This is a genomic window from Flavobacterium sp. FG68, assembly GCF_057808895.1.
Genome location: NZ_JBMDIY010000022.1, coordinates 1 through 96,546, shown reverse-complemented (window position 1 = coordinate 96,546; position 96,546 = coordinate 1). Strand labels below are relative to the sequence as shown.

Here is a 96,546-nt window from a genome sequence, read left to right as displayed (position 1 = left end):
AATACAATATCAACTATATGTTCCCGTGGTTGAAACCACGGGCTATATTTAAATTCGGTGTGACTTTTAGGATGTGTAAATTTCTATTTTTCATTATATAGAAACAATTGGAAACATAGCCCGTGGTTTTAACCACGGGGAACGTAATGTAACCACAATACAATATCAACTATGCGTTCCCGTGGTTGAAACCACGGGCTATATTTAAATTTGGGATGAATTTTTAGGATGTGGTGAATATTTAGATTTCTTGTACAGAAACAATTGGAAACATAGCCCGTGGTTTAACCACGGAGAACGCAATATAATCACAATAAAAATCTAAACTCTAAACTCTAAAATCTGCAATCTAAAATCTAATATCGAAAGTTTGGAGCAAAAAAAAAACAGCCCAATAACCACAAAGAGCTGTTTTTAAAACTTACGTTTTTAACTTTACTAACTATCTAACCTTAGTTTATACTTATGAGAAAAGTATAAGTTTTTTAGCGTACTGCTACGCTAGTATTTTTGTCTGAAACTGTTTTGTAAACAGATGAAATTGCTTTTGAAGATAAAGTAGCGATTTCGTTATTTACATTAATTTCATATCTAACTTTTTTTGCATTGTCTTCAACTTCTAAGAAGTAAACTCCGTCAGGGAAATCTTGTAAGCTGAAAGTTCTTAAAATTCCGTCTTTACCAGAAGCATTTTCAGAATACAATAAAGTACCTTCTGTATCGTATATAGCTAATTTTGCTTTTTGAGTTTGGTTAAGACCAAAAGTGATCGTTTTTCCGTTTTTCAATACATGAAGATTAAAGTCCTCATTTCCATCAATCGCATAAGTGCTGATTCCTGATAAAAGCACCGCACACACTAAACTTAATTTTATCTTATTCATAGTATTTGTTTTTAAAAATTATTATCTCTAATTCTCTGATGTAAAATTACTTCAGCTATGCGAAAATAATATCAACTCTATTTTCCAATTTATGTGCTATATTCTCATTTACGAAACCGTTATAGGTTAAAATTTGAATTATTTTAGGTGTTTTAGTTAATTACGTTGTTATTTTTCAATGTTTTCTAAATGTTAACGTTTTGAAAAACTTCCAATATTCTTACATAAATTATGAATGTCTATAAAAAAGGTCGAATAAATAAGAAATCTTAAAAAAATCTGGAATAAAAATATGGGTTGTTTAAAAAAAGAGGTTTTGGTAATAATTTGTTACATTATCTTTTTGTTGTTTTAATGAAAAATCCTCATTTACGAAACCGTTATAGGTTAAAATTTAAATTATTTTAGGTGTTTTTGTTAAATTTGCTATTATTTTTTAAAGAAATTATCATGAAAACAATTGCCCCAGCTCTTGAAGTGATAACTAACTCATACGGAAGTTCTTTTACCTACACTAAACACGCCGAAAAGACCAATAGCAAAGCTCATTTATGGCATTATCATCCAGAGATTGAGTTGGTTTATATAAACGGCGGGGCAGGAAAAAGACAAATAGGAAGCCATGTTTCCTATTATACAAATGGTAGTTTGATTTTGATAGGGTCTAATTTGCCGCATTGCGGCTTTACGAATGAACAAACGGGAAATGTAAACGAAACGGTCATTCATATTAAACCTGAATTTTTAGGGAATGGCTTTTTTGGAGTACCGGAAATGAGAAAGATTCAAAATGTTTTAAGTCAGTCTAAAGGCGGAATCGCTTTTGGCGGAGAAACTAAAAAACATATTGGAAAAAAAATCGAAGCAATGGAAGACCAGCTTCCGTTTGAACGTTTGCTTTCGCTTTTAAGTATTCTGGATGAATTAGATTCGTCTGAAGAATATACAATGCTAAACGCAGATGGTTTTGCAATGGAACTGCAGACTCAGGATAACGATCGAATGAATGTGGTTTTTAATTTTGTTAAAGATAATTTTCAGCAGTCTATCGCTATCGACGAAGTTTCGAATTTAGTGAGCATGACAACGCCTTCTTTTTGTAGATATTTTAAAAAGATTTCAAACAAAACTTTTACAGAGTTTGTAAACGAATACAGATTGGTGCACGCCTCTAAACTTTTGGCCGAAAAACCGATAAGTATAAATGAGGTTTGTTACGAAAGCGGTTTTAATAATTTCAGCCACTTTAGCAAATCATTTAAACAATACACAGGTAAAAGTGCATCGCAATACCGTCACGAACACAAGATTATTATTAGTTAATAGTTTTATGTTTTTTGCCACGAATTGCACGAATTTCCACGAATTAGTTTGTGAAGAATGTTTTATGTTTTTGCCACTCCCGATAGCTATCGGGATAAAAGGATTAAAAAGATTTTAGAATCCGTTTATAAGCCACATTGAAAATAAATTCGTGAAAATTCGTGTAATTTGCGGCAAACCAATCTTATATATGTTTTTGCCACAGATTAAAAGGATTAAAAAGATTTTAGAATCCGTTTATAAGCCAAATTAAAGAATAAATTCGTGGAAATTTGTGTAATTAGTGGCAGACCAATTTTTCAAAGAAAATAATCCATAGAATCCTTTTAATCTGTGGCAGAAAAAATAACAAATCCATAATCCGATTAGTATAAAAGCTGGTCGGATTTTTCATTTAGTTTGTTCAGAAAAAAGGTATATTTACACTCCTTTAATCAAAAAAAACTATCAAAATGAAAAACCTTAAAATTTTAGTATTCTTTGTTTTTCTGTGTGTTTCGTCAATGACATACGCGGCAAAAGTAGATACTTTACAAATTGCAAGTACCGCCATGAGTAAAACCTACAAGGCGGCTGTAGTTTTACCAAATTCGTATGCAAAAAGTAAAACCGCGTTTCCGGTAATGTATTTATTGCACGGAGCATACGGACATTTTAGTGACTGGTTAAAAAATACTCCAAATAAAAAACTGGTTCAGAGTTTATCTGATCAATATAATTTAATCATTGTAATGCCCGAAGGGGAAACGTTTAGTTTTTATCTTGACAGTCCCGTAAATAAAGAAAGCCAGTTTGAAACTTTTATTACGCAGGAAGTAATTCAAAAAGTAGATAATACATATCGAACAATCAGTAATAAAAGCGGAAGGGTTATTACCGGACTTTCGATGGGCGGACACGGAGCTTTATATCTTTCTGCCAGACATCCTGATTTATTTTGCGCTGCCGGAAGTATGAGCGGGGCTGTAGATATGAGTACAATGCTTAACCGCGAATCTTCGGCGCAGGTAATAAAATTAATGCAGCCTGTTTTTGGAGACAGAAGTGACAATTCTGAATTATACGCGCAGCACGCCGTTATGGGAATGCTGGATAAAATAAAAGCAAACAAATTACCTCTAATTATTGACTGCGGAGTAGATGATTTTCTCATCGAACCCAACAGAGAATTACACCGCCGATTAGTTTATAATAAGGTAGAACACGATTATACCGAACGTCCTGGCGCACATACTTGGGAATATTGGGAAAATTCACTACCTTACCATGTATTATTTTTTAGCAAGATCTTGTTTAAAAATCAGGTTGTTGTGAAAAAATAATATAAAATTTTATTCAAAAACCGGTTTAACAAAATTTTTGGTTTGGTTTTTGGAATGCTTTTATAAACTTAAAAAAAATATATATTATGAAAAAGATACTTACGTTATTCGCAGTTGTTGGGTTATTCGCGTTTACTGGTTGCGAAGGACCAGAAGGACCGGAAGGGCCTCCGGGATATGATGCACCACTTCCTTTTGTGTTTGAAGTTACTACAGATTTTAGTGGTCCGAGTTTTGATAGAAATGTTCCAATACAAGGGATGTTTCCGAGTGATAATGTTTTAGTGTATGAATTAGTTGGTACAGCAGGAGGAGATCAATGGGCATTATTACCTCAGATATATTACTTTAATAATGGTTTAGAAACTGCTCAATATAATTTTAGTTTTTCGCAAAATAATGTTAGAATTTTTATAAAAGGTAGTTTAAGCGATTATTCTCAACTGCCAAATAGTTTTAGATTAGGAAAAACATTTAGAATTGTACTTGTTCCTGGTGATGATGGAACAAATTCTAAAAAAGTAAAAGTTGATTATTCAGATTATAATGCTGTTATAGCAAAATACAATATTGATGACAGCAATGTAAAAAAAATTAACTAAGAACTTTAAGATAAGTATAAATAAAAAAAGGAAATCATTATTGATTTCCTTTTTTTATTTAGATATAGTTAGTTTCTTTTTATAAATGTCAATTGTGAGGTATTGCCTCGACCTCTTACTCCTCCCGTTGGATTTTCAATGTTTATAAAATAGGTTCCAATAACTAAATTTGAAACATCTATACTTATTAGGTTTTCATTTACAACGGAAAAATTCACACTTACAGTTGTTCCCGTTACATTTGCTACAGAGATTTTTGTACTAGATAAAAGATAGTCGGTAGACTTATTTTCTACATATATAACAGAAGACGCCGGATTTGGATATGCAATTAACGTTGGAGTGCCGTATGTTCTTCCTGCTTGTAAATTAGTTTCATTACTATATGACTTTGAGGTGTAATTTCCGGTATTATTAATTGTATAGTTAATTGTTGCGATCCTTCTGTAGTTATAAGTAGTTTCTACAACTAAGTCTCCTCTGGTTCCAATAACAAATTGTAATGGTGCTGGAAGATAATCTTTTGATGTTGCTCCGGCAATATTTGACCAAGCGCTATATTGATTAGGTCTTGTATTTGTTATTGCTTGGCTCTGCCATTGATAAGTAGTGGTTATAGTCTGAGCATTTGGTATGTTTTCAATAACTGCTGTAGAGCCGCTTATTGTAGATGGATTCTCAATTTGTTTTAAAGTAGTATCCATAGCTAAAACCTGATCACAACATATTACATTATTGTTTTTTAGAGTTCTAGGGATAACTTTTATAACATTACTAGCATTGCTTATTCCTTTATAAAAAGCAATTCTTCTAATAACTAGATAATTGTCTTCTAGGTTTGGGATGTTTTTTAAAACTGCATATTCTAAAGTTGCAGAGTTACCGTTTTCAATTGTAATCCAATTTTTATTTGTAAAATCATCATTTTGATTTGTTTTTGCATATTGCCATTCATAACGTTCTATAGCATCAAAACTATCTCCTCTAGATTGTGGGACATGATTTGGATTTTCGAGAATATTTAGATTTACCCTTGCAGATGCTCTGTCACTATATATTTGTTTTGGGTTTGAGTCTACGATTTCAACAAAACCATTTGCATCTTTACCTCCATCAATTATAATTTCATTGAGTATTGGCGTAGGAACAATTCTGATATTTATAGCGTTACTGTCATTAAAAGGAAAGTCACTACCAAGCCTTCTCTTGAAAGTTGCGTTTTCTGTTAAATAATCAGGAATTAGGGTATTAATTTTATCGTTTGAATAGTTAGTACCAGTATAGGTTTTGTTAGGGAACTGACTATTGTCAATTTTAAGCCATGAAACAGAAACTTTATTAGGGGCAAGAGTAGAACCTACTATTGGAGCAGGTCTGTCTCCGTATCTAATTACTTGATCACAACATATAGTGTTTTTGAAATTTGGATCAGGTGGTGTTACTGGAGGAGTTACTGGAGGCGTTGTAGTACTGCCATTTTTTATAACAGAAACATTGTTGCTTTTATAAACTATACCTGAATTGCTTTTGTACTGTGCTAATATGTATCCTCCGGTAGTATTGAAATTACTTAGAGTTAAATTGATTACAAAGCTTATTGTGGCTGTATTTCCTCCGATAAAGTTTGTTACTCTTTCAAAGCCACCTTCAGTTACAATGGGTGTGATTGCTGAATCTTTTGTATATAAAATACTTAGAGTGCCTTCACTGCCTACAGGTACTGGTGATTCTATTTTTACTGATAATGAAACAGTAGATCTGTCTACTGATTCAAGATTTATAGGGCTTGTACTAATTACACTTTTATTATTGACAACAAGTGGTGTAAGTATGACCTTTTGTCCTATTGCTATTGAGCTGAAAAATAATAAAATAAATAAATAAAGATAATTTTGTTTCATAAATAAGAATTAAATTAATAATTCTATAAATGTACTTGTTTATGTTTATTTTCTTATAATTATAAATAAAAACATAAGATTATTATTAAAATTTATTGTTTTTGTGAAATAAATTATTTTTTAAAAATAAAAAAGAGAAAATCATTACGATTTTCTCTTCTTATAAGTATATTTTGAAATGATATTACAAATCAGAATCAGTAAGTTCTTTTTCTTTTCCAAATTTAAGCGAAACCAAAATTCCAACTAAAAGCGAAAGTGCAATAAATCCTAACGAAGCCCATTCTGGAACGTGAATCCATTCGTGTAAAAGCATTTTTAAACCTACGAATGCTAAAATAGCTACTAAGCTATATTCTAAGAAACTGAATTTTGCCAGCATATTTGCCAGGAAGAAATACATAGAACGTAAACCTAAAATGGCAAAAATATTAGAACTAAATACTAAAAACGGATCAGAAGTAATGGCTAAAATTGCCGGCACGCTGTCAACAGCAAATAAAACGTCCATAACTTCAATTACGATCAAAGCAACGAAAAGCGGCGTTGCGGCCTTTTTTCCTTTTTCGGTTAAAATGAAAAATTTCTCATGCTCCATGTGAGACGTAATCGGGATAATTTTCCCTAATGTTTTGTATACAAAAGAATCTTTAGGGTTAAAATCTTCATCTTCTCCAGAAAACAACATTTTTATAGCAGTAAATACTAAGAATGCTCCAAAAACATAGGTTGTCCATGTAAATTTATTAATCAGCATAACACCGAAGAAAATCATTAAACCACGAAAAACAATCGCGCCTAAAATTCCCCAGAATAAAACACGGTGCTGGTACTTTTGCGGAATTTTAAATGAAGCGAAAATAATTGCAATTACAAATATGTTGTCAACGCTTAAAGATAATTCGATTAAATAACCCGTAATAAACTTCATCGAAGCCACGGCAGGCTTTAAGCCGTCGGGATTTGCAATATAATCTGTCGTGTAAAGCCAATAGATAACGCCTGAAAACAAAAAGGATAAAGTAACCCAAATCAAGGTCCATTTACTGGCTTCTTTGGTGCTGATAATATGCGGTGTTTTGTTGAATACACCTAAATCTAAAGCAAGAATAAAAACTACGGCCAATAAAAAGAGAGTCCAGACTATCATGATGGTTTTTTTAAATGAATTACAAAGATAAGTTTTGAAGTTTAAATTAAAAATTATTTATAAGAAAGGTACTTTTAAAATTAAGCAATTTTGTGAGATGGTGGATGTAAAAGGTTAGAAGGACAGTTGTGGTTTGTTAGAACTTTGTCAAAGTTTAAACTTTGACAAAGTTTAGCGCAATCTTGTCATTCCGAGGAACGAGGAATCGCACTAGTAATTCCGCAAAGAAAGTCGCCAATCTTTGTAGAGTTTCGTGTGCGATTGCTTCGCCAGTTCACTATCGCTCGTGTCCTCGTTCCTCGGAATGACAAGATTGCGTTTGTACGTTGTTTTTTAGAAATAATAAAGAAAACCTGTTTAAACCAGCGTCATCTGCGTGCCATTACACAAACTTACTTTTTCTTAGTGTGATTGCTTCGTTCCTCGCAATGACAAAAAAAAGTGCCAACAATTACGATGGCACTTTTAGGATATATTCTAAGCTTTGAATTATAGCGCTGATTTAACAGTTTTGATAATTCTAGCAGCGATTTTGTATGGATCTCCGTTTGAAGCTGGTCTTCTGTCTTCTAACCAACCTTTCCATCCTTTTTGAACAGTCATCAAAGGAATTCTGATAGAACATCCTCTATCTGAAACTCCATAAGAGAAATCGTGAATAGAAGCAGTTTCGTGTTTACCAGTTAAACGTTGGTCATTGTAAGCTCCGTAAACCGCGATATGCTCAGCAGTAACAGGACGGAAAGCCTCACAAATTCTTTCGTAAGTAGCTTGGTCTCCACATGTTCTTAACACCTCGTTAGAGAAGTTAGCATGCATTCCAGAACCATTCCAGTCAGTATCTCCCAGAGGTTTTGGGTGATACTCAATATAGTAACCATATTTCTCAGTCAAACGATCTAATAAGTAACGAGCAACCCAGATTTCGTCTCCGGCTTTTTTAGCACCTTTAGCGAATAATTGGAATTCCCATTGTCCGCAGGCAACCTCTTGGTTAATACCTTCAAAGTTAATTCCGGCAGCGATACATAAATCAGCATGTTCTTCTACTAATTTTCTTCCGTGAGTGTTTTTTCCACCTACAGAGCAGTAGTACATACCTTGTGGAGCAGGATAACCTCCAACAGGGAAACCTAATGGCAATAAAGTTTTAGTATCCATGATGAAATATTCTTGTTCGAATCCAAACCAGAAATCATCATCCTCATCATCAATAGTAGCTCTACCGTTAGAGGGGTGTGGAGTTCCATCAGCGTACATAACTTCAGACATTACTAAATATCCGTTAATACGAGTTGGATCTGGATAAATTGCAACAGGAACTAACAAACAGTCAGATGAACCACCTTCAGCTTGTTTTGTTGACGAACCATCAAATGACCAATTTCCAAGTTCTTCTAATGTTCCTTTGAAATTTTCGTGTTCTTCAACTTTAGTTTTACTTCTAAGATTTTGAGTTGGTTCGTATCCATCTAACCAAATGTACTCTAACTTAATTTTAGCCATAATAATATAAATTTATTTTTTTTGTTTTTTCGCTGGGTCAAATATAGATTTATTTTTTTAGTCCTAAAAATTAGGGGGCTATTTTGTTGGGCGAAGTATAATTTTTTTGAGAAGCGCAATTTTGATAGGGGTATATTCTAAAAAAAGCAATTTTAAATACTTAAAAAAAATAAATTCGTAAAAATAAGGGTAACTTTTTGAATTTTAGGGTTAAGAAATTATGAAAAAATGTTTATTTAATGAATAATACTGAGCTTTTTTGTTATATTTCTTTACAACATAATCACTATTCTTTAAAAAAGGCTTCATACGTTAAAAATTCTGCTTATAAAATTCTCAATTTTAAGTTTAAAAAAGGGGCTTTTATTGTTTATATTTGTTGCTCATTTTTTTAGTGAAAATTATTACGAATTTTTAAAATTATATACATGTCAACATTACGTTTCCAAGCTTTACAAGAAGCTTCTACAAGAAAGCCGGTACACTTTGAAGAAATTGATAAGAAATCGAATCTTTTTGGATCAAATGTGTTTAATGAGAAAGCAATGAAGCAGTTTTTAACTTCAGATGCTTTAAAAGGAGTAAGAGATGCCATTCAACACGGAACGAAAATAGAACGTAAACTGGCAGATTATATCGCCATGGGAATGAAAGAATGGGCATTAGCAAAAGGAGTGACGCATTACACGCACTGGTTTCAGCCATTAACAGGAACTACTGCCGAAAAACACGATGCTTTTTTTGAAACTTCATATGATGGAAGTGACCCTGTGGAGAAATTTGGCGGAGCGCAATTAGTACAACAAGAACCAGATGCGTCAAGTTTTCCTAACGGAGGAATCAGAAATACATTTGAAGCAAGAGGATACACAGCCTGGGACCCAACTTCGCCAGCCTTTATATATGGTACAACTTTATGTATTCCAACCGTTTTTATTGCTTATACAGGTGAAGCCTTAGATAATAAAATACCTTTATTAAGAGCATTATCTGCAATTGACGAAGCGGCTACAGAAGTTTGTAAATATTTTGATAAAAACGTAAAAAAAGTAACGGCAACTTTAGGATGGGAACAAGAGTATTTCCTTATTGATAAAGCTTTGGCAAATTCACGCCCAGACTTAGTAATGACAGGAAGAACTTTATTAGGACATACATCTGCAAAAGGACAACAGTTAGACGACCATTATTTCGGATCTATTCCAACTCGTGCTCTTACTTATATGAGAGATTTAGAGCAGGAATGTATGTTATTGGGAATTCCGGTAAAAACACGTCATAACGAAGTTGCGCCAAATCAGTTTGAGTTGGCACCAATTTTTGAAGAAACCAATCTGGCCGTAGACCATAACTCTTTATTAATGGATGTGATGCAGAGAGTGGCAGAACGTCATGATTTTAAAGTGTTATTTCACGAAAAACCATTTAAAGGAGTAAACGGTTCAGGAAAACATAATAACTGGTCATTAGCAACAGATACCGGAGTTAACTTATTAAGTCCGAGTAAAACACCAATGAGCAATTTGCAGTTTTTGACTTTCTTTATCAATACCATAAAAGCAGTAAACGATAATGAAACTTTATTAAGAGCTTCTATAGCAACAGCAAGTAACGATCATAGATTAGGTGCAAATGAAGCGCCGCCGGCAATTATGTCTGTTTTTATTGGAGCGCAGTTAACAAAAGTTTTATCTGAATTAGAAAGCGTAACAACCGGAAAACTTTCTCCAGAAGAAAAAACAGATTTAAAATTAAACGTTGTTGGTAAAATTCCAGACGTATTATTAGATAATACAGACAGAAACAGAACTTCGCCTTTTGCTTTTACAGGAAATAAATTTGAGTTTAGAGCTGTTGGTTCAAATTCAAACTGTTCAAACGCAATGACAACTTTAAATGCTATTGTAGCAAAACAATTAATAGATTTTAAAAATGAAGTAGAGAACCTGATCGAGTCAAAAGACATGAAAAAGGACGATGCTATTTTTAATGTTTTAAGAGAATACATCAAACAATCTAAAAAAATTCTTTTTGAAGGCGATGGTTATAGCGAAGCTTGGGAAAAAGAAGCTGCAAAAAGAGGTTTGAGCAATTTTAAAACAACTCCGGAAGCGATAAAAGCGAAAGTTTCTAAACAAGCTTTAGATTTATTTGCTGAATTAGGAATTTTTAATCACGTTGAAGCCGAAGCTCGTTATGAAATTGAATTAGAAGAATATACTAAGAAAATCCAAATTGAAGGAAGAGTTCTAGGAGACATTGCCAGAAATCATGTAATTCCAACGGCTATTCGTTACCAAAATACATTAATTGAAAATGTAAAAGGTTTAAAAGAAATCTTCGGAAAAGAATTTGAAACTATTGCAAAAGAACAAATTACTTTAATCAAAGAAATTTCTGGTCATATTGAAGGAATCAATTCTAAAGTTTTGGCCATGACCAATGAAAGAAAAAAAGCAAATCAGTTAACAGATGGTCAAAAAATGGCCGAAGCGTATTGCAATACTGTAAAGCCATATTTTGAAGATATCCGTAATCACTGTGATAAATTAGAATTATTAGTGGATGACGAAAGCTGGACATTAACAAAATACAGAGAATTATTGTTTACTAAATAGTTTTTTTTAAGCCACGAATTGCACGAATTTTCACGAATTTGTTTTTTTACTATTTTCTATAAAATATTTAAAACATGCAAAAATCATCCAATAAGGATGATTTTTGTTTTTTAAGAAAAAAAGATTCGTGAAAATTCGTGTAATTCGTGGCAAAACTTTTTTTGAATCCTATATACCTGAATACCTAAAGAATTAAAAAAAGGGATTATCTTTGCACCACATCAACACAAACTAATTTTCATGAGTTCAGATTCTAGCAAAAGATATGCACAAAGAGGTGTTTCGGCATCAAAAGAAGACGTACATAACGCTATAAAAAATATTGACAAAGGTTTATTTCCGCAGGCATTCTGTAAAATTGTTCCTGATTATTTAACTCAGGACAACGACCACTGCTTAATTATGCATGCCGACGGAGCGGGTACAAAATCATCTTTGGCTTATATGTATTGGAAAGAAACCGGAGATCTTTCGGTTTGGAAAGGAATTGCTCAGGATGCTTTAATCATGAATATTGACGATTTATTATGTGTTGGGGCAACCGATAATATTTTACTTTCTTCAACCATTGGAAGAAATAAAAACTTAATACCGGCTGATGTTATTTCTGCAATCATCAACGGAACCGAAGAATTAATCAATGAATTAAAATCTTTTGGAGTAACGATTCATTCAACTGGAGGTGAAACTGCTGATGTGGGAGATGTTGTTCGTACAATCATTGTTGACTCAACTGTTACAGCTCGTATGAAACGTGCTGATGTGGTAGACAATGCTAATATCAAAGCTGGAGACGTAATTGTTGGTTTGGCTTCTTTTGGACAAGCAACTTACGAAAAAGGATATAACGGAGGAATGGGAAGTAACGGATTAACTTCTGCACGTCACGACGTTTTTGGAAAATATCTGGCTAAAAAATATCCTGAAAGTTACGATGCAGCTGTTCCCGAAGAATTAATTTATTCTGGTCAGGTAAATTTAACTGATGAAGTTGAAAACAGCCCAATAAACGCAGGTCAGTTGGTACTTTCACCAACTAGAACTTACGCACCAATTATCAAGAAAATTTTAGATAAATACACTCCAAACGAGATTCACGGAATGGTGCATTGCAGCGGAGGCGCACAGACTAAAATTTTACATTTCGTTCAGAATTTACACATTATAAAAGATAATTTATTTCCGGTTCCGCCATTGTTCAAGTTAATTCAGGAACAATCAAAAACGGATTGGAAAGAAATGTATCAGGTTTTCAACTGCGGTCACCGTATGGAACTTTATGTTCCTGAAAACATTGCACAGGATATTATCGAGATTTCAAAAACATTCAATGTTGATGCCCAAATCGTAGGTAGAGTAGAAGCAGCCGATGCTAAAAAACTAACAATCACCAGCGAATACGGAACATTCGAATATTAAATTTTATTCACCATATAAGTAATATAAGTTCATTTTAAACTGAGCAGAATTGATTGTCAGGTTGAGCGAAGTCGAAGCCCTTTTCTAATTGGCAAGCAATGACATTCATTTATATTTTCTTATATCACTTATATGGTTTAAAAACATACACCTCATTATGTACGAACTGCTTTTTTGGAGATACTTAGACGAAATTTACCTGAACCATCATGAGGTTTACGAAGCTCTTGTTGAAAAAGAAGAAGTTGACGGCCTTGAAAAACTTCCTGTTAAGGTAATTATCAATCGTATCAATTCTGTTTTTTCAAAATGGGAAAGAGTTGATGAAAACAGTTGGAAAAATAATGCAGGAAAAGGAGCGTTTCAGGTTATTACCACTCCGCAAAGTATTAAAATTGATTGTTATGGAACCGAAGGAAAAACCATGAATCAGTTAGTAGACTTGATGGGAGAATTCAAATGTCCGCTTTACGATCCGCAGGTTCCGGAGCGTTATGATGAAATGAGTGAGTAGTTTTTTGTGAATATTTCATAAATAATTGTAAATGTATAGTTCCTACGGAACATTTTTCTCGGGAGGTATTATTTTTCTACCGATATTATACTCCTAGCGGAGTAAGATATTATAAGTAAATATCTCGTAGAGATTAAATATCGGTAGATATGACGTATTTACAGGTTTCACATTGTCCCGTAGGGACTACATTTTTACTCAAAGAATGTCTGGAAATATTTAACTAATCGAAATAAACCAATGAACCAAACATCAAATTTCAATTTCACAGATAATATAATTTTAGAAGACGACTTCGTTTTATTACGTCCTATTCAGGAATCAGATGTAGAAAATTTACTGGAAATTTCTCTCAACGAACCAGAAACCTGGAAATATTCTTTAGTTGGAGCAGAAGGAAAAGACAACTTGATCAACTACATACAATTGGCAATAAAAGAAAGAGAAGATAAAAAAGAATTTCCTTTTATTGTTTTTGATAAAAAATCTCAAAAATACGCCGGTTCAACGCGTTTTTATGATATCAAACTTGATTTCAAAACTTTACAATTAGGTTATACGTGGTACGGATCAGCTTTTAGAGGAACCGGACTAAACAAACACTGCAAATTTTTATTACTTCAATTCGCTTTTGAAACCCTTGGAATGGAGCGAGTAGAATTTCGTGCCGATAATAATAACGAAAGAAGCATCGCCGCAATGAAAAGCATTGGCTGTAAAGTCGAAGGTGTTTTAAGAAGCAACATGCCAACACGAGACGGAAATGTTCGTCGTGATTCTATCGTTTTAAGTATTCTAAAAAACGAATGGTTTGATGAGGTGAAAGAAAATCTAAAACGTAAGCTTTAAAAAGGAGCCACCAGGCTCGATTCATATTGTAGGGCCGGCTTTTAATCCGGTTTAAAAACCAATATGTGAAAAAAATATGATTCATCTATATTTATAATATTATAATTCATAACCGTTTATTGGCAATGGCTCTAAATGGCTAGATTCATTTTTAAACTGGATTGAAATCCAGCCCTACAATATAAACCGTTCCTTCGGAACTCTTATTTATTGCGTATAATTTTTAAATGGATTAAAATCCATTGCATTTTCATAGATCGAACCAATTGAACATAATCATATTAAAGGACCGTTAGGCTCGATTCATATTGTAGAGCTGGATTTTAATCCGGTTTAAAAGAATGGACAATATAAAAACAGCCACTAGGCTCGGTTGTTATATTTATATTTTAAAATTTAAATTTTTTAAAACTATATTTTATCGTAATTTTCTGAACGAAACAATTACAGAAAATTACCCAATGAATATTTTACAAAAACCTGCTTTTATTATTGCATTTGGAACTTTAATGTTTGCTTTTACAGCAAATACAAATGCTCAAAAAAAAGAAAACAGCCTTAAAAATTTGATTCAATATGTTGATCCAATGATTGGAACAGCAAAAATGGGACATACTTATCCGGGAGCAACAGTGCCTTTTGGGAGCGTACAATTAAGCCCCGAAACCGATACCATTGCTTATAGTTTAAACGGAAAATACAATGGTGAAGTTTATAAATATTGTGCAGGATATCAATACGAAGACAAAACGATTGTAGGTTTCAGCCACACCCATTTTAGCGGAACAGGTCATTCTGATTTAGGAGATTTTCTAATTATGCCAACAACCGGAAAATTGCAATTGAATCCCGGTGTTGCTTCAAAACCTTTATCAGGCTATAGATCTGCATTTTCACATTCGACAGAAAAAGCAGAACCTGCGTATTACAGCGTTCTTCTGGAAGATCATAATATTAAAGCTGAATTGACTGCAACAACAAGAGTAGGAATGCATCAATATACTTTTCCAAAATCAGATGAAGCGCATATTATTCTGGATCTGACTTCGGGAATTTACAATTACGATAAAAAAAATGTCTGGACTTTTGTACGTGTAGAAAACGATACTTTAATTACAGGATATCGCCAGACAAACGGCTGGGCGAGAACGAGAACCGTTTATTTTGCTATGTCTTTTAGTAAACCAATCAAAAGTTACGGACAGGCCGCACAGGAAAAAAGTGTTTACAGAGGTTTTTGGGGAAGATTTGATCAAACGAAAAATTTCCCTGAAATGGCAGGACAAAACTTAAAATTGTTCTTTGATTTTGATACAAACGAAGGCGAAAAAATCAAAATCAAAATGGCTTTATCACCTGTAAGTTCTGCAGGAGCATTAGAAAACATGAAAAAAGAAATTCCGGATTGGGATTTTGAACGCGTTAAAAAACAAAGTCAGGAAGTTTGGAATAAAGAATTGAATAAAGTTCAGGTTGAAACGATTCAAAAAGAAGATTTGGTTAACTTTTATACTGCAATGTATCATGCATTTTTAGGACCAACAGAATACATGGACTTAGATCGAAATTACAAAGGTATTGATATGAATGTTCATAAAGCAGAAAACTTTACAAATTATACCAGTTATTCGCTTTGGGATACGTATAGAGCTTTGCACCCGTTATTCAATATTGTGCAACCGAAAAGAAACACGGATATGGTAAGTTCAATGCTGGCGCATTCAGATCAAAGTGTGCATAAAATGCTTCCGATATGGTCGCATTATGCGAATGAAAACTGGTGTATGATTGGGTATCATTCGGTTTCTGTTGTGGCAGATGCAATTGTAAAAGGCAATACAAATTTTGATGCAGAAAAAGCACTTCAAGCTTGTGTTAATACTGCAAAAGTGCCTTACTATGATGGCTTAGAATTTTATATGAAGAAAGGTTATGTTCCTGAAGATAAAAATGGTGCTTCGGTTTCGAAAACTTTAGAATATGCTTATGATGACTGGGCAATTGCGCAGGCAGCGAAGAAATTGGGTAAAACAGATATTTATAATGAATTCATCGAAAGATCGAAGAATTATAAAAATGTTTATGACGAGAAAACTGGTTTCATGCGTCCTAAATTAAACGATGGAACTTTCAAAAAAGAATTTGATCCGCTTGATACACACGGACAGGGTTTTATCGAAGGAAATTCATGGAATTATAGTTTATACGTTCCGCAAGATCCTGCTGATATGATAAAAATGATGGGTGGAAATGAAAAGTTTAAAGTTCGTTTAGATTCATTGTTTAATATGCATTTACCGGATAAATATTTTGAAAACACAGAAGATATTACAAGAGACGGAATCATTGGGAATTATGTTCACGGAAATGAACCTTCACATCACGTAGTTTATTTGTATAACTGGACAGATTCACCTTGGAAATCACAAGATAAAATCAGAATGATTCTTAAAAAAATGTACCGAAACGGAGCTGATGGTTTAGGAGGAAATGACGATTTCGGACAAATGAGTGCCTGGTATATTTTCAGCAGTTTAGGATTTTATCCTGTTGCTCCGGGTTCTGATGAATATGCATTAGGAAGTCCGCTGGTTAAAAAAGCTGTTTTTAATTTAGAAAACGGAAAAAACTTTGAAGTTGAAACCTTAAATCAATCGGATAAAAATGTATTTGTGAGTAAGGTTTTGCTGAATGGAAAAGAAATTTCAAGACCTTTCCTGAAACATGCAGATGTTATTAATGGTGGTAAAATTACTTTTTACATGAGTGCAAAACCGAATAAAAAGAATTATCAAAATTAAGATGGACCACGGATTTTACTGGTGAAACGGGTTTACACTGATGTTTATTTAATCTAATGTCACCCTGAGCGAAGTCGAAGGGCTTTTACGACGAAAACGGGCTTCGACTTCGCTCAGCCTGACTATAAAGCAAAATTGAATTCGTGAAAATTCGTGAAATTCGTGGCAAAAAAATAAACGTAAAAAGGCTTCGACTTCGCTCAGCCTGACAGAAAGGGACTCATCCTGAAAAGAGAACAAAATTAAAATTCAAGAAAATTTGCGTAATTCGGGGCGGAACAACAAAAAACTTCACGAAATTTGCACTTCAAATAAAGACAATCAATATGAAAATAAATTTAAAATCAGGAATTGATAAACTGCTTTTCGGAATGAAGCAGAATGATGTTACAGCTGTTTTAGGAAAACCTGATAAAAACTATAAAGATGAAGATGACAATGTGATTTTTGTATACAACGCACACAAAATCAGATTGACATTTTATGAAGAAGAAGATTTAAAATTAGGCTATTTAGTAGCTTCAAGCAATGATTTGGAAGTTTTCGGATTCAAAATAATCGGAAGAAAAATTGCTGATGTAAAGAAAGATTTTGCTGCAAAAGGAATTACAAAATATACTCAGGAAACTTTTGATACTTTCGAAAATTACTTCAACGAAGACAATTGGTTTATTCTTCAAACGGAATTTGATGAGGTTGTAAAATTTGAAATTGGTGCAATTATCAATGATAAAGATGAGTTTGCCTGGAAGTTTCCGGTTAAGAAATAATTAGGCTTTTAAAAACCTTTGTCAAAGTTTTAAACTTTGACAAAGGTGAGATACAATATTGTCAGGCTGAGCGAAGTCGAAGCCCTCAACAGTGAGGATTTGACTTACGTGACTTCGACTTCGCTCAGTCTGACAAACGGAACAAATAATCACAAAAAAACCGACAATCGCTTGTCGGTTTTTTTATGGGTTTAAAAGAAATTATCCTTTTAACCATGCATTTTTAAGTTTCTCTTTTGAAGCATCAGTTGCTTTAAAAGTTTCAGTTTCTTCAAATGGTAGTTTTACAGTTCCTTTTATGGTTTCTTCTTTACCATCACGTTTTATTTTTAAAGTAATTGGATCATTTTCTTTCCAGTTTTCACTTGCACCAATAAGTTCGTAAATGTTTTCTAAAGAATAAGCTTTGTTATTTACTGCTAAAATAATATCGCCTCCTTTTAAGTTTAAGTTTTTGAAGAAATCGTTTAGTTCAACATCAGGACGAACTGCGATTTCTTTTGTCTGTTTATCAATTTTGATATAAGGCGTTTGTCCTTTTAAGAAAACAGCTCCGGTTTTTTTCTCCATTGCTTTTGTTACACCAACTTTAGCCAAATAAAAATCGTAAGGAATTGGAGTTGTTCCCGCTACATATTTGTTTAAGAAATCCCCAACTTCAGGATAAGTCAATTGTGTGATTTTAGCAAATAATTCATTATCGTTGAATGGTTTTTCAACACCATATTCAGTTGATAATTTATGCATTAAATCAAGAATTCCTCTTTCACCGTTGCTTTTTTCTCTAATGATAATATCGATACACATTCCAATCAGCGCTCCTTTTTGGTACACGTTTAAGTATTGATCTTTATAGGGTTGTTCTAAAACATTAGCACTCATTTTAGTAAATGACATTGTATCATCTAATTTTTTTGCCTGCTCAATTTTATCTGCAATTCTAGTGTAGAATTCTCCTTCATTAATTAAACCCTGGTTGATTTGGAAAAGATTTGCAAAATATTCTGTTACACCTTCGTACATCCATAAATGCTCAGACATTTTTGGGTCATTATAATCAAAATACTGGATTTCTTTTGAGTGAACTGTCAATGGAGTTACAATGTGGAAAAACTCATGAGAAACAACATCTTTCATTGATTCTACTAATCTTTCTTTTGGCATAGATTCAGGAAGTACAACTGTAGTAGCAGTTGGATGTTCTAAAGCTCCAAATCCGTGTGCATCGTCTTTTGCCATGCTTGATAAATACAATAATACAGTATACTTTTTATTAGCATTTACTTTACCTAAAAAGTTTTTCTGAGCCGTCATCATTGTTTTCATTTCAGGAGTAATACTTTCTGCAGTAAATTTTCCAGTTGGAGAATAAACAGCAATTAAAATATCCATTCCGTTAACGTTGAAAGTAGTGTAATCTGGTTTAGAATACATAATTGGATTTTCAACTAAAACAGCATAACGAGTCGTTGTAAAAACATCGCTTGTTTTGCTTGCATCTTCATCAGTCATTGAAGTTGCGCCCCAAAGTGTTTCAGGATGTGTAATGGTAACTTTGTACGGAATTTCTAGTTTGTCTTTGAAATACCCAACAAAACCATGTGTATTTACTAAGAAATTTTCTCCGGCTTTGATGTTTGTTCCTGCAGGTGAGAAAACATCATCATTACCAAATCCGGTACCTTTTTCAGTGTCAAAAGTATCATTAACTAAATAAGTAATTTTTTTAAGCGTTTTAGCATTAGCAATCGACCATGAATTATCGCCAATTCTGGTTACAGTTAATGCATTTCCTTTAGCATCATAAGCTTTAAAATCCTCTGAGTATTTTCCGTAGTTATCAGTAGAATAAGTTCCTGGAACTGTTTTTGGAATACTGTAGATAATTTCATCTGTTTTAATTGCAGGAGGCGTTACAGTTACCAAAACTTTATCGTCTTTTACATCAACAAGATTGATGTTGACGTCTACGACATTTTTTTCAGAAACTGAAGAACTTCCTGTTTTACAGCTCCAAAGCGTTACTGCAAGAGCTAAAGTGTAAAGTATTTTTTTCATTTGTTTATGTTTAGTTATACCTATCAGACTAGAAAATTACAAAATAGTTACAAAATCATTGTAAAAAGTTATAAATAAAAAAAAACTCCTGCTTTTACAGGAGTTTTAAATCTTAGTCAAATTTATTTTTAATATAATATTTACCATCCAAGTCTTCGTCAAAATCATCAATTTTAATAGGCTTTGGTTTAGGTTTATTCGCTATAGCCTTCTTTTTCCACATCTCAAATTTTTCAAGAGGCATTTTCTTCTTCATTATTTCAAGAACTTCTTTTTCTTCCAATCCAAACTCTTTTTTTATGATTTCAAATGGATTTCTTTCTTCTAAGGCTAACGAAACAAGTCTTTCCGTTTGTTCCCAATTCAATTCTTTGCGGTTACTCTTTTTCATCTCGTGAAAATTAATTCAAAATAGAGGGTTAATGATTAATAGATTGATTTTCATTTTATATATCAATATTAATAAAAAAAATAATTAGTTGGTACGCCCAGGTATATTTTTTTTTATTGATTTTTAGTGTTTTTTGCAGATCTTGTTTTCTGAAACGGAATTTGCAATAAATTTTTCAACTGGTTGTTTTCTTCGGCAAGCATATGAGTATCTACACCGTAAATTAATTGATCTTTTGGTAAATAGGTATAAGTACCGAAAAGCCTGTCCCAGACAGAAAAAATATTGCCATAATTGCTATCAGTATAAGGCAGTACATAATGATGATGCACTTTATGCATATTGGGAGAAACTATAAAATAACTTAGGAATAAATCCAGTTTATTTGGCAACGAAATATTGGCATGATTAAATTGTGAGAATATAACAGACAAAGATTGATATAAAAATACCATCCACATTGGGCTGCCTACGATTAATACGCCAAGTGTTGTAAACACAAAACGAATTACGCTCTCTCCCGGATGATGCCTGTTTGCTGTTGTGGTATCAATCCAGGTATCAGTATGATGAATTATGTGAAAACGCCATAAAAACTTTATTTTATGTTCTATAAAATGAACTAAATAAGCACCAATTAAATCTAATAAAAGCAGACCAATAATAGTATAAAGCCAAATAGGAATTTGAGTAAGCCATTGTAAAATCCCGAAATTATTTTCAGTGGTCCAGCTGGCCGTTTTTATTAAAATAAAAGCCAGAATAAAATTGACAATAATAGTGGTAATGGTAAAAAAGATATTGATTCCCGCATGATGCCATTTTCTATATTGCATTTGAAACAAAGGGAAAGTATTTTCTATTACCCAAAAAAGTGTAATCCCGCCAATTAAGATAAGACTCCGGTGTGAAGACGGAATAGTGCTGAAATAAGAAATAATTTCGTTCATAACCAATTAGATTTGAGTTGAAATGAAGCTTTCTTTTTTCGATTTTATCTAAAGAAAAAGAGAAAACCAAATATAAATATATCTGATTTTCTCTTTAAATTTTATAATTGGTTAAAATTTTTATGCTTTTTTAATCAAACTAATAATAAATAGTAAAATCCATGCACCTCCAACAGCAATTAAAATCTGCCATAAAAGTCCGCCGCCGCCAATACCAAGTTTAGCTGCAAGCCATCCTCCAAATATACCGCCAAGGATTCCAACAATGATATTACCAATTAAACCAAAACCAGCACCTTTCCAGATTTGACCGGCAAGCCATCCTGAAATTGCACCAATAATTAAAAAATATATAAAACTCATATTAGGATAAGTTGATTAGTTAGTGTGATCTTCTTCGTTTTTCTGTAAAAGGAGTTTATAAATAAATCCTGCTGCAACAGCACCTAAAATTGGCGCGACCCAAAACAGCCAGACCTGCGAAAGCGGTTCTCCGCCCGCAAAAATTGCCTGAGATAATGATCTTGCAGGATTTACAGAAGTATTTGTAATTGGAATACTTATTAAGTGAATTAAAGTTAATCCTAAACCAATTGCAATTCCGCAGAAGTTAGTGTTTGCACATTTATCTGTACTTCCTAAAATGATCAATAAGAAAAATAAAGTCAATACAAATTCAGCAATAAAAGCAGCCTGTAATGAATATCCATCTGGAGAAAATGCCCCAAAACCATTTGATGCAAAAGCTCCGGCTTTAGTATTATCGATTATAAATCCTGCTTTTCCTGATGCAATTGTATATAATGTTCCCGCAGCAGCAATTGCACCAATACATTGCGCAATTATGTAAGGAATAAGATCTTTGGCAGGAAATCTTCCCCCAGCCCATAAACCAAATGAAACAGCCGGATTAAAATGTCCGCCCGAAATATGTCCAACAGCGTAAGCCATTGTCAAAACAGTTAAACCAAATGCTAAAGCAACCCCTGCAAACCCAATTCCTAATTCAGGATAACCGGCAGCAAAAATGGCGCTTCCACAACCTCCAAAAACCAGCCAATAAGTTCCGAAAAACTCTGCAAACAATTTTTTCATAATAAAATAATTTAAGATTAATAGATTTGATTGTTATAGGGTATATTGGAATGCCCAAACTATCAAAACGATTTGTAAGAGCAAACGTACAAATAAAATCCATTTTGGTAAACCAAAACCCGCTTTTTTATTTTGAAACATATATAAATTGGCAGGGAATATTGCAATCAATAATGCAATAATTCCCCATGCAGCATATTGCGTAGTAAGAGAGAACATTAATAAAATCCCCAATAAAATTTCGGCGATTCCGCTTAAAGTATTGAGTATTTGAGGGTTTTTAAAAAATGGAGGAATGATTTTAATGTACATTCCGGGTTTTCGAAAATGATTAAATCCGGCAAGTATATAAAGTATCGCCATTAAATATAAGTGCCAGGGTAAGTTCATGATAATTAATTATTTATAACGAAATTATAAAAAAATTAACACTTATTACATTACAAGACAGCTTTTTTTAATAAGATGCTAAAAAACCTTAAATTTTGCGTTTGAAATTTACATTCATAATAATGATTGCCAGAATGATAAGAACAATTCCAACCCATTGTGTAAAAATCACTTTTTCATTTAAAAGTACATAGGCCATCATTACTGAAACCGGGAGTTCTAATGCAGAAACGATACTTCCTAAACCAATTCCGGTTAATGGAAAACCTAAATTCATTAAAAGAGGCGGAATTATGGTTCCGAATAATGATAAAACAATTCCCCATTTCAGGAAAATTGCCAGATTGAAAGGGGTAACCTGGGTAAAAAATCCAAAAGTAAATACAATTACAGCACCGCCAAGAAGCATATATAAACTACGCTGAGCAGAAGAAATTCCTGTAGCTACACGATTTGCTGTAAACATTGTGGTTGTAAACGAAGCTGCGGCCAAAACTCCCCAAACAATTCCGCGCCAGTCTAGAGCAATATCATTATGGATAATATTAGTTGCCAAAACGGTTCCTATTAAGACAATAAAAACGGCTATAACTTTTTGTTTAGAGGGTAATTTTTTTTCTAAAATCATTTCAAGTAAAACTCCCATCCAAACGGTCTGCATTAATAAAACGATACCAATAGAAATGGGAATAAATTTAACAGCCAGATAATAGAACAAACTTGTCATTCCTAAAGAAGTACCGGCAAGCATTAAATGAAATATATTCTTTGAAGTAGCTTTTACTACTTTTTCTTTATTTTTTACTTTTTGAAAAGCGTTGATAATCAAAATACCAATTATTCCAAGTACAAATTGAGAGGTTGTTACTTCGGCAGTTGTATATCCTTCAGAATAAGCCATTTTTACAAAAGTGGCTAACATTCCGTAAGTTGTAGCTCCTAAAGCAACTAAAAATACTCCCTTTAATACGTTATTTTGTGACATTTTGATTGTTTATTTTAAAAAATTCAAGCCGGCAAAGGTAAGTTATTTTGTTTAAGAATTAATAGAAAATGTATACAAACGTTATCAATGTACATATTGATGAAGCATTATTAGATTTAATTTTAAATATTTGACAGAATTTAAGAAAATGAAAAAAGCCACCAAAAACTAAATTTTGATGGCTGTATTATATTCTAAAAAGAATTTAAAATCTTATTTAGGCTGATTTTGATATGTTTCAATTTCAAAAACCAAAGTAGCGTTTGGTGGAATAACTCCTCCGGCACCTTGCGCTCCGTAAGCTAAATTTGCAGGAAGAAAGAAAATTGCTTTTTCACCATCTGTCATTAAATCAAGAGCTTCGATGAAACCAGGAATCATACCGTCTTTTTTACCAACAGTAAAAGGAAAAGCTTTATATCCGCCCTGAGCGTCTCTGTTTGCATCATATTTTCCGTATGCTTTAGCTACATCAGTTATGCTGCTGTCAAAAAGATTTCCGTCTTCAAAATATCCTGCATAATGAAAAAAGATATTAGAACCTTCAGCACCTTTTACACCCGTTCCGTTTTTAGTAACTACATATTTTAAACCAGATGCAGTTGTAGTTGCTTTAGCTTTTGTAGCTGTAAAATAAGCCGCTTTTTCTGCAGCAACTTTTTGAGATTGTGCTTTTAAGATTTCTAGTTTTTTAGCCTCTTCTGCTTTATCAGCTTCTTGGTTTTTTTCATTATCGCTAAAAACCTTTACAGCATCAAATTTTTTGGCTGCAGTACCTTTGCGGGTAATTGTAATTTTTGTCATCACATCATTCTGAGCAATTTTATTTACAACATCCATTCCAGAAACTACATGACCAAAAATAGTATGCTTTCCGTTTAACCAAGGTGTATCTTTATGTGTGATGAAAAACTGACTTCCGTTTGTTGCAGGACCTGAATTGGCCATTGCTAAAACACCGCCTTTTTCAAATTTTAAATCGCTGACAAATTCATCTTTAAAAGAGTATCCCGGGCCTCCAGAACCATTTCCGTCCGGATCACCACCCTGAATCATGAAATCTGCAATAACTCTGTGGAATTTTAAACCATCATAAAAAGGTTTTCCTTTAAGTCTTTCTACTTTTACAAAAGGATTTTTTCCTTCTGCCAAAGAAATAAAGTTAGCAACCGTAACGGGAGCTTTTACATATTCTAATGAAAGAACAATGTCTCCTTTTGTTGTTGAAATTGTAGCAAAAATACCTTCAGCTGGATTTGCCGCAACAGCTGTTTTAGCCGTTTTTGGTTTTGCTTTCGTAGTAGTAGTTTTTTTTGCTTGCGCCTGAATGTTTAAAACAGCCAGACAGAATAAAAATAGAAATTTAAATTTCATTGTATTTTTCAATTTAAGTCTGTAAAACTAATTATAAGAATTTAATTATAAAAATAATTATGGTTTTTCTAATAATTGAACTTCAAAAATAATATTTGCATTTGGCGGAATAACTCCTCCAGCTCCAGTTGCTCCATAAGCTAAATGAGATGGAATAAAAAGAACTGCTTTATCTCCAAAAGAAAGTTTTTCAATTCCTTCAATAAATCCAGGAATTAAACCGTCTTTTTTTCCTGCCTGAAAAGGAATTGGCTGATAACCGTGCTGTTCTGCTCTTGCAGCATCAAATTTTCCGAAAGTTTTGTTTACTTCTTCAATACTTGAATCAAATAAAGTTCCGTTTTCTAGGAAACCAGCGTAGTGAATATAAACCTGAGTTCCAATTGCAGGTTTTTTACCTGAACCTTTTTCAGTAATAACATATTCTAAACCAGTTGAAGTTTTAGTCGCTTTTGGTCTTATAGAAGCATAGAAATCTACTTTTTCTTTTTGAGCTCCAGCGTATTTGCTTTGTTCTTTAGCGATATTAGCAAAATAATCGTGGAATACTTTTACAGCATCAAATTTCTTAGCTGCTTCACCATTTCTGATAATAGTTACAGCAACGATATTATCTCCCTGAACTACTTTATTTACTACTTCTTGTCCTTTTTCAACAACGTGTCCAAAAATGGTATGTTTATTGTCTAACCAAGGCGTTTCAACATGCGTAATGAAAAATTGGCTGCTGTTTGTTCCGGGTCCGTTGTTGGCCATTGCTAAAACACCGGCTTTGTCAAATTTTAAATCTGAAAACTCATCTTTAAATTTATATCCTGTATCTCCAGAACCTGTTCCTAGCGGATCTCCAGACTGAATCATGAAATCTTCAATAACTCTGTGGAATTTTAAACCGTCAAAGAATGGTTTGTTTTTTAATTTTTCATCCGTTACAAATTCGTTTTTACCTTCTGCCAATGTCACAAAGTTTGCAACCGTTATTGGCGCTTTTTTGTAATCTAATTCAACAATGATGTGTCCTTTATTAGTTTCGATATCAGCATATAAACCATCTGGTAAATTACTGTGGTCGTCTTTACATGAATACAATGAGCTTACGGCTAATAGTAATAATAAAATACTTTTTTTCATTTCTTAAAATGTTTTTTATGGGTTTATTGTATCTTTTTTAGTTGTTGCAGCTGGTTTTACAGCTGCAGGTTTTGGAGTTTTTACTGATGTTGTACCCGTACCCGTAGCAGCAGGAGCAGCAGTAGTTTGTGCCGGGTCAGGAACGAAATTACGAAGCGTAACAGTACAAATTAAGGATTCATTAGGGCCAATTTTTTTATTGTCTCCATGGTATCCGTATGCTATGTGAGATGGAAACAGAAAAGTAACTGTTTCGTTCTTTTTCATGTATTTGATTCCATCACGTAATCCCATCATAATATCTTGTTTGTCTACATAATAAGTCTGCGGACCAAGATCAGATTCTGAATAAATAAGCGTACCGTCAATATTTTTAACTTCTAAATTGAAGTAAGCGATATCTCCTTTTTTTGGAGTTGCCGTTTCGGTAGTACTTTTTTCATCATAAGAAAACCAATATCCTTTTTTAGTAGCGTAATATTTCACTTTCGGATTGCTTTTGATGATTTTCTTGATGACTTCTTCTTCGCTTGCCACTAACTTTTTATTTCTGTCAGCCGATTTTTTCATAAAAGTACCCGAAGCTCTCGAAATAGGTCTTCGCGCTTCTTCATGGTGTTTACAGCTCACCAATAAAACTGCAAAAAGCAGTGAGTAAATGCTAAGTTTTAAGTAGTTCATATTGGTTTATAATTTTAGTTTAGTTACTAAATCTTCAAACTTTTTAACGGTTTCTTCCATTGTAACATCAGATCTTCCGCCGGCAGCGTTTACGTGGCCTCCGCCATTAAAGTGGTCGCGCGCAAACTGGTTTACATCAAATCCTCCTTGTGAACGGAAAGAGATTTTGATTATTTTTTCGTCTCTATTTTCGATAAAGATAGCCGTAAAAACAATTCCTTTAATACTTAATCCGTAATTAACAATTCCTTCAGTATCGCCTTTTACATAATGAAAAGAATCTAATTCTTCCTGAGTAAGAGTGGTATAAGAAGTTTTATGTTCTTCAAAAACTTTCATGTTTTGCAGTGCACGTCCTAATAATTGCAAACGGCTGTACGAACTATTATCGTATAGTAAAACCGGAATTTGAGTGTTTTCAACGCCTAAATCGATTAATTCTGCTATAATTCGGTGTGTGTTTCCTGTAGTTCCCGGAAAACGGAATGAACCAGAATCAGTTAAAATCCCGGTATAAATACAGGTTGCAATGGTTTTATCAATATCTTCTTTTTTGTTTAAAAAGGTAATAAAGTTGTAAACCATTTCGCAAGTTGAGCCGTATGAAGTATCAGAATACATATAAGCTGCATAATCGTGCGGTTTTTCATGATGATCGATCATAATAAACGGAGCAGTCAGCTTGGCTAATGTATGTTCCATTTCGCCTGTGCGATGAAAAGCATTAAAGTCGAGTGTAAAAATCAACTCGGCTTCTTCTAATATTTTGGTACAGTTTTCAGTATCTTTTTCAAAGATTTTTACTGTTTCTGAACCCGGAATCCAGGCCAAAAAATCAGGAAAATCATTTGGTGCAATCACCGTTGGCTGGTGATTGTTTTTTAATAAAAAATGGTATAAAGCTAGAGTAGAACCCATGGCGTCGCCATCTGGTCCTCTGTGAGGAATTATTACAATTTTTTTTGGAGCAGCAAGCAATAATTGAATTGCCTGAATATCTTGTATTTTCATAGTGTGCGAATTTACATTTTTTTAATGTAATGTTGAAATCATTTTGTGGATTAACACACTTTTAGGAAAGGAGTCCAATTATCGTTTCTGGTTTTTAAATTTAGCTCTTTGTCTGCGCCTTTTTAATTTGGTTTAAAGTACTGGCAATTTTGAAATTTAGAGCAAGCATTTGTTCATCATATTTAGGGCTGTTTTCAGAGATTTTTTTATATGCTAACTCATATAAGCTGATTCTTAATTCGCAATATTCAATTATTTTTTCATTTTGCTGATGTATTTCTTTCGGCAGATATAATTTATCTAATTCGTTAACCAAAGTGATATTTTCATTCCAGTAATAAATACCACGATCTTTAATCATGTATAAGATACTTTCTCTGTTTTCTTCGATCGAATTTCCATATGGAATACTGTAAGCTTCGAGAGCCATTTTTTCCATATCATTAAATTCCTGCATTCTTTTTTCATATTCCATTACCTGATATATATAGACTTTAGAATTTTTAAAATTTATAAATAAAACAGCAATTATTATTGTAGCAAGTGATGAAATAAGTGCCATGCTGTAATCTTTTCTTTTTCTTATAATGGAAAGTATTAAACCAAATAAAATACCAGAGGCAAAACCTCCAATATGTGCTGCAGCATCGATACCGTCTTTAAAACTGTAAAGAATGTTGATACCAGCCAAAACAGCAATGTTGAGTAATAATTTTAATTTTATTTTAGTTTCAAAAGTTTTAAATAAAAGTACAATAAGTAAAATTCCATACATACCAAAAATGGCTCCTGAAGCACCTGCACTTACTAAATCTTTATTCCAGTATAAACTGCTTAAACTGGCAATAACACCACAGAAAAGATAAGTTGCCAAAAAGGTCCAAATTTTTAAATAAGGTTCTAAAAGAAGTCCTGCATAAGCAAGTGCGATGCAATTTAGAATTAAATGAAAAAAACCGAAATGAATAAAGGAGGAAGTTAGTAATCTCCAGAATTGACCTTCGTAAATCATTGGTCCGTAATTTCCTCCCCAGTCAATAATATTTTGAATTTCAGGTTTAAAAAAATGTACTCCTGAAAAAGTCATGACAAGAAAAACCGCAAGGTTTATGTAAATTAAAACAGGAGTAATCAAATAACCTTTTGAAGGAGTAAAAATCGAAAAGAATGAATAAAACGCTGATATGTTTTCAGGTTCTGTTTTTTCTTTATTTGAAACATTTTCGTTTTTTATTTGCTCCGAAAAATCAGTTTTATTTATTTCAAAATCAGAAATATTTTTAAGTTCTTCAAAATATAGGTCTAAAAAGATTTCTGTGTTTTTTTTATTTCTTCCACGATCATAGATCTGATTTCCGTTTGAAGAACTTGTTATTATAGCTGTATTTTCATCAAAAGAAAATGAAATAGTTTCGTTCCAGATATTTTTATTGTTTTGAGAAACTGCATTTAATTCATTTTCATCAATATAAATAATCCTCCAATTTAGTTTTTTGCAGATGTTTACAGCATTTAAAATAAATGCTTTTTGAGGTAAATTATTTAAAGGCGTTAATTGAGAGAACGCTGCTGGAAATCCAAAGGCCATTTTAGTAGTTTTGATTTAGGTCAAACAATACTACAAAAAAAACTTTTAGTTATCACGAAATATTTGCTACAAATGTTCCAGCTCTTTTTTCTGAAACCTTTGGTACAATTTATATTTTGCCCCTTTTACAATTTGTGATTTGTAAATACCAACAGAACCTGATGAAAAATAAGCAATTGTACATCCTATAGCAATAAAAATTCCAGATTCAATACCAAATAATTCCATTCCCATAATGGTGCAGGCGATAGGAGTGTGGGTTGCTCCGGAGAAAACGGCAACGAAACCAATTCCGGCTAAAAGCGCAATTGGCATTGGGATAAATAAGGATAAAGCACTTCCTAAAGTTGCACCAACAAAGAACAATGGTGTTACTTCTCCGCCTTTAAAACCTGCGCCCAAAGTAAATCCGGTAAATAAAATTTTAAGCAGAAAATCGTACCATTCACTCTGGTTTGAAAAGGAATCAACAATAACAGGAACGCCAAGTCCGGAGAATTTGGTAAATCCTAAACCAGCAATGGCAATCGCTAAAACTATTCCGCCAATAACAGGACGAAGCGGCGGATATTTTATGTTTTTAGAAAATAGAGAACCCCAAAAATGTGTGCTTCGAGAAAATAATAAAGCAGCAAAACCAGAAAGAAGTCCCACTAATATGGTGTAAAATATAGTGCTAAAACTAAGTTCAGGAACAATTGGAATGCTGTAATGAGTATGTTTTATTTCCCAAAATTCTACAGTAAAATAAGCAGCATAAGCGACTAAAAAAGAAAGTACAATACTTTTTAAATTGATTTTACTGAAATACAAAACTTCCAAAGCAAAAACGGCGCCTGCTAAAGGAGTTCCAAAAACAGAAGCAAAACCTGCGCTGATTCCCAGAATAATTAATATTCTACGCTCAGAATAATCGAGTTTGAAAATTTTGGTGAATTGATCCGCAATTCCGCCTCCCATTTGCACGGCTGTGCCTTCGCGTCCGGCTGAACCTCCGAATAAATGGGTCAATAAAGTTCCGAAAAGAACCAACGGAGCCATTTTAAACGGAATGACTTTTTTAGGTTTTTCGTATTCTTCAAGCAATAAATTATTGCCTTTTACTACAGATTCTCCCCAGTAATAATAACTCGAACCGACTAAAAATCCGCCTAAAGGTAAAAGCCAGATAATCCACTCGTGCTGAATTCTATATTGTGTGACCCATTCTAAAGAAACAAGAAAAAATGCAGATGCAGATCCTGAAAATATGCCTATTAAAGCACAAATAATAATCCATTTAGGAATGGAAATTAGTAATTGTTTCAGGTTTTTGGAAGTCATTAATTGTGTATGATGTTTTCTGCCACGAATTTCACGAATTTTCACGAATTAATATATTTTAATTTGAGATAAACAAAAAGAAATCTTTAAAATCCTTTTAATCTGTGGCAAAACAAAAAAAATAATTAGTGAAAATCCGTGTAATTTGTGGCAAAAAAACTATTTACTGTACAACAGCTGTAAATTCAATTTCAACTAAATATTCAGGAGCAACTAATTTACTGATTTCATAAAAACCTGTTGTTGGTTTTACATCTTTAAAAAAAGCAGAATGCGCTCTGGCAACTTCTTCAAAAGTATCAACATTAGTAGTGAAAATACGAGTTCTGATAACGTCTTTAATTCCAACGTTTAAGTCTTCTAAAACTTTTTCAACACGTTCAATTATATTATAGGTCTGCGCATAAGCATCGTCAGCTTTTACTTTGTCGCCGTCAACAATTGCTACAGTTCCCGAAACTTCAACGATATTGCCAATTCTTACAGCGCGGCAGTATCCCATTTTGTCTTCCCACGGCGATCCTGTTAAGATATTTTCTCTTTTCATTTTTATGAGGTTTTTTGAATTGTTTTGTTTCGTTTTAAAAACAAATTCAGGTTAATTAATGCGCTGCAATTTAGGAAATATGACCGTCAAAAAGAATCATATTGAGTTGAAATCACACCGAAAATCATTCTTTTTTGTGATATTTAAAAAGAAAGAAAATATATTTATTCTGCTTGGTTTTCTTCATAAATTCTTAGTTTGTTCTGCGTGTTTGTCAAATGCTGCTGTAAAGTTTCAATTTTATTCAGCAAATGATAAATGGCATCAATTCCTTCTAAATTAATATTCAGGTCATAATGCATGCGAATCATTTTTTCTATAGAAGGCAATTGTTCCGGCTGCAGATATTCGTCATTTTCTTCAACAATAATTTCTACCAAACCATAATTATGAAGCTCAGTAATAAACGTATTTTCAATTTCGTGATAAATACAAAACTGTTTTATTTGGATTAAGTTCTTGTTACTCATGATTTCTAAGTTTAGATAATTCTGCAAACAATTCTTTTTCTTTTTCGGATAATTGGGTTGGGACTTTTAAGTTATACGTCACATACAAATCTCCAAATTGATTTTCCTTTTTGTAAATAGGAAAACCTTTTCCTTTTAATTTGACTTTTGTTCCGGTTTGAGTTTCGGCAGGAACTTTAATTTTTACCTTTCCGTCAAAAGTTTTGATATTAATTTCTCCGCCTAAAATTGCCGTATAAAGATCCAAATCAACATTAGAATATAAATTGTTTCCTTCTCTTTTAAAATCAGAATTGTTTTCAATAATAAAAGTAATATACAAATCGCCGTTTGGTCCGCCATTTACACCCGCGCCGCCATGTCCGGGAATTTTGATAACCTGACCATTTTCGACTCCGGCCGGAATTGTAATTCGGATATTTTTACCATTTACGGTTAAGCTTTGTTTGTTTGTAGTATAAGCAGAAGCTAAATCTAATTGCAGTTCAGCATTAAAATCCTGTCCTCTGTATTTAGACTGACCTCGGCTGCTTCGCCCAGAACCGTACATAGAATTAAAGAAATCTGAGAAATCACTTCCTGAAAAATCACCTCCGCCAAAACCAGAAAAGTCTTGATTACCTTGCTGTTGCTGTCTCGAATATTGCTGTTGATTGGGATCGTAACCCGCTTTTTCAAACTCGTCGGCATGTTTCCAGTCTTTTCCGTATTTATCGTATTTTTTACGATTTTCAGGATTGCTTAAAACTTCGTTTGCTTCATTGATTTCCTTGAATTTTTTCTCCGCCTCTTTATCATTCGGATTCAAGTCTGGATGATATTTTCTGGCCAGTTTTCGATATGCTTTTTTAATTTCGGCTTCAGTTGCCGATTTTGTAACATCTAAGGTTTTATAATAGTCGATATAATCCATCTTTATAAAATTTTGATAAAATAAATTGAGATCTTGAAGTTAAGAATAAGTTGTTAACTATCAAAGTGATGTGTAGGTTTAAAGAAAAAATTAACGCATAATCAAGATGCGTTTGGAATTTGAAATTTTAATATTGAGAATTTATTTTAAAATTTTGGCAGGTTTTTTGATTCCAAAAATTAGCCTAATATATTGTTATAATAGTCTTAAAGTTGTCGCACCAAACTTATTTATGCTATTTTTGCGATGCTAGACTTGAGTGCTAATAAAAAAATATAAAGCTAATTCGATAACCACTTTTCAATGAAGCATATCTTATTTTTTATACTGTTTTTTACTGCTGTAACTGTTTCAGCACAAACTGAATTTGGAACCAAATTCAAGCCAATTCCGGCACCTAAGTTTAGCGCAAAGAAAAAAACACCAATTCCGCAAGTCAAAGATCGACAAGCAGAAACTGCCGATATACCCAGTATTAAAACACCAAATGTTTTTGATAATACGAGTATAACTCCAAAATCACAGCTTCAGGTTGGCGCAGAGAAAAGTAAATTTACCATGTCAACAGAAAATGATTTTGCTAATCCAGGCGATCAATATGTGGCAAAAATGGAAAAAGATTTAAATAAAGCTTTAAAAGACGCGGGATTATTAGAAGGCCGCGGTACATTGGTAAAATCAAATATTTCCCTTGGAGATTTTAAAACCAAATCGGAATACTTTATTGTTAAATTCCGTGATTTTGGTGCAATCGACGGCGATTTGGTCAGAGTTTCATCAAATGATGTAGTGATTAAAGACCAGATACTTTTAGATTCTGGCTATAAAGATGTAAAAATAAACCTAACCCAAGGTTTTAATAAATTAGATTTTGAAGCCCTAAATATTGGTTCTTTGGGCGGAAATACAGCAGAAATCCGGGTTTACGATGACAAAGGCCAATTAGTTACAAATGATTATTGGAACAATCTTGCAGCAGGATTTAGGGCAACAATTATTGTTACCAAAGAGTGATTTTTTTATATACTAAGATACTAAGGTTCTAAAATGTTAAGTTTTTCTCAGCATTTTAGAACCTTATTCTTTTAGTAGAATACTCTAAGAAAAAACTTAGAATCTTAGAAACTCAGACTAAAACGGATCCGCAGTAACTCTAAATTTCATATCCGCTTTCACCGTTACATCTTTCGTAAGCGTTTCTTTAAGTGTAACCTGCGTTCTAATTTTATAGCTGTCTGCTTTAATATATTGATCCAGTCTTTTATCGGTACAAATTAAATCAATCGTATTGCTTGACGAATTGATATTATCCTGATACGCCAGTTCTATTTCATCAGAATTTGATGTTGAAATATATAAATGTATCGATTTTAAAAATGTAAAAGTTTTATCAGAAGGATCAGAAATAGAAAGTTTAAGCGATCTGATTTTTACATCTTTTACCAAACTAGCTTTGGTTTTATTGTTTTCAAATTCAGCCGAAGAATTAGTTGTAACATCTGGGGTAATAATTTCTGTTGGTAAATCAAGCGGCGATGTACTTTTAATTTTAATCGATGCTTCGTTTGAAATAGTAAAACTTAATAAATCATCTACAGCATTGCAAGAAGTTAAAAACAGAGACAATAAAAGGATAAGAGCAATTGATTTTGATTTCATAAATATGGGTTTTTATCGTAGATACGATATTTCTTAGGGGTTGGATTTTTTTTTTAAGGTTCTAAGTTTCTAAGATACTGAGATGCTAAGTTTTTTTCTTTTCGAGGTTAAAAATTAAACTCAGAATCTTAGAAACTTAGCATCTTAGAAGCTTAATTAAAAAAAATATAATTTTTTCATTGTTCCGATTTTTCAATTTCGAATATAAAAAGTATTTTTGCGCATGCAACACAACGTACTTATTTTAGATTTCGGATCGCAATATACACAGCTTATTGCGCGTAGAGTTCGCGAATTAAATATATTCTGCGAAATTTTTCCTTACAATCACTTTCCTAGTGATTTATCAGCTTACAAAGCAGTAATTTTAGGCGGAAGCCCATTTTCTGTTCGCGCAGAAGATGCCCCACATCCTGATTTATCTCAAATTAGAGGTAAACTTCCAATGCTTGCCGTTTGTTACGGAGCGCAATATTTAGCTCATTTTAGTGGAGGTGAAGTTGCAGCTTCTAATACTAGAGAATACGGTAGAGCGAATTTATCTTATATAAAAGATAATGAAGTTTTCTTTGAAGGAGTTTCAGAAAACAGTCAGGTTTGGATGAGCCACAGCGATAGTATCAAAGCGCTTCCAACAAATGCTGTAAAATTAGCAAGCACACACGACGTAGAATTTGCCGCTTATAAAATTGAAGGCGAAACAACGTACGGAATTCAATATCATCCAGAAGTTTTCCATTCTACAGACGGATCAAAAATGCTGGAAAACTTTTTAGTTAAAATTGCCGAAGTTCCTCAAAACTTTACACCAAACGCTTTCGTAGAAGAAATGGTGGGAGAATTAAAAGAGAAATTAGGAAATGATAAAGTAGTTTTAGGATTATCAGGCGGAGTAGATTCTACTGTAGCTGCGGTTTTATTAAACCAGGCAATTGGTAAAAACCTTTACTGTATTTTCGTAAACAACGGATTACTTCGTAAAAACGAATTCCAAAACGTATTAGATCAATACAAAGGAATGGGATTAAACGTAAAAGGTGTAGATGCCGGAGATCGTTTTCTTTCTGAACTTGCGGGAATCAGCGATCCTGAAACCAAACGTAAAACTATCGGACGTGTATTTATCGAAGTTTTTGATGATGAATCACATTTAATCGAAGACGTAAAATGGTTGGCACAAGGAACAATTTACCCAGACGTAATTGAATCTGTTTCGGTAAAAGGACCATCTGCAACAATTAAATCGCACCATAACGTAGGTGGATTGCCAGATTATATGAAACTAAAAATTGTAGAACCGCTTAGAATGTTGTTTAAAGACGAGGTTCGTAGAGTTGGAGCTACTTTAGGAATAGATCCTGAATTATTAGGAAGACACCCTTTCCCGGGACCAGGATTATCAATTAGAATTTTAGGAGATATTACACCGGAGAAAGTACAAATTTTACAAGATGTTGATTCTGTTTTTATCGAAGGATTAAAATCTTGGGGATTATACGACAAAGTTTGGCAGGCTGGAGCAATTTTGCTTCCGGTAAACAGTGTTGGAGTTATGGGCGATGAGCGTACTTACGAGAAAGTAGTAGCGCTTAGAGCAGTAGAATCAACAGATGGAATGACGGCTGACTGGGTTCATTTGCCTTACGATTTCTTGATGAAAGTGTCAAACGACATTATCAACAAGGTAAAAGGCGTGAATCGTGTAGTTTACGATATAAGTTCAAAACCACCTGCAACAATTGAGTGGGAATAGTATTGTTTTTAAAATTAAGGTCTTACATTTGTAAGGCCTTAATTTTTTATAACCTACTATTTATGAGAGAACTTTTAACGATTTCTCTTGTGTTTATTTTGTCTTTTAACAAAATAGCTGCGCAAGATTCAATTATTGAGCACAAAATTCAAAAAGGGGAAACTGCTTATTTCATTGCCCAAAAGTATAAGGTTTCTGTAGACGAGATTTACAAACTCAACCCCGAATCGCAAAACGGAATCAAAGACAATCAAGTTATTAAGATTCCCGTTCATTCTCCACAAAAAATAAATCAAGAGCAACAGACTCTTCATGTTGTTGGCGAAAAAGAAACGCTGTACGGTTTATCTAAAAAATATAATGTTTCTGTAGAAGCTATTCAAAATGCAAATCCAATTCTTGCAAGCGGACTTCAGGTTGGACAGGAATTAATTATTCCGCAAAGTACTTCAAATCTTCCAAAAACAGAAATTACAGCTTCATCAAAAACAACACATCTCGTTGTGGCAAAAGAATCTTTGTTCAGCATTGCCAGACAGTATAATGTTTCGGTTCAGGATTTAGAAAATCTTAATAAAGAATTATTGCAAAACGGACTTCAGATTGGACAGACAATTGCTATTCCAAACAAACGAAAAACTTTAGACGGAAAAGTTCGCGTGATCAATCAGGAAACTGTTTTTCATGTGGTTGAACCAAAGGAAACTAAATTTTCGATTTCTAAAAAATACGGAATTACAATCGATCAGCTGGAATCTCAAAATCCGGAAATTATAAACGGATTAATTGTTGGCAATAAATTAGCTATCAATAGAAAGGAAATAAAACCAGCAAATGAAAGTGAGGAATTAATGCTGACTCTTGCCGAAAAGCAAGTTGTGGTTGAAAAAACAAAAGCCAAAACGGTTGAAATTGATGATTTAAAAGACAGATTGGTTATTCAAAAAGAAATGAATCAGAAGATTATAAAAATTAACGATTTGAAAGTTAATTTGAATGATATGAACGGTTCAAAAGAAAATTCAGTTGAAAAACTGCGTTTGGTTTTAGAAGCCAATAAAAATGTTCAGGATATTTTAATGGCAAAATTAGATTCGTTAGTAAACACGATGAATAATGATTTGGTCGAATTAAAACGAATGGATGTTTTAAATGTGGATGAATCAAAGCGATTGGAAAAACAATCGTATGAAAGCATCGGAAAAACAAGCGAATTATCATCTCAATTAAAAAAAGAACTCGCTGAAAACAGAAAAGCGTATGCCGGTTTAATGAATAAAGTCGAGAAAATCGCCGTTGAAGAAAATCAGGAATACAAGAAGAAAATCCGCGAAAGCGAAAAAAATAAAAATGTTACTTCGATTCAGCAAAGACTTTCTTTAGAGGAAATTAAACGCTATAAAATTGAACAGGAGCAAGGCGATGCGAAAAACCAACAGTTAATTTCGAAAATTGATTCGCTCGATACTCAAAAACAAATTGAGGTAAAACGTCATATCAGCAAAGCTTCTTATTATAGTATGGAAGCCAGAAAATTTGATGACAAACTGGCTTTGGTTAAACTGAAAAAATATCAGGATGAGGCGATTAAAAAATCAGGTTCTGCAGAAACTTCAAAAGCAGTTTCTCTCGAAGAAATGAAACGCGAACTAAAAGAAAACCCGTTTAAAAATGAAAAAAATATAAAGATTGAAGTTTATGATAATCTTAAAGAAGTTTCAAACGGCTATTACTTAGTTTTGGGTATATTTACAGACGCGCCGCAGCGAGATAAGCTAATTATGCAACTTATTGATTCGGGCGATTTTAACGCTAGTTTTTTCTTTAATATAAACAGCCTTTCTTATTATGTTTATTCAGATAAGTTCCAAAACATGGAAGAACTTCTGTATCAATGCAAGAAAAAAGAGGAAAATGAGTTATATAAGAACGTTATTATTGCTAAGTTAGAAATCGATCTTCGATAATTTTTTGGAAGAATCGACAAGTGGCGTGAATCTTGTATACGAGAAATTAGTATCTTGTTTTTGAATTAAAAATTAAATTGTTTTAGTCTTTATTATGAAATATTATTCAACATTATTTTTACTTGTTTTTTTTGTAACCTGTTCTGCTTTTTCGCAAGGAAAAGTGGTGAAATACACAGTTTCAAGTGGAGAAACGGTTAACCAAATTGCTCAAAAATTTAAGGTTACACCTTTTGATATTTATGAATTAAATCCGGATGCGCGTAATGGCGTGAAACCAAATACGGTTTTGCTGATTCCGGCAGCATCAAATAAAAATACAGACAAAAAAGAAACAGCTGCGGTAAAATCTACCAGTAATGGAAAAGCGACTACGCACGAAGTACAGCCGAAAGAAACACTGTTTGGTCTTGAAAAAAAATATGGCATTAGTGATGAAGCTTTAAAAGCTGCAAATCCTTTTTTGATTACTGATGGTTTACAGCCGGGGCAGACATTGACAATTCCTGGAAAAGGTTCTGGACCAAAAGCTGCAGCAACTTCGGACAAAAAACAAAAAGGAGCTGAAAAATATGTTTATCACGATGTTCAGCCAAAGGAAACTAAATTTGGAATCGCAAAACAATACGGAATTTCAATAGAAGAATTAGAAAAGAAAAACCCTGAAATTGTAACAAGTTTACCAGTTGGATATCGATTGACAATAAAAGGAACTGCTCCAAAAACAGAAGTTGCAGCGTCTGTTGCTACAGCTGTAAAACCGGAAGAAACGAAGAAACCTGCAGAGTCTAAAAAAGCAGTTTCTTATATGGAATATCAGGTAAAACCAAAAGAAACATTTTATAGTTTAGGAAGAGTTTTTCATTTAACACAAGAAGAATTAGTTGCTTTAAATCCTTCACTTTCAGAAGGTGTTAAAGAAGGAATGGTTTTAAAAGTTCCGACTGGATATGTGGCTCCGGCTCCAATTGTTGCACAAGCACAGCCAGCTGAAAAATCGGTACAAACTTCTGTAGAAAAACCAGTTGAAAAAGCGATCGAAAAACCAACTGAAAAACCAGTTGAAAGCACTGGAGGCGGAATTAAAATTGTAGATAAAGTAAAATCTGAAACGGTTTCTGCAGATCCGGAAATTGTAGAACTAACTAAAAAAAGAGGTCAAAATGAACGAAAAAAAGTAGTTTTATTGCTTCCTTTTAACCTGGCTAAATTGCAAAGCGATACAACCGGAACAGCTGCACGTTTAAAAACAGATAAATTTTTAAACATGACGCTGGATTTCTATTCAGGAGCAATGATGGCGATAGATTCTGCCAGAACATTGAAATTACCAATTGATGTTGCTATTTATGACTCTCAGGAAACAAAAACAACATCGAATATTTCGAGTTTAATTGCACAAAATAAATTACAGGAAGCAGATGCTGTTGTTGGGCCGTTTTATCAAAACAATGCAGAGTCTACTGCAAATTCATTACGTTTATATAATGTTCCTGTTATTTCGCCATTATCAAAAGATGTGGCAAATCCTATCGATAATTTGTATCAGACAATACCATCAAACGATGTGGTTCGAAATGCAATTTTCGATTATATGAGGGCTAAAAACGGAAACATTGTAGCTGTTGTAGACAAGAAAAAAGAATCAGTTATTAGTTATATTAAACAAAATCAAAAAGGAGTTGTTTTTGCGGCTTTAACAGAAGCAGGCGGTTTAGATGCTGCGAATTTAAAAAGCTTATTACTGCCAACCCGAATGAACTATGTTGTAATGGAAACGGGAAATACTGCTATGATTAAAACAGTAATCAAAGCGTTGACTGATGCTCAAAAATCATGTCAGGTGCAATTGGTAATTTTAGAGCCAAACAGTACGCTTGATACAGACGAAATTAGTTTTGATAACCTGGTAAAACTGAAATTAATGTATCCGTCTGTAACACGTGACAGCGACGATCAATCGGTTTCAATCTTTAAAAAAGATTATAAATTGAAAAATAAAGTTTATCCTAATACCTATGCAACCAGAGGTTTTGATGTAACTTTTGACACTATGATGCGTTTGGTTCAGGGAAAAACGTATCAGGAAACGGCAGATTTAATGACGACACAGCAAGTGGATAATAAATTTCAATTTTATAAAAAAGAAGACGGCGGACACGCAAATAAAGGTGTCTACATATTATATTACGATTCAGACTTAACTTTAAAAGAAGCAAATTAATGACATCAAAAGTAACCTACTTAGGCGATTTAAGAACAAGTTCAATACATATACAATCTGGAAGTGAAATCATTTCTGATGCACCGCTGGATAATAACGGAAAAGGCGAAGCTTTTTCTCCAACAGATACAGTTGCAAATGCTTTAGCAAGCTGCATGTTTACCATTATGGGAATTAAAGCCCGTGATTTAAACGTAGATTTAGCTGGTTCAACTGCCGAAGTAACTAAAATTATGAATGCAGAACCAAGAAGAATTGGAGCAATCGAAGTTGTTTTTGAACTAAAAAGCAACGCCGATGATAAGAGTAAAATCATCTTAGAACGCGCTGCAATGACTTGTCCGGTGTTTTTAAGCCTAAGTTCCGAAATTGAAAAAAATGTAACTTTTAATTGGAAATAATTTTTTTTACGATATATTCTAAAAGCCGTCAATATTGACGGCTTTTTTTATGCAATTCTCATAATTAAAAAAATTAACAAAATATTCATATCAAATATTGGTTCTTAAATATAATATGAAGTATCTTTGTCTTGCAAAAAATACGCATATTTATGCAAAAATAATGCAATATCAAAAGTGAAAACGAGAATCACTTTTTAATATTATTTGGAATCTCTAAGTGAGATAAAAATGATATTCCAAATTCTGCCCTAATTCAATAATTTAAATTTTGTTGTATTCCATTTATAAAGGTTTTATCTTTATATGGTATTGATTGCAATTGTTTTAGCAATGTTTTGGCTTGCGTTTTTGCGATGTAAAATAAAATTTTCAGGCTTAAAGCCGATACATAAATCCGAAGAATAAAAAAAACTATATCATGTTAAAAAGTAAAATAGACAAAGCAACCGGTTTTGAAAAGCGCTTCGAAAACATCAACACCGTTGTTTTTGAAAATTCAGGTGAAGCTTCAAAAGCTGTTGCACAGGAAATTGCAGCTTTAATCCAGTCAAAACAAAAAGAAAACAAACCTTGTATTTTAGGTCTGGCAACAGGTTCTTCTCCAAAAGGATTGTATGCAGAATTAGTGAGACTTCACAAAGAAGAAGGATTGAGTTTTAAAAACGTAATCAGTTTCAATCTGGATGAATATTATCCAATGGAACCCAACTCAATCAACAGTTATGTTCGTTTTATGAAAGAATTGTTGTTTGACCACGTTGATATTTTACCTGAAAACGCCCACGTTCCAGACGGACTTTTAACAAAAGAACAGATTGCAGATTACTGCCACGAATACGAAGCAAAAATCGAAGCTCTTGGCGGAATCGATCTTCAGATTCTGGGAATTGGAGGAAACGGACATATTGGTTTTAACGAATCAGGTTCGCTTCAAAATTCAAAAACAAGATTAGTCGCTTTGGATCATATCACAAGAGTTGCCGCAAGTAAAGATTTCTTCGGATTAAACAATACACCAAGAACAGCCATTACACTTGGAGTTAAAAAAATCATGGAAGCCAAAAGAGTTATTTTATTGGCTTGGGGTGAAGGAAAAGCAAATATTGTAAAAAGATCTGTTGAAGACGAAGTTACAAACCGAGTTCCGGCTTCTTTTTTACAGGAACATGATGATGCTGTTTTTATTTTAGATAAAGAAGCTTCTTCAAAACTAACGAGAATCAACAAACCTTGGCTGGTTGAAAAAATTGTCTGGACAGATAAATTAACTCGTAAAGCAGTTTTAGGATTGGCATTGGATCTTAAAAAACCAATCTTAATGCTTACCGATGCGGATTATATCGAAAACGGAATGAGCGATTTACTGGCAGATTCTGGTCCGGCTTATGATATTAACATTAAAATATTCAATAAACTTCAAAACACAATTACAGGCTGGCCAGGCGGAAAGCCGAATGCAGAAGATACCAATCGCCCTGAAAGAGCAGAACCGGCTAAAAAACGCGTGTTGATTTTCAGTCCGCATCCGGATGATGATATTATCAGTATGGGAGGAACATTCATGCGTCTGCAGGAGCAGGGACATGAGGTTCATGTGGCGTATCAAACATCTGGAAATATCGCTGTCGCGGATGATGAAGCGCTGCGTTTTGCAAGATTCGTAATTGATTACAACGAAAAATTCAACATTAAAAGCGAAGAAGCCGATAATATTTATAAAAAAGCACAAACGTTTTTAGAGAATAAAAAGAACAGCGAAATTGATATTCCCGAAGTTCGATATATCAAAGGTTTAATCAGAAAAGGGGAAGCGAGAGCAACAAGCCATTTTGTTGGATTAACCGATGATCAGATTCATTTTATGGAACTTCCTTTTTACGAAACTGGAACAATCGAAAAGAAACCAATTGGACCCGAAGATATTCAATTGACAATGGATTTGATTGAAAAAATCAAACCGCATCAAATCTATGCTGCAGGAGATTTAGCAGATCCGCACGGAACACACAAAGTTTGTCTGGACGCGATTTTTGAAGCTGTAAAAGCTTTAAAACCAAAACCATTTATGAACGACTGCTGGTTATGGTTGTACAGAGGCGCATGGCAGGAATGGGGAATTGACGAGGTTGAAATGGCTGTACCAATGAGTCCAGACCAAGTCTTAGCAAAACGTCACGGAATCTTCAAACATCAATCTCAAAAAGACGGCGTTGTTTTCCAGGGAACAGATGCCAGAGAATTTTGGCAGAGAGCGGAAGACAGAAATGCTGAAACAGCTGCTTTATACCAACAATTAGGTTTATCAACTTACGCAGCGATGGAGGCTTTTGTGAGATGGCACTATTAAGTTGCTAAGGTTCTGAGGACTGAGATGCTAAGCTTTTTTGCCACAGATTAAAAAGATTTTCACAGATTTTATTATTCTGTTTTTTGCCACGAATTACACAAATTAAATTCGTGATAATTCGTGTAATTCGTGGCAAAAAAAAATCATTTTAATCCTTTTAATCTGTGGCAAAAAGAAAAATAATAATAGCTTTGTAAGCAATTAGAAGCAAGAAGAAAGAACAAGTCTATATTTTCTTTCCTCTTGCTTCTTTTTTCTTAAAAAAAATGGAACAAGACAAAAAACTTCTCATAAAATTAGCCCATACTAAAATGCCTTTCGGGAAATACGAAGGACGTTTTTTAATCGATTTACCTGAATATTATGTGGTTTGGTATCATAATAAAGGTTTTCCGAAAGGAGAATTAGGACAGCAGTTACAGCTTATTTATGAGTTGAAATTAAATGGTTTGGAAGAATTAATTCGGAATATTAAAAAGCAATATCCAAAAGGACAGTAATTAAAAAAAGACTGTTTTTAATTGTTAGTAACTTTGTTTCAGTGTATTAACTTCTTTTTAGTGTTTTTATATTTTTACAGTAAATATTAAGACCTAGTAATGGAAAACAATTCCCAACAATCAAAACCAGGAGAAAGCCACGGCAGATATGCGATAATACTGGCTGTATTGGCACTTATTTTTGTTTTTGTACCACATTTAGCTTTTAAAATAGCTTATATAGTATTGGCTGTTCTCGCAATAATTTTTGGAGTGATTGGTTTATCACGAGCAAAAAGAGCAAATGTTTCAGCCAAACTTGCAAAAATAGGATTAGGGTTAGGAATAGGATTGATTTTTATTCCTTTAATAATATATTTTTCTGTCTTTTTTGCTGTTAAATCTGATTATGTGAAAGATAAAGTATCTGAAAGTCAGGTAGAAGCTATTAGAGCAGATATAAAACGCCATCGTGATTCAGTAATCAAATCTGAAAAAATAAGTAAGGATACTGTTCAGGTTAAAGACTTAAAATAATTGATTTTTGACATTTTTGAGTAATAGTATCAAAGCCATTTTAAAGATATTTCTTAAAAATAATGCTAATAAAAGCTTAAAATTATCGATTACAAAACCAAGTAATCAATCTGTTTAAAAATTTGCAAATTATCTCATTCTGGAATTGATAAATTATCTAATTAAATTTGTACTTTTGCCAAGTTTTTTACACAACTACTTACAAACAACAACAGAATGAATCAAACAAAATATATTTTTGTTACAGGCGGTGTGACTTCTTCATTAGGAAAAGGGATCATTGCAGCATCTTTAGCAAAATTGTTACAAGGAAGAGGATACCGTACAACTATTCAAAAATTTGATCCGTATATTAATGTGGATCCGGGAACATTGAACCCGTATGAGCACGGAGAATGTTATGTAACAGATGATGGTGCCGAAACAGATTTAGATTTAGGTCATTATGAGCGTTTTTTGAACGTTCCTACATCTCAGGCAAATAACGTTACAACAGGAAGAGTTTATCTTTCGGTTATTGAAAAAGAAAGAAGAGGGGAATTTTTAGGAAAAACAGTTCAGGTTGTTCCTCATATTACAAACGAAATTAAAGACAGAATGCAATTGCTGGGTAAATCTGGCGATTATGATATAGTAATTACGGAAATTGGAGGAACTGTAGGTGATATTGAATCATTACCTTATATTGAGTCTGTTCGTCAGTTAGTTTGGGAATTAGGAGAAAATAACGGAATCGTTATTCATTTAACATTAGTTCCTTATTTGGCTGCTGCGGGTGAGTTGAAAACAAAACCAACACAGCACTCAGTAAAAACTTTGATGGAAAGCGGAATCAAAGCTGATATTTTGGTTTGTAGAACTGAGCACGAATTGTCTCAGGAATTACGTCAAAAACTGGCTTTGTTTTGTAACGTTAAAAAAGAAGCAGTTATTCAGTCAATCGACGCTTCAACGATATACGAAGTTCCAAATTTAATGCTTGAAGAAGGATTAGATGTTGTGGCTTTGAAAAAATTAGATTTACCTAAAAAAGCATCTCCGGATTTAAAAACATGGAATACTTTTTTACGCAGATTAAAAAATCCGAAACAAACCGTAAATATTGGTTTGATTGGAAAATATGTAGAAATGCAGGATTGTTACAAATCTATTTTAGAGGCATTTATTCATGCAGGTGCTGCAAATGAAACTAAAGTAAATGTAATTTCTATTCACTCAGAACACATCAATATTGATAATGTTGCGGAGAAATTAAGTGTTCTTGACGGAGTTTTAGTTGCTCCTGGATTTGGAGAAAGAGGTATTGAAGGAAAAATTGAAGCAGTTCGTTATGCACGTGAAAATAACATTCCGTTTTTCGGAATTTGTTTAGGAATGCAAATGTCTGTTATCGAATATTCAAGAAATATTTTAGGTTACACTGAAGCCAATTCTACTGAGATGAACGAGAAAACGCCTCATCCGGTTGTGAGTTTAATGGAAGAGCAAAAAAATGTTACAGATAAAGGTGGAACAATGCGTTTGGGAGCTTGGAAATGTGATATTAAACCAAATACGCTGGCACACAGAATTTATGGTGAAAAAACCATTTCAGAGCGTCACCGCCACCGTTATGAGTACAATAATAAATACGCAGATGAATTGCAAAAAGCGGGTTTAAAAGCTTCTGGAGTTAATCCTGATACTGGATTGGTAGAGATTGTAGAACTTGAAAACCACCCGTTCTTTATTGGTGTACAATACCACCCTGAATACAAAAGTACGGTAGCAAATCCGCACCCAATTTTTGTGAATTTTGTAGCTGCTGCGGTAAATGCGCATAAAAAATAATAATTAATATTCTAAGAGGTTGTAACTTTTAAGCTATAATCATAACTAATAACTTCTGACGGATAACTTTTTAAATAAATAATGGAAGAAAAAAAATTTGACCTTAATTCAATCATTGGTTTTGTATTGATATTCGGAATCCTGATTTGGATTATGTACCAAAATCAGCCTTCTGATAAAGAAATTGCTGCTGAAAAAGCCAAGAAAGAATTAGTAGCTAAACAAGAAGCTCAGGCAAAAGCTGATAAAGCTAAAACTATTGCTGCACCAGTTGTTGCGGCTACACCAGGCGATACAGTTCAGTTGGCACAATTGCAAAAAACTTTAGGCGGATTTGCATATTCTGCTACGCTTCCTTCTGCAAAAGACTCTTTTACAACTATCGAAAACGAAAAGATTAAACTTAAAATCGCTAACAAAGGTGGTTATATAGTTGAAGCTACACTTAAAGAATTCGAAAAATTTAAAAAAGGTTCAGGACAATTAGTTGAATTAATTAAGAATAAAAATTCGAACTTAAATATTCAATTACAAACTACAGATAACAGAACTTTAAACTCTAAAGATTTGTTTTTTGAACCAACATTGACAAAAAATGGTGCAGACCAAATTTTAACAATGCGTTTAAAAGCTGGAGCTAATGAATTTTTAGAATATAAATATGTATTAAAACCAAACGATTATTTAATTGGTTTTGATGTTCGTTCTCAAGGATTGAACAGAGTTTTAAATTCTTCTAAACCATTAAACTTGGCTTGGGATTTAAAAACATACAGAAATGAAAAAAGTGTTTCTTACGAGAATCGTTATGCTGAAATTTACTATAACTATGGAGATGGAAAAGAAAGTTATGTAGGTCAGGGAGATCACAAAGAAGAAACACCTGAAAAAGTAGATTATATTGCATTTAAACAACACTTTTTTGCTACAATTCTTCAAACAAATACTCCTTTTGAGAAAGCTGATTTAGTTTCTGAGAATTTAGTTAAGGACGAAAAAGTTGATACTCTTTTTACAAAACAGTTTAAAGCAACAGTTCCATTGGCTTTCTCTAACGGAGAAATCGATTATAAGATGAACTTATACTTTGGTCCGGCTGATTATAAAGTATTGAAATCTTATGATAAAGAATTCCAAAAAATTATTCCGTTAGGATGGGGAATTTTTGGATGGATCAATAAATGGATTTTCGTACCATTATTTGGATTCTTAAGCTCCTATATTGCTTACGGAATTGCGATTATCATTTTTACTATTATTATCAAATTGGCTATGTCGCCAATTACATATAAGTCGTTTTTATCACAGGCTAAAATGAAAGTTTTACGTCCGGATATTAATGAGTTGGGTGAAAAATACAAAAAAGACCCAATGAAGAAACAACAGGAAACAATGAAACTGTACAACAAAGCAGGAGTAAACCCAATGGCAGGATGTATTCCGGCATTGATTCAGCTTCCGTTTATGTATGCATCGTTTCAATTCTTCCCATCAGCTTTTGAGTTAAGACAAAAAAGCTTCCTTTGGGCAGACGATTTATCATCTTTTGACTCGGTTGTAAAATTACCTTTCCATATCCCATTGTACGGAGATCATATCAGTTTGTTCCCAATTTTGGCAGCAATTGCAATTTTCTTCTACATGAAAATGACTTCTGGAGATCAGCAAATGGCTGCGCCTCAACAGGAAGGTATGCCGGATATGGCAAAAATGATGAAAATCATGATTTATGTTTCACCATTAATGATGTTAATTTTCTTTAATAGTTACGGTGCAGGTTTAAGTTTATACAACTTTATCTCGAATTTAATTACTATTGGAATTATGTTTGTAATTAAAAATTACATCGTAGACAGCGAGAAAATTCACGCTCAAATTCAGGAAAATAAATTAAAAGAGCCTAAAAAGCCAAGCAAGTTTCAACAGCGTCTTCAAGATGTAATGGAGCAGCAAGAAGCAGCAAAAAAGACTCAGAATAAAAAGAAATAAATTTTAAAAATCCCGATCTTATCGGGATTTTTTATTTTAATGAGTGTGTTTCCTTTTCAAATAACAAATGAAAATTTTAACTTTGAGAATGACAAAACATACTTTATGAAACTAATTTTCGTTTAAGTTAAAAATTGAATACAAGATGATTTCTAAAAAAATAATAATTGGGCTGCTATTGCTAAATGTTTTCTTTGTAAATGCCCAGACTGAGTTTAATAAATTAGATGCTAACGGAAAGAAAGATGGTGTTTGGAAAGGTGTTTACGAATCAAAACGTCCGAGATATGAAGGAACTTTCAACCACGGAAAAGAAACGGGAATTTTTAAGTTTTTTGATGATACGAAAAAAGGCGACGTAATTGCAACACGCGATTTTACAGCTAATGATGGAAGCTCATATACTATTTTTTATGATCAGAATAAAAATATAGTAAGTGAAGGAAAAGAAATTGGAAAGGATAGAGAAGGCGAGTGGAAATATTATCACAAAGCTTCTAAAATTTTGATGACTTCTGAAACTTATAAAAAAGGGAAACTACACGGTTTAAGAACGGTTTATTATCCGAATAACCAAGTTGCTGAGGAAATGACTTATGTTAACGGTTTAAAAGAAGGAAATTATAAAAAAATAGGACAAAACGGAACCATTCAGGAACAGTCTGTATTTAAAAATAATGAGTATGAAGGCGATGCTGTTTTTTATGATTCAGATGGAGTTGTAGCTTCTAAAGGAAAATTTGTAAAAGGAAAAAAAGCCGGAATGTGGCAGTTTTACACGAAAGGTAAATTGACCAAAGAAGTTAATATGAGCGATCCAAAAAGTGCTTACAAAGCCAATTCAAAACCTAAAAACGAATAATAAATACTTGCCCGCTTGCGGGCATTTTTTTTTGCCACGAATTACACGAATTTTCACGAATTAATTTTTTGCTTTCTTAGTTAAATTAAAATTCGTGGAAATTTGTGTAATTCGTGGCAAACTTTTTTCCCAAAATAAATTCATGAAATTTGTGGCAAACCTTTTTTATTCAAAATAAAATCGTGAATTCGTGGCTGATTTTTTGTTCAATTGTTTAAATTTGATTGAGCTAATATTTTGATTCAATGGATTTAAACGAACTTGCTGGAAGATTCTTTTTATTGTTTTTTTCGATTTTGGTTTTGTACTTTTTCTCCAATAGAAAAGATAACGAAACTATAAATCCGTTGATGGTTATTGTGGGTTTGTGTACTTTTTCGCTTTGCTATTTATTCACCAAAATTGAAATAGGAGTCGGGATTGGTTTTGGTTTGTTTGCTATTTTTTCCATTTTAAGATTTAGGACACAATCGTTTACTGTAAACGCAATCATCTTTCTTTTTGCTACGATCACACTCTCTATTTTAGATATTATGTATCCTTTTGAAAAAATAGAAATACTCTTGTTTTTTCAAATTATCATTATTGGTTTTTATGTTGTGGCGTCTATTATCGTAAATAGAAAAGCTTCAAAATATCTTAATACTGTTGATGTCAAAATTGCATTTGCAGGTGATTTTTCTTTAGAAAATGGGACTATCCGCAAAGCAGTTCAGGAGAAAATCAATATTCAAGATTTTGATTTTAAAATCATTTTGGTCAATACCGTTACAAACGAAATAGATCTTTTGGTTTTTTATTAGTCACGCAAACTCAGAAATAAGTCGGCTATAAAAAACAATGCAACAAGTTTTTTCTCGCAGATTTAGCAGATTTTTGATAAAGTTACTCAAAGAATAATCTGTTAAATCTGCAGAATCTGCGAGATTTTTGTCAACACATTTTATAAATCATTATAATCTCTTAATCTGTGGCAGAATAAAACCAATTTTCACTCCTGATAGCTCAATGTAATTAAGTTAATAGACTTTTGATTGAATTGTGTCTAGTTATTAAATGGCCGAACCTGTTTAATATATAAATCTCGATTTTCGCCAACGATTTTAAATTCGATATCTACAGGATGGAAAAGGTTTTTTCGCCAATAACGGTACATTTTCTCTTCAATTTTGGTGCTCACAAGAAAAAGTCGGCTCATTTCTTTTCGGCTCAATAAAGGTTCGTTATTGTTGAGATTTGAGTTTGAAGTATAATCGACATCAAAATCATCATCGTCAGTTCCGGAGTTTAAATGATAGGCTACAAACTGTTCACAGATTTCTCCTTTTTCTGGTTTTACAACTGAGTTTTCTCCTTTTTGAGCATTTACAGTAATTCCGGGAAAATCTCCTCTGAAAATGTTTTTCGTAATTACAACTCCATTTGCCAATTCATCAGGAAACGAACGATGAACTAAAACCCCCATTGCAATATTCTGCTGGTCGATTCCAAAAAGTTCTCTTTCATTATACGAAGCTTCATTCCATACACTTGCCCAAACCTGTTTAATCGCTTTTTCGAAAGTTTTAATGCTGTCTCCAAGAATTCCGGTTTTAGAATCATATAATCCGGCGCCGTTAAAATCGTCTAAATCTTCGGCATTTGTTGAGGAACGGAATCTGAAGTTTTTAAATTTAGCATCTTTAAAAGTCACATTCAATTTTGAAATTAATTCAGGGTCAACAGGTTCTTTTTTAATGGCATCACGAATCTTTTTCAATTGCTGATTCACCCAAACCGTAGAATCTTTCTTTGTAGAATTCAAAAGTTCTTGTATTAAAGGAGAAATCGATTCTTTCTGAATGTGTTTGGTATAGAAATAAAACGGAATGGCGTGCGCATTTTCCGGAACTTTAAATGGAATTTCTTTTGAAATTGCAATCAAATACGACATGTTTTGTGCTTTCGAACCAATGTAATTCACTCCTTTTTTTGAAATTTTAGACAAATCAATTAAATCTGTAACACTATTGTCAATGATTAGTTTTTTCTTTTTAGAATTCGTTTTGATGACAATTTTTTTATCAGTCTCTTTTATAAAAAAAGTATCAACCTGAATTTTTAATTCTACTTTTTTAGAAAGTAATCTTTTAATGTTTTCATCTTTTAAAGCCAATGTGTAGGCCATAATTGGAATCTTTCTGTTTTTTCCCAGCAGTACTAAATGACTTAGCGGCGTCTGCAATTCGTTCACAATAATTCCTCTTACATTAGGTAAAATATCCGGTGTTCCGTCTAAAACTATAATTTCATCAGGATTTGGTTTTACTTTATCCAGCTCTTTGATTTTGTATTGTTTTAAAATGCCAATGTTATTTCCTGAAACGACTTCCTGATATTTTATTTCATTAAAAATATAATCTGATTTTACAGACGGAATTTTAAATTTTTCTAAACGAAACCATTCCATTTGCTCAGGATTATTCAAATAGAATTTTAGATTTTCTCCAATAAAAGTTGACTTTTTAACCAAATAGAAAAAACGTTCGATTTGTTCAATTGGCATATGATCTGAAGCGGCGAGTTCAAAAAACCATTTGTCAGTTCCTTTGATATGATTGAGATTTCCCAGTAAAAAATCTCTGTTTTTTAAAGTATTACTGTAATTCTCATTATTGAAAATTTGAAGATCATAATTGTAATGCAGATAATTCGTTACAAAATCATAATGCAGCGGAATCAATGTACTGTTGAAATAATACATTTTTTGTTTTCGTAAATCATAAACCACTTTTACCGATTCGATATTGGAGAATTTATCAGATAAAGGTTTTCCTCTAAATGCTTTATACGCTTCATAATCAGCTAATGATGAAGAATATCTTTGTGCACTCAAAGACATGAAAATGAAAAAGAAAACTAAGCCGTAAATGTGTTTTTTCATGACAATTGTATTGAATATTAAAAGTAAGTATTTAAACCATAAGTTTTATCTACCATGGGATTATATAAACTAATTGAAACGAGTTAGATTATCTAAAATATGGCGTATCTTTGCACCCTTGTAAAATTAAAGATTTTAAAATGAAACGTGTAGTTGTTGGTCTTTCTGGTGGAGTAGATTCTAGTGTTGCCGCTTATTTATTGCAGCAGCAAGGATACGAAGTTATTGGGCTTTTTATGAAAAATTGGCATGATGACTCGGTTACTATTTCTAACGAATGTCCTTGGTTAGAAGATAGTAACGATGCTTTATTAGTGGCTGAAAAACTTGGAATACCGTTTCAAACTGTTGATTTAAGCGAGGAATACAAAGAAAAAATCGTTGATTATATGTTTAACGAATACGAAAAAGGACGAACTCCAAATCCTGACGTGCTTTGTAACCGTGAAATCAAATTTGATGTTTTTATGAAAATCGCACTAAGTCTTGGTGCCGATTATGTTGCGACTGGACATTACTGCCAAAAAAGCGAAATTGAGGTTGACGGAAAAACGGTTTATCAATTGATTGCCGGAAATGACGTGAACAAAGATCAATCTTATTTTTTATGTCAGTTATCTCAGGATCAATTGTCTAAAGCATTGTTCCCAATTGGTGCGCTGACAAAACCTGAAGTTCGCGAAATTGCGGCTGAAATGGAATTGGTAACTGCAGAAAAGAAAGATTCGCAAGGACTTTGTTTTATTGGAAAAGTTCGTTTACCGGAGTTTTTACAACAAAAATTGCAGCCAAAAGAAGGTACAATTGTTCAGATTGATAAAAATGATCCAATCTACAACTTTGAAAAACCGGATGAATTATCTTTAGAAGAAAATCTAAAAATTGAAGCTCAAAAACTGGATTATCTTCCAACAATGGGAAAAATTATGGGTAAACATCAGGGTGCGCATTATTTTACTGTTGGTCAAAGAAAAGGATTGAATGTGGGCGGAACTACAGATCCGTTATTTGTAATTGCTACTGATGTTGAAACTAATACTATTTATACTGGTTTAACAAGCAATCACCCTGGATTGTTTAAAAAAGCTTTGTTTGTTGGAGAATCTGAAGTACACTGGGTTCGCGAAGATATGAAGTTAAAAACAGGTGAAAAAATGGAAGTTATGGCGAGAATTCGTTACCGTCAGCCATTGCAAAAAGCGACACTTCATCAATTTGAAGACGGAATGTATGTTTCTTTTGAAGAACCACAATCTGCCATAACAGAAGGTCAGTTTGTTGCCTGGTATTTAGAGAATGAATTAGTTGGTTCGGGAGTAATTTCTTAGCTTTATACTTTTTTACGAAGGATTTCCTTTTAAAAGAGTATATATGAAACAGAACTTTACTTTTCTTTTACTATTGTTTTCGACTTTAATGTTTTCTCAGGAAGAAGATGCCTGGGTATATTTTAACGGAAAACCAAATTCACAGGATTTTTTCAATAATCCATCGCTGACTCTTTCGCAGAGATCATTAGATCGTCGTACAGCACAAAATATTGCCTTAAATATCTCAGACGCGCCTCTGGAAATTACATATATAAATCAGGTAAAAGCGAGTACAGGAATAACAGTTTTGGCACAGTCAAAATGGTTAAATGCACTTCATGTTAGAGGAACTCAAACTAATATTACGGCTTTAAAGCAGCTTTCGTATGTTGATAAAGTAGTTTTTGCCAATAAGACATTAAATGTAACTTCAAAAAAAGTTTCTCAAAATAATATTGCTGCAGTAAAAAATAAGCTGGAAACAACAATTGATTATGCATACGGAAATTCTGCAAATCAAATTCAAATGCTTAACGGTCAGGTTTTGCATCAGCAAAATTATACAGGTTCCGGAAAAATAATTGCTGTTCTGGATGCCGGATATCCTGGTGTAAACACAGCAGAACCTTTTAAACGATTACGAGATAATAATTTAATTTTAGGAGGTTATGATTATGTCAATAGAAGCACGAATTTTTATACCGGCGACGATCACGGAACTTTAGTTTTATCTACAATGGGAGGTTACAAAGAGAATTCTTTAGTAGGAACAGCTCCAGATGCCTCTTATTATTTATTTATAACAGAAAATGATGCTTCTGAAAATCCGGTTGAAGAATCGTATTGGGTTGAAGCTGCAGAACAAGCTGATGCTTACGGAGTTGATATTATTACCACTTCATTAGGGTATTTTGGTTTTGATAATGCCAATTACAGCCACACTTACAGCGATATGAATGGCACGACAAACTTTATAACAAAAGGCGCCGAAATGGCTTTTAGTAAAGGAATTATCGTTTTGGCATCTGCCGGAAATGAAGGAAACCAAGTTGAAAACCACGTTGGATCGCCTGGAGACGGTATTTCTGTTCTTACAATTGGTTCTGTAAATGCTGTAAAAGTTAAGGCTCCCTCCAGTTCTATTGGGCCAAGTTTTGACAATCGTATAAAACCAGATGTAATGGCGCAGGGTGTTGCGGCTGTTGTTGCAAACACTACAGGAGGCATTGGTACGGCAAATGGAACTTCTTTTTCATGTCCTATTATGGCAGGAATGGTTGCTTGTCTTTGGCAGGCATTTCCATCAAAAACAAATCAGGAAATTAGACAGATGATTATTGAATCTGCAGATCGATATACAACTCCGGATAATAATTATGGTTATGGAATTCCTAATTTTGGATCGACTTTAAGTGTAGATGTTTTTCAGTCTTCATCGAATTTTTCAGTTTATCCAAATCCGACAAAATCTAATATTTCTTTTTTGTTTGCAGATGAAACGGCTTCTGTGTCTATTTATTCCATTTTGGGACAAAAGCTGATTGAAAAACAAATAACAAATCAAAATCCGGCTCTTTCTGTAGAAAGCTTAACCAGCGGACTGTATTTTTATACTTTTAAATCTGGAGGTTTACAAAAAACAGGAAAAATAATAAAACAATAATAGTTTTAATGAACAGAATTACACAGCTTTTCAATATAAAATACCCAATTATTCAAGGAGGAATGATTTGGAACAGTGGTTATAAATTAGCATCGGCAGTAAGTAATGCCGGAGGTTTAGGTTTAATTGGAGCAGGTTCAATGTATCCTGAGGTTTTAAGAGAACATATTCAGAAATGCAAAAAAGCAACTGATAAACCGTTTGGAGTTAATATTCCGATGTTATATCCTAATATTGAAGAGATCATGAATATCGTGGTTGAAGAAGGCGTGAAAATCGTTTTTACATCGGCAGGAAACCCTAAAACCTGGACTTCATTTTTAAAAGAAAAAGGAATAACGGTTGTACATGTTGTTAGTAGCAGTGTTTTTGCATTAAAAGCACAAGAAGCTGGTGTTGATGCCATTGTTGCCGAAGGCTTTGAAGCTGGCGGACATAACGGACGTGACGAAACTACTACTTTAACGTTGATACCAATGGTTAAAGAAAAAATACAAATTCCTCTTATTGCCGCGGGCGGAATTGCAACCGGAAGAGGAATGCTTGCGACAATGATTTTAGGTGCTGATGGTGTACAGGTTGGAAGTCGTTTTGCGGCATCGATAGAATCATCTGCCCACAATAATTTTAAAGAAACGATAGTTAATATAAAAGAAGGAGATACTCAATTGACTTTGAAAGAATTAGCTCCGGTTCGATTGGTTAAGAATAAATTTTATAATGATGTTCAGGCTTTGTATGAAAAATGCCCTTCAAAAGAAGATTTGATAGAACTTTTAGGAAGAGCAAGAGCCAAAAAAGGAATGTTTGAAGGAGATCTGGAAGAAGGTGAACTTGAAATAGGACAAATTGCCGGACTTATTCATGAAATTTTGCCTGTAGAACAAATTGTTCAACAAATGATGGCCGATTTTAAAGCTGCTCGCGAAGAAAAAGCTACATTTGAGTTTTAATTACCTGCAAGAAATATTTTATGAATTCTATTCGCACTTATATAATAGCATTGTTTCTGGCTTTTGGATTACAACAAGTTCAGAGTCAATCGTATCATTTTAAAACGTCGGGATTTAGTGTTTTAGAAAAAAATGAAAAAGGAAAGTGGGGACAGTGGTCTGATCTTGATTTGGTTAATCTCTCTGTAGTTTTAGATACTGATAAACACAGGATTGTGGTTTATTCTCAGGAAATACAGCTTTTTAGTATTCTGGATTACATCGAACGAGAAGAAAACGATACTGATATTGTGTATTCTTTTATGTGTAAAGATAATGACGGACGAGAATGCAAACTTTCTATTATTACACGTAAAAAGCAAGATAACCGCAAACAGCTATATATCAACTACGACGATCATATTATTGTTTATAATATTTTTACGGTATAAATTGTTTAAATAATCATTAAAAATAAACCCGACAGGTTTCAAAACCTGTCGGGTTTGCCATATAAAAAACTTAGAATCTTAGTATCTCAGAACCTTAGAAACTTTCCTCTAAACTTCAATCTCCTTAATAAACTCATCATACTCTAAATAAAACATTTCCAGAGCATGCATGTTTTCGTTGAAGAAATCAAAAATAGCATCCCAGTTATTGCGATTGCTAAAACCTACTCCAGGTTTTTCAACCCAAATTCTGCTAATCGTTTTACCACTTTCTAAAGTGTAGTTTTTTTCGAAAACCAAGTCTTTAATAAATTCCTCTTCAAGGATGTTTTTTAAAGCTTCAATCTTTTCAAAATACGCATTTCGTTTTTCGTCGCTGCGATGTTCAATATCAATTAAAACCTGCGCTTTTTTATTGTCTACATAAAATTTAAAAGAGAAATCTTTTATTTTGGTATCATAAAGAACCCATTTTCTTGGATACTTTTCTGCAAAAGCAACCCAAAATTCCCTTTTTATTCTTTGTGATTCTTCTCTGCTGTACATTTTTATGGCTTTGTTTTAGAAAACTTGTAGAACCGCATTTTCTAGAGTATATTTATATTTTAATTTGAAAGTACAAAAATAAACTTTGAATATGGATTTTCAAGATTTTTTGCAATATGTTCCTAATTTAATTCCAGTTGAACTTCCGGCAGAATTGTCACACGCAAAAATGGCACCTCTAGAGCGCATTCAGGCGTTGAAAAATTTAGATATTGACGCAAAAAATCCAAGAATTGCTGCAGTTATGATGTTGTTTTATCCCAAAAACGGAAAAACACATTTAATTTTAATTGTTCGAAATGCATACAATGGTGTTCATTCATCGCAAATCGCATTTCCAGGCGGAAAATATGAATTTACAGATCACGATTATAAGGAAACAGCCTTACGAGAAACCAGCGAAGAAATTGGTGTCAATCCCGAGAAAATCGAAATCATAAAGCATTTTACACCTATGTATATTCCGCCAAGTAACTTTTTGGTGCATCCATATCTGGGAATTGCCAAAGAAGAACTTGTATTTTATCCCGATGCACGAGAAGTTGCGGATGTTCTCGAATTGCCGTTATCTGTTTTTTTAGATGATGAAATTATAATTGAAAGCAAATTATCAACTTCTTACGGAAATGATATTTTGGTTCCGGCGTTTAATATCCAAAATCATATTGTTTGGGGAGCAACCGCAATGATTTTAAGTGAATTGAGAGATGTACTAAAATTTACTTTCTCAGAAAAATCACAATAACGTTAATTTAACATTTTGATAATCATTGAGATACAGATTTATTTCGTAAATTGTATATTAGTATTGCTAAAAGAATAATTTTTGTATGTTTGCGACTTAACCTAAAAAACACAAAAAGACGTTATGGGATTGTTTAAACGAAATCCTTTTGGGCATATATTATTCATCAAGAAATGGTTAATCCGTATTTTGGGAGCCATGACTCATAGAAGATATAGAGGTTTTAATGAATTACAGATTGAAGGATCTGAAATTATTAAAACACTTCCAGACAGAAACGTTTTGTTTATATCCAATCACCAAACTTATTTTGCCGATGTTGTGGCAATGTTTCATGTGTTTAACGCAAGTTTAAGCGGACGTCAAGATACTATTAAGAACATAGGTTATTTGTGGCAGCCAAAAATGAATATTTACTACGTAGCTGCAAAAGAAACGATGCAGGCCGGATTACTGCCAAGAATTTTAGCTTATGTTGGCGCAATTACCGTAGAAAGAACATGGCGTGCGAAAGGCGTTGACGTAACCGAAAAACGTGATGTAAATCCAAATGATACCGAAAATATCCGTATTGCCCTTGAAGACGGCTGGGTTATTACTTTTCCGCAGGGAACAACAAAATCTTTTAAGCCAGTTCGTAAAGGAACTGCACATATAATCAAACAGCATAAACCTATCGTAATTCCTATTGTTATAGATGGTTTCCGTCGTTCTTTTGATAAAAAAGGACTTCGTATGAAAAAGAAAAATATCCTGCAGTCTTTCATTATCAAAGAACCTCTTGAAATTGATTATGAAAACGACACAATCGAAGAAATCGTAGAAAAAGTAGAATATGCTATCGAACAACACCCATCTTTCTTAAAAGTAATTCCAGCCGAAGAAATCAAAGCACAGGAAGAACTAAATAGATTGAGACAGTGGGAGTATTAGGAATTTTAGATTTCTGATTTTAGAGTTTAGATTGTTTTTTTGTTTCAAGTTTCAGGTTTCAAGTTAAAGGAGAGACCTTAGAATCTTAGCAACTTAGAACCTCAGTATCTTAGAAATCAATTTTCTTCAGCTCCTTATAATTCACATACAATCTGCGTAGTAAAGTTCCGTATAGCAATCTGTAGAAGCACCAGAACAATCCAAAGAAACCTAATATTACTAAGGTTAATATTCCAATTGTAGCAAACATTGCTTTTCCGTCTATGGCAAGTTTTTCTCTTAAAAAAGCCATATCAGGATTGTAAACAAAAGCAATAAAGAAACTTAAAATGGATGTAATTACAATCATTCCTAAGTTATACCAAACATAATACTGAACCGTTTTTCTGGTTCTTAAAATGGCACTCATTAATGATTTTGTGGCAACAGTTGTAGAAATTGTAGTGTAGTTTTTGTAAAAAATAAACACGAAAACTAATCCAACTAAATAATTCAAATAAGTTAAGTATTCAAGCGTAACCACAATTTCCGGATGATTTATTTTTCTTAAAACATCATCAGTATTGATAAATAAGTTTGAAAAAGTCCAAAACGAAATCTCCAAAATACTGATAATCAAAATCCATTTCACAATTGAAGATGACTTTTTGTGAATCATTTTATAGATTTCTTTTTCAGAAATTTGTTCAAAAGAATCAGAGTTCTTCTGCCAGTCTTTTTTTAGTAAATCCAGTTCTTTCATAATAATTTTTAAGGATTTAGTATTTTTTTAAGTTTCCCTTTAATTCTGTTCATTTTCACGCGCGCATTCACTTCGCTGATTCCTAAGGTTTCGGCTATTTCCTGATAATCTTTGTCTTCTAAATACATAAAAACTAATGCTTTTTCGATGTCGTTAAGCTGATAAACCGCTTTATACATCAATTTAATCTGTTCTTCCTCTTCGTAGTTGTAATCTACATCTTTTACAAAATGCTGATGACTCTCATAATCTACGGTAGATATGGTTCTTTTGGTTTTGCGATATAAGGTAATGGCTGTATTTAAAGCGACACGATATGTCCAGGTCGAAAATTTACTGTCGCCTCTAAATTTCGGATACGCTTTCCAGAGCTGAATAGTAATTTCCTGAAACAAATCTTTATGAGCATCTTCGCCGGCAGTATACAATCTACAAATTTTGTGGATTATATTCTGATTTGCCTGCAATTGCGCAACAAATGACTGTTCTAGATTTTCGCTCATAAAAGTATTAGTAGTATTGAAATCTATTTTGTTACAAGACTTAATTATTTTTTCGCCACGAATTTCACAAATTTTCACGAATTACTTCTCAAAATAGTAAAGATAAAGTTGAGTTTTAGTTTTTGAAAATTCGTGCTAATTCGTGCAATTCGTGGCAGCCTGTTACAACTGACGTGTTTTGTAATAATTAATCATCAAATCAATAAACTTGCTATAGCTTTCCATTCCATCTTTTTGATTGTTTGATTTTAAGAAACTATCATATATAAAATGAAAACCTTTATCAATAAAAGTATCATATTGTTTCCAAAAATCCTGACTTTCCTGATAGTTTTTTAAAATCCCCGGATTTACTTGTTTCTTTAAAACCTCAAAGATTTTCTCGTTTTTAAACTTCCAGATTCCAAGGCAGTATCGCAAAGCAAAACTATATCCCGAATATTGATAATATAAATTGTCATTTTTTACAGTTGCCAAAACCCCAATAAAATTGCATTCATTCTCACTCGCAAAACCTATTTGATGTGCCATTTCATGAGATGCTGTAAGCGGAAAAGAATACATCGGTAATAAATTATTTACCTGCGCTTCATTTGTAAACGGATTCAAATAACCGCCAAATCCCATATAAGTTAAGGGTACACTAAACAGCGATTTTTTTACGCTTAAAGTTTTATATTTAAAATAAGGATGTTCTTGGGCTAAATTATCATATCCGTTAAGATTCATCTTAAAAACCTCTTGCTGAGAATAAGGAAAATTGATTTTTTCGCCTTTATTTTTTGTGATTTTAAACTGAACTTCATTCGTTTTAGCAATCAGTCTTTTTGTAAAGGCCAATAAATCAGCATCAGTATATTCTCTTTTGATTTCCATTTTTTCGAAAAGAGGTTTACGATAATAATTGAAAGCCCAAAGAAGATGAAAGAAAAAGTAAAAAACAGAAATTTTACCTGTGATTTTTAAAAGATGATCTTTCCAGTCTGTTTCCCATGTTTTTCGTATTCTCCAAAACCAGCTTATCATAGATAAAATTAAAACTGCGTAAATACAATCACCGACAGAAAATGAAATTTTGCCTAAAAGTACTCGTGAGAAATGCGAAATTCTGATGTATAAATTATTGCTGTAAAGACCTTCCACAAAATCAGGGAAAAAGGGCAGAATTTTTAAAAAGATAATCTGAACTAAAAGAAATAGAGGAAGGAGATATTTTGATTTCACAGCTTAAATTTTGGATACGTAAATATAATTACAATATTGAATGATTAAAAAAAGTTCGCCACGAATTCCACTAATTTTCACGAATTATTGATTTGTTTAATTTTAGAGCCATTATAATTTGTGCTAATTCGTGGAATTCGTGGCAAAAAAAAATATAAACTTTGTAACTTTGACATTCTTAATTGTTAAACTTCAAACAAAATATAATGAGTCAGGAAATAAGAAATCTGGAACCAAAAGCACTTTGGAACAAATTTGCAGATTTAAACGCCGTTCCGCGTCCGTCAAAGAAAGAAGAGCGTGTAATCGAGTTTATGAAAAACTTTGGAAACAGCTTAGGTTTAGAAACTTTTGAAGACGAAATTCGAAATGTAATCATCAGAAAACCGGCAACTCCGGGAATGGAAAATCGCAAAGCCATTGTAATGCAAGGTCACTTAGACATGGTTCATCAAAAAAATGCTGATACCGTTTTTGATTTTGATACGCAGGGAATCGATATGTATGTTGATGGTGACTGGGTTCGCGCTCGCGGTACAACACTTGGTGCAGACAATGGGTTAGGAGTGGCTACAATTATGGCAATTTTAGAAAGTAAAGATATTCCGCATCCTGCAATTGAAGCTCTGTTTACAATTGACGAAGAAACAGGAATGACTGGTGCTTTAAATTTAAAAGGAGGAATTCTTCAAGGACAGATTTTATTGAATCTGGATACGGAAGAAGATGATGAAATTGATATTGGATGTGCTGGTGGAATCGATGTAACGGCTACAAGAGGTTATAATGAAGAAGAAGTTCCGGAAAGCTCTGTTGGATATACTATTACCGTAAAAGGCTTAAACGGAGGTCACTCAGGAATGGATATTCATAAAGGTTTAGGAAACGCCAATAAAATAATGAACCGTTTATTATTTGATGGTTTTGAAAACTTTGGATTACAGGTTTCTGAAATTAACGGAGGAAGTCTTAGAAATGCAATTCCGAGAGAAAGTGTTGCTAAAGTAATTATTTCTCAAATGTTTGATGAAGCTTATGTATATGATATGCAGGAAATTATTGCTGACATCAAAGCAGAATACAAAACGACTGAACCAAACCTGTCTATAGAAATTGTAAAAGGTGATTTACCTGAAAAAATAATGGATTTAGGTGTTCAGGAAGGAATTGTCAGAGCGATTTATGCGGCACAAAATGGAGTTTATAGAATGAGCGCTGATATGGCTGATTTGGTTGAAACTTCAAATAATATTGCTCGTGTAGTTGTAAAAGACGGAGAAATTTTAGTGGGATGTCTAACACGTTCTTCTGTAGAATCTTCAAAATTTGATTTGGCTAATTCTTTACGATCTGCTTTTGAATTGGTTGGGTGTGAAGTTGAACTTTCTGGTTCTTATCCAGGATGGACTCCAAACGTAAATTCAGAAATATTAGAAGTTTTAAAAGATATTTACGAAAAACAAAATGGTGAACAGCCAAAAGTTGTGGCTTGCCATGCTGGTTTAGAATGCGGAATTTTAGGCACAAATTACCCAGATATGGATATGATTTCTTTTGGACCAACCATTCACGGAGCACACTCTCCAGACGAAAGAGCCAGCATTTCATCTGCTCAAAAATATTGGAAATTTGTATTAGAAATTCTTTCGAACATTCCGCTTAAATAATCTTAGTTTACAGTCGCAATATTCAGTCACAGTTTTCAGTTTCCTTAGAGACTGAAAACTGTGACTGCGACTGAAAACTTAATCCCTTTTAGGAGTATTTTTCTTCTCTCTCTTTTCTTCTTTTTTTTCTTTAGCCGTTTTTAACGGTTCTTTTTTTGCTGTTTTTTTAGCATCTTGACCTTTTGCCATAATGTATTGATTTTATTTGTTTTACTGTTTTGTTATAGTAAATATAGCTTTTTAAAAAATCATAAGGCATAAAAAAATCCCCAATTTTAAAAATTGAGGATTCGTATGTTTTTGTAAAAGGGAAATTTTAATTCCTTTTTAATACTTTATATTGTTCGTAGCAGCCGCTTATGGCATCTAAAATCTGTAAGTCATTTGCAGACTGAATAAAAGCATCAGAATAGTTGCAGCGATGCATGATTTCAGGAATTTCATCTTTGCTGATTCCTAATAAAACGGCAATAGTTTCACGATCGTATTTAGTTTCTAAAAGATTTCTAATCGTATCGTCTTTTTTCATGTCCTTGAGTTTTTTAAGCTCCCGGCTGTTTTTCCCGAAGAAATTATAAAGCATATCGGCTGGATTAAAAATAGAACCCAATACCTTTCCAAAAGCATTTGGAGAATATTCACCCGCTTCATAACCTTGTGTAAGACCCGAAATACTGTAACGGTAGTTTTCTTTGGTTGGAATTAATTTTGAATCAATTTCAAGATAACCAGTTAAATTAAAAGGGGCAATGATAACTTCTTCAAGAGCAATTGCTTTTTCGGTAAGCTGAATTCGAGTCACTTTATTTTTTATCCAGTCATTTGTTACTCTGATTCTAAGAGATTGAAATCCTAAAAGAGAAAAATGAATTGTATCATTAGGCTGTACATCAATTTCAAAATACCCTTTTGCATCAGATTTTGCGCCGCGTACTTTGTTGGTGTTAATGATATTTACATTTGGAAGAGGTTGTTTACTATCATCGTTTATAATATAACCTGAAACCCTTTGCGGAGTTGTAGATTCAGCATCTTGTGCAAAACTTATGGCAGAGAATAGTAAAAAAAAGAAAACTGCGAAATATTTCATATCCTGATTTAAAGCACTAAAAGTAGTAAATAGAGATTAAATATTTCGTAGTCTTCGAATATAATTATCAGAAAATTAACAAAGTCAGCAATGTTGCTTTTTGTGTTTAAATAAAAAGGGATCAGGAAGGTTGAGTTGTATTGTTTTAGATTACAAAACTCATTTCTAGAGATTAAAATTTACCCATTGGTCGTAAAAAAACATTTAACACATAGAAACATAGGTTTTATATGTGTAAAAGGATATAAAAAAAACTTGTTTCTAACACATAGCTCTCTATGTTTGTTTTAAATAAGTGAAACGCCTTTTTTGAGAGTGCTAAATCTATGTTTCTATGTGTTAAAATTAATTATACTCAACGGGTTAGGATTCTTAATGAAAAAAAAATCCCAAATTCCATTTATGTCAGGAATTTGGGATTTCGTATTTTAAGATATTAAAGTATTAATCTCTTCTTGGTCTTCTTGGTCTTGGTGAATCACCAAAGCTTTCAGAACGTCTTGGAGCTCTGTCAGAACCACCTTCGTTTCTTGGAGCAGAACTTCTAAAACCACCTTCTCTTTTTGGAGCAGATGAATTTCTGTCGCTTCTGAAACCACCTTCTCTTGGAGCAGAGTTTCTGTCGCTTCTAAATCCGCCGCCACCAGAACCTTCACGTCTTGGGCCGAAACCTCCAGAACCTTCTCTTCTTGGTCCGCCAGAACTACGTCCGCCGCCACGGTTGTTGTGGTCACGTCTTCCTCCGCCGTCATTTTTAGAAATTTCAACATTAATACGACGTCCTTCTAACTGAACGTTGTTTAAAATGTCCATTACTTTATCAGTATGCTCAGGATCAGTATTAAAGAAAGAGAAACCTTCTTTAACATCCACTTTGAAAACGTCATCACGACCTAAGTCTAATGTTTCTTTCAAGTAATCTTTAAGAGACATCCAGTCGAAATTATCTCTGGAACCAATGTTTACAAAATAACGAACTGCTCCGTTGTTATTGAATTCTCTTGGCTCAGAATCGTTTCTTTCACGTCTTTCTCCAGAAGATTGAGTAGAGATATCTCTATTCTTTTTGTAGTAAGCAATGAAACGGTTAAATTCTACCGAAACCATTTTCTTAATCAATTCTTCTTTAGATAAACCTTCAAGAACATTGTTAATAGCTGGTAAATAGTTGTCAATTTCGTGATCAACCTCAGTATCTTTAATTTTATTAGCTAAGTGTAATAATTGAATTTCGCAGATTTCGATTCCAGATGGAATAGTTTTTTCTTCGAATTTTTGTTTGATGATTCTCTCGATAGAAGAAATTTTACGCAACTCACTTTTTGTAACAATTACAATAGAAGTTCCTAGTTTTCCAGCTCTACCAGTACGACCAGAACGGTGGTTGTACGTTTCGATTTCATCAGGTAATTGGTAGTTTACAACGTGTGTTACGTTATCAACGTCAATACCACGTGCAGCAACGTCAGTAGCAACAAGCATCTGAATTTGTCTTCCACGGAAAGATTTCATTACACCATCACGTTGAGCCTGAGATAAATCTCCGTGCAACGCAGCAGCGCTATATCCATCTTCAATTAATTTTTCAGCTACAGCTTGTGTATCTCTTTTAGTACGACAGAAAACCACAGAGAAAATATCTGGATTTGCATCGGCTAAACGTTTTAAAGCTTCGTAACGGTCACGTGCATTTACTAAGTAAAATTCGTGAGAAACTGTTGCAGAACCAGAGTTCTTAGTACCAACAGTAATTTCAACCGGTTCGCTCATGAATTGTTTTGCAATTCTGGCAACCTCTTGCGGCATAGTTGCAGAGAACAACCATGTACTTTTTTGATCTGGAGTATCTGATAAAATAGATACGATGTCTTCATAGAATCCCATGTTTAACATCTCATCAGCTTCATCAAGAATACAGTAATCTATATTTTTAATGTTTACTAAACCTCTGTTAATCATGTCTTGCATTCTCCCCGGAGTAGCCACAATAATTTGTGCGCCTCTTTTAATCTCTCTGGCTTGCTCTGTAATACTAGCCCCGCCGTAAACTGCTACCACATTAATACCTTTTTCGTATTTTGAGTAGTTTTTAAGTTCGTTGGTAATCTGTAAACAAAGTTCTCGTGTTGGCGATAAAACTAATGCTTGTGTGTTTCTATTGTCAGCATCAATTTTTTGAATTAGCGGAAAACCGAAAGCTGCCGTTTTCCCTGTCCCTGTCTGAGCCAACGCAACCATATCTGTGTCTTTTTCCAATAATAGGGGAATCGCCTTTTCCTGTACCTCTGACGGATTTTCAAATCCTAGATCTAAAATCGCCTTCAGTAACGATTCATTCAATCCTAATTGTTCAAATTTATTCATATGTGTTTTTAAAATAGGGTGCAAAATTACTGTTAATTATTCAGATAAACTAATGCTATTTTAAGATTTATAGATTTGTTATGATTTGATTATCAAAAAGTTATGTTTAGGGTAAAATCATTTTTCAAAGAAATCAAAAAAAATACGTCGTGAAATATCAATTTTGCCCAATAAAATGTTGTATTTCAAACAATTATTTTCTTGTGTTCAGGAAATCAATAAGTTGCTCAGTTGCCTTTGCGCGATGACTGATTTTATTTTTAATTTCTGAAGATAATTCGGCAAAAGTCTCCTTATAATTTTCCGGCTGAAAAATTGGATCATAACCAAAACCATGATTTCCGGCTTTAGCCAAAGTAATATTTCCTTTTGCCAAACCCGTAAAAAGATGCTGTTTTCCTTCTAAATTTAAAGCAATAACGGTCTTGAACTGTGCGCTGCGGTTTTCTTCGTTTTTTAAAGCCTCCAAAAGTTTGTTCATATTATCATCGGCATTTTTTTGTTCGCCCGCGTATCTTGCAGAATAAACGCCCGGTTCTCCGTTTAAAGCTTTTACTTCTAAACCTGTATCATCAGCAAAACAATCATAACCATAATTTTCGGTTACATAATTGGCTTTTAAAATCGCATTGCCTTCAATAGTATCAGCAGTTTCAGGAATTTCTTCGTGACAGCCAATATCTTCTAAACTTAATAGTTGGATAGATCCATTTAGAATACTTTGAATTTCCTTGATTTTATTTAAATTATTGGAAGCGAAAACCAGTTTCATATTTTGTATATTTAAAAGTAAGACTATTTTAAACACAAATTTAGAATTCTTATATTTGATAGTTACCTAAAAATAAAAATAAATGCAATTATCTGTACTGTATAAAAAAATAATGCCTTTTGTAAAACCGTACAAAAAAATGGTAATTGCCACTTTACTGCTTACCTTTTTGGGCTCGTTTGCAGCACAGGTAAATGCTGTAATATTAAAATATACAGTTGATGCCATCAATAATTTAATGGTGGCGCACGAACCTTTATCAAAAGGATTTCATTTATTAGAGATAATAAGTATCGTGCTGCTTACTAAAGAATTAGTAAACTCAATTGTACAATTCGGACAAAAATTTTATGGAGAAAAACTCCGAATTTTTATAACCCGCGATATTTCGCAGACAATTGTAGAAAAAATTCTAAGTTACAGAATGGAGTTTTATACTTCTGATGAAAATGAAAGCGGAAAACTCCAAACCAGAATCGATCTCGGTATAAGCAGTTTAACACGATTGGTTCAAAACTTTTTTATTGATATTCTGCCACTGTTTGCTAATGCTTTTGTGGCTTTGGTTATTATGTTTTATGCCAATGTTTATGTGGGTTTGGTAAGTTTATGTATTATCCCGATTTACTTTTATATCAGCCAATTGCAAGCCACAAAACTGAGCGGTTTCAGACGAAGAATGCGTAATTATCGCGAAACCAAAAACAACGGAATCATTAGTTTAATTGAATCCATTACCGTTATTAAATCTTTCGTTCGCGAATCGACCGAAGCTGATCGTCATGAAAAAATTCAATATGAAATGACAGAAAATCAGCTGGCAACCAGAAAAACCAGCTTTATTTTTGAAAGCATAAAAAGCTTCGTTGAACAAATAGGAGTGGTGATTATCATCATTTTAACCGCTTATTTTGTTTTGAATAATCAAATGACAATTGGTGCAATCATGTTTCATATTATGTTGTTTAATAATGTTTCGTCGCCAATTCGACAGTTACACCGAATTTATGATGAAGTAAACGATGCCTTAATTTATTCTGAAGGATTTTTTGATATTTTAGAATCAGAACAGGAAATAGAAACCAGCGGGACTTATATACCGGAAAAAATTACCGGATTGATTGAAGTAAAAAATGTAGATTTTGTTTATCCAAACGGAACTCAGGCACTTTACGATATTAATTTTACGGTTAAACCGAATGAAACGACTGCTTTGGTTGGATTAAGCGGAGCCGGAAAAAGCACGATTATTAATTTATTAGATAAATTTTATCTGCCTTCATCCGGACAAATATTTTTGGATGGAATTGATTTAGTGGATTATGACACCGATTTTCTGCGTAAAAATATTGGTTTGGTTCTTCAAAAAAATCACATTTTTAAAGGCACAATAGGAGAAAATATTTTATACGGAAATCCCGAAGCTTCGGAATCTGAAATTATTGAAGCGGCAAAACAAGCCTACATTCACGAACAAATTATACAATTGCCAAAAGGTTACGATTCGGATGCGCATTTACTTTCCGGCGGACAACAGCAGCGAATTGCTATTGCAAGACTTTTTCTGAAAAACCCGCCTATAATTTTTCTGGATGAACCAACTGCGAGTCTTGATGCAATTGCTACAGAACAAATTAAAAAGTCTTTAGATGCCATTAAAAAAGACAGAACTGTAATTATAATATCGCATAGTATTTCTCAAATTATCGACGCCTCAAATATTATTGTTTTAGAAAAAGGAAGATGCGTTGAAAAAGGAACACACGACGAATTGTACGATAATAAAGGAGCATATTACCAAATATTTATGGCAATGGCAAACAGTTTAAATATTGAAAAAATCACGCAGACTTTTGATTAATACGATTCAGAGTTATTTTTTCGATAAGAAAAACAAAAGCGATTCCAAAAGTATAAGCTAAAATATCTGACCACAGAAAACCTTGTCCTAATACATATCTTCCAAAAAGTGTTTTTCGAAGTTCAATAATCCATTCTGCCTGATAAAGTTGTAAAAACTCAATGCAGTAACATAGTAAAAGAGAAAATAAAGCAACTATAAAAGCTTTTTTCATCGGAAGAAATATTCTAACCAAAAAATAAATCATAACCGCATAAAGAGCATCGCCAATCCATAAAGGAATAAAGTGGATTTTTCTTGAAATGATTCCGAGAAGAATAGTGCAAAGAAATAAAATGAAATATTGTATTCTGGGTTTTTTCAAAGTTTTAATAGGCTTGGTTGAGAGCAAATATAGGTCAAATCTTAAAAAGCTGGATTTAATGGCGCTCAGATGACGCAGATTTAAACAGATTTATTTATTTTTATTGATTGACTTGCGATGCGTAAAAGTACAGTAACCATGAAGTTTGTCATTCCGAGGAACGAGGAATCGCACTAGAGAATCGACAAAGATTGGAGGCTTGCTGTTGTGGAGTTTCTTGTGCGATTCCTCGTTCCTCGGAATGACAAAATAATCCGTTTAGATCAGCGTCATCTGCGTGCCATCACATCCAGCTTCGCAGCTAATGTTAATGCGGTTGCTTCGTTCCTCGCAATGACAATCATATAGCAAAAATAAATCTGTTTAAACCAGCGTCATCTGCGTGCCATTACGTCCAGCTTAGTGCAATTGCTTCGTTCCTAGCAATGACAAAAAAGTACATTTTTAGGGAACCAAAAATACAAAGACTAAAATAAGTTTACTTTATTTCATAAATTTATCAGTTCTAAAAACTATCTATTTAAAAATAACCACATGAATGCAAAATTTTTCGCTCTGATTACCGCTTTATTACTTGTTGGAAATCAGGGTTATTCTCAAAAAGACAATTCGTTTAACGTTAAAAAACAATTGGAGTATTGCGCAGAGCAGGCTTCAAAAACATTAAAAGTGATTCCGGATGACGGAACTTCACCAAGAACGGTTCCGAATGGGAGCAAAGACTGGAAATTTGTAAATTATAAAGATTGGACAAGCGGATTCTGGCCTGGAGAATTGTGGTTTTTATACGAAGCAACAAAAGATAAGAAATGGGAAAAAGAAGCCGATAAATTTAGTCGCTTTTTAACGCCTTTGTCGGTTAGTAAAGCTGCCGATCACGATTTAGGTTTTCAGATTTTTAATAGCTTCGGAAACGGATACAGATTAACTAAAAACGCAGCATACAAAGAAATTATTCTAAAAACAGCCGATACATTGGCAACACTTTTTAATCCAAAAGTGGGAACAATTCAGTCTTGGCCTCACAATAAAATGGGCGGACACAATACCATTATCGATAATATGATGAATTTAGAATTGTTGTTTTGGGCTTCTAAAAACGGCGGAAATAAAAAGCTGTACGACATTGCAGTAAAACATGCCGAAACAACAATGGCAAATCATTTCAGACCAGATAATACTTCTTATCACGTTATTATTTATGATTATGAAACCGGCAAGAAAATAAAAGGTAGAACGGCTCAGGGATATAGTGACGACAGTATGTGGGCACGCGGACAAGCGTGGGCGATTTACGGTTTTACAATGACTTACAGAGAAACAAAAGATCCTAAATTCCTTGATTTTGCTCATAAACTAGCTCGTGTTTATCTGGATAAATTAACAACAGAAGATTTAGTTCCGTATTGGGATTTTAATGCGCCAGATATTCCAAATGCTCCAAGAGATGCTTCTGCAGCAGCAATTGTTTCTTCGGCACTTTTAGAATTGAGTTCTTATACAAAAGATAAAACACTGAAAAACGAATATCTGACAAAATCTAAAAAAATGATTGTGTCACTTTCAGATAATTACCAGAGCCACGATGTGAATTCAGCATTTTTATTGCATTCAACAGGTCATAAACCTGCCGGAAGCGAAATTGACTGCTCTATAAATTACGCAGATTATTACTATCTTGAAGCACTTTTAAGACTTCAAAAACTGAAATAAAAATTTTAAATTATGATTAGGAAAGTAAGCCAGATTTTGTGTGTGGTTATGATGATTTTGACGCTTGTAAGCTGTAAAAACGCAAAACAAAAACTTCAGGAATATGTAACGACTTATAACAGTACAGCTGCAAATTTTAAGGCTGAAGATGTTACGCTTACAACGGCAAGAGGTTATATTAATGATGATAAAATCGAATTGCGGTTTGAAACTAATTTGGAGCAAAACGCAGCGAATAAAGCAAAAGCAGAATCATCGTTTCCAAAACTGTTGAAAGAAATGATCAATAAAGATCAAATTCCTAAAGAACTGGTTGAAGAAGGTATTCAGTTTGATGCTTATTTTTTAGCCGATGATAATACGGTTTTTGTAAAACAAATAATCAACAAAGAATCTTTGGCTGAATTACTAAAATAATATTCAGATTATAACATTTATCAAATCCTCTTTAAACAATTTTAAAGAGGATTTTTTTTAGTTATTAAGTTAATTCTTTTCATTCTTTCGTCGCGATAACCTATTTGTAGTTAAATAGTTACATTTTAATATTTTGCGACTTCGTTTTGTTTTTGTGTTATAATTTCATTATGTTTGAGTTAAAAATAAACCAAAAACCTAAAAAATTATGAAAAAAATTACCCAAATCGCATTTGCTTTTGCAATTGCATTATTGCTGGTAAGTTGTAAAAATACCAAGCAAAAAATTCAGGAACATGTAAGTACCTACAACAACTCATCTTCCATAAAAGGTAACGGGATTACCAGTACTTCTGCGAAAGCATTTTTAAATGATAATAAAATTGAAATTAGAATTGAAACCAACTTAGAAGGTGATGAAGCCAATAAGCAGGCTGCAGCCGATTCATTTCCGGATTTGCTAAAAGAAATGATTAAGAATGATCAAATTTCTACAGAGTTAATAGGCGAAGGTGTAAAGTTTGATGTTTACTTTTTGGCCTATAATAATATTATTTTAGCTAAAAGAACAGTTGATAAAGAAGAATTAGCGGTTTTAGAAGGAACTGCAGAAGGAAATAAAGAAACAGCCAAACTTTAAGTTAAAATTAAAGTATTGAAAATAGCCTCTTTGTAAATCAGAGAGGCTATTTTCTTTTCGTTAAGAATAATAATTTTTGTTGGATTAATTCTAGCATTAAGTTATGTTTGTGTAAAAGTCTACCTAATAAAACCTATAAAACTATGATCAAAAAAATTACCCAAATCTCATGCACGATTGCTATTGCTTTGTTTTTAGTAAGCTGTAAAAATACCAAGCAAAAAATTCAGGAATACGTTAATACGTTTAATAATTCGAGTGCACTTTTTCACAATGATATTATCAGCAGCGCAAGTGCAAAAGCATTTTTAAATGAAAATAAAGTTGAAATAAGAATTGATACTAATTTAGAACAAAACGAATCGAGTAAATCTATTTACAACCAAATGTTCCCGGCTTTACTTGGTGAAATGCTGAAAAGTGATAGAGCTTCAATGGAACTAATTAGAGAAGGAGTAACATTTGAAATGTTCTTTTTAGCCAATAACAGTACTATACTTGCTGAATTGAAAGTGGATGAAAAGGAGTTAAATAAAATTTTAAGCAAAAATAACACTCCTGTTGTAGACAGAAAAGAACTTTCAAGTTCTGGCATGAATCCAGAGATGCAGCAAATGTTGGCCATAATGAACCAAAATATGCCAATTGTTAATGAAGACGGAACAAAAATAATAAAAATTGAAATTAGCGATAAAAATGAATTGGTTTATAAAATAGAAGTGCCAAAAAAATATTCTGAATTGCTTAAAGGGGAAGGAGCAAAGGTTTTAATGAAAGAAAGTATTTTAAGAAGCAGTGATTTAAAAACCATTCTGGGTTCTATACAGCGTTATAACATTACGACAATAAAATATCTATATCAGGATGCTAAAGGAAATCTGGTAAATGATATTATTTTGACTGAAAAAGACCTGAAATAATCATGGATGACAGATCAACCTGGCGAACCGTATTAAGTGTTTTATCGGTTATAATTTTGGGCGGAAGATTGTTGTATACTTGTTCCAACATGAATAAACCCCGTTATGAAAATGATCCTGTAATGGAAAGTTTTCGAAATTCTCAGGAAGCCATGAAAGAGAATTTTAGACAGCATCAGGAAATGCAAAGGAAAATGTCAAATGCTATATTATATTCTAATTATGAAACTTTAGATAGTTTATCGGCTTTGCAAAAAGATAATTACGGTATTCAAAAACTGGAGAAAGATTCACTAATATACATTGCATTAGATACTCAGATAAAAATACCAAAGGATTTTTATCTTCAAAACAAACACGATGATTCCTTGCGAATGGCGTTTAAATCGCCGGATAACCTAAATGTTTTTATTCATGATTTTGAATCGAAGGCAGAAATAGAACCAAGTTTTAAAACATTAAAAAACAGTGCTAATCTGCAAAAGTTTAAAGTAGAAAATACTATTGGAGACGTTAAGGCAATATCATATAAAATAACCAAAGAAAGTAAAAGATATAATGGTTATGCTTTATGTTTTAAAAATGACGGATATCTTAATTTCTACGAATTTGAAAGCAATAAACTTCCTCTTGATAAATTAAAAGGACGCGCTATTGAATTCTTTTCTCAAAATATGAAAGAGAAGAAATAAACTTCTTAAAATTAAAAAAGCCTCTTTGAATTTACAAAGAGGCTTTTTTAATTTTAATTACGTTTCGTAACGTTTGTCAAATTATCAGGGAAATACAATTCTGATAAATTGGTAAATTCATCACCACGCATAAAGATATTAATATCTACATCTGCAAAAGATGTTTTTCCGGCTGCAGCCAAAAGTTCGTTTGCAGAATGAAGTGTGTTTTTATGAAAATGATAAACACGATCTGATTTATCGGTTACAACCAAACCTTTCATCAGCATTTTATTTTGAGTGGCAACTCCCGTTGGGCATTCATTATTATGACAGCGTAAAGCCTGAATACAGCCTAAAGAGAACATGAAACCACGTGCGCTGTTACACATATCTGCGCCTAAAGCAACGGCGTGCAAAATAGAATATCCAGAAATAATTTTTCCACTTCCAATAATGCGTATTTTGTCGCGAATATTTAAACCAATTAATGTTTTGTTTACGAAAATAAGAGCCGGTTCAAAAGGCATTCCTACGCCATCTGCAAATTCTAACGGAGCAGCTCCGGTTCCACCTTCGGCACCATCAACAGTAATGAAATCTGGGTAAATATCTTCGGCGATCATTTCGTGGCATATTGCTTCAAATTCAGCCGTGTTTCCTATACATAATTTAAAACCAATAGGTTTTCCATTTGATAAATCACGTAATTGTTTCACAAAATGCAAAAGCCCTTTAGAATCAGAAAAAGCATGGTGTCCGGGAGGAGAAAGAATCATTGTGTGCGGTTCAACACCTCTAATCTTAGCAATTTGCTCTGTATTTTTTGCCGCCGGAAGCACACCGCCATGTCCTGGTTTTGCGCCTTGCGAAAGTTTAATTTCAATCATTTTAACGTTTGGAAGATTGGCTTTTTCCGAGAATTTTTCAGGGCTGAAATTTCCTTCGGCATCACGGCATCCAAAATATCCGGTTCCTATCTGCCACGTAATATCTCCGCCGCCGGCAAGATGAAATTCAGTTAAACCACCTTCACCTGTATTTTGGTAAAAGTTTCCTTTTTTAGCACCAATATTTATGGCACGAACCGCATTTTCGCTTAATGAACCAAAACTCATGGCCGAAACATTAAATAAAGAAGCTAAATAAGGCTGTTTGCAATCTTTTCCGCCCACTAAAACACGAGGTAATTCTTCATTTACTTTTGCCGGAAAAATAGAATGCTTGATACCTTCATAAGTTTCCGTATTTAAGTTTTGCTGTGTTCCAAAAGGCGTACTCGAATCAATATTTTTTGCTCTTTGATAAACAAGTGAGCGCTGGTTTCGTGAAAAAGGTTTTCCATCTGTAGATCTTTCGATGAAATACTGCTGAATTTCCGGGGCAATCATTTCAAATAAATACCTGAAATAACCCAAAACCGGAAAGTTTCTTAAAATGGCATGTTTTTTTTGAGAAGCATTATAAGCTCCAATAATCAATAAAATTGGGATAATAAAAACAAGTAGATAACCTCGACCTGTGTAATGATAAATTGCAAGAACAATTAGAAACAATAAGAATCCGTAAATAAAGAATTTTTTTCTCATGTTTAAATAATAGTAATAAGGTAATAATTTAATTAGTTGTACCGTAATCGAACATAGACGTGTTTAATGCCTTTTTTATCCGATTCTCTTTCGTCGATTTCCAAAATATCCGTTAATGATTTCAGCATTGGCGTAAGCTTAGAATAACCATAATTTCGTGGGTCAAATTCTGGTTTTTTCTTTACAATCAAATTGCCCACATCGCCAAGAAATGCCCAGCCGTCATCATCTTCAATATCTTCAATTGTAGCTTCAATAAGTTCAATGGTTTGTTTGTCAACTTTGTGAAGTGCTTTCTCAGCAGGTTTTTCTACAGGTTTTTTGGTATCTGCTGCGGTTGCTTTTGGTTTTTTCTTTTGAATGGCACCGTCCAGAACCTCAATATAAATAAACCTGTCGCAGGCAACGATAAAAGAACTTGGGGTTTTCTTTTCACCAATGCCAATTACTTTCATCCCAGATTCACGAAGTCGAATCGCCAAACGGGTAAAATCGCTGTCGCTGGAAACAATACAAAAACCATCTAATTTCCCCGAATAAAGTAAATCCATTGCATCGATAATCAATGCCGAATCTGAAGAATTTTTCCCAACTGTATAACTATATTGCTGAATGGGAGTAATGGCATGCTCTAATAAAACTGCTTTCCATCCGTTTGCATTTGGCTTGGTCCAGTCTGCATAAATACGTTTTGTTGTTGGAGTTCCAAACTTTGCAATTTCTTCCATCATCCCTTTTACATTGCTGTAGGGCACATTATCGGCGTCAATAAGAACAGCTAATTTTAATTCTTTTGAGTTGCTTACAGGCATTTTTTAGATATTAGAAATTAAGTACAATCAAAGTTAAAATTAAAATTCGTTTTTAGGTGAATTTGTTGGTGAATAAGTGTTTTTGACCGTGTTAATTATTTTGGTTATAAATAAGGTTTCTGTTAGAAAAATTAATTAAGGATAAATTTGTCTTTTATAGAGGATTTAAATATATTTGTAAGAAATTAATCAATCAGTATATGTTTTCAAAAGCATGTGAGTACGGAATTAGGGCTTCTATTTTTATAGCAACCAAATCTTCAGAAGGAATTAGGGTTGGAATAAAAGATGTTGCCAAAGAAATTGATTCACCGGAACCTTTTACAGCCAAAATTATGCAGATTTTAACCAAAAACGGAATCATCTATTCAGCAAAAGGAGTAGGAGGAGGTTTTGAGGTTTCGAAAGAAGCATTAAAATCAATAAAATTAATTCAGATTGTTGATGCAATTGACGGAAATACTATTTATAAAGGCTGCGGAATTGGCCTGAAAGAGTGTTCAGAAATTCATCCTTGCCCTGTGCACAATCAATTTAAAAAAATACGCGAGCTGCTTTTGGCAATGCTTACTAATACTACTTTAGAAGAGCTGGCACTTGGCGTAAATGCTGGGGATTATTATTTAAAAATCTTTAATAAAACCGAATAAATCTTATAATTTAAATATACAGTAATGAATAAAAAAGTCACAATTTCGATGGTAATGCTAATGGGATTTTTAGCAATAACTTCTTGCGGAAAGAAAGAAGCAGCTCCTGCCGATGAATCTACAGAAATAAATGAAACAACATCAGATGAAGGTGTAAAACCAGAAGCAGGCGTTGAAAATGTTTTGGTTATTGAAGGAAATGACCAAATGCAGTTTAATAAAACCGAACTAAAAGCAGTTGCAGGAAAACCGATCAAACTTACTTTAAAACACGTTGGTAAAATTCCAAAAGAAGCAATGGGACATAACTTGGTAATCCTTCAGCAAGGAACAGATGAAAGTGCTTTTGCTGCAAAAGCGATCGAAGCAAAAGCTACAGATTATATTCCAACTTCTGAAAAAGCTTCAATCGTTGCCCACACAAAATTATTGGGCGGAGGTGAAGAAGATACTATCGAATTTACAATTGATAAAAAAGGAACCTATAACTTTTTATGTACTTTTCCTGGTCACGTGGCTATGATGAAAGGTGTATTAATTGTAGAATAAATCATAAAACTCCAAGCCTGATTTTGGTTTGGAGTTTTTTTAAATACTAATAAAAGATAATTTTATCTTTTATTAAAAATAGAAATATATTAATATTAATTTTTACGAAAAATGGAAAATTTAAAAAACAAAACAATCGGTTCATTTGTGGCTCAGGATTATAGAACTGCGGCTGTATTTTCTAAATATAAAATAGATTTTTGCTGTAAAGGAAACAGAACCGTTTCTGAAGTTTGTGAAAAGGAAGAAATTAATTCTGATGCATTGCTTCAAAGCATTTATGATGTTTTGCAGTCTGAAAATAGCAACGGCATCGATTTTAATTCCTGGCCTTTAGATTTATTGGTAGATTATATAGAAAAAACGCATCACCGTTATGTGGAAGATAAAACACAAGTTCTGTTGAGTTTTCTGGATAAATTATGCAGCGTTCACGGTTCAAATCATCCTGAATTATTTAAAATAAATGAATTGTTTATTGGATGTGCAGGAGAATTGGCGCAGCACATGAAAAAGGAAGAACTGGTTTTATTTCCTTTTGTAAAAAGAATGGTAAAAACGAAAGAGGCTAACGGAGTTTTATCGCAGCCTTCTTTCGGAACGGTTTCAAATCCAATCGCCATGATGATGCACGAACATGAAAATGAAGGCGACCGTTTTAGAGAAATTGCTGAGCTGACTAATAATTATACGCCTCCGGCTGATGCATGTACAACTTATAAAGTGACTTATGCAATGCTTAATGAGTTTGAAGAAGATTTACATAAACACATTCATTTAGAGAATAATATTTTGTTTCCAAAAGCGGTTGCGCTGGAAGAGGAATTTGCTTAACTATAATTTTAACTAGAGAAAAACACTGATAAATTCTAGTTATGGAGCATTATCGGTGTTTTTTATTAGAATGAACTTAAAAAAATTAAACACATAGAAACATAGGTTTTAGAAGAATTATAAAAAGAGAATTTAAAAAATCTAGATTTTTACACATAGCTATGTTTGTTTATGCAAATGAAATGCCTTTTTAAGCTTGTAAAATCTATGTTTCTATGTGTTTAAAAAAATATGCGTTATGAATTTCCGAAAAACCTGGATAATCTGTTGTTTCTTTAATTTTTTAATAGCTTCCGCATTTGGGTTATTAATACGGTTTATGTTTCTTTTTCCTTTAAATTTTATAAACTACAGTTTTATACTTCATGCGCATTCTCATGCTGCTATGCTAGGCTGGGTTTACATGATTATTTATGTCTTGGTAATTCATTTTTTTATTCCGAAACAAAAAAGCCGGAAACCTGTATATAATAGATTGTTTTGGTTAACAGAACTTTCTGTAATAGGAATGATGCTTGCTTTTCCTTTTGAGGGTTATGGGCTCTTTTCTATTGCATTTTCGACAATGCACATTTTGCTGAGTTATCTTTTCTGCCGATTAATTTGGAAAGATCTTCCAAAACAAAAAACGTCTTCACAAAGACTTTTAAGTGTTTCTGTTTTATTTATGGTTTTTTCTACTTTAGGAGTTTGGTGTTTGGGTCCTGCAGTAAGCACATTAGGAAAACAAAGCGCCTTTTATCAAATTGCGATTCAATTTTTTCTGCATTTTCAGTTTAATGGTTGGTTTTTATTGGCGGTTTTAGCTTTGTTTTTAAAACAATTTCAGCATAAAATTGAAGAAACCGACTTTAGAAAATTCTATATTATTTTGATTGTTTCAACAATTTTAACGGTTTCATTTCCCATACGCTGGTTTGTTGAGTGCAATGTTTTAAGCTGGATAAATACCTTTGGAGTTGTATTGCAGCTAACAGCTTTTATTTATTTCTATAAAATGCTCAGGCCTCAAATAAGCGATTTTAAAGCTAATTTAAATAAAGAGGCTAAAAAGTTTTACGGTTTAGCATTATGTTCTTTATTTTTAAAAATAGGAATTCAATTGCTGATTATCTTCCCAAATATTGAAACAATTTCACACCAAGTCAGGAATTTTGTAATTGGATTTATTCATTTAACCAGTTTAGGAATTATTACTGGATTTGTGTTTGGAATATTACTTCAGAATAAAATGCTTTCGAGTGATTCTTTATCTTTAAAAATGGGAGTGAAATGTTTTATTTTTGGATATGTTGGGACAGAAGTTTTATTGTTTTTACAAGGAGGATTTTTCCTTTTCAATAAGGGAACAATTTTAGGTTATTTCCAAAGTATATTTGGTTTTAGTTTATTGCTGGTTTTAGGATTAATATTGATTACGGCATCTGCTATAAACAAAAAACAAGAGTCGATCCATTCCTAAAATCTTCTCTTGTTTTTTCACTAATCAACCTATTCAAAATTTTAAATCTTCTCTGCTTCTTTATTTATAGTTTCAATTGTTTTTTCATTGTTTACACCTAAACCTTCCTGCTGAAAAACTAACTCTCCTTCGGGATTAAAAACGCTTATAATATTAGAATGCGAAAAATCTACAGGAGATATTTGTTTATAATTAACGGCCAAAACTGCTGCAAATTCGCGTGTGTTTTCATCAGATGAACGAAGAAAAAGCCACGGTTCCTGATTCATTTTATTAGCAATTGCAAAAGTTTTTAATCTTTCGGGCGTATCTGTTTTAGGATCAATACTTACTAAAATAAGTTTTACATTTTGTTTGGTGTTTTTATTGAGTTTTGCTTCAATATCTCGCATGTCTGCAACTAATCTGGGGCAGGCGGCTTTACAGCTTGTGTAAATCATTACCATAACCAGCACATTTCCTCTCAGGCTTTTTAGTTCAATATCGTTTCCGTTTTGAGTCGTCCATTTTGAAGGAAGATTATAGATGGATAAATCACTTATTTCCTTTTTTGTTACTGCAGTATCCTTTTTATTTTCTTTACAGCTCTGCAAAGAAAACAGAAGAATGAAAACCGCAATTATTGTTTTTTTCATTGAAATTAATTTAAAGATTAACTTTTGGTTTTGTTGAACTGGCGCATCTAAAACCAAGATTTCGGGTTGAATATTGCGCTTTAAGACTTCCTCTAAAAGCGTAGCGCATAAATGCTGCATAATCCATTAAATCGGATGCATTTACAGAAGCGCTTCCACAGAATAAATTTTTATCGCTACTTTTATCCTTTCTCGATTCTCCGGATAAAAAAATGCTGTTAAAGTCAGAAGTCCATTCCCAAACCAAACCATGCATATCATAAACTCCCCAATAATTTTTAAACGTTTTTCCTACTTCATTTTCATACGTTTTCGACTTTTCGTACCAGGATAAAATGTAATTATTGAATTCTTTTTTGATTCTGGCATCCACTGTTTTTGCATCGGCCATCGCTGCATATTCCCATTCATCCATTGTGGGCAAACGTTTTCCCTGACATTCGCAGTATTTTTTTGCAGCAAACCAGGAAACAGCAGTTATAGGCGAATTTGATTTTGAACTGCCAAAATCAAAATCATTTTCCCAGTAAGACAAATACGTTTTATCGGCAAAAATCCCCTTGATTTTCGATTTGCTATATGTTGGATTTTTTTTGATGAAATTCAAAAACTCAGCATTGGTAACAGGATAAATGTCTAAATAAAAAGAGTTTACAAACACGGGTTTTTTAGATGAGGCTCCGTAAAGAGGAACAAAACGTCCCTCTTTTATCAGAGCCATTCCAATTTCCTGCGCTATTGTTACGCCTGTAAACATCAGGAAAAAGGTAAGAATGAAAATAAATTTTTTCATGCTTTATTTTTGATTGTTATCGCAGTGCTTTTACCATTTCCGGAGTAACTTCTGTTTTATTATTTCCCCAGCTGTTATAGATATACGTAAGCACATTAGCTATTTCATCATCAGATAAATTTTGAGCCGGCATTACATTATTGTATTTTTTTCCGTTCACGCTTACTTCTCCGGTTAAACCGTGTAAAATTGTTTTAATAGCACGTTTAGAATCAGCATTTAAATAATCTGATTTTGCAAGAGGAGGAAAGGTATTTGGAATTCCCTGCCCTTCAGATTGGTGACAAGCGAAACAAGTGGTGCCAAAAATTTGTTTTCCAATTTTTATTCTCTCTTCGGCAGTTCGTTTAGGTGTTGCAGTTTTTGCAGTTGCATTTTCAGGCATTTTTTGAATGGTTCCGCCTTCTGGCAGATAAATTCCTTCCTGAATCGTTCCAGAATAAATGTTTTTATTTTCTTTTCCTTCTACTTTCAACATTCCTAAAGCTCCTTTATTAAAGGCTCTAAAAATAGAATGGTCAACCAGAATAAAAGTTCCCGGAGTTTCTACCTTAAAATCGACAATTGCAGCGCCTCCGGCCGGAATCAAAGTTGTTTGAACGTTTTTATTAATTACAGTCCCGCCTTCGACATGAACGTGATCAAATATTTCTCCAATAACATGAAAAGACGATACTAAGTTTGGACCGCCGTTCCCCACAAATAAGCGTACCGTTTCTCCCACTTTTGCTGTTAACTCATTTCCGTTTGTAAGCGAACCTACTTTTCCATTAAATACAACATAATCAGGTGTTTCTTTTACGGCTTTATTCATGTCAAATGGCTGCAGGCCTTTTGCGCCATATTCGCCCTGCGTATAAAAATCGCCCTGCATCACATAATATTCCTTATCAACAGGAGGAAGTCCGCCTTCTGGTTCAACCAAAATCAAACCATACATACCATTTGCAATGTGCATTCCAACAGGCGCTGTTGCACAATGATATACATACAGTCCCGGATTGATCACCTTAAAGCTGAAAACTTTTTCATGTCCGGGAGCAACAAGTGAAGAAGTCGCCCCGCCGCCAGGTCCGGTTACAGCGTGTAAATCAATATTATGCGGCAGTTTATTATCCGGATGGTTTTTTAAATGAAATTCTACTTCATCACCCACACGCGTTCTGATGAAACTTCCCGGCACAGAGCCTCCAAATGTCCAATACGTATATTTTACACCATCAGTCATTGTGCCTTCCTGCTCTTTGATTTCCATGTTTAATTTGAGTTTCATGGCAGTTCTGTTTCCAACAGGTTTTGGAACCATTGGAGGGGCTGTAAGTTCAGCATTCATTTCTCCTTCGGTCATTATATCAGTATAGTTTACTGATTCTTCTTTTTTACAACTTCCTAATAAAATCGTAAAAAGTAAGCATAACAACATGTTCATTTTAATCGAAATGTCATTTTTCTTTTTCATAAGGTTTTGGTTTTATTTAGTTTTAAATCAGGAGTAAAAATAAAAGACTATTTTATCTTTTATCATGATAAAAGTCATGAAATACTTACTAATAAAACCTTTATATTAAATTATTGTGTACACTTTTATTACAGTTAACTGTTTTAAATTCAATTCTTTAAGTATGTGTAAATTTTTTGTAAATTAATATTTTGATATTTTTTTAATAAAAACAAATGCTCAACTCCATTTTAGAATAATAATCATTATTTTTGCGACCTGTATAAATAAAATTATTACTTCAAAATATATTTATGGTAAAAGATTTATTCGAAAGAATTCAGGACAATAAAGGACCTTTAGGAAAATGGGCTTCTCAGGCAGAAGGTTATTACGTTTTCCCAAAGTTAGAAGGAGAGTTGGGTCCTAGAATGACGTTTCATGGAAAAAATATTTTAAACTGGAGTTTAAATGATTATTTAGGATTAGCTAATCATCCAGAAGTTCGTAAAGCAGATACGGATGCTGCGGCTCAATATGGCGCTGCATACCCTATGGGAGCTCGTATGATGTCTGGACACACAACTTATCATGAGCAATTAGAAAATGAACTGGCTTCTTTCGTTATGAAAGAATCTGCTTATTTATTGAATTTTGGTTATCAGGGAATGGTATCTATTATTGATGCCTTGGTTACAAAAAATGATATCATTGTTTATGATGTAGATTCACATGCTTGTATTATTGATGGTGTTCGTTTGCACATGGGTAAACGTTTTACTTACAAACACAATGATCTTGAAAGTATGGAGAAAAACCTGCAGCGTGCTACTAAAATGGCCGAAGAAACAGGCGGAGGTATTTTATTTATTACCGAAGGTGTTTTTGGAATGCGCGGACAACAAGGTAAACTGAAAGAAATTGTTGCTATGAAGCAAAAATACAATTTCCGTTTATTAGTTGATGATGCACACGGTTTTGGTACACTTGGTAAAACAGGTGCCGGAGCAGGTGAGGAGCAGGGAGTTCAGGACGATATTGATGTTTACTTCTCGACTTTTGCAAAATCAATGGCAAATATTGGAGCTTTTGTGGCTGCAGATAAAACAGTTATTGATTACTTAAAATACAACTTACGTTCGCAAATGTTTGCAAAAGCATTGCCAATGATCCAGACAATTGGTTCTTTGAAGCGTTTAGAGTTATTGCGTAATTCATCTTCTATTAAAGATAAACTTTGGGAAAATGTAAATGCATTACAAAGCGGTCTTAAAGAAAAAGGATTCAATATTGGAGATACTAATACTTGTATTACTCCGGTTTACTTAGAAGGAAGTATTCCTGAAGCAATGGTAATGGTAAACGATTTAAGAGAAAACTACGGTATTTTCCTTTCTATTGTTGTTTATCCGGTTATTCCAAAAGGAATTATTTTATTAAGAATGATCCCGACAGCTTCTCATACTTTATCAGATATTGAAGAAACATTAACTGCTTTTGAAGCGATTCGTGAGAAATTAGTTAACGGAACTTATAAAGAAATTGCAGAACGTACAACAGTTGACGTTTCGTAATTAATTTAAAATAGATTTCCTTAAGTGGAAATTATGTAAAAAAATCCATTTGTTATACGAATGGATTTTTTTTATTTAAAGTAATTTTAATTCATAAATCACAAAATAAAAAACTCAGCATTATGAAAAAAGTATTAGCAATAGCAACCCTTATTTTGACAGTTCTAATTTCCTGTAAAAAAGAAACGACTACTACAGAGCCAGTACAAATTACACCAAGCCCGCCAAAAGAGGCTGAAATTGTAGAACCAGCAGGAGATCAATGTTATGCATGGAGAGCAAATGGAAGCGTAATTGAACTTAGTTTTAATGTAAATTCTCATCAGGAAGTAAATGGGAAATTAAGCTATAACCTGGCAGGAAAAGATAAAAATGAAGGAACACTGATTGGAAATATGAAAGGTGATACTATAGTTGCCGATTACACTTTTAATTCTGAAGGGACTTCATCAGTACGAGAAGTTGTTTTTTTACAAAAAGACGGAACTCTTATTGAAGGATACGGAGATGTTGTACAAGCTAATGACAAAGTATCATTTAAAGATAAAACAAAACTAAAATTTGATCAGAAAAATACGCTGACCAAAATAGATTGCAAAGTGGATTAATGAATTGTTATTAAAGTAAAAAATCCATTCGTTTTGGGGGCGAATGGATTTTTTTATGTTTTATTTTAAAAAGTTAATTACTCTTTGGACTTATATAAATCAACGTACCTCCAAAACAACTATTTTCGCCAGTTAACATTCCCAGGTTAAATAAAGCATGTGCATACATTTTTAATTCTTTGTGATCAAGATATGAAGACCATTTTTGATTCTTCTTAATTTTTTGAGTTAGCAAATTAAAATTAATTCTTGATTGCAATTTCTTTAAATCATTTTCAGAATAATCTTCAATTCCAAGGTTTGCTATTGCGCTGTCATTCTTGAATTCAAAATACCTATTCTTGTTTTTTATAGCGGTTTGATAGGCTTTAATTATTCCTCTTTCATCATAGTCAATATTATATTCTCTATGTATTGCTCCTTGCAGAAAATTGGCTTTAGTGCAGATTTCTCTAACTTTATTAGTATTCAGGTTTTTTATCTTAACTACCAAGAAAAATTGAAAAGTACCGCCGTTATTTATTGCTCTAACATAATTTTGATATAAAATATCGCTGTCATCTTTTGTAAATGAAAGTGAAATTAATAACGCCAATATTATACTGAGTTTTTTCATTTATGAAAACTGAAAACTGCGACTGAAAACTTATAAATACTTCAAATAAGTCTTTCTCTGACAGTGAATTTTCGGATCAAAGTTTTTCCAAAGCAAATGAATCGCTGTGTTTTCAGCTAATTCAGGCGTTCTGATGCAATTTTGAATTCCTTTTTCAGAAAAAGTTTTAAAATATTCATCAAAAATAATCGCTGTAACGCCTTTATTTTGATAATCGGGATGAACTCCGATAAGATAAAAAACAACATCTTTACTTTTCTTTCTTGCCTTTAAAAGATGGAGAAAACCAAATGGGAAAAGTTTTCCTTTGGCTTTTTGCAATGCTTCTGAAAAACTTGGCATTACAATACTAAAAGCAATTAAATTATCCTCTTTATCTACTACAAACTTTATATATTCAGGATTGATAAAGCTGATGTATTTCTTTTTAAAATATTCTTTTTGAACATCTGAAATAGCCACGAAAGAAGCCAGTTTAGCATAAGATTCATTAAACAAATCAAACATTTTGTCCACGTGCGGCATTATGTCTTTTGTTTTCGTGAAAGTTAATGCTCTAAGTCCGTAACGCTTTTTGATTAATTCCTGAGCTTTTAGGAAAAATTCAGGCTTTACATTTGAAAAAGGGAAAATGCTTTCGATATATTCTTTCTCAATTTGAAAACCTAATTGTTCAAAATGAGTAACATAATAAGGATTATTGTACCAGGTAATCATAGTCCCTATTTGATCATAACCTTCTGTAAGAACGCCAACTTTATCTAAGTTAGAAAAGCCCATAGGGCCTTCGGCATGTTCTAAGTTATGTTTTCTGCCTAATTCATAAACTTTTTCAAGAAGTGCTTTAGTAACCTCGATATCATCAATAACATCAAACCACCCAAAACGAACCTTTCTTTTATGCTGATTATTTACTTCTGCCCAGTTTATAATAGCCGTAATTCGTCCAACAATTTCATTGCCTTTGTAAGCCAGATAAAAATAAGCTTCTGCATTATCAAACGCAGGATTTTTAGTTTTATCAAAAGACTCTAATTCATCAGCAATAATAGGAGGAATCCAATACGGATTATCTTTATAAAGTGAGAACGGAAATTTTATATATTCGGTTAGTTCTTTTTTAGTTTTGGCTTCTTTGATTGTAATCATTAAGGTCGTATTAACTCCTTTTTTAAAGGTTTGATTATTAAATTTATTCGTATTTAGCTTTACGTTTTCTTTCTTTTTCCTGATAATCTACTTTTTCTTCTTTATTATCAGAGTTTTTCTTTGCTTTCTCTTTGTTCTTATTCGCAATTTGTTTTTCCTTGTACCATCCGTCATATCTCCAGGAGAAACCAACTCCTCCATATAAAATAGAAGGCGTGTTTTTGAAATTAGTACTTATAGAAGCATCAACCTGCATATTTGAAGATAAAAGGTATGCAGCACCGCCACGCACAATGGCATCACTGTAAAAATCGCTTTTGTATCCTTGATTTTCAACAAATCCAGACCATTTGTCATTAAATCCGTGTGTTAAGGTTAAAACATAACCATAACTTGGATAATCTGTCCCAATATAATCTGCAATAATATTGGTTACAAAAACCCATCTTCCGCCGCCAAATAAGTTTTGAGTTACTAAAGCAACTTTTGGAGAAATATCTCCATTTGGAGAAAAATAATACGGATTATCGGCACCAACAAAATTCGCTCCGGCAAAAATAGAAACAGCCGGAATTAATTCGCGCCATTGAAAACTGTGATTCGCTTTATAACTATAAATATTAGCTTCTTTTTTATAGTTTTTATAAGGATCGTAAATTAGGTATTTAGCTCCTAAAACGGTCTGTCTGAAGTTGTTTTTTTTATAGCTGGTGTACGGAGTGTCAAAGTTTTCCATTTGATACTGAACATCTAAAATAAATTCAAGCTGTTCCAAAAAAGCACCATATCTAACAGTTAAATCGGTACCAAAACCGGTAGCGTCATAATCTAATAAGTCGTGTTTTTCTTTAATACCATAAACGCCAATTTCGCCCTGAATTACTGATTTTCCAACCGCATAAGCCGACATTGTTTCGCCCGGACGGTTCGAATTAATCACATCAGTATATTGTGCGAAGAAAAATTGTGGTACTAAAAAAAGAAACGCAAAGAGTAAGTTTTTAATTTTCAACATAAATGTATTTTTTGATTAAAAGCTATAACGCATTTCAAATGTACTATATTTTATTATTTATTTAAGATTGATATTTTAATTTTAAACAACGGATTTACTAATTTTGGAAAAAAATTATATGATCATGCAAGAAGCATCTTTTACAAATTTGTTTAAAACGATAATGTGGATTATTGCGTTTTATTATATTTTTAAATTTTTGGCCCGAATCTTTTTGCCGGTATTGGTTAAAAAAGCGGTAGAGAAAGCAGGAGAAAATTTTCAGAGACAACAACAATACAGTCAGGATAATTCCTGGCAGCAAACTCGTAATAACAATAATGACGAAATAATCATTAATACTGCTAATGCCAAAAAGCCTCGCGAGACCAAAAAGGTGGGCGATTATGTTGATTACGAAGAAATAGATTAAGTTTGTATCCTTGTAGTATTAGGATTCATCATTTAACCAAACCAGCCAAAATTGAAAATAGTAAATAAATTCTATCCGCACGCCCTTGTAATTCTGGGCTTTATTCTTGTTTCCTTAATTTACTTTTATCCTGTTTTGCAGGGAAAACAAATTTTCCAGTCAGATATTGCTCAATACACCGGAATGGCCAAAGAGCAAAATGACTTTAGAGCAGCAGAACATACAGAGCCTTATTGGACAAACTCTGCTTTTGGCGGAATGCCGACTTATCAATTAGGAGCAAATTATCCAAACGATTTTGTGGGTAAAATAGATGATGTTTTACGTTTTTTACCACGTCCGGCTGATTATTTATTTCTATACTTTTTAGGGTTTTATGGTTTGTTATTAGTTTTAAAAACAGATCCTTTAAAAGCTTTTATCGGAGCGATTGCGTTTGGTTTTTCTACTTATTTAATTGTTATTCTTGGCGTTGGACATAATGCAAAAGCGCATGCAATTGCTTATATGCCACTGGTTATTGCCGGATTTATACTCGTTTTTCAGAAAAAATATATTTGGGGAGGTTTGCTCACCATGTTTGCGGTGGCGTTAGAGGTTAATGCCAACCACTTTCAAATGACCTATTATTTATTAATTTTCTTATTGATACTTTCAGGTTATTTTGCTTTTACTTTTATAAAAGAGAAAGAATACAAACCGCTTTTAATTGCCATTGGAACTTTGGCTGTAGCCGGAATTTTTGCAATTGGCGCTAATGCAGGAAATTTATTGGCAACAAGTGAATATGCCAAGTTTAGTACACGAAGCAACAGCGAATTAACTTTTAATCCTGACGGAACTAAAAAGGAAAATGAAAATGCGTTAAGCCGTGAATATATTACGGAATACAGTTACGGAATAGCCGAAAGTTTCAATCTGATTGCTCCAAGACTTTTTGGAGGGTCAAATCATGAAAATATAGGTAAAGACAGCAGTATGTATACCTTTATGACTGATCATAATGTAGAACCTTCTAAGGCAGAAGATTTTGTGTCAGCAATGCCAACTTATTGGGGAGATCAGCCAATTGTTGCTGCTCCGGCATATATTGGAATTGTAGTATTCTTTTTGGCAGTCTTAGCTTTATTTATTGATGACCGAAAAATTAAATATGTTTTTCTTTCAGGAGCATTATTTTCACTTGTACTTTCGTGGGGAAAAAATTTCTCTCTTTTGACAGATTTCTTTATTGATTATGTGCCAATGTATGATAAGTTTAGAGCTGTATCATCTATTCAGGTAATCTTAGAGTTATGTATGCCAGTTTTAGCCGTGATGGGAATTCAGTCGTTTTTTAAAGCAAAAGATGAACCTAAATTACAGCAAAAAGCGCTTGTGCAAACTGGAGTTTTTGGATTGGGAGTTATATTAATTTTAGTAATTGCTAAAGGTTTCTTCCATTTTTCAGGAAGCAGTGATAACTATTTTCTTCAGATGTATGGACAAGAATTTGTTGATGTTTTAATAGAAGATAGAAAAAGTCTTTATTCTGCAGATTTGCTGCGTTCAGGATTCTTTATCGTAGTAACGTTTGGAGTTTTATGGTTATTTATAAAAAATAAATTTTCGCAGACAACAACTCTAGTCATCGTTGCTCTTTTGATGATTTTTGATTTGTTTTTTGTAGATAAAAAATACGTTTCAGCAAAGGATTTTGTCAGCCCGGTTCAGATTGCTGCTCCTTTTCAGGAAACTCCAGCCGATGCTCAAATTTTAAAAGATACAACGCATTACAGAGTTTTTGATATAGATGGAAATATGTCAAGTGCGACAGCTTCTTATTTTCACCATTCTATTGGAGGATATCACGCTGCAAAACCAAGAAGAATGCAGCAATTGTTTGATTACCAAATTGGTAATAAATCAAAAAACATGAATCTTGAAGTGCTTAATATGTTGAATGTTAGGTATGTAATTCAGGCAGATAGTACAGGTGCACCTATACCAGCAGTTAATCCTGATGCAAATGGAAATGCTTGGTTTGTAGAGACTGTTAAGCTTGTAAATAAACCAGATGATGTAATGAAAGCATTAGATCATATCGATACTAAAAAAGTGGCGGTTTTTAACGTTCATGAGCATGAAAGTAAATTCCAAAATGCCCGTATGAAAAAACAATGGGATACAACCGGAACCATAAAAGTAGTTCAATACAAGCCAAATTACATTAAATATCAATCGAATAATGGAAAAGATGGTTTAGCTGTTTTCTCTGAAATCTATTATAAAAATGGCTGGAATGCTTATATAGACGGAAAATTGACAGATCATTTCCCAGTTGATTATGTTTTAAGAGCAATGGAAATTCCTGGCGGAAAACATACTATAGAATTTAAGTTTGAACCACAGGTTATTAAAACGGGTGGTACAATTAACCTTATAAGTTCAATTGGAATGTTTGTGCTTTTGATTGGCGGAATCTATTTCGAGCGAAAAAAACATAGTACAAATAAGAGTGAATTTAAAGTCTAGCTTTTAGATGCTAATTTCAAAAGTTCTAAAAATAGTTGTCTTTGCCGTTTTTGATTTATTCGTATTTGTTTTTTGCGGGATTTACATGATGGGATATGATGACTTTTATAATGAAAGTCAAGGAGAATATTTTAGTTTTTCAAGCATGAAAACTGAATATAAAATTGTCTGGTGTTTTTATAATTTTTGGATTTTCTTAAACTGCTTATTTTTAATTTATATTATATATAAAGTATACAAGAAATTAGCTTTGAAATAAACTTTATCTTTGCACTTTAAAATAATAAACGATTTTCCTTGGAACAAAAAAAGCTCTTAATTATAACCTATTACTTTCCTCCAGCGGGTGGGCCGGGAGTACAGCGCTGGCTGAAATTTGTAAAATATCTGCCAGACTTTGGTGTTCAGCCCATTGTTTATGTTCCAGAAAATCCAACTTACCCAATTGTTGACGAAGGCTTGGTAAGCGAAATATCAGATAAAGTAATAGTTCTTAAAAATAAAATTTGGGAGCCTTACCAATTAGCTTCTGTTTTTTCAAAAAACAAAACCAAGAAAATCAGTTCAGGGATTTTTCCACATAAAAAAAAGCAAACCTTTTTAGATAAAGCTTTTCTTTGGGTGCGCGGCAATTTATTTATTCCGGATGCAAGAGTTTTTTGGGTAAAACCTTCTGTTTCTTATCTTGAAAAATACATCAAAGAAAATAATATTGATACAATCGTAACGTCGGGTCCGCCGCACAGTTTACATTTAATTGGTTTAGAATTAAAAGAAAAATTAAATGTAAAATGGTTTGCAGATTTTCGTGATCCGTGGACAACGATTGGTTACCATAAAGCGTTGCGTTTATCCAGTTATGCTGCTAAAAAACATAAAAGTTTAGAGCGCAAAGTTCTCAATTCTGCTGATACTATAATTGTAACAAGTAAAACTACAAAAGCCGAATTTCAGGCTATCACCAATAAGCCAATTTCAGTAATTACAAACGGTTACGATATTGAGAACGTTGAGAAACAAACTTTAGATACTAAGTTTTCACTTGCTCATATTGGTTCGTTTTTATCAGACAGAAATCCAAAATTTTTATGGGAATGTCTGGTTGAATTACTTCAGGAAATTCCGGGTTTAAAAACGCATTTAGAAATTAAATTAATTGGTGCCGTAAGTCAGGAAGTTTTAGATTCTATTCAGGAATTTAAGCTAAACGATTATTTGAACCTATTAGGATATGTTTCGCATAATGAAGCTATAGCCCATCAAAAAAAGTCTCAGGTTTTACTTTTAATCGAAATAAACTCTGAAGATACCAAAAGTATTATTCCGGGAAAATTGTTTGAATATATGGTCTCAAATCGTCCAATTATTGCTATTGGGCCGCAAGGTTCTGATTTTGCCGATATTATAAAAGAAACCAATACAGGTGTATTTTTTGATTATTCAGAAAAAGCGAAGCTAAAAAGTGTAATTTTGGACTTTTATAATCAATTTTTAGAAGGAAAATTACAAGCTAATGGTGTTGGTTTACAGCAATATTCACGAAAAAACCTTACTAAGCAATTAGTACAATTGATCAATTAATAACAATTTCAAAAACAAAAGGAGAGCAGAAAATCAAAAATCTAAACTCTACAATCTAAACTCTGCAATCAAAAAATGGGTATTGTCTTAAACCAGTCTTTTAAAAACACTATAATAACATACATTGGCTTTGGAATTGGAGCCATTAATACACTTTATTTATATCCTGTTTTTCTGGGCGCAACTTTTTATGGTTTAACTAATTATGTGACGTCTTGTGCCAATGTGATTATGCCTTTATTTGCGATTGGGATGCAAAATACCTTGGTTAAATTCTATTCACAATATCAAACCGACGAGGAAAAATCCCGTTTTTTATCTTTTACGGTTTTATTTCCTCTGCTATTAATAATTCCACTTTTACTGATTGGACTTGTTTTTTATGATGAGATTTTATTTTTTGTTTCAAAAAAGAATGCGATTGTAAAAAGTTACATCTGGCTAATACCATTTATAGGATTGTGTATGGCCTATTTTGAAATTTTTTATGCCTGGCTGCGAGTAAATATGCATTCAGTTTTTGGAAATTTTGTTAAGGAAGTCGGTTTAAGATTATTTTCATTATTTCTATTAATAGGTGTTTATTACAATTGGCTTAGCGTAGAAGGTTTTGTGTACGCAACAGCAATTTTGTATTTTTTAGCGTTCCTGATCACCATGTTATACGCATTTAGTATTCAAAAACCAACTTTTCAGTTTACAATACCAACCAATACAAAAGATATCTTAGTATATACTTTTTATATTATTTTATCCGGAAGCGTGGCCAATTTGCTTTTGGATGGTGATAAAATGATATTAAATCAATATATGCAGATTGAAAATATTGCCTTCTATTCTGTTGCTACTTATATTGCTTTGGTAATTTCAGTTCCGAGTCGTGCGATGCACCAGATTGTATATCCCATTACGGCAAAATTAATGCATGAAAATAAGCATGACGAATTGAATGATCTTTATAAAAAGACTTCTATTAATCTGCAGATTGTGGGTGGTTTTGTAATGCTCTGCATATTTGTAAATATTAATCAATTGTACGAATTAGTTCCAAAAGAATACAGCGGCGGAATTGCAGTTGTATTTATGATTGGTTTGTCTAAATATTTCGATTTGATTTTAGGAAACAACAATGCAATTATTTTTAATACTAAATATTACCGAATGGTATTGTATTTAGGATTAATGCTGGTTGTGTTGACTGTAGTTTTAAATATGATCTTTATTCCAATTTTTGGAATCTTCGGATCAGCGTTTGCCACTTTACTGTCTATCACATTATACAGTTTGGCTAAGCTGCTTTTTGTTGTCAAGAAACTTCATTTATATCCTTTTACAAAAGAAACGCTTTCTTCAATGCTGCTTACGTTTGTATTGTTTTTAGTTTTCTATTTTTGGGAATTTCCATTTTACCAGCTTATCAGCATTGCCTTAAAATCAATTTTGGTAACAATTCTATATGTTTATCTAAATTATAAATTTAATATCTCTCCGGATATTAATAAGGTTATTGATAATATTTTCAGAAAAATTGGGATAAAGATTTAACAACTTCCATTATTCTTATATAGCTTAATTCCTAACTTCATTATTTAAGGGTATTATTTTTTCATTATCGAAAATAAAAGATACTTTTTTATATAACATCTTGAAATTGTGAAGGAAATCTTAAAAAAATGATGCGTTTTATTTTGTAATTCAATTTATTACGATTAATTTTATGTAGATTTTTATTACATCTCTTTCATTGACAGTATGATAAATAGTTGCATAAAGGCAATAAAAGTGGTGTCTTAATGTTTTTTTTAAATTAAATAGCTATCCAAAATTGTTAAATTTAAGTATCACATGCAGACAAACAAATGATTATGAAAAACAATAAGCTAAGTCAGGAACAAAGTGTACAGGTGTTTTCCAATATGATATCAAACAAAGTTCATAATGGATTTACACTAGAAGAGAGAAATGATGAATTACTTTTTGCAGTTCTTTCTAAAGGAGGAAAGGTAGTTAACCACAGTTTAAATTTCATGATTTTTTGTTTAACCCTCGGATTATGGTCATTTGCCTGGCTATATCTAACATTCGAGGCTTCCAAACAAAAAAAGGTATTAGTAGCCATTGACGAAGATGGTTTTCCTTTCGAAGAAAAATGCTTAGTAGCATAAATATTTTCGGCTTAAAATAGTTTAGCCATAAATTACAATCTTGATGAATGTAATTTATGGCTAACTTTTTTTATAATAACTGCTAAAGTTTTATAATTTATCCTTTAAATAAATTCCTGTAACAGATTCTTTTATTTTAACAACATCTTCCGGTGTTCCTGTGGCTAATAAATGTCCTCCATTTTCACCGCCTTCAGGGCCTAAATCAATAATCCAGTCGGCACATTTTATCAAATCTAAATTGTGCTCAATTACAATTATCGAATGTCCTTTTTCGATTAAGGCATCAAATGAAGCCAATAATTTTTTAATGTCATGAAAATGAAGCCCTGTTGTAGGTTCATCAAAAACAAATAGCGCTTTATCTTTTGTTGCACCTTTAACTAAAAATGAAGCTAACTTAATACGCTGCGCTTCACCACCAGAAAGAGTAGAAGAAGATTGTCCCAATTGAACATATCCTAAACCAACATCTTGCAGAGGCTGTAATTTTTGAGTGATTTTAGACTGCTTATTTTTTTCGAAGAAAGCAATTGCATCATCAATCGTCATGGTTAGAATATCGTTGATGTTTTGATTATCAAAAGCAACTTCGAGAATTTCTTTTTTAAATCGTTTTCCACTGCAGGTTTCACAAGGCAGCGAAACATCGGCCATGAAGACCATTTCGACATTTATAGAGCCTTCTCCTTTACAAGTTTCGCAGCGGCCTCCATCAACATTAAAAGAAAAATGTTTGGCCTGATATCCTCTTATTTTCGATAATTTTTCTTTTGCATACAAATCACGAATATCATCATACGCTTTTATGTATGTTACAGGGTTTGATCTCGAACTTCTTCCAATCGGGTTTTGGTCTACATATTCAATATGTTTGATCTGAGAAAAAGAACCTGAAATTTCACTGAATTGTCCCGCTTTCTCAGCAGCATTTTCCAGTTTTTTCTGCATGGCAGGAAATAAAATTTTCTTAATCAGCGTACTTTTTCCACTTCCGGAAACTCCTGTTACGACCGTTAAGACATCCAAAGGAAAAGTAACATTAATGTTTTTAAGGTTATTTTCTCTGGCACCAATAATATCAATATGATTTTTGAATTTTCGTCTTTTCTTTGGAACAGAAATTTCTAAATCGCCATTCAGGTATTTCGAAGTAAGAGAATCTGATTTTAAAATCTCTGCATAAGTTCCCTGCGCAACTAGTTTTCCTCCAAAAGTTCCTGCTTCCGGTCCAATATCAATAATCATGTCTGCAGCTTTCATGATATCTTCGTCGTGTTCCACTACAATAACCGTATTTCCTAAATCACGAAGAGAAAGCAAAACTTTAATCAATCGCTCTGAATCTTTTGGGTGTAGACCAATACTTGGCTCATCCAAAATATACATCGAACCAACCAAACTGCTTCCTAATGAAGTAGCAAGATTAATACGCTGTGATTCTCCTCCGGAAAGTGTAGCCGAATTTCGGTTTAACGTTAGATAATCTAAACCAACTTCTGTCAAAAATGACAAACGATTATTGATTTCAACCATCAAACGTTTAGCAATTTGCTGTTCGTAAACATTCAGTTCAATATTTTTAAAGAAAGTAACCAAATGTCTAATTGGAAGATCAACTAAATCTGAAACCGTTTTTCCATTGATTTTTACGTATGAAGCTTCTTCTCGTAAACGTTTTCCACGACATGCGTGACATTTTGTTTTTCCGCGGTAACGCGAAAGCATGACACGATTTTGTATTTTATAATTTTTTTCTTCGAGTTCTTTAAAGAAATCATTCAGACCCTGAAAATATTGATTTCCTTTCCAGATTAAATCTTTTTGATCTTCTGAAAGTTCAAAATAGGGTTTGTGAATTGGGAAATCAAATTTATAAGCGTGTTTTACCAATTCATCTTTATACCAGCTCATGCTTTCGCCGCGCCAAGGATAAATGGCACTTTGAAAAACAGATAAAGAAGTATTCGGCACAACCAGATCAGCATCGATTCCAATAATATTTCCGTAACCTTCACAAACCGGACAAGCTCCGTAAGGATTATTAAAACTGAATAAATGTACGTTTGGTTCTAAAAATGTAATTCCGTCTAATTCGAAATTGTTAGAATAAGAAAACCTTTTTTCTGAACCAACTTCCTGAAGGTAACAGATTCCTTTTCCTTCAAAAAATGCAGTTTGTACGGCATCAGAAAGACGATTGTAAAATTCTTCCTCTTCCTTAACTACAATACGGTCAATAATTAATAAAATGTCTTTATTGTCCAGTTTATGCAGTTCTGTTGGTGTAAATTCATCTAAACGAACCATTTCGTTATCGACTAAAATACGGGCAAAACCTTGTTGTAAAAGCACTTTAAGTTTGTCTTCAAGTAAACGGCCTTCTTCTAAATGAATAGGGGCAAGCAAGAGCCATCGGCTGTCGATTTCAAGTGTTTTTACATCAGAAACAACATCTGTAACGGTATTTTTTTTGACTTCCTGCCCAGAAACCGGTGAATAGGTTCTTCCAATTCGGGCGAATAAAAGTTTAATATAATCGTAGATTTCTGTAGAAGTTCCAACAGTCGAACGAGCATTTGTTGTGTTTACTTTCTGCTCAATTGCAATTGCAGGCGCTATTCCTTTTATATATTCTACTTTTGGTTTGTCTAAACGTCCCAAAAACTGACGTGCGTATGATGATAAACTCTCAACATAACGGCGCTGTCCTTCGGCATATAAAGTATCAAAAGCTAAACTTGATTTCCCTGATCCTGAAAGTCCTGTAATTACAACAAGTTTATTTCTCGGAATGGCAACATCTACATTTTTTAAATTATGTACTTGTGCGCCTTTTATTATAATATTTTGCTTCGGGTCGAGTGTAGAAAGATCAATTTGCATAAAAAAAGTCAATTTTTACAAAAGTAATCAATTTTGAATAGAGTTTTGTTAAGGATATTGTTCCAAATCTTAACAGAATTACCATGTTTGGTTTGAGGAATTTGTGTAATAGAGAAGTGGGGGAAATTTTGTATTTGTTACAATCCGTTTCCCGTGGTTGAAACCACGGGCTATGTTTGATTATTTTTGAGAAAT

General features: G+C 33.0%; 84 protein-coding genes. 45 read left to right on the top strand and 39 right to left on the bottom strand.

Annotated elements, in window-relative coordinates; all coding sequences use genetic code 11:
* Window positions 1–485: 485 nt before the first annotated feature.
* Entirely contained in the window at window positions 486–884 is a 399-nt protein-coding gene (locus ACODSB_RS15080; protein WP_053474113.1) for a T9SS type A sorting domain-containing protein, read from the bottom strand.
* Window positions 885–1,334: 450 nt separating this feature from the next.
* On the opposite strand from ACODSB_RS15080, the gene ACODSB_RS15075 reads away from it, so the two are divergent.
* The 3 genes from ACODSB_RS15075 to ACODSB_RS15065 all read left to right on the top strand — a co-directional run bounded on the left by ACODSB_RS15075 (window position 1,335) and on the right by ACODSB_RS15065 (window position 4,131).
* A complete protein-coding gene (locus ACODSB_RS15075) occupies window positions 1,335–2,207 on the top strand; it encodes an AraC family transcriptional regulator (RefSeq protein ID WP_053474112.1) in 873 nt (290 codons plus the stop codon).
* A 452-nt stretch (window positions 2,208–2,659) separates the two neighbouring features.
* Window positions 2,660–3,529, top strand: coding sequence for an alpha/beta hydrolase (locus tag ACODSB_RS15070; protein WP_488937647.1), 870 nt, complete (start codon window positions 2,660–2,662; stop codon window positions 3,527–3,529).
* Window positions 3,530–3,615: 86 nt separating this feature from the next.
* Window positions 3,616–4,131: a hypothetical protein gene (locus tag ACODSB_RS15065; protein ID WP_488937646.1), complete on the top strand. Its 516-nt coding sequence runs from the start codon at window positions 3,616–3,618 to the stop codon at window positions 4,129–4,131.
* Between the two features lie 68 nt (window positions 4,132–4,199).
* On the opposite strand, the gene ACODSB_RS15060 is transcribed toward ACODSB_RS15065, so the two are convergent.
* The 3 genes from ACODSB_RS15060 to ACODSB_RS15050 form a co-directional block, all read right to left on the bottom strand.
* Window positions 4,200–6,032 carry a T9SS type A sorting domain-containing protein gene (locus ACODSB_RS15060; protein WP_488937645.1) on the bottom strand — a complete coding sequence of 611 codons (1,833 nt, stop codon included), beginning with the start codon at window positions 6,030–6,032 and terminating at the stop codon, window positions 4,200–4,202.
* 184 nt (window positions 6,033–6,216) lie between these two features.
* Entirely contained in the window at window positions 6,217–7,182 is a 966-nt protein-coding gene (locus tag ACODSB_RS15055) for a TerC family protein (RefSeq protein WP_180861745.1), read from the bottom strand.
* Window positions 7,183–7,671: 489 nt separating this feature from the next.
* On the bottom strand, window positions 7,672–8,688 hold the full coding sequence (locus ACODSB_RS15050; RefSeq protein ID WP_053474107.1) for a glutamine synthetase beta-grasp domain-containing protein: 1,017 nt from the start codon (window positions 8,686–8,688) through the stop codon (window positions 7,672–7,674).
* A 428-nt stretch (window positions 8,689–9,116) separates the two neighbouring features.
* Here ACODSB_RS15050 and ACODSB_RS15045 point away from each other — a divergent pair, with 428 nt between their 5' ends.
* The 6 genes from ACODSB_RS15045 (at window position 9,117) to ACODSB_RS15020 (ending at window position 17,659) form a co-directional block, all read left to right on the top strand.
* The gene (locus ACODSB_RS15045) at window positions 9,117–11,306 is read left to right on the top strand and encodes a glutamine synthetase III family protein (protein ID WP_053474106.1); all 2,190 of its coding nucleotides are present in this window, start codon (window positions 9,117–9,119) and stop codon (window positions 11,304–11,306) included.
* A 240-nt stretch (window positions 11,307–11,546) separates the two neighbouring features.
* Window positions 11,547–12,725, top strand: coding sequence for an AIR synthase related protein (locus ACODSB_RS15040; protein ID WP_488937644.1), 1,179 nt, complete (start codon window positions 11,547–11,549; stop codon window positions 12,723–12,725).
* Window positions 12,726–12,882: 157 nt separating this feature from the next.
* Window positions 12,883–13,239: a hypothetical protein gene (locus ACODSB_RS15035; RefSeq protein ID WP_488937643.1), complete on the top strand. Its 357-nt coding sequence runs from the start codon at window positions 12,883–12,885 to the stop codon at window positions 13,237–13,239.
* Between the two features lie 240 nt (window positions 13,240–13,479).
* The gene (locus ACODSB_RS15030; protein ID WP_053474103.1) at window positions 13,480–14,088 is read left to right on the top strand and encodes a GNAT family N-acetyltransferase; all 609 of its coding nucleotides are present in this window, start codon (window positions 13,480–13,482) and stop codon (window positions 14,086–14,088) included.
* Between the two features lie 461 nt (window positions 14,089–14,549).
* Complete coding sequence (locus ACODSB_RS15025; RefSeq protein WP_488937642.1) at window positions 14,550–16,889, top strand: GH92 family glycosyl hydrolase; 2,340 nt, start codon at window positions 14,550–14,552, stop codon at window positions 16,887–16,889.
* Window positions 16,890–17,215: 326 nt separating this feature from the next.
* Window positions 17,216–17,659, top strand: a complete 444-nt coding sequence (locus tag ACODSB_RS15020) for a hypothetical protein (RefSeq protein ID WP_488937641.1) — start codon at window positions 17,216–17,218, stop codon at window positions 17,657–17,659.
* Window positions 17,660–17,860: 201 nt separating this feature from the next.
* On the opposite strand, the gene ACODSB_RS15015 is transcribed toward ACODSB_RS15020, so the two are convergent.
* The 16 genes from ACODSB_RS15015 to ACODSB_RS14940 all read right to left on the bottom strand — a co-directional run bounded on the left by ACODSB_RS15015 (window position 17,861) and on the right by ACODSB_RS14940 (window position 32,566).
* Complete coding sequence (locus ACODSB_RS15015; protein WP_488937640.1) at window positions 17,861–19,717, bottom strand: M61 family metallopeptidase; 1,857 nt, start codon at window positions 19,715–19,717, stop codon at window positions 17,861–17,863.
* Window positions 19,718–19,829: 112 nt separating this feature from the next.
* Window positions 19,830–20,108, bottom strand: a complete 279-nt coding sequence (locus ACODSB_RS15010; protein WP_053474100.1) for a DUF2805 domain-containing protein — start codon at window positions 20,106–20,108, stop codon at window positions 19,830–19,832.
* A gap of 113 nt (window positions 20,109–20,221) precedes the next feature.
* The gene (locus tag ACODSB_RS15005; RefSeq protein WP_488937639.1) at window positions 20,222–21,058 is read right to left on the bottom strand and encodes a sterol desaturase family protein; all 837 of its coding nucleotides are present in this window, start codon (window positions 21,056–21,058) and stop codon (window positions 20,222–20,224) included.
* Between the two features lie 120 nt (window positions 21,059–21,178).
* Window positions 21,179–21,421 carry a GlsB/YeaQ/YmgE family stress response membrane protein gene (locus ACODSB_RS15000; RefSeq protein WP_053474098.1) on the bottom strand — a complete coding sequence of 81 codons (243 nt, stop codon included), beginning with the start codon at window positions 21,419–21,421 and terminating at the stop codon, window positions 21,179–21,181.
* Window positions 21,422–21,436: 15 nt separating this feature from the next.
* Entirely contained in the window at window positions 21,437–22,153 is a 717-nt protein-coding gene (gene aqpZ / locus ACODSB_RS14995) for an aquaporin Z (RefSeq protein WP_053474097.1), read from the bottom strand.
* A gap of 33 nt (window positions 22,154–22,186) precedes the next feature.
* Window positions 22,187–22,543 carry a DoxX family protein gene (locus ACODSB_RS14990; RefSeq protein ID WP_488937638.1) on the bottom strand — a complete coding sequence of 119 codons (357 nt, stop codon included), beginning with the start codon at window positions 22,541–22,543 and terminating at the stop codon, window positions 22,187–22,189.
* Window positions 22,544–22,631: 88 nt separating this feature from the next.
* Window positions 22,632–23,528 (bottom strand): EamA family transporter, encoded by an 897-nt coding sequence (locus ACODSB_RS14985; protein WP_488937637.1) that lies wholly within the window; start codon window positions 23,526–23,528, stop codon window positions 22,632–22,634.
* A gap of 213 nt (window positions 23,529–23,741) precedes the next feature.
* Entirely contained in the window at window positions 23,742–24,902 is a 1,161-nt protein-coding gene (locus ACODSB_RS14980) for a peptidylprolyl isomerase (protein ID WP_488937636.1), read from the bottom strand.
* Between the two features lie 57 nt (window positions 24,903–24,959).
* Window positions 24,960–26,033, bottom strand: a complete 1,074-nt coding sequence (locus tag ACODSB_RS14975; RefSeq protein ID WP_053474093.1) for a peptidylprolyl isomerase — start codon at window positions 26,031–26,033, stop codon at window positions 24,960–24,962.
* A 15-nt stretch (window positions 26,034–26,048) separates the two neighbouring features.
* A complete protein-coding gene (gldI, locus tag ACODSB_RS14970) occupies window positions 26,049–26,714 on the bottom strand; it encodes a gliding motility-associated peptidyl-prolyl isomerase GldI (protein ID WP_488937635.1) in 666 nt (221 codons plus the stop codon).
* A 6-nt stretch (window positions 26,715–26,720) separates the two neighbouring features.
* On the bottom strand, window positions 26,721–27,725 hold the full coding sequence (locus tag ACODSB_RS14965) for a DHH family phosphoesterase (protein WP_053474091.1): 1,005 nt from the start codon (window positions 27,723–27,725) through the stop codon (window positions 26,721–26,723).
* 100 nt (window positions 27,726–27,825) lie between these two features.
* A complete protein-coding gene (locus ACODSB_RS14960) occupies window positions 27,826–29,313 on the bottom strand; it encodes a rhomboid family intramembrane serine protease (RefSeq protein ID WP_488937634.1) in 1,488 nt (495 codons plus the stop codon).
* 66 nt (window positions 29,314–29,379) lie between these two features.
* A complete protein-coding gene (locus tag ACODSB_RS14955; protein ID WP_488937649.1) occupies window positions 29,380–30,636 on the bottom strand; it encodes a voltage-gated chloride channel family protein in 1,257 nt (418 codons plus the stop codon).
* Between the two features lie 163 nt (window positions 30,637–30,799).
* Window positions 30,800–31,183, bottom strand: a complete 384-nt coding sequence (locus tag ACODSB_RS14950) for a RidA family protein (protein WP_053474087.1) — start codon at window positions 31,181–31,183, stop codon at window positions 30,800–30,802.
* 164 nt (window positions 31,184–31,347) lie between these two features.
* Window positions 31,348–31,653: a chaperone modulator CbpM gene (locus tag ACODSB_RS14945; RefSeq protein ID WP_053474086.1), complete on the bottom strand. Its 306-nt coding sequence runs from the start codon at window positions 31,651–31,653 to the stop codon at window positions 31,348–31,350.
* Window positions 31,646–32,566: a DnaJ C-terminal domain-containing protein gene (locus ACODSB_RS14940; RefSeq protein WP_488937633.1), complete on the bottom strand. Its 921-nt coding sequence runs from the start codon at window positions 32,564–32,566 to the stop codon at window positions 31,646–31,648. Before ACODSB_RS14940 ends, ACODSB_RS14945 begins: the two co-directional genes overlap by 8 nt.
* A 303-nt stretch (window positions 32,567–32,869) precedes the next feature.
* On the opposite strand from ACODSB_RS14940, the gene ACODSB_RS14935 reads away from it, so the two are divergent.
* Complete coding sequence (locus ACODSB_RS14935; RefSeq protein WP_488937632.1) at window positions 32,870–33,580, top strand: hypothetical protein; 711 nt, start codon at window positions 32,870–32,872, stop codon at window positions 33,578–33,580.
* Window positions 33,581–33,697: 117 nt separating this feature from the next.
* Here the strand turns inward: ACODSB_RS14935 and ACODSB_RS14930 are convergent, their stop codons facing one another.
* Window positions 33,698–34,225 carry a hypothetical protein gene (locus tag ACODSB_RS14930; RefSeq protein ID WP_488937631.1) on the bottom strand — a complete coding sequence of 176 codons (528 nt, stop codon included), beginning with the start codon at window positions 34,223–34,225 and terminating at the stop codon, window positions 33,698–33,700.
* Between the two features lie 223 nt (window positions 34,226–34,448).
* On the opposite strand from ACODSB_RS14930, the gene guaA reads away from it, so the two are divergent.
* The 11 genes from guaA (at window position 34,449) to ACODSB_RS14875 (ending at window position 49,420) form a co-directional block, all read left to right on the top strand.
* Entirely contained in the window at window positions 34,449–35,978 is a 1,530-nt protein-coding gene (guaA, locus tag ACODSB_RS14925) for a glutamine-hydrolyzing GMP synthase (protein ID WP_071636969.1), read from the top strand.
* A 62-nt stretch (window positions 35,979–36,040) separates the two neighbouring features.
* On the top strand, window positions 36,041–37,945 hold the full coding sequence (locus tag ACODSB_RS14920) for a LysM peptidoglycan-binding domain-containing protein (protein WP_488937630.1): 1,905 nt from the start codon (window positions 36,041–36,043) through the stop codon (window positions 37,943–37,945).
* A gap of 94 nt (window positions 37,946–38,039) precedes the next feature.
* On the top strand, window positions 38,040–40,169 hold the full coding sequence (locus ACODSB_RS14915; RefSeq protein WP_488937629.1) for a LysM peptidoglycan-binding domain-containing protein: 2,130 nt from the start codon (window positions 38,040–38,042) through the stop codon (window positions 40,167–40,169).
* A complete protein-coding gene (locus ACODSB_RS14910; protein WP_256634020.1) occupies window positions 40,169–40,570 on the top strand; it encodes an OsmC family protein in 402 nt (133 codons plus the stop codon). The genes ACODSB_RS14915 and ACODSB_RS14910 overlap by 1 nt, the downstream gene beginning before the upstream one ends.
* A gap of 391 nt (window positions 40,571–40,961) precedes the next feature.
* Complete coding sequence (nagB, locus tag ACODSB_RS14905) at window positions 40,962–42,920, top strand: glucosamine-6-phosphate deaminase (protein WP_488937648.1); 1,959 nt, start codon at window positions 40,962–40,964, stop codon at window positions 42,918–42,920.
* Between the two features lie 266 nt (window positions 42,921–43,186).
* Window positions 43,187–43,420, top strand: a complete 234-nt coding sequence (locus tag ACODSB_RS14900) for a DUF3820 family protein (protein ID WP_053473755.1) — start codon at window positions 43,187–43,189, stop codon at window positions 43,418–43,420.
* A gap of 99 nt (window positions 43,421–43,519) precedes the next feature.
* On the top strand, window positions 43,520–43,936 hold the full coding sequence (locus ACODSB_RS14895; RefSeq protein ID WP_488937628.1) for a hypothetical protein: 417 nt from the start codon (window positions 43,520–43,522) through the stop codon (window positions 43,934–43,936).
* Window positions 43,937–44,152: 216 nt separating this feature from the next.
* On the top strand, window positions 44,153–45,766 hold the full coding sequence (gene pyrG, locus ACODSB_RS14890) for a CTP synthase (protein WP_488937627.1): 1,614 nt from the start codon (window positions 44,153–44,155) through the stop codon (window positions 45,764–45,766).
* Between the two features lie 81 nt (window positions 45,767–45,847).
* Window positions 45,848–47,755 (top strand): membrane protein insertase YidC, encoded by a 1,908-nt coding sequence (gene yidC / locus ACODSB_RS14885; RefSeq protein ID WP_488937626.1) that lies wholly within the window; start codon window positions 45,848–45,850, stop codon window positions 47,753–47,755.
* 145 nt (window positions 47,756–47,900) lie between these two features.
* A complete protein-coding gene (locus ACODSB_RS14880; RefSeq protein ID WP_488937625.1) occupies window positions 47,901–48,617 on the top strand; it encodes a toxin-antitoxin system YwqK family antitoxin in 717 nt (238 codons plus the stop codon).
* 245 nt (window positions 48,618–48,862) lie between these two features.
* Complete coding sequence (locus ACODSB_RS14875) at window positions 48,863–49,420, top strand: DUF4956 domain-containing protein (RefSeq protein ID WP_488937624.1); 558 nt, start codon at window positions 48,863–48,865, stop codon at window positions 49,418–49,420.
* A gap of 242 nt (window positions 49,421–49,662) precedes the next feature.
* On the opposite strand, the gene ACODSB_RS14870 is transcribed toward ACODSB_RS14875, so the two are convergent.
* Window positions 49,663–51,540: a PEP/pyruvate-binding domain-containing protein gene (locus ACODSB_RS14870; RefSeq protein ID WP_488937623.1), complete on the bottom strand. Its 1,878-nt coding sequence runs from the start codon at window positions 51,538–51,540 to the stop codon at window positions 49,663–49,665.
* A 140-nt stretch (window positions 51,541–51,680) separates the two neighbouring features.
* Here ACODSB_RS14870 and mnmA point away from each other — a divergent pair, with 140 nt between their 5' ends.
* Genes mnmA through ACODSB_RS14850 form a run of 4 tightly spaced genes read left to right on the top strand, consistent with a single transcriptional unit; the run spans window position 51,681 to window position 55,897 of the window.
* Window positions 51,681–52,868, top strand: coding sequence for a tRNA 2-thiouridine(34) synthase MnmA (gene mnmA, locus ACODSB_RS14865; RefSeq protein WP_488937622.1), 1,188 nt, complete (start codon window positions 51,681–51,683; stop codon window positions 52,866–52,868).
* 43 nt (window positions 52,869–52,911) lie between these two features.
* Window positions 52,912–54,513, top strand: a complete 1,602-nt coding sequence (locus tag ACODSB_RS14860) for a S8 family serine peptidase (RefSeq protein WP_488937621.1) — start codon at window positions 52,912–52,914, stop codon at window positions 54,511–54,513.
* 8 nt (window positions 54,514–54,521) lie between these two features.
* Entirely contained in the window at window positions 54,522–55,466 is a 945-nt protein-coding gene (locus ACODSB_RS14855) for an NAD(P)H-dependent flavin oxidoreductase (protein WP_488937620.1), read from the top strand.
* Window positions 55,467–55,486: 20 nt separating this feature from the next.
* The gene (locus ACODSB_RS14850) at window positions 55,487–55,897 is read left to right on the top strand and encodes a hypothetical protein (protein ID WP_053473745.1); all 411 of its coding nucleotides are present in this window, start codon (window positions 55,487–55,489) and stop codon (window positions 55,895–55,897) included.
* 108 nt (window positions 55,898–56,005) lie between these two features.
* Here ACODSB_RS14850 and ACODSB_RS14845 read toward each other — a convergent pair whose 3' ends face one another.
* Window positions 56,006–56,443 (bottom strand): DUF4268 domain-containing protein, encoded by a 438-nt coding sequence (locus ACODSB_RS14845; protein ID WP_309841343.1) that lies wholly within the window; start codon window positions 56,441–56,443, stop codon window positions 56,006–56,008.
* A gap of 91 nt (window positions 56,444–56,534) precedes the next feature.
* Here ACODSB_RS14845 and ACODSB_RS14840 point away from each other — a divergent pair, with 91 nt between their 5' ends.
* Together ACODSB_RS14840 and ACODSB_RS14835 are read left to right on the top strand one after the other, a co-directional pair.
* Entirely contained in the window at window positions 56,535–57,188 is a 654-nt protein-coding gene (locus tag ACODSB_RS14840; protein ID WP_488937619.1) for an NUDIX hydrolase, read from the top strand.
* A 123-nt stretch (window positions 57,189–57,311) separates the two neighbouring features.
* The gene (locus ACODSB_RS14835) at window positions 57,312–58,121 is read left to right on the top strand and encodes a lysophospholipid acyltransferase family protein (RefSeq protein ID WP_180861407.1); all 810 of its coding nucleotides are present in this window, start codon (window positions 57,312–57,314) and stop codon (window positions 58,119–58,121) included.
* Window positions 58,122–58,230: 109 nt separating this feature from the next.
* Here ACODSB_RS14835 and ACODSB_RS14830 read toward each other — a convergent pair whose 3' ends face one another.
* From ACODSB_RS14830 to ACODSB_RS14820, 3 genes are all read right to left on the bottom strand, one after another.
* Window positions 58,231–58,863, bottom strand: coding sequence for a DUF8845 family protein (locus ACODSB_RS14830; RefSeq protein WP_053473741.1), 633 nt, complete (start codon window positions 58,861–58,863; stop codon window positions 58,231–58,233).
* An 8-nt stretch (window positions 58,864–58,871) separates the two neighbouring features.
* Window positions 58,872–59,366 (bottom strand): RNA polymerase sigma factor, encoded by a 495-nt coding sequence (locus tag ACODSB_RS14825; protein ID WP_007810116.1) that lies wholly within the window; start codon window positions 59,364–59,366, stop codon window positions 58,872–58,874.
* A gap of 162 nt (window positions 59,367–59,528) precedes the next feature.
* Entirely contained in the window at window positions 59,529–60,590 is a 1,062-nt protein-coding gene (locus ACODSB_RS14820) for a DUF3810 domain-containing protein (RefSeq protein WP_488937618.1), read from the bottom strand.
* Window positions 60,591–60,796: 206 nt separating this feature from the next.
* On the opposite strand from ACODSB_RS14820, the gene ACODSB_RS14815 reads away from it, so the two are divergent.
* Window positions 60,797–62,257: an aminoacyl-histidine dipeptidase gene (locus tag ACODSB_RS14815; protein ID WP_488937617.1), complete on the top strand. Its 1,461-nt coding sequence runs from the start codon at window positions 60,797–60,799 to the stop codon at window positions 62,255–62,257.
* 316 nt (window positions 62,258–62,573) lie between these two features.
* Here the strand turns inward: ACODSB_RS14815 and fjbamP4 are convergent, their stop codons facing one another.
* The 3 genes from fjbamP4 to ACODSB_RS14800 all read right to left on the bottom strand — a co-directional run bounded on the left by fjbamP4 (window position 62,574) and on the right by ACODSB_RS14800 (window position 66,483).
* Window positions 62,574–63,347, bottom strand: a complete 774-nt coding sequence (gene fjbamP4, locus ACODSB_RS14810; RefSeq protein WP_073482686.1) for a protein BamP4 — start codon at window positions 63,345–63,347, stop codon at window positions 62,574–62,576.
* 444 nt (window positions 63,348–63,791) lie between these two features.
* On the bottom strand, window positions 63,792–65,711 hold the full coding sequence (locus ACODSB_RS14805) for a DEAD/DEAH box helicase (RefSeq protein ID WP_053473735.1): 1,920 nt from the start codon (window positions 65,709–65,711) through the stop codon (window positions 63,792–63,794).
* 193 nt (window positions 65,712–65,904) lie between these two features.
* Complete coding sequence (locus tag ACODSB_RS14800; protein ID WP_488937616.1) at window positions 65,905–66,483, bottom strand: non-canonical purine NTP diphosphatase; 579 nt, start codon at window positions 66,481–66,483, stop codon at window positions 65,905–65,907.
* A gap of 82 nt (window positions 66,484–66,565) precedes the next feature.
* Between ACODSB_RS14800 and ACODSB_RS14795 the strand changes: the two genes are divergently transcribed.
* Window positions 66,566–68,344, top strand: a complete 1,779-nt coding sequence (locus ACODSB_RS14795) for an ABC transporter ATP-binding protein (protein ID WP_488937615.1) — start codon at window positions 66,566–66,568, stop codon at window positions 68,342–68,344.
* Here the strand turns inward: ACODSB_RS14795 and ACODSB_RS14790 are convergent.
* A complete protein-coding gene (locus ACODSB_RS14790) occupies window positions 68,325–68,708 on the bottom strand; it encodes a ribosomal maturation YjgA family protein (RefSeq protein WP_488937614.1) in 384 nt (127 codons plus the stop codon). The genes ACODSB_RS14795 and ACODSB_RS14790 overlap by 20 nt on opposite strands.
* Before the next feature lie 534 nt (window positions 68,709–69,242).
* Between ACODSB_RS14790 and ACODSB_RS14785 the strand changes: the two genes are divergently transcribed.
* The 5 genes from ACODSB_RS14785 to ACODSB_RS14765 all read left to right on the top strand — a co-directional run bounded on the left by ACODSB_RS14785 (window position 69,243) and on the right by ACODSB_RS14765 (window position 73,090).
* Window positions 69,243–70,421, top strand: coding sequence for a glycoside hydrolase family 88 protein (locus ACODSB_RS14785; protein WP_108422188.1), 1,179 nt, complete (start codon window positions 69,243–69,245; stop codon window positions 70,419–70,421).
* 12 nt (window positions 70,422–70,433) lie between these two features.
* Window positions 70,434–70,838 (top strand): hypothetical protein, encoded by a 405-nt coding sequence (locus tag ACODSB_RS14780; protein ID WP_488937613.1) that lies wholly within the window; start codon window positions 70,434–70,436, stop codon window positions 70,836–70,838.
* A gap of 208 nt (window positions 70,839–71,046) precedes the next feature.
* Window positions 71,047–71,478: a hypothetical protein gene (locus tag ACODSB_RS14775; RefSeq protein WP_053473729.1), complete on the top strand. Its 432-nt coding sequence runs from the start codon at window positions 71,047–71,049 to the stop codon at window positions 71,476–71,478.
* A gap of 143 nt (window positions 71,479–71,621) precedes the next feature.
* On the top strand, window positions 71,622–72,398 hold the full coding sequence (locus ACODSB_RS14770) for a hypothetical protein (protein WP_488937612.1): 777 nt from the start codon (window positions 71,622–71,624) through the stop codon (window positions 72,396–72,398).
* A 2-nt stretch (window positions 72,399–72,400) separates the two neighbouring features.
* Entirely contained in the window at window positions 72,401–73,090 is a 690-nt protein-coding gene (locus ACODSB_RS14765; RefSeq protein WP_488937611.1) for a hypothetical protein, read from the top strand.
* 53 nt (window positions 73,091–73,143) lie between these two features.
* Here ACODSB_RS14765 and ACODSB_RS14760 read toward each other — a convergent pair whose 3' ends face one another.
* Window positions 73,144–74,658 (bottom strand): FMN-binding glutamate synthase family protein, encoded by a 1,515-nt coding sequence (locus tag ACODSB_RS14760; RefSeq protein ID WP_053473727.1) that lies wholly within the window; start codon window positions 74,656–74,658, stop codon window positions 73,144–73,146.
* Window positions 74,659–74,690: 32 nt separating this feature from the next.
* On the bottom strand, window positions 74,691–75,470 hold the full coding sequence (locus ACODSB_RS14755) for an NYN domain-containing protein (RefSeq protein ID WP_053473726.1): 780 nt from the start codon (window positions 75,468–75,470) through the stop codon (window positions 74,691–74,693).
* Between the two features lie 200 nt (window positions 75,471–75,670).
* On the opposite strand from ACODSB_RS14755, the gene ACODSB_RS14750 reads away from it, so the two are divergent.
* From ACODSB_RS14750 to ACODSB_RS14735, 4 genes are all read left to right on the top strand, one after another.
* A complete protein-coding gene (locus ACODSB_RS14750; protein WP_073482666.1) occupies window positions 75,671–76,120 on the top strand; it encodes an RrF2 family transcriptional regulator in 450 nt (149 codons plus the stop codon).
* 24 nt (window positions 76,121–76,144) lie between these two features.
* The gene (gene azu / locus ACODSB_RS14745; RefSeq protein ID WP_488937610.1) at window positions 76,145–76,669 is read left to right on the top strand and encodes an azurin; all 525 of its coding nucleotides are present in this window, start codon (window positions 76,145–76,147) and stop codon (window positions 76,667–76,669) included.
* A 111-nt stretch (window positions 76,670–76,780) separates the two neighbouring features.
* Window positions 76,781–77,503, top strand: coding sequence for an iron-sulfur cluster repair di-iron protein (gene ric, locus ACODSB_RS14740; RefSeq protein ID WP_053473723.1), 723 nt, complete (start codon window positions 76,781–76,783; stop codon window positions 77,501–77,503).
* Between the two features lie 319 nt (window positions 77,504–77,822).
* Window positions 77,823–78,965 (top strand): hypothetical protein, encoded by a 1,143-nt coding sequence (locus ACODSB_RS14735; RefSeq protein ID WP_488937609.1) that lies wholly within the window; start codon window positions 77,823–77,825, stop codon window positions 78,963–78,965.
* A 41-nt stretch (window positions 78,966–79,006) separates the two neighbouring features.
* On the opposite strand, the gene ACODSB_RS14730 is transcribed toward ACODSB_RS14735, so the two are convergent.
* Genes ACODSB_RS14730 through nirK form a run of 3 tightly spaced genes read right to left on the bottom strand, consistent with a single transcriptional unit; the run spans window position 79,007 to window position 81,852 of the window.
* Entirely contained in the window at window positions 79,007–79,600 is a 594-nt protein-coding gene (locus tag ACODSB_RS14730) for an SCO family protein (protein ID WP_488937608.1), read from the bottom strand.
* Window positions 79,601–79,610: 10 nt separating this feature from the next.
* Window positions 79,611–80,393 carry a formylglycine-generating enzyme family protein gene (locus ACODSB_RS14725; protein ID WP_488937607.1) on the bottom strand — a complete coding sequence of 261 codons (783 nt, stop codon included), beginning with the start codon at window positions 80,391–80,393 and terminating at the stop codon, window positions 79,611–79,613.
* A gap of 16 nt (window positions 80,394–80,409) precedes the next feature.
* Window positions 80,410–81,852, bottom strand: coding sequence for a copper-containing nitrite reductase (nirK, locus tag ACODSB_RS14720; RefSeq protein WP_256634052.1), 1,443 nt, complete (start codon window positions 81,850–81,852; stop codon window positions 80,410–80,412).
* A gap of 293 nt (window positions 81,853–82,145) precedes the next feature.
* On the opposite strand from nirK, the gene capB reads away from it, so the two are divergent.
* Together capB and ACODSB_RS14710 are read left to right on the top strand one after the other, a co-directional pair.
* Window positions 82,146–83,405, top strand: coding sequence for a cysteate-C-fatty acyltransferase (gene capB, locus ACODSB_RS14715; RefSeq protein ID WP_053473718.1), 1,260 nt, complete (start codon window positions 82,146–82,148; stop codon window positions 83,403–83,405).
* A gap of 122 nt (window positions 83,406–83,527) precedes the next feature.
* Window positions 83,528–84,013, top strand: coding sequence for a hypothetical protein (locus ACODSB_RS14710; protein ID WP_180861370.1), 486 nt, complete (start codon window positions 83,528–83,530; stop codon window positions 84,011–84,013).
* Window positions 84,014–84,086: 73 nt separating this feature from the next.
* Here ACODSB_RS14710 and ACODSB_RS14705 read toward each other — a convergent pair whose 3' ends face one another.
* From ACODSB_RS14705 to ACODSB_RS14695, 3 genes are read right to left on the bottom strand one after another with little or no spacing between them, the layout of a single operon-like run.
* Complete coding sequence (locus ACODSB_RS14705) at window positions 84,087–84,629, bottom strand: hypothetical protein (protein ID WP_488937606.1); 543 nt, start codon at window positions 84,627–84,629, stop codon at window positions 84,087–84,089.
* A gap of 30 nt (window positions 84,630–84,659) precedes the next feature.
* Entirely contained in the window at window positions 84,660–85,778 is a 1,119-nt protein-coding gene (locus ACODSB_RS14700) for a GTP cyclohydrolase (protein WP_488937605.1), read from the bottom strand.
* 43 nt (window positions 85,779–85,821) lie between these two features.
* The gene (locus ACODSB_RS14695; protein WP_180861364.1) at window positions 85,822–86,793 is read right to left on the bottom strand and encodes a transporter; all 972 of its coding nucleotides are present in this window, start codon (window positions 86,791–86,793) and stop codon (window positions 85,822–85,824) included.
* Between the two features lie 124 nt (window positions 86,794–86,917).
* On the opposite strand from ACODSB_RS14695, the gene ACODSB_RS14690 reads away from it, so the two are divergent.
* The 5 genes from ACODSB_RS14690 to ACODSB_RS14670 all read left to right on the top strand — a co-directional run bounded on the left by ACODSB_RS14690 (window position 86,918) and on the right by ACODSB_RS14670 (window position 93,465).
* Complete coding sequence (locus tag ACODSB_RS14690; RefSeq protein ID WP_044048302.1) at window positions 86,918–87,205, top strand: DUF4834 family protein; 288 nt, start codon at window positions 86,918–86,920, stop codon at window positions 87,203–87,205.
* A gap of 51 nt (window positions 87,206–87,256) precedes the next feature.
* Window positions 87,257–89,719, top strand: coding sequence for a YfhO family protein (locus ACODSB_RS14685; protein ID WP_488937604.1), 2,463 nt, complete (start codon window positions 87,257–87,259; stop codon window positions 89,717–89,719).
* A 297-nt stretch (window positions 89,720–90,016) separates the two neighbouring features.
* Window positions 90,017–91,300: a glycosyltransferase family 4 protein gene (locus tag ACODSB_RS14680; RefSeq protein WP_488937603.1), complete on the top strand. Its 1,284-nt coding sequence runs from the start codon at window positions 90,017–90,019 to the stop codon at window positions 91,298–91,300.
* Window positions 91,301–91,375: 75 nt separating this feature from the next.
* Window positions 91,376–92,845 (top strand): oligosaccharide flippase family protein, encoded by a 1,470-nt coding sequence (locus tag ACODSB_RS14675; protein ID WP_053473711.1) that lies wholly within the window; start codon window positions 91,376–91,378, stop codon window positions 92,843–92,845.
* Between the two features lie 320 nt (window positions 92,846–93,165).
* The gene (locus ACODSB_RS14670) at window positions 93,166–93,465 is read left to right on the top strand and encodes a DUF8108 domain-containing protein (RefSeq protein ID WP_488937602.1); all 300 of its coding nucleotides are present in this window, start codon (window positions 93,166–93,168) and stop codon (window positions 93,463–93,465) included.
* Window positions 93,466–93,555: 90 nt separating this feature from the next.
* Here ACODSB_RS14670 and uvrA read toward each other — a convergent pair whose 3' ends face one another.
* Window positions 93,556–96,351, bottom strand: a complete 2,796-nt coding sequence (uvrA, locus tag ACODSB_RS14665) for an excinuclease ABC subunit UvrA (RefSeq protein WP_488937601.1) — start codon at window positions 96,349–96,351, stop codon at window positions 93,556–93,558.
* Window positions 96,352–96,546: the final 195 nt, after the last annotated feature.

What these genes read in the sequence shown, in the direction of transcription:
- ACODSB_RS15080 (WP_053474113.1), bottom strand. Translation starts at nt 884, where the DNA reads ATGAATAAGATAAAATTAAGTTTAGTGTGTGCGGTGCTTTTATCAGGA.
- ACODSB_RS15075 (WP_053474112.1), top strand. Translation starts at nt 1,335, where the DNA reads ATGAAAACAATTGCCCCAGCTCTTGAAGTGATAACTAACTCATACGGA.
- ACODSB_RS15070 (WP_488937647.1), top strand. Translation starts at nt 2,660, where the DNA reads ATGAAAAACCTTAAAATTTTAGTATTCTTTGTTTTTCTGTGTGTTTCG.
- ACODSB_RS15065 (WP_488937646.1), top strand. Translation starts at nt 3,616, where the DNA reads ATGAAAAAGATACTTACGTTATTCGCAGTTGTTGGGTTATTCGCGTTT.
- ACODSB_RS15060 (WP_488937645.1), bottom strand. Translation starts at nt 6,032, where the DNA reads ATGAAACAAAATTATCTTTATTTATTTATTTTATTATTTTTCAGCTCA.
- ACODSB_RS15055 (WP_180861745.1), bottom strand. Translation starts at nt 7,182, where the DNA reads ATGATAGTCTGGACTCTCTTTTTATTGGCCGTAGTTTTTATTCTTGCT.
- ACODSB_RS15050 (WP_053474107.1), bottom strand. Translation starts at nt 8,688, where the DNA reads ATGGCTAAAATTAAGTTAGAGTACATTTGGTTAGATGGATACGAACCA.
- ACODSB_RS15045 (WP_053474106.1), top strand. Translation starts at nt 9,117, where the DNA reads ATGTCAACATTACGTTTCCAAGCTTTACAAGAAGCTTCTACAAGAAAG.
- ACODSB_RS15040 (WP_488937644.1), top strand. Translation starts at nt 11,547, where the DNA reads ATGAGTTCAGATTCTAGCAAAAGATATGCACAAAGAGGTGTTTCGGCA.
- ACODSB_RS15035 (WP_488937643.1), top strand. Translation starts at nt 12,883, where the DNA reads ATGTACGAACTGCTTTTTTGGAGATACTTAGACGAAATTTACCTGAAC.
- ACODSB_RS15030 (WP_053474103.1), top strand. Translation starts at nt 13,480, where the DNA reads ATGAACCAAACATCAAATTTCAATTTCACAGATAATATAATTTTAGAA.
- ACODSB_RS15025 (WP_488937642.1), top strand. Translation starts at nt 14,550, where the DNA reads ATGAATATTTTACAAAAACCTGCTTTTATTATTGCATTTGGAACTTTA.
- ACODSB_RS15020 (WP_488937641.1), top strand. Translation starts at nt 17,216, where the DNA reads ATGAAAATAAATTTAAAATCAGGAATTGATAAACTGCTTTTCGGAATG.
- ACODSB_RS15015 (WP_488937640.1), bottom strand. Translation starts at nt 19,717, where the DNA reads ATGAAAAAAATACTTTACACTTTAGCTCTTGCAGTAACGCTTTGGAGC.
- ACODSB_RS15010 (WP_053474100.1), bottom strand. Translation starts at nt 20,108, where the DNA reads ATGAAAAAGAGTAACCGCAAAGAATTGAATTGGGAACAAACGGAAAGA.
- ACODSB_RS15005 (WP_488937639.1), bottom strand. Translation starts at nt 21,058, where the DNA reads ATGAACGAAATTATTTCTTATTTCAGCACTATTCCGTCTTCACACCGG.
- ACODSB_RS15000 (WP_053474098.1), bottom strand. Translation starts at nt 21,421, where the DNA reads ATGAGTTTTATATATTTTTTAATTATTGGTGCAATTTCAGGATGGCTT.
- aqpZ (WP_053474097.1), bottom strand. Translation starts at nt 22,153, where the DNA reads ATGAAAAAATTGTTTGCAGAGTTTTTCGGAACTTATTGGCTGGTTTTT.
- ACODSB_RS14990 (WP_488937638.1), bottom strand. Translation starts at nt 22,543, where the DNA reads ATGAACTTACCCTGGCACTTATATTTAATGGCGATACTTTATATACTT.
- ACODSB_RS14985 (WP_488937637.1), bottom strand. Translation starts at nt 23,528, where the DNA reads ATGTCACAAAATAACGTATTAAAGGGAGTATTTTTAGTTGCTTTAGGA.
- ACODSB_RS14980 (WP_488937636.1), bottom strand. Translation starts at nt 24,902, where the DNA reads ATGAAATTTAAATTTCTATTTTTATTCTGTCTGGCTGTTTTAAACATT.
- ACODSB_RS14975 (WP_053474093.1), bottom strand. Translation starts at nt 26,033, where the DNA reads ATGAAAAAAAGTATTTTATTATTACTATTAGCCGTAAGCTCATTGTAT.
- gldI (WP_488937635.1), bottom strand. Translation starts at nt 26,714, where the DNA reads ATGAACTACTTAAAACTTAGCATTTACTCACTGCTTTTTGCAGTTTTA.
- ACODSB_RS14965 (WP_053474091.1), bottom strand. Translation starts at nt 27,725, where the DNA reads ATGAAAATACAAGATATTCAGGCAATTCAATTATTGCTTGCTGCTCCA.
- ACODSB_RS14960 (WP_488937634.1), bottom strand. Translation starts at nt 29,313, where the DNA reads ATGGCCTTTGGATTTCCAGCAGCGTTCTCTCAATTAACGCCTTTAAAT.
- ACODSB_RS14955 (WP_488937649.1), bottom strand. Translation starts at nt 30,636, where the DNA reads ATGACTTCCAAAAACCTGAAACAATTACTAATTTCCATTCCTAAATGG.
- ACODSB_RS14950 (WP_053474087.1), bottom strand. Translation starts at nt 31,183, where the DNA reads ATGAAAAGAGAAAATATCTTAACAGGATCGCCGTGGGAAGACAAAATG.
- ACODSB_RS14945 (WP_053474086.1), bottom strand. Translation starts at nt 31,653, where the DNA reads ATGAGTAACAAGAACTTAATCCAAATAAAACAGTTTTGTATTTATCAC.
- ACODSB_RS14940 (WP_488937633.1), bottom strand. Translation starts at nt 32,566, where the DNA reads ATGGATTATATCGACTATTATAAAACCTTAGATGTTACAAAATCGGCA.
- ACODSB_RS14935 (WP_488937632.1), top strand. Translation starts at nt 32,870, where the DNA reads ATGAAGCATATCTTATTTTTTATACTGTTTTTTACTGCTGTAACTGTT.
- ACODSB_RS14930 (WP_488937631.1), bottom strand. Translation starts at nt 34,225, where the DNA reads ATGAAATCAAAATCAATTGCTCTTATCCTTTTATTGTCTCTGTTTTTA.
- guaA (WP_071636969.1), top strand. Translation starts at nt 34,449, where the DNA reads ATGCAACACAACGTACTTATTTTAGATTTCGGATCGCAATATACACAG.
- ACODSB_RS14920 (WP_488937630.1), top strand. Translation starts at nt 36,041, where the DNA reads ATGAGAGAACTTTTAACGATTTCTCTTGTGTTTATTTTGTCTTTTAAC.
- ACODSB_RS14915 (WP_488937629.1), top strand. Translation starts at nt 38,040, where the DNA reads ATGAAATATTATTCAACATTATTTTTACTTGTTTTTTTTGTAACCTGT.
- ACODSB_RS14910 (WP_256634020.1), top strand. Translation starts at nt 40,169, where the DNA reads ATGACATCAAAAGTAACCTACTTAGGCGATTTAAGAACAAGTTCAATA.
- ACODSB_RS14900 (WP_053473755.1), top strand. Translation starts at nt 43,187, where the DNA reads ATGGAACAAGACAAAAAACTTCTCATAAAATTAGCCCATACTAAAATG.
- ACODSB_RS14895 (WP_488937628.1), top strand. Translation starts at nt 43,520, where the DNA reads ATGGAAAACAATTCCCAACAATCAAAACCAGGAGAAAGCCACGGCAGA.
- pyrG (WP_488937627.1), top strand. Translation starts at nt 44,153, where the DNA reads ATGAATCAAACAAAATATATTTTTGTTACAGGCGGTGTGACTTCTTCA.
- yidC (WP_488937626.1), top strand. Translation starts at nt 45,848, where the DNA reads ATGGAAGAAAAAAAATTTGACCTTAATTCAATCATTGGTTTTGTATTG.
- ACODSB_RS14880 (WP_488937625.1), top strand. Translation starts at nt 47,901, where the DNA reads ATGATTTCTAAAAAAATAATAATTGGGCTGCTATTGCTAAATGTTTTC.
- ACODSB_RS14875 (WP_488937624.1), top strand. Translation starts at nt 48,863, where the DNA reads ATGGATTTAAACGAACTTGCTGGAAGATTCTTTTTATTGTTTTTTTCG.
- ACODSB_RS14870 (WP_488937623.1), bottom strand. Translation starts at nt 51,540, where the DNA reads ATGAAAAAACACATTTACGGCTTAGTTTTCTTTTTCATTTTCATGTCT.
- mnmA (WP_488937622.1), top strand. Translation starts at nt 51,681, where the DNA reads ATGAAACGTGTAGTTGTTGGTCTTTCTGGTGGAGTAGATTCTAGTGTT.
- ACODSB_RS14860 (WP_488937621.1), top strand. Translation starts at nt 52,912, where the DNA reads ATGAAACAGAACTTTACTTTTCTTTTACTATTGTTTTCGACTTTAATG.
- ACODSB_RS14855 (WP_488937620.1), top strand. Translation starts at nt 54,522, where the DNA reads ATGAACAGAATTACACAGCTTTTCAATATAAAATACCCAATTATTCAA.
- ACODSB_RS14850 (WP_053473745.1), top strand. Translation starts at nt 55,487, where the DNA reads ATGAATTCTATTCGCACTTATATAATAGCATTGTTTCTGGCTTTTGGA.
- ACODSB_RS14845 (WP_309841343.1), bottom strand. Translation starts at nt 56,443, where the DNA reads ATGTACAGCAGAGAAGAATCACAAAGAATAAAAAGGGAATTTTGGGTT.
- ACODSB_RS14840 (WP_488937619.1), top strand. Translation starts at nt 56,535, where the DNA reads ATGGATTTTCAAGATTTTTTGCAATATGTTCCTAATTTAATTCCAGTT.
- ACODSB_RS14835 (WP_180861407.1), top strand. Translation starts at nt 57,312, where the DNA reads ATGGGATTGTTTAAACGAAATCCTTTTGGGCATATATTATTCATCAAG.
- ACODSB_RS14830 (WP_053473741.1), bottom strand. Translation starts at nt 58,863, where the DNA reads ATGAAAGAACTGGATTTACTAAAAAAAGACTGGCAGAAGAACTCTGAT.
- ACODSB_RS14825 (WP_007810116.1), bottom strand. Translation starts at nt 59,366, where the DNA reads ATGAGCGAAAATCTAGAACAGTCATTTGTTGCGCAATTGCAGGCAAAT.
- ACODSB_RS14815 (WP_488937617.1), top strand. Translation starts at nt 60,797, where the DNA reads ATGAGTCAGGAAATAAGAAATCTGGAACCAAAAGCACTTTGGAACAAA.
- fjbamP4 (WP_073482686.1), bottom strand. Translation starts at nt 63,347, where the DNA reads ATGAAATATTTCGCAGTTTTCTTTTTTTTACTATTCTCTGCCATAAGT.
- ACODSB_RS14805 (WP_053473735.1), bottom strand. Translation starts at nt 65,711, where the DNA reads ATGAATAAATTTGAACAATTAGGATTGAATGAATCGTTACTGAAGGCG.
- ACODSB_RS14800 (WP_488937616.1), bottom strand. Translation starts at nt 66,483, where the DNA reads ATGAAACTGGTTTTCGCTTCCAATAATTTAAATAAAATCAAGGAAATT.
- ACODSB_RS14795 (WP_488937615.1), top strand. Translation starts at nt 66,566, where the DNA reads ATGCAATTATCTGTACTGTATAAAAAAATAATGCCTTTTGTAAAACCG.
- ACODSB_RS14785 (WP_108422188.1), top strand. Translation starts at nt 69,243, where the DNA reads ATGAATGCAAAATTTTTCGCTCTGATTACCGCTTTATTACTTGTTGGA.
- ACODSB_RS14780 (WP_488937613.1), top strand. Translation starts at nt 70,434, where the DNA reads ATGATTAGGAAAGTAAGCCAGATTTTGTGTGTGGTTATGATGATTTTG.
- ACODSB_RS14775 (WP_053473729.1), top strand. Translation starts at nt 71,047, where the DNA reads ATGAAAAAAATTACCCAAATCGCATTTGCTTTTGCAATTGCATTATTG.
- ACODSB_RS14770 (WP_488937612.1), top strand. Translation starts at nt 71,622, where the DNA reads ATGATCAAAAAAATTACCCAAATCTCATGCACGATTGCTATTGCTTTG.
- ACODSB_RS14765 (WP_488937611.1), top strand. Translation starts at nt 72,401, where the DNA reads ATGGATGACAGATCAACCTGGCGAACCGTATTAAGTGTTTTATCGGTT.
- ACODSB_RS14760 (WP_053473727.1), bottom strand. Translation starts at nt 74,658, where the DNA reads ATGAGAAAAAAATTCTTTATTTACGGATTCTTATTGTTTCTAATTGTT.
- ACODSB_RS14755 (WP_053473726.1), bottom strand. Translation starts at nt 75,470, where the DNA reads ATGCCTGTAAGCAACTCAAAAGAATTAAAATTAGCTGTTCTTATTGAC.
- ACODSB_RS14750 (WP_073482666.1), top strand. Translation starts at nt 75,671, where the DNA reads ATGTTTTCAAAAGCATGTGAGTACGGAATTAGGGCTTCTATTTTTATA.
- azu (WP_488937610.1), top strand. Translation starts at nt 76,145, where the DNA reads ATGAATAAAAAAGTCACAATTTCGATGGTAATGCTAATGGGATTTTTA.
- ric (WP_053473723.1), top strand. Translation starts at nt 76,781, where the DNA reads ATGGAAAATTTAAAAAACAAAACAATCGGTTCATTTGTGGCTCAGGAT.
- ACODSB_RS14735 (WP_488937609.1), top strand. Translation starts at nt 77,823, where the DNA reads ATGTTTCTTTTTCCTTTAAATTTTATAAACTACAGTTTTATACTTCAT.
- ACODSB_RS14730 (WP_488937608.1), bottom strand. Translation starts at nt 79,600, where the DNA reads ATGAAAAAAACAATAATTGCGGTTTTCATTCTTCTGTTTTCTTTGCAG.
- ACODSB_RS14725 (WP_488937607.1), bottom strand. Translation starts at nt 80,393, where the DNA reads ATGAAAAAATTTATTTTCATTCTTACCTTTTTCCTGATGTTTACAGGC.
- nirK (WP_256634052.1), bottom strand. Translation starts at nt 81,852, where the DNA reads ATGAAAAAGAAAAATGACATTTCGATTAAAATGAACATGTTGTTATGC.
- capB (WP_053473718.1), top strand. Translation starts at nt 82,146, where the DNA reads ATGGTAAAAGATTTATTCGAAAGAATTCAGGACAATAAAGGACCTTTA.
- ACODSB_RS14710 (WP_180861370.1), top strand. Translation starts at nt 83,528, where the DNA reads ATGAAAAAAGTATTAGCAATAGCAACCCTTATTTTGACAGTTCTAATT.
- ACODSB_RS14705 (WP_488937606.1), bottom strand. Translation starts at nt 84,629, where the DNA reads ATGAAAAAACTCAGTATAATATTGGCGTTATTAATTTCACTTTCATTT.
- ACODSB_RS14700 (WP_488937605.1), bottom strand. Translation starts at nt 85,778, where the DNA reads ATGATTACAATCAAAGAAGCCAAAACTAAAAAAGAACTAACCGAATAT.
- ACODSB_RS14695 (WP_180861364.1), bottom strand. Translation starts at nt 86,793, where the DNA reads ATGTTGAAAATTAAAAACTTACTCTTTGCGTTTCTTTTTTTAGTACCA.
- ACODSB_RS14690 (WP_044048302.1), top strand. Translation starts at nt 86,918, where the DNA reads ATGCAAGAAGCATCTTTTACAAATTTGTTTAAAACGATAATGTGGATT.
- ACODSB_RS14675 (WP_053473711.1), top strand. Translation starts at nt 91,376, where the DNA reads ATGGGTATTGTCTTAAACCAGTCTTTTAAAAACACTATAATAACATAC.
- ACODSB_RS14670 (WP_488937602.1), top strand. Translation starts at nt 93,166, where the DNA reads ATGAAAAACAATAAGCTAAGTCAGGAACAAAGTGTACAGGTGTTTTCC.
- uvrA (WP_488937601.1), bottom strand. Translation starts at nt 96,351, where the DNA reads ATGCAAATTGATCTTTCTACACTCGACCCGAAGCAAAATATTATAATA.